Genomic DNA, 115,343 nt, shown 5'->3' with positions numbered 1-115,343 from the left:
CCTCCCGGGTTCACTGACCACGGAGACCTGTCCGCCCACTGCTTCCGTTACCTCTTTTACGAGCGCGAGACCAATGCCCGAGCCGGCGGGCGTTCGGGCTCCCCGGTCAACTCGGTGGAACCTCTCGAACACGCTTTGCACCTGCGCGGGCGGAATGCCAACTCCGGTATCACGAACAGTCACGCGAACAAAGCCCTGTTGGCCTCGCTCAAGCGTCACCGTCACACGGCCGCCTGAGGGCGTGAATTTGATTGCGTTGGAGATGAGGTTGCCGATCACCTGCTCCACCACCCGATGGTCCACAAAGACGAGTGAGGATTCCAGCGGGTACGGCCGGAAATTCAGGGAGATGCCTTTGCGCTCGGCCGCCGGCTGAAAGGATCTCACGACGCCCGAGATGGAATCCGGCCAGGTGGTCCGGGTGACAGAAATGGCTAGCGCCTGGCCTTCAATTTTCGCGAAGGTAAGCAGGTCATCGACCATCCCGAGCAGACTTCGAAGGTGGCGTACCATACGATCTGCGACGTGTCGGCCCAGGATGACGGTGCTGGACGGAGAGTCGGGGATTGCGTCGATCAATGGACCCTCAATCAGCGTGAGCGGAGTACGGAATTCGTGGGAGATGTTGGCAAAAAAACGGTTCTTCGCACGCTGGATCGCCTCAAGTTGGCGATTGTGATTTGAGAGACGTTCGCGTTCGCGCCGGCGGCGGCGCGATTGCACAAGCGCGTATGCTCCCGTAGAACCGAAGAGCCCGAGAACCAGGGAGAGCTGCATCCAGGGGCGTCTCAGCAACGGCGCTCTCGCATCCAGTAAAAAAGAACTTGCTGATACCTGCCGCCCTGGCGTGATAGCCTGCACCAGCACCGTAAATCGGCCGCTCCACCCTTCCGGAATGGCAAAAGTAGCTTCGAAGTCCGGCCAGGGTGAGGCGTAGGCCTGAACTCCCCACTCGGGTATGGCGACGGACATCTGGTACCGGTGGGGCTGGATGGAATCGCGAACGCGAAATGCCAGGGTGAGGTTGTTCCAGCCGCCACCCAAAGAGGGTAGCTCACCCTGCGACCTGAGGTCGATAGACTCTTCGTCGGCTCGCAGCCCGACGAGATCGGGGCCCGGCTGCGCTCTCTCGGCAAAGAGGGAGCGGGCTACCGCGACTAGTCCAGCGCCTGTCGGCACAAAGATGCTGTCAGTGCCAATCAGTGGGGCTCCTGTCGGCGCGATCTCCTCCAGGAACGGCCCCTTGGGGCGCCTGACGCTGCGCTCAACCGGGTTCGCCAATGCCAAGCCGTTGGATAACGCCAACCAGACGTGGCCACTGTCGCCCAGGGCCACCCCGATGACCTCTCCGCCATCGAGATGCCCTGGCCCCAGAATGCGCTGACCGTTGCCGCGCATCAGGAAATCCGTTGTTGCTATATACGCGGCCAGGCCCTGGCGAACGGCCACGTCCTGCAGGCCCGCGTAGAGCCGGGTGTCGAAGACGTTGTCACCGGCGCCGACTCTTCGAAATTCGTTCTCCCCCATGGCGAATGCGGCACAGCGGCCGGGTCCGTCGACGGGACCGGACAGCCGGAGCTGCGACTGAGTCGGCACCAGCATCTGGTCCTCCCAGCCACCGGAACCGCGATACAGGCGCCCTACCTCTCGCCAGCCTTCCTCCCGGGGTACGGAAACGTAGAGCAGGCAGTCAGCGTGCCCCGACAGTGAATAGGCGGCAGGACCGATCCGACTCCATGTCTGACCCCTGAGCTCCCAGGTACCCAGGTCGGTGGCCGCAAACAGCTGATCGCTGGTCACGAGGAGATCGTTCACACGTGACCCTACCGATTTCGGCACGGAAACCACACGGCGCCCTCCGGTGTCCCGCAAGAGGATCGCCCCATCTGCGGCCCATGCCATGGTTCCGGCCGGTCCCTGGCCCGTGGCCGTTAGGGGAGACGGGGAGGCAACGGAGACATCGGACCAGTCCACGCTCACTGCATGCAGCGCCTCCGTAGTTGCAAACCACAGCTCTCCGGAGGTCTCGTGGAGAGCCGATGCGAACGAGGCGTTCTCCAGAAGCGCGCTCGCGTTGCGTCGCCATCTACCCGGCAGGCGGGCAAAAACAGACACTCCCAGTCGATGTGTCACCCACAGAGAACCGTTGCTGGCGATGAAAACGTCCCGGATGCCGGATACCTCACGCGGATTGTCCGACTTTAGACGGAGGTCTGGCCCAAGCGCGTAATAACCGAGGGGCGGCATGGAAAGTTGGAGCTGTTCCGGCGACGACCCATCAGGCCGCAGCACCGTCGCTTGCTCAAACGTGGCCACGACCAGGGTGTCACCGAAGGCCGCGAGTCCGGCGATTCTCCCCGCCACCTTCTTTCGGGGGTATACACGGTCCTGGTCCAGACCCATCACCGTGGATTCCTGGTCGCCGGACTTGATTGCGAAGGTCAGATTCGGGGTTGCGGTGAGTCCGAAATAGGAGCCTGCGTCTAGACGGCACAGAGCTCCGTCCGTGAGCTGAAACAGGCCTTCACCGCTCGTGACAAGGGTGCCGACCGTGCTGCTGGCCATATCGCGAACGGCACCAATCCGCACCGGATCGCCGGCCGGGGCTCCTGAGCACGCTCCCAAAACGTCAATCCTGCGCCACGTCCGGGTCCCCCAGTCCATCGCCAGCAGTCCGTGCGGGGTCCCCACCAACAGATCGTCTTCAAGCACGAGCAGGCTCGACACGGCATCTTCCTCGACTCCCCAGTCTGAAAGGGACGGGTCCTGTGCTGGTAGCAATCCGGGCGGGATCTCCACCGCTTGAAGTCGTCTGTAATCCCATCGGTGCAACCCTTGTGCAGAGCCAATCCACACGTCGCCCCACGAATCCTCCACAGCGGAAGACACCCGAGGCAAGGGCGATTCCAGCGGACGGAGCGAAACGGTCAAAGGTTGGGCGAGCGTGCCCCATGGGGTCACCATCGCAAGTAGAACCAGGCATACGACGCGCATTCCCTAAAATCGAGGGAATGTCCGGAGGAGGACAAGGGCCACATTGGTCAGATGTGGGGATGGTTTCCGCCAGGGCCGGAAAAAGAACCCCCGACCGGCCTCAACCGATCGGGGGTTCACTACCGGCGTTACAGGACCGGCAAGGTCGCGGCCGGGCCCAAGGCCCGACCATCTATGTAGACCGCCTGCGGAGTCCCCCCGGCGCTTCTGAGCGGATGGCCTTACGGGGCCACGCGCTTACCGGGAGCAGCGCAGACGGGCTGCTTACTTCTCGTCCTCGTCGACGACCTCGAAGTCCACGTCCTTGACCTCCTCGGCCTCGACGTCGGGGGCTTCGCCGGCAGCGCCGTCCCCGGAGGCTTCGGCCGTAGCCGCTTCCTGCTGCGCGTTGTAGAGGTCCTGGCTGGCCTCGTTCCACGCCTCATTCAGCTGCTGCATGGCCGACTCGATTTCGGTCAGGTCCTTGTTCTTGTGGGCTTCCTTCAGGCGCTCGAGGCTGGCCTCGATCTTCGCCTTCTTGTCGGCCGGCAGCTTGTCGCCGTACTCGGTGAGGTTCTTCTCGGTGGAGAAGATGAGAGCGTCGGCGGAGTTGACCTTGTCGGCCTCCTCACGCTTCTTCTTGTCCTCGTCGGCGTGCGCCTTCGCATCGGTGCGCATCTTCTCGATCTCGGCATCGGTGAGGCCGCTCGAGGCTTCGATGCGGATGGACTGCTCCTTCCCCGTCGCCTTGTCCTTGGCGGACACGTTGAGGATGCCGTTGGCGTCGATGTCGAATGTGACCTCTACCTGCGGCATGCCACGCGGGGCCGGCGGAATGCCGTCCAGGTGGAAGCGCCCGATGGTGCGGTTGTCGGTGGCCATGGTGCGGTCACCCTGCAGCACATGAATCTCCACGCTCGGCTGGTTGTCGCTGGCCGTTGAGAACACTTCCGACTTGCGGGTCGGGATGGTGGTGTTGCTCGGAATCAGCACGGTCGTCACACCGCCCAGGGTCTCGATGCCCAGGTTCAGTGGGGTCACGTCCAGCAGGAGCACATCGGTCACGTCTCCGGACAGCACGCCGCCCTGGATGGCAGCGCCGACGGCCACCACTTCATCCGGGTTGACCGAACGGTTGGGCTTCTTGCCGAAGAACTGCTCGACGACTTCCTGAATCTTGGGAATGCGCGTCGAACCACCGACCAGGATCACCTCGTCAATCTGGGCCTTGGCAAGCCCGGCATCCTTCAGCGCCTTCTCCATCGGAGGAATCGTGCGCTGCACAAGGTCATCGACCAACTGCTCAAACTTGGAGCGGGACAGGTCCAGCGTAAGGTGCTTGGGACCGTCCTGCGTGGCCGTGATGAACGGCAGGTTGATGGTCGTGGCGGTCGAAGAGGAGAGCTCCACCTTGGCCTTCTCTGCAGCCTCCTTGAGGCGCTGCAGGGCCATGGCGTCCTTCCGAAGGTCGATGCCCTCTTCTTTCTTGAACTCGTCTGCGATCCAGTCGATGAGGCGCTGGTCGAAATCGTCACCACCGAGGTGCGTATCGCCGTTGGTGGCCTTCACTTCGAAGACCCCATCGCCCAATTCGAGGATCGAAATATCATAGGTCCCACCGCCGAGGTCGAACACGGCGATGATTTCGTCCTGCTCCTTGTTGTCCAGGCCGTACGCCAGTGCGGCGGCCGTGGGCTCGTTGATGATGCGGCGCACCTTCAGACCTGCAATCTCGCCTGCTTCCTTGGTCGCCGTTCGCTGGGCATCATTGAAGTAGGCCGGCACGGTGATGACGGCCTCGGTGACCTTCTCACCCAGATGATCCTCGGCAGTCTGCTTCAGCTTGCCGAGTACCATCGCCGAAATCTCCTGGGGCGTGTAGACACGGTCGTCAATTTTGACGCGCGCCGTGTTGTTGTCACCCTTTACAACTTCGTAGGGGACCTCACCAATCTCGTTGTCCACCTCGTCGATGCCGCGGCCCATGAACCGCTTGATCGAGAAGATGGTCTTCGTGGGGTTGGTGATGGCCTGGCGCTTGGCCGGCGCGCCAACGAGTCGCTCGCCGTCCTTCTTGAACGCCACGATCGACGGGGTAGTGCGCGCGCCCTCGGAGTTCGTGATGACGGCGGGCTCTCCACCTTCCATCACGGCCACGACCGAGTTCGTCGTACCCAGGTCAATACCAATAATCTTGCTCATGAAAGTCTGTCTTTCGCGTTGTCAATTCGGGGGCGAGCCCTTGCCGGGCCGCCGGTCGCAGACCGGTTCTCCAAGAGGCGTGCCATTCCGGGTTTTCGGTCATTCTGTCAGACATCCTGTCCTGCAGCCCGTCGCCGTGGCCTGCCAAACCGCGCAGCGTCTGAAAAAATGGCAAGGCTCCGGGGTCCGGACCCCTCGGCGCGCGTAGTCGGGTATATTTGGACTCCCCTCAACCGCGCGAATGAAGCACGTACCGAACACGCTTACGACGCTCCGCATGCTGGTCACGCCCGCGGTGCTGTTTCTGCTGTTCTCGGACTCGTTCGCGCCCCGGGCATGGGCGGCCGCGCTGTTCATTCTCGCCTCCATCTCGGACTGGGCCGATGGGCACATGGCCCGCAAATACGGCGTCGGCTCCCGGCTGGGTCAGTTCCTGGATCCGGTCGCCGACAAGGTGCTGGTTCTGGGCACGTTTGCAGCCCTCTGTGTTCTGCGCGATGACCTGGTGCCCTGGTGGGCCGTACTGCTGATTGCGGGCCGGGACCTCTTTGTCACGCTCTTCCGCATCTGGCACAACCGTGGGGGGCGGGTCATCAAGACCAAGTCATCGGCCAAGTGGAAGACCACCTTTCAGCTCACCTTCCTGATTGCCGTTCTGCTGCTGTGGGCGGCCATTCTGCTGCCCGGCGCGGTGGGCAGCTACGCCAAACAGATCCTCAATTCGGTGGGCATCACGCTGCTGCTGTACGTGACTGTCGCCGTAACCGTCGCCACCGGGTTCGCGTACGCCATGAATCCGGAATTCGATACCTCGCATGACTGACACCACGATCGACGCCCGCGAACTGGCGGGCAAGCTGCTTGAAATAGGAGCAGTCGTGCTGCAGCCGAATGCGCCGTTCACGTGGGCATCGGGCCTGCACTCTCCGGTCTACTGCGACAACCGCATGACGCTCGGGCATCCCGGTCTCCGGGGAGCAATCGCCGCGTCCTTTGCCGATATCGCGTCAGGGTATGCTCCGGACCGCATCGCCGGTACAGCAACCGCCGGCATTCCCCACGCGGCGTGGCTGGCGGACGTGATGAACCTGCCCATGTGCTATGTGCGCTCCAAGGCCAAAGGCCACGGGAAGGGCAACCAGATTGAAGGGCCCCTGGATACGGGCGATGGGGTCGTGCTGGTGGAGGACCTGGTCTCGACGGGGATGAGTTCCATTGCGGCGGTGGAAGCGCTGCGGGCCGCGGGCGCAGGAGTGCATGCTGTGGTGGCCATCTTCTCTTACGGATTGGAAAAATCCCGTGCGGCCTTTTCCGAGGCGAATGTGCCCCTGCACACGCTCACGACGTTTTCGGACCTCATCGCCAGTGCAGAGGCATCCGGCGGGATGAGTCGTGTGGACGTGCAGAGCCTGCGCGCCTGGCACGCCGATCCGGTAGCGTGGTCCGAGGCCCTGGAGGCCGGGTGATTGCCGAGGTCATCTCCATTGGCGACGAGCTGCTGATCGGGCAGGTCGTCAACACGAATGCCGCGTGGCTGGGTCAGCGTTTTTCGGAACTGGGCGTGGACGTCTCGCGGGTCCTGTCGGTGGGGGATTCGCGCGATGTGATCACTGCCGAAATCGGCGCTGCCAGCGAGCGGGCGGACGTGGTGATCGTAACGGGCGGACTGGGCCCCACGCACGACGATGTGACAAAGGAGGCGGTTGCGTCCCTCTATGGGGTGTCGCTAGAGTTTCACCAGGACCTGTTCGATGCGCTCAAGGCCCGCTACGACCGAGCCGGCATGACCATGTCCGCGTCCAATCGTACGCAGGCGGAGGTGCCGGCCGGGTTTGAGGTGCTGCCGAATCAGTGGGGTTCGGCCCCAGGACTGCTGCACGATGGCGAGACCATGCTTGTGGTGCTGCCGGGCGTGCCCCGGGAGATGAAGGGGCTGATGGACGAATACGTCTTCCCTCGACTGATCTCGGCGGGTGGACTGACACCACTGGTGCGGCGCACGCTGCTGACTACCGGGATAGCGGAGTCACAGTTGCACGATTCCATCGGTCCTCTGGAGGATTGGACTCAGCGCGGCTGTTCGCTGGCCTACCTGCCGAACATCCACGGGGTTCGCATGCGGCTGACGGCGCCGGATCCGGCGCTGCTTTCAGAGTTCGAAGCATTCCTCAGAGGCCATGCCGGCCGGCATATTTATGGGGAAGGCGGGCAGACTCTGGAAGAGGTGGTGGGTCAGATGCTGGTGGAACGGGATTGGACGGTCGCCACGGCGGAGAGCTGTACCGGCGGACTGGTGGCGTCCAGGCTCACGGATGTGCCAGGTGCCTCCCGATATGTGCGGGGATGTGTGGTCGCCTACGACAACGAGGTGAAAACCCGGCACCTTGGTGTGGATTCCGATCTGCTCGACGCGCGAGGGGCGGTGAGTCGTGAGGTGGTCATTCAGATGGCTGCGGGCGTACGCGGCGTGATTGGAACGGATGTGGGTATTGCTACGTCGGGCATCATGGGTCCAGGCGGTGGATCACCGGAAAAACCGGTCGGAACGGCCTGGATGGCGGTTCAGACGCCGATCCACACGCACTCGCTGAAGGTGGTCCTCCGCCATGAGCGCGTGGATAACAAGGCGCGCACGGCGACGACGGTGCTGGACCTGCTCCGGCGCACGATGCTGAAATAAAGTTGGCCCTCGGCGTTATGTCAGCGGGGGGTATGTGACATAGGGATGTCGCAGATCAAACATATGTTCGGACATATTCGTATTCTCGTGCTGAGAATCGGCTGAACCGGACCCCCAACAGAGACTCGAATGAGCGCAGACGAAAAGAAAACCGCCCGCCCGAAGGACCCCGCCAAGGAGCGGGCACTGGACCTTGCCCTGAAGCAGATCGAAAAGACGTTCGGCAAGGGCTCCATCATGCGTCTCGGGGAGGCCCCGATGATTCGGCACGATGTGATTTCCACCGGATCGCTGGCGTTGGACGCGGCGCTGGGAGCGGGCGGCGTGCCGCGTGGCCGCATCGTGGAAATCTATGGGCCGGAGTCGTCCGGCAAGACGACGCTGGCCACGCACATCATCGCGGAAGCCCAGCAGTTGGGCGGGACCTGTGCGTTCATTGACGCAGAGCATGCGTTTGACGCCAGCTACGCCGAGAAGCTCGGAGTCGATCTCGATTCACTGCTTGTTTCCCAGCCCGACACCGGTGAGGACGCCCTGAACATCTGTGATACGCTGGTGCGCTCGGGTGCCCTGGACGTGATCGTGATTGACTCGGTGGCTGCACTTGTGCCGCGTGCGGAGATCGAAGGCGAAATGGGGGACAGCCACGTGGGTCTGCAGGCGCGACTCATGAGTCAGGCGCTGCGCAAGCTCACGGGTACCATCAACCGCACGCATACGGTGCTCATTTTCATCAACCAGATCCGCGAGAAGATCGGGGTGATGTTCGGCAGCCCGGAGACCACCACCGGTGGGCGCGCGCTCAAGTTCTACAGCTCGGTGCGCATGGATATCCGCCGCATCGGTGCCATCAAGGACGGCACGGACGTGGTTGGTAACAGAACGCGGGTCAAGGTCGTTAAGAACAAGGTGGCGCCGCCGTTCCGCCAGGCCGAGTTCGACATTGTCTACGGCGAAGGCATTTCGTCCCTGGGCGAACTCGTGGATATTGGCGTCGACAACGACATCATCCAGAAGTCGGGATCCTGGTATGCTTATGGAGACATCAAGATTGGTCAGGGTCGAGACGCAGCGAAGCAGTGGCTGAAGGACAACGACAACTTCCGCACGGAGATCAAGGCGCGGGCCCAGGAGGCTCTCGGCATGGTGCCGGCCGTGGCAGAGGCCAACGGCGTAGCGTTGCCTGTCAACTGATTCTGGTTCTGCTGCTGGTTTCGGCCGGTGGCGCCGAGGCCCAGTCGGGACTCGATGAGACCATTGTCTTCCGGGTCAACCAGCAGGACGGCTGGTTGGCCCGGAGTGTTTTTGGCGGCGCCGACTACACCGCCTACCCGGTTTACTACGGGGCGCTGCCGGCATTGTGGGCACCGGTTGTGCTCGGTGACGCGGACAACCGAACCGCAGTCCGGATGACGGCGACCATGCTCGGCAGCTACGGCGCCGTTGTTGCCCTGAAAAGACTGGTTCGAAGACCCCGTCCGGTTGCCGTGCATGACTGGGTGATTCGCCGGCCTGCGTTCCCGGGCGGCCGGGATCTGGATACGTGGTCTTGGCCCTCCGGGCATGCCACGCTCGCAGCGGCCGTGGTCGGAACGCTGGCGTTCCGCCATCAGCGCGCAGCAGTGACGGTGCCTGCCGTGATTTGGGCGGGGGCCGTCGGGGGCTCCCGGATCTGGCTGGGCGTGCACTACCCGTCCGACGTGCTCTCGGGCTGGGCGCTGGGCGCCGGCATGGCCTGGGTGGTGCACCAGATGCGCAAGAATGACGAAGCCGGTTCGTTGTCGGAGCAGCCCGTTTTCCGTTTCACGATTCCTCTCGGATGATGCGTCTGGTTTTACTGCTCCTGGTCGCCATTCCTCTGTCCAGTTCCGCTCAGGTTCTGGTGGACGGGACGGTGTCTGATGCACGCTCGGGTACTCCGCTTGGCGCGGCCACGGTTCAGATCAGCGGAACCTACACGGGCACGGTGGCCAATCCGGAAGGCCGGTTCTCGGTTGAGTTGCAGTCCTTTCCGGCGACGCTGGTCGTGCGATTCGTCGGGTTCGCGACCCGCGAGGTGCGGCTGGAGGAAGCCCCGTCCGAACCGCTCCGAATAGCCCTGGAGCCTGCGCCCTTCCAGTTGCAGGAGGTCGTTGTGAGCTCAGAAGATCCGGCAGTGGCCATCATGCGAGAGGTCATCCGGCGCAAGCAGGAGCGGCGTGCGCGGCTCGACCGGTTCCGGGCTGAGGCCTACAACCGGTTCACCGTAGAGAACGACACCGGCATTGTATCGATGGCAGAGGGGTTGTCGGAGTTCCTCTGGGATCGCGAACTGGGTAGTCGTGAGGTTGTCAAGGCTTCCCGAAGAACCGCGAATCTGGAGTTCGAAGAGTTTTTTCCGGCGGCCATGTTTGTGGCGAACCTGTACGACGACAACATCGACGTAGCGGGCCACAACCTGATGGGTGTGACCCATCCGGACGCCCTGGATCGATACGATTTCCGTCTGGAGAGCACGACACAGCAGGAAGGCCGGGACGTGTTCACGATCTCCGTTCGCACCTGGCGTCGGGTTGCGAGCGGATTCGAAGGCTCGATCACCGTTGCTGACCGCGACTTCGCGATGCTGTCGGTGGACTTGCAGCCGAACGACGCCTTCATTTTTCCGCCTCCGATCCAGTTCTTCGACGTGACGTACAGCCAGCAGTACTTGCCCTTCGAGGATGACCAGTGGCTGCCGGCAGACTTTCGGGCGGCCATGGACCTGAAGATCGGCGTGCGGAATCTGCTCGATTTTCCGGTTTTCAGGATTCGCCAATTCGCGAGACTCTCGGACTACGAAGTCAACGTGGCACTTCCGGACTCAGTCTTCGCGTCAGACGAGGTCGTGACGGTTGACTCAGCGGCGGTGCGCAGTGGTGATGCCCTGAATGATCCAGCGGTGGTAGTCCCTCTTACGGCCCGGGAGGCGGTGGCTTTGGCTTCCATTGATTCGACCCAGTCGATCGAGGAAGCCTTTCAGCCCCGTGGCATGTTGGGGCGGGCGGCTCAGATCAACGCCGGTGACGAGAATCGTGCGGAACGACGCTTTGGCAGCCTTCAGTTCTTGCCCGACATCGCGTACAACCGGGTTGTCGGAGCGAGTCCCGCGCTGCGGATTTCAGTCGGAGGCGCTGCGCGCGCATGGGGTCGGGTGGAGCACTCCTTTGGCCTGGACCAAACGCTGTGGAGCGGGGGCGCGAGACTGGCGCGTAGGGACTGGGAAGTACGTGTGTCCATGGAGGAGCGAGTGCGCACTACGTCCGGGTCGTGGACGCGCTCCTCGATCGAGAACTCGCTCGGTTTCATGCTGGGAGCCCGCGACTACTTCGACTACTACCGATCGGACCGCGTGCAGGCCTCGCTTACGGTCGAGCCCGGGCGCCTGCTTCCGGACCTGACGCTGGGACTGCGACGCGAAGATGTGTCCTCCGTGCCGAAGACTACGGAGTACCGCCTTCTCGACAAGGACGAGGAGGTCGCGGACAACCCGCGAGTGCCGACGGAGCGGGTGGGCTCGGTCTTCATGCAGGCCGTCGTGGGCGTGCCGCCAGACCCTGCCGGATTTGTCACGGGGTCCAATTCCGTTCAGGCTGAGTTTGAGGCCGCGGGAGACGGATTGCTGGGCGGCGAAACGGCTTTCGTCCGCGCCGGTGCCCGGGCGACCGGACGTCTGCCGACCTTTCATCGACGGCGGCTTCTGCCCCAGGTCCTGGACATCAGACTGCATGTAGGCTGGTCACGTGAGGCGCTTCCTCAGTACCGACTTTGGTCGGTGGACGGAGCCGGGTTCGGGTCGAGGCCGGGTAGTCTGCGGTCCTTGCAGGGGCGGCCCCTTGAGGGTGATCGGTCCGCTCTGGTTACGTGGGAGCACCATTTTCGCACGGTACCGTTCGAACGCCTGGGATGGCGCTGGGCGGTGGATGAGGGCCTCGGCATTATCGCGTTTGGAGGGCACGGTCGGACCTGGCTCAGGCCGGAGAATCAGCCCCGCAACACGCAACCACGACTGGCCGACAGGTGGCAACCGAATCTGGTGGATGCGTGGGTGCATGAGCTTGGACTATCCATCTCGGGCCTGTTCGGCATGCTGCGCGTCGACCTGGTTCGGCGCCTGGACGACCCGGCATGGTCGTGGGGAATCGGGGCTGCGCGCATCTTCTAGAAGGCGCCAGTCCTGTGTAGTCCCCATCTACACACCAGCGCGCCCCTACTCGTCGCCGGTGGCGACCGGGTGCTCAGGGTCGGTGATCCAGTCGCTCCACGAGCCCACGTAGAGGCGCGCGCCGTACAGGCCGGCGATTTCCAGGGCCAGCAGATTGTGAGCCGCAGTCACACCGGAGCCGCAATAGTGGATCTGATCTGCGGCAGGCCCCAGTCCCTCGAAGCGTTCCCGAAGTTGATCAGGAGGGAGGAAGTGCCAGTCGTCGTCCAGATTATCTCCAAATGGACGTGAGGCCGCCCCAGGTATGTGGCCGGCCCGGCTGTCGATGGGCTCGTGATCGCCCCGATACCGCTCGGAGCTGCGAGCATCTACCAAACGCGCCCCGCCAAATTCTGCGGGCGTGGCTGCGCGGGCAATGGGTGCCCGCTCGGGATAGGTGCCCTCGTGGACAGCCGGGGCATCCGCAGAGAGCGGCAGCTCGGCACCAATCCAGGCCTGGTACCCGCCTTCGAGGACAGCAACGGAGGCATGCCCGTGGTGGCGAAACAGCCACCACAACCGTGCGGCAATGGCTCCTGGCCCATGATCGTAGACCACCACCTGGACCCCGGGTCGCGCGCCCCAGGAGCCCATGAGCGCCCGGAAATCGGCCGCCTCAGGTATCGGGTGGCGGCCTGTTGACCCGGGCACGATACGGCCGGAGAGGTCACGGTTCAGGTGCGCGTAGAACGCGCCTGGAATGTGGGCCTCGGCATATTCCCGCTGGCCCGCGTCGGGGTCATTAAGCGAGAACCGGCAGTCGATCACTACCCAGTCCGGGTCGCGCTCGCTGAGCAGTTGCTCGGGCGTGATGATGGTTTGGAATGCCATGCTCCGGTGGTCAAAAATCCTCAGGAAGATAGCCTGCCCTCGGAGCCTTGCCTTTGCCTTTCGGAGGACTCTCGGATAGCTTGGATTCTGCCCGGTCTACAGAGCACCCCCGTCCATTTGAGCAAGGCTTCCAACAAAGGCCAGACCCCCCTGATGCGGCAGTACTACCGCATCAAGGAACGTCATCCGGACACCGTTCTGCTGTTCCGGATGGGAGATTTCTACGAGACGTTCGGCGAGGATGCCAAAACCATGCACAAGGTTTTGGGCATCACGCTCACAAAGCGGTCGAACGGCAAGGCCGCCGACGTTCCGCTGGCCGGCTTTCCGCACCACGCCGTCGACTCCTACTTGCCGAAACTGGTGGCAGCCGGCTTGCGCGTCGCCGTCTGCGAGCAACTGGAGGACCCCAAGCAGGCCAAGGGCGTCGTGAAGCGGGGCGTCGTGGAGGTGGTCACGCCCGGTGTTTCTCTTTCGGAGCGGCTACTCGACCCGAAACGGTCCAACTACCTCGCATGTGTTCACTTCAGCGGCTCCAGCGCGGACGATCAGGTGGGCGTGGCCTGGGTCGACGTCTCGACGGCTGAATTCCACGCTGCCGAGGCGCAGGCCTACCAGTTGCCGGAGGTCCTTCAGACCATTGGGCCTGCGGAGATTCTCATCAGCACCGTCGAGCGAAGCCGTGCTCCATCGGGGCCATGGGTAGTGACCAAGCGGGATGAGTGGGTATTCGATGCCGAGTTCGCCCGAGACACGCTCCTCGGCCACTTTGGGGTGCACTCCCTCAAGGGGTTCGGGATGGAGCGCATGGCCGCTGCGGCGGTCGCGGCGGGGGTGACGCTGCATTACCTGTCGGAGACCCAGCAAGGGAAGCTGCCTCACATCACGCGTCTGGTACCGGTCTCGACGGACGCGCACATGGCGCTCGACCCTCAAACCAAACGCAATCTCGAGCTGGTGTCCTCCATGCAGGGGGGAGAGGATGGATCCCTCATTGCGATCCTGGACAACACCTGCACGCCGATGGGAGGTCGGCTGCTGCGGAACTGGCTGCTTCGGCCGCTCAAGGACCTGGATTCAATCCACGCCCGGCAGGGTGCGGTGGCCATGTTGGCCGAGAACGCGGAGCTTCGCGCAGGCCTCTCAGAAGACCTGAAGCCGGTCGGAGACATTGCCCGAATCACGGCCAGGGCGGCCACCGGACGTGCGTCTCCGCGGGATCTGCAGCATCTCAGGGAGGCCCTGCGCCAGATTCCCTCCGTCAAGGAACGCCTGGCTGACCAGGAGGGTGAACTCGGCCGGGTGGGCGGGACGCTCGATCCGCTGACCACACTGCGCGACTTGCTTGACCGTGGGCTGGCCGATGAACTGCCGGCCACGCTGAAGGACGGCGGTGTCATTCGGGAGGGCTACGATCCGGATCTGGATGAGGTGCGCGAGCTCGCTCGTTCCGGGAAGTCCTACCTCGCTCGCCTGCAGCAGAGCGAGTCCGAGCGAACAGGTATTCCATCCCTGAAGATTGGCTACAACAAGGTCTTCGGCTACTACCTCGAGGTCACCAACGCCCACCGCGACAAGGTCCCCGAGACCTATATCCGCAAGCAGACGCTGGTCAACGCGGAGCGCTACATCACGCCGGAGCTGAAGGAGTTCGAGGAGAAGATCCTGTCTGCGGAGGAGCGTCTGGGGAGGTTGGAGGCCGAACTGTTTGCGGGCGTTCGCGACCACGTTGCCGAGGAGACGGCCGGTCTCCAACTGAATGCCCACCTGATCGGCAGTGCGGATGTGTTCTGCTCACTGGCCGAGACAGCGGTCCGCAATCGCTACTGCCGTCCCGAAGTCGACGATTCCGGAGTCATCGAAATCACGGACGGCCGTCATCCAGTGGTCGAGGCGCTACTGCCCCCTGGCGAGCCGTTCATCCCGAATTCGGTGCATCTGGACCGTACGGCGGAGCAGATTCTGATCATCACCGGCCCCAACATGGCCGGCAAGAGTGTGGTGCTCAGGCAGGTAGGACTGATTGTGCTCCTGGCACAAGTGGGCGGGTTCGTGCCGGCTGAGCGCGCACGCATCGGCCTGGTAGACCGAATCTTTACGCGGGTTGGTGCGAGCGACAATCTCATGGCAGGAGAGTCGACGTTCCTGGTTGAGATGAACGAAGCCGCCAACATCCTCAACAATGCCAGCCAGGACTCACTCATACTCCTGGACGAGGTCGGAAGGGGAACGAGTACCTTCGATGGGCTCTCGATTGCGTGGTCACTGGTAGAATTCCTGCACGAGACGCCCCGGGTGGCGGCTCGCACGCTGTTTGCGACGCATTACCATGAGTTGAACGAGCTCGCTCTTCAGTACGGGCGCATTCGGAATTTCCGGGTTCAGGTACAGGAGCACGAAGGCCGCGTGGTCTTCCTCCGGCGCCTGGTGGCAGGGGGTGCCGACCACTCCTACGGCATTGAAGTCGCGCGCATGGCCGGTTTGCCACAGGAAGTCATCAGCCGTGCTCGCGAGATTCTGCACCATCTTGAAGGCCAGCAGTTGGCCGTCGGCGGATCGCGGGGCGAAGTGTCTCCGCCAACCCTGGTGCGTGACCCGGGTCAAATGAGTCTCTTCCAGGAAGACCCCGTGCGAGAGGAAGTGATGCGCCGCCTGCGTGAGATCGAGCCGGACCGGATGACCCCCATCGACGCCCTGGTGCTTCTGTCCGAAATGAAGTCCAAACTCAAGGCCTGATGCTCCACCCTTTTCTGGGAGTTCACCCCACGGTGCCGGAAAGCACCTGGATTGCGCATTCGGCGGATGTCTCCGGAGACGTGGTTTTCGGCGAGCAGTGCAGCGTCTGGTTCAACGTGACCATCCGAGGAGACGTGCATTGGGTGCGCATCGGCGACCGAACCAACATCCAGGACAACGCGGTCGTGCACGTCACCAACCGGACCAGTCCCACCCGGCTTGGCGATGACGTCACGGTGGGGCACAGCGCGGTGGTTCATGGTTGCACCGTTCAGGATCGTGTACTGGTCGGAATCGGCGCGGTGATCCTGGACGACGCGGTGATTGGGCACGACTCGCTGGTCGGGGCACGCGCGCTGGTGACGGGCGGGGTGGAGATTCCACCGCGATCCCTTGTGCTCGGCGCGCCCGCCCGCGTGGTTCGCGAGTTGACGGATGAGGAGGTGGATCGGGTTGCGGCGTTCGCGTCGAATTACGTCACGTACTCTCGCATCTACATGGGCGTGGACTCGCCTGCGGAGAATCCCTGGTACGATCGGGGTTCGGCTCCGGAGAGGTAGTCAGGACCCCTGGTACCTGGTGCGACCCTTCCAACGGGTCCTGCGGCTGGCAAGCGTGAACGGGATGGCGACCGTGTACAGCGAAATCAGCAGGTCGTGTGCCGGGACCCAGGCCAGGGGCAGCCGGATCTTCAGGCGGTCTGCGACAGCGCCGGCCAGAGCGGCCTGAACCATCCAGCGCAGCACAAAGCACGCGAGTGCGACTGCCGGCGCGAGGGCAAGCAGCAGCCAGGGCGCGAGATACGCGATGAACGTGCCGAGCAGTACGGCGGCGTTTTGCCCCGACAGCGACTCGGTGGCTCCCAGAGCCCAGCGCCGCCGCTGCCGAAACAGGGCGGCTAGTGAGCCTACCGGTTCGGTCCAGTTCAGCGTTTCGGGGGTCATCACCAGGCCGACCGGGCCGCGCCGGGCAAGCAGCCGGAACAGGGCATAATCCTCTGTCACGGAGTCCCCGGCCGCATCGAATCCGCCGGCTGCCTGGAGCGCCCGCCGACGGAAGGCCATGTTGTTGCCCATTGCGGTCAGCGGCTTCCCCAACTCGCTGCTGGCGGCGGCTGTGCCCAGCAGAATGGCCCAGTCGAGCTGCTCGATCGGAGCGCCTGCCCGGACCATGGTCGTGCCGCCGACTGTGTCGAATGCAGGCAGGTGATCAAGCAGCCCCTGGGCCCAGCCCTGTGGAGGTCGGCAGTCCGCGTCTGTAGTCAACACGCACGCTGCCTCACTCTGCTCAAAGCCTGCCTGGAGGGCAGCCACCTTGCCCGGACCGCCCGAAATCAATCTGACCCGGTCCGGAAAGTGACGTGACCAAGCCGCGACTTTCGTTGCCGTGTCGTCGCTCGAGTGGTCGTCGATCACAACAATGTCCAGCGGGACCGACTGCGCCGTTAGTGCTGCCAGGCACGCATCGATGTTTGCCGACTCGTCGCGGGCGGCGACCAGGCAGCAGGCGGCCGGGAGGTTGTGGGGTCCGCTATCGATAGGTACAGGTCCGGGGGCAGCTTTACGATGGTGCTCTTCACCTCCGACCCGCGGAGCAGGCTGCCGCAGCTGCCACACCAGCAGAAGGCCGACCGCCAGGTGCACCGCGACCGGAAGGACGAGGACCGCCACAAGCCCCGTCACCGCACCGACGGGCGCCAGGCCGACAGACGATGCGTGACCCGGAAGGTGGTTGCCTGAAGTCCTTCCGCGGAGAAGCCCAACATGGCCGATGCAATCACATTTCCACCGCGCAACGCGACAAATCGGGAGCCGATTCCGAGCGTTGGCTCAAGCGGCACCGCGCCACTTGCCAACCCGTCGCGATGGGGTCCCAAGGCTACCCGCAGGTCGAAATCTTCGGCCACATCGTCATACACCTGGGACAGGCCCAGATGGACCAGCCCTTCGTACCGATGGCTCTTGAGTACTCGAAAAATCGGCTGTACGAACACCAGTCCCATCACGACGCGGTCGTTGCCGTAGAACCGATTGCGATCCCAGCCTGGTGCCAATCGGTCATCCAGCCTCGGAAGCAGGAAATAGGGCACATCGCGCGAGGACTCCAGCGTGCGGTCCAGCATGAAACGCGCCGTGAGAAAGCGATCCGAGCCAAGCCGCCACGTGCGGTCGACGACCACGCCGAACAATTCATGGGAAGCGTCTCCCGAGGTGCTGCGCAGATGGAACTGTAGACCCGCCCATCGGCTGGTCAGCCCTACGTCGAGACCGACGGTCCAGAGCCCATACTCGCCTTGCTCGGTGAGCAGGTCGAGATGGGGGCTCGGTGGCGCACTGTCACCGACGGGCTCATGTCCGCGCACGATGTCCAGGCGCTGCTCGACCCAGATTTGGGCCCAGGCTGAGCCGGGAAGCTGAATCGAGCGCCGAATCTGGGTCTGGATCAGTCGGTGGTCTGCGTACCGTTCCGACCGCTTGCGGGAAGAGGGCCCCAGACCATAGAAACTCTCATGCAGGTTGCGATAGGTCCGGGCGGAGATCATCCAGCCGTCAAATCCTTCACCGGGCGAATCGGATGCCCAGCCTAGATCAACCGATTGGCGAAACCACTGGGCGCGGGAGCGCAGCCGGACCGCATCGCCCATCGAGAACAGGTGCCGTCCGTTCAGTCCAAATCCAACTCCCGGACCTGCGCTTTCTGACCAGAAGTATGAGGGTTTGAAAACGGGATACCACTCGAAGTCCTGCGCACGGGCGCCTGAGGCAAGAATGGCGAAACCTGCGAGTAGAATGAAATGTCGGCGCAACGGGCGTGGGTAGGGCGGGCTCAGGCGCGATATTTTAGGCCAGACTCCAGTTCACTACAGGCGCAATCGATGAGAATTCTGGTCGTTGGCAGCGGGGGGCGAGAACACGCCATCACGTGGGCCCTCACGCGGGACGAATCCGCCCACGACGTATTCGTGGCTCCCGGCAATCCGGGGACAGGCGTGATTGCGCGCAACGTGCCCATTGCGGCCGATGACCTGGATGGGCTGGTAGCATTTGCGAAGGAGCAGTCCATCGAACTGTGTGTCGTCGGGCCGGAGGTGCCGTTGGTGGCCGGCCTCGTCGACCGCCTCTCGGAGCTCGGAATTCCATCGATGGGCCCAAAGGCCGGAGCCGCGCGGTTGGAGGGCAGCAAGGCCTTTGCCAAGGCGTTCATGGATCGCTACGGCATCCCCACGGCGGGTCACCGCACGTTCACGGACTACAACCTGGCGCTGGCGCATATCAGGGAGCAGGGCGCGCCCATTGTCGTCAAGGCGAGTGGACTGGCCGCCGGCAAGGGGGCGGTGGTTTGCGCCACACTGGAGGAGGCCGAGAGTGCACTGAGCGCCATGATGCAGGACCGGCAGTTCGGCGATGCCGCGGACGAGGTGGTCGTCGAGGAGTTCATGACCGGGGAGGAGGCGAGTGTGTTCGCCCTCTGTGACGGAAAGAACTACGTGCTGCTGTCGCCGGCCCAGGATCACAAGCGCATTGGGGAGGGTGACACGGGACCCAATACAGGCGGTATGGGAGCCTACGCGCCGGCACCCGTCATGACGGAGGGGTTGATCAGGGAGACTTGTGAGACGATCATCGAGCCTACGCTGCGTGGCATGGCGGCGGAAGGACATCCGTACACGGGAGTGTTGTACGTGGGCCTCATGATTACCCCCGAAGGCCCGAAGGTGGTGGAGTACAACTGCCGACTTGGGGACCCCGAGACCCAGGCGGTGATGATGCTGCTTGCGAGCGACGCCGCCGGGCTCTTCCACGCCTGCGCAACCGGGCGACTGGCGGAGACGAGTGTTGAGCTATACGATGGGGCAGCGGCATGCGTGGTACTCGCCTCGGACGGATACCCCGGCGCATACGCCAAGGGCTGCGGAATTACGGGTGTTGCTGAGGCCTCGACGGTATCGGGGGTGCAGGTATTTCATGCGGGTACACGCGTGGGCAAACGAGGATTGGAGACCAGCGGAGGCCGCGTGATGGCCGTTGCTGCCCGTGGAGACGACCTGGCGGAGGCGCTGGCCCGCTGCTATGCCGGGATCGAACACATTCGTTTTGATGGGCAGCAGTTCAGGCGCGACATCGGCCAGAAGGGCCTTGTGCGACTGCAGACTCTGTGAGAAGCGAATCACGGTTCTGGGCGCGCCGGCTCCGGATTGGGCCGGCCGGCTTGGGTCCTTCCTGCAGGCTCCGCGCCATGATTCTGGCGCTGGCCGTGATGGCAGCCTCGGGTTGTGCCCAACCTGGTATGGTCGATCGACCGGCCGGCACGCAGGTTCTGGCCGAGTTCCGGGCCGCTACTTCAGTGAGTGCGAGTACGGACGGCGAGATTCTGGTGGCCGATGCCGGCCGCCTGTTTCTTGTCGGTCCGGCTGGGCCGATTCCTGCCCAGACCCCATCGCCCGGTGTTGCTGCCGTCGATGCCGGCCTCGCGCTTTCGCGCTACGTGGCGCATCCCGACGGCGGAATTGTGGACCGTCTTGGCCACGACGGCAATCTCATACTGAGGTTTGCTGTGCCTGCAGGCGCGAATGCGTTCCGCGATAATGCATCGGTCCGGTCGGACGGCACGGCCACGGAGTCTGGTCGTCCCGTCGACGTGGTAGTGCTGTCCGATGGGTCTGTCGTTGCACTGGAAGCATCGAGGCCTGCGCTGCTGATCTGGGATCGGGCCGGACGCGCAGACCGGGTGCTCACGACATTCCGCGGAATACGCATGGAGCCCAAGGCACTGGCACGTCAAGGAGACGGCTTTGCCGTGCTCGATGCAAACTCCAGCGTCTATGTGTTCGACGAGTTTGCAAACGAACTGGACGTGCACTCGGCTCAGGGGGCAACTGCCCTGGGGGCCGAACTGTGGGTCGCAGGGCAGCAGCGGGCGTGGCGCCTGACCGAGTCGGAGGGCGGCATTGCCGCGCCGGAAGGGGTGGTTGACCTGGAGGTTACAGGGGGCGCTCTCCTGCTTCTGACCCCGCGGGCACTGATTCGCCAGTCTATCGATTGAGTAGTTCGTTGATGGCCGCCTCACGACGAGCCAGACGCGATTTCTCCGAGTAGAGCGTGGCCTCAGCGCGTCGGTCGCGACAGTCGCTGGGGCCCAACGGACACCGCTGGCAGGTCACGTTGACAATCTCGACCGGAAGATTCGGGTCCTCGGCAAATGCCACTGTACGTCGGAACTGCTCATCCATCTGGAGGCCCAGCGACACACACGAGTAGTTGGCCGTGGACAGACGCAACGGCCTGGAAGCGGCCATTACAAAGAAGTCCTGGTCATTGTCGAGGAAGCGAGAGCGCTGCGCCCGAACGCGCACCGCGGCCTCACCTGGCTCCACCGACGCCAGAAGGCGCTGTCCTGCCCATCGCGCACAATAGTGTTCGTCCTGCCAGAAGCCCTGGGGCAGCGTGGCCCCCGTGCGATTGAACACTTTGCTCAGGCGCGTGCGGCCGGAGCGCTGGTCGTATGCAAGCCGCATGAAGAAGGTGTCCTGCAGCCCCATCACGCCCGGCAGCACCTGACCCAGTCGGTAGAAGAACATCTCGGTTGTGGCCGAGAATCGGTCCATGACATCCAGCAGCGCCTCCGGCTGCCACGTGGGCAAGCTGAAGAAGGAGCTCATGGCGTCGACGACCTGGTCCCGATCCAGCAGAACGGCCCCGGCAAAGTAGCTGGCCTTGAAGTTGTTCAGGACCTGCTCAAAGCTCTCCACTTTGAGCCAGGAGGACGTCGTGGCCCGTGCCTCCAGTCCCATGACGTGGTAAGCCAGTTCCCGGCCCAACTGAAACGCCTTTTGGGACGGCAACAGATTCGGGTTGACGTAGAGCGTCGGGTTCGGTCCGTCGGAGAAGACCGAACGCATGTCCCGAAGCTCTGGCGTGCGCCCCAGGGCCTGCCAGTCCAGCCGATAGTTGTGCACCCGCTCCAGTGTGCGCGTCAGGGCCTGCAACGGGTCAGTATCAAGCTCGTCCACGCCCACCTGGCTGCGAAAACCGGCGGCCGCATCTTCGATTTCAGCGAAATAGTTGTCGTGCATCAGCTGGTACGAGCGAAGCGCAGCGAACAGGAAATGCTCCACTCGCATGTCGTACATCTGCCCGATCTCCAGCAGCGTGCGCACAAGCGCCCCCGCCTTGCTCGGGTCTTCAGAGAAAAGCGCGAAGAGGTCCTGCGCTTCCAGACCGAATACATCGAACGGGAATTCGGCAAAGAAAGGGGAGCGCAGGGTCTGGGTGAGTGGATCCAGCTGCGCGTCCACCCGAACGGAGACGAGTTCGTCGTACGGCACCTCCAGCGCCTGTGCTATGCCGAGCAGTTTTTCAGGCTTGGGGTACTTCTTGCCCTTCTCAATCTCGCTCAGGTACGAGATGGAGAGTCCGGATCCCGCGGCGAGCTGCTTGAGCGACAGTCCGGCCGCCTGCCTGAGCTTCTTGACCTTGAGTCCGAGAATGAAACGAAGGTTGTCTTCGCTGACGGCCATGAGTCTGCATCCTGTTCGCTGTGAGCGAAAAACTAGCAGCCAGACTGCGGAAGGGCCAGCGAAATTTCGCTATTTCGGGCCTGGCAAGGGTTTGGTCAGCCGTTTTGTTACCGTATCATTACCGGACGGGTCCGATCGGGACTGATTCTTGTAGGACCGAATCTGATTCGTAAACGTCTGGTTTTCATGCGCTTAGCACTCTTTGGGCCGCCGGGTGCCGGAAAGGGTACGCAGGCCGCCATTCTGGCGGAGACCCATGGGCTGGTCACCATTTCGACCGGAAATCTGATCCGCTGGGCCATCCGCGAAGACTCAAAGTTGGGTCAGGAGGCCAAGAGCTACGTCACTGCCGGCAAGCTCGTGCCGGGCGAGCTTGTCAGGAAACTGGCGGACACTGCCATCGCGACGGCCGGGTTCGACAACTTCATTCTCGATGGTTATCCGCGTACCCTGGAGCAGGCGGAATGGCTGGATGCCTTCCTGACGGCCTACAAGGCCGAACTGAACGCGGTGGTCTTTCTGAGCGTGCCGGATGAAGTGATCATCCGACGCCTTTCCGGGCGGCGCATCCACAAAAACACGGGAGAGAGCTATCACCTGGAGTTCTTTCCGCCTCCGCCGGATGTGGATCCCGAGGACATCATTCAGCGGCCGGATGACGAGCCGGAAGCCATCCAGGCGCGACTGGAATCCTACCGACGGGAAACCAAGCCGCTCGAGGAGTTCTACCGCCGCAAGGGGCTTTTGCGCGAAGTCAACGGAGACTGCTCCAAGGACAGCGTGCACGAGCGTATCATGGGACTCCTGAATCCGTCCCGCGCCGGAGCCCGAAAGGCGGGCTGAACGCCGGACGCCAGCAATTCCTGCATGCGAATTTCGGATCGGGCCGTCGCGGTGCAGGCGGGCCCCGTTGACCTGATTGTTCTGCCGACCGGAATTCGCGACGTGGTCACGGTGCGTGGTTCGGTAGATACGTGGCCGGATTTCCGGGCCGGCGGCGAACTGGTTCAGGAGATGATGGCGGGTACCCTGGACAAGGGCACTCTGCAGCAGGACCGCTTTGAGATTGCATCGGTGCTCGAGAATCTCGGCGCCCAGATGAGCTTTTCAGGCTCGACCGCCCGAGTGCGGTGCTCAGCGCGGTGCCTGCGGGCGGACCTGGATGCTGTGATGGGATTGCTCTTTGAGCAACTGCTGCAGCCGGCCTTCGATGATTCGGAGCTCGACAAGAGCCGAGATCGGCTTCAGGCTTCGATTCAGCGCGGCATCGCGGATGCCGGATATCGAGCCGACCTCGCGCTGGCACGCCGGGCATATCCCGCAGGCCACCCCAACTACATGCTGAGCCCTGACGAGGAGGCAGCCGTGGTCACGGCTGTCGACCGGAATCAGGTGGTCGCGGCGCATTCGCGTTTACTTGCGGGTCATCCGCGCCTGGTCATAGTGGGAGACGTGGACGTAGACGCCTGTCGCCGGGCCGTGGAGAGCGCGGCCGCGGGCTGGTCCGGATCCGCCAGCCCGGCTACACCCGATCTGCCTGGCACCGGTATCGCGAAGCCGGGCTCGGAAGAGGTGCACATCGCAGACCGGGACAATCTGGACGTGCGATGGGGCCACGCGGTCGACCTGACGCGTACCGATGACGACTTCCTGGCTGCCTACATGGCCAGCTTTGTGCTCGGCGGGAATTTCTCCGCGCGCCTGATGAACATCGTGCGGGACAAGGAGGGTCTGACCTATGGGGTCGGCAGCGGACTGCGTGGCTTCGACCAACGATACAACGGCATGTGGCGCGTACACGTCACGCTGTCTCAGGACAACCTGGACCGTGGCATCGAAGTGACTGAGGCCGTTCTCCGGGACTTTGTCGCGGACGGAGTGACCGCGGACGAACTTCTGGAAAAGCAGGACACCATTGCGGGCTCGTTCCAGGTTCGGCTCGCCACGACCGCAGGGATTGCCGGGGCGCTGCTGCAGCAGATGGAGGACGGTCGGGACGCGAGCTGGGTGGACCGCTATCCCGAGCGCGTGCGCGGCTGTACGGTGGAGGCCGTCAACGAGTCCATCGCCCGTTACTTCGATACGGACCGACTATTCCGCGCAGTGGCGGGGTCGATTCCGGAGCGGACCGAAGCCTGAACAGGCTCAGTCAGCCGGCATCACGAAGGCCAGGATGATATAGGCCAGAAGGCCGAGGCCGGACAGGAACGAAAGGATGATGTAGGCCACCCGCACCAGCGTCGGGTCCACATCAAAGTACTCGGCCATGCCCCCACAGACGCCGGCGATCATCCGGTTCGTGGAGGACTTGGTCAATCGTCCCTGGCTCATGTTCAGCTGTCCCGGATAATGGTGATGCGCTCCTCAAACGACTGCTTCTCCGGGTTCGGCATGACAAACGCCAGGAGCAGGTAGGCAAGGAAGAAGGGGCCGCCGGAAGCAATGGTCCCGATCACAAAGGCAATACGGACCAGCGTCGGGTCGATGCTGAAATACTCGGCAATGCCCCCGGCGACGCCGGCCAGTTTCTTGTCGCGGGACTTGCGCAGCTTGTTGCTGGTGCGCTCTTCCCGGCGACGCGATTTTGCGGCTCGTGTCTCGGCCTTCACTTCCGCTTTCTCTGCGGCTTTCTGGGCCCGACGCTCACGCGCCGTCATCTTCTTCGGCTTGGGCTTGCGGCCCGGGCGCCATGAGAGCACCCCGAATCCAAGCAGAATGATGAGAATGCCGGCCAGCCACGGCAGCATGGTGGCCAGTACGCTGAGATCCACTCCGGGCCAGAAGCCCAGCTGCTGGAAGATGTAGGCAATGCCCACCAGTATCAGCGAGAAGCCGGCAATGGTGGGCAGGTTGAAGAACCCGTTTGGGGTCCGTTCCTCTTCCGCAAACAGAATGTCCTCGAGTTCGTCCTCCGAGAGGTCCTCGAGATCCATCTGTTCACCGCCGAACAGGATGGGGTCTATGCGCCCTTCCTCTTCGGCGAGCTCTGTTGATCTTCCTTTTCGAGTTCTGGTAGCCATGCGTCTATGCCGAATGGGGGGGACCCTTGGCGAATCACCGTTACGGGCATGTAGACGGCATGTTACGCGTCAAGGTCCGTCCGGATCACTTCTTCGGGGGTAATGATGACGCGTACGGGACGGTCATGTTGCTCGACGGGGAGATCTTCGGACAATTGCGCCCCAAAAACGGCACAAATTGGCAGCAGGCCGGGGTGATTGTCCATGATCTCATCATAGTAACCAAACCCGTGCCCCAGTCGCGTGCCGGCACGGGAGACCGCCAGTGCCGGGACAAGCAGGATGCCCGTCGCCGGCAATGGCACGGCGGGGCCCGTTGGCTCCCCGATACCCCATCGATTCTGCAGCAGCTCCGCACGGCCCTCAAACCGCGCGAATTCGACCCGCTCCGCGCCCGGGATTCGTGAACGCTTGAAGTGCCTGACCCGGGGGAGCAGGATCGTGGTGCCGGCTCGGTGGTTTTTCTCCAGCCAGGTCGTCACGTCCGGTTCATGGCCCATCGGCCAGAAGCCCGCCAGGAACCGGACGGCCTGCAGTTCCGGCAGCGTACCAAGCCGGGCGATGAGATCGTGCTCCATGGCACGTCGCGCTGACGGTGGAAGCTGCGAAAGCCGGCCACGCACGTCCCGACGAATCGCCTCTTTGGATCGTGACATGCCATGAAGATAAAGAGGATAGGCGGAGCGTCGTTGGAGAGGCCGTTTGGCTGCCCTACTTTCTCCTTCCTGTTCCATTTTCTGTGACGCCAGAAACCGCTCGCCGGTCCTGACGGGTCAAAGCTGACCCACCCAGCCACCGGGATTCTTCCCAAGACACACGCACCATGTTCGACAGCCTAAGCGACAAGCTGGAAGGCGCGCTGAAGTCACTCAGCGGCCAGGGAAGAATCAATGAGTTGAACGTTGCCGAGAGCATGCGCGAGATCCGTCGCGCGCTCCTGGACGCAGACGTCAACTACCAGGTTGCCCGGGACTTTACCAACCGGGTCAAGGAAAAGGCACTCGGTGAGGAAGTTCTGAACTCGGTTTCTCCGGGTCAGCAGATGGTCAAGATCGTCTATGACGAGTTGGTCCATTTCCTCGGTGAGGAGCAGGTCGATGTCTCGCTGGCGCCCACTCCGCCGACGGTGATCCTGGTGGCGGGCTTGCAGGGTTCGGGTAAGACCACGTTCTGTGGCAAGCTGGCTCAGCACTTCAAGAGCAAGGGGCGTGCGCCCATGCTTGCGGCGGCCGATGTGTACCGCCCGGCCGCTGTGGACCAGTTGTCGACGCTCGCCGAACAGGTCGGGGTGCCGGTGTTCTCCATCATGGATGGGGACGAGCCGGTCAAGGACGCGGTGCGCGTGGCGCGGGAAGCCGTCGGCGCCGCGCGACGTGAGGCGCGGGACGTGCTGATTGTCGACACCGCCGGCCGGCTGGCCGTGGACGAGGTCATGATGACCGAGGTCGGCAACATCAAGGAGGCCATTCAGCCCCACGAAATTCTGTTCGTGGTGGACTCGATGACGGGTCAGGATGCCGTCAATACGGCGGTCTCCTTCAATGAGCGCCTCAACTTCGACGGCGTGGTGCTGACCAAGCTGGACGGCGACACCCGCGGTGGTGCCGCGCTGTCCATCCGGACTGTCGTTCAGAAACCCATCAAGTTTGCCTCCACCGGGGAGAAGCTGGACGCGCTGACGCCGTTCTACCCCGATCGCATGGCCCAGCGCATTCTGGGCATGGGCGATGTGGTCTCCTTCGTCGAGAAGGCCCAGGAGCAGTTCGACGAGAAGCAGGCCGAGAAACTCCGCGCGAAGATGCGCTCGGAGAAGTTCGACCTGGAGGACTTCCTGGATCAGCTGGACAAGATCAAGAAGATGGGGTCACTGCGCGACCTCGTCGGCATGATCCCCGGCATCGGCAAGCAGGTGGACCAGCTGGACGTGGATGACGACGCGTTCATGCATATCGAGGCGATCATCCGGTCCATGACCCCGGACGAGCGCCGCAATCCGGACATGATCAACGGCTCGAGACGCAAGCGGATAGCGCTCGGCTCAGGCACCGAAGTCCGGGACGTGAATCAGCTGCTCAAGCAGTTCCGCGACATGCGGAAGATGATGAAGACCATGACCAAGCTCATGGGCAAGGGTCGCAACGTAGACATTGGCGCCCTGATGGGACGCCGCAACTGACGCTTTAAACTCAAGCAAGGAAGAACGTGGTTAAGCTTCGTTTACGCCGAATGGGTCGCCGCAAGCGGCCTCTTTACGCCGTTGTGGCGGCCGATTCGCGCAGCCCGCGCGACGGCCGGTACATCGAGGATCTGGGCCGGTATGACCCCCTTCGCGAGCCCGCCCAGGTGGAGCTCAAGGATGACCGGGTGATGTACTGGCTGCAGCAGGGCGCACAGCCCAGCGACACAGTGCGCTCGATTCTCAGCCGGGAAGGCCTCATGCTGGCCCTGCATATGCACCGCAAGGGTGCCGAGCAGGAAGCCATCGACACGGCCGTCGCCGAGCACAAGGAGCGCGCCATGGCCAAAGCCAGTGCCGCGACCAAGACGACCGCCAAGGACCGCAAAGAGGCCATGCTGGCCGCTGAAGCGGACGTGGCCAAGAAGCAGGCTGCCGAGCTGGCCAAGATTCGCGCCGAGGCTGAAGCCAAGGCTCGCGAGGCCGCCGAAGCCGCTCAGCGCGAAGCCGCCGAGCAGCGCGCCAAGGCTGCCGAAGAGGCCAAGAAGGAGCAGGAGGCCGCCAATGTGGCGACTGCCGCCGCCGACGCTCCGGCACCTGCTACCGACGCGGTAGAACAGGCACCGGCCATCGACGAGCCCGCTCCGGAAGCTGCCGAAGCAGCCGCTGAAGCCAAGGAAGCCGTCGCAGAGGCCGAGGCCGCTGCTGAAGAGGCTCCCGCCGAGGCCGAAGCTGCCGAGGAAGCCGAAGCCGAGAAGACCGAAGGCTGAATCGGGTGAATCGACCGGTTGATCATAGCGGATTCCGCATGGTGGGCGTGGTGACGCGCACGCACGGCGTTCGAGGCGGATTCAAGGTCCGTCCCGAAACCGATGATCCGTATCGGTTCGAAGCACTTGAGACCGTCTATCTGGGCGATGCGCTCCGTGCCCATACCATCCGGGAAGTTGGCTTTCAGCCGTTGAAAAACGGCCTGGCAGTCCTTCTTGAATTGGACGGCGTGCAGACGCGCGAAGCTGCCGAGGCCCTGCATGGCCTTGAGGTCTGGGCGGCCGAGGAGGATCTGCCGCCGCTGGAAGATGGTCAGGTGTTCCTGAGTGACCTCGTCGGCCTCCAGGTACGCTCCGAATCCGGAGAGGTGCTGGGAGAAGTCGTCGACGTCGTCGAGTACCCGGCCCATCCCACGCTGAGCGTTCGCCGATCCGGCGGATCGCTGTCCATGGTTCCTTTTGTGGAAGAGCTTGTGCCTGAAGTCGATTCGGACGCCGGCTACCTCACGGTGGTCGCTCTGGAAGGATTGCTGGATGGCGAGCCCGCTTCGGAGAGGGACTGACATGCGCATCGACATCATCACCGCCCTGCCCGATATCTGCACGTCTCCGCTCCGGCAGAGCATTGTGCAGCGTGCCCAGACCAAGGAGCTCGTGGACATTCGTGTGCATGACCTTCGGGACTGGTCGGTCGGCAAGCACCGGCAGCTGGACGACTACCCGTTTGGCGGCGGTGCCGGCATGGTGCTGAAACCGGAACCGCTGTTCGACTGTCTGGAGGCGCTGAAAGGTGAGGGAGACCCCATCGATCAGGTGATCTTTCTGACTCCGGACGGAGAGGTGCTGGATCAGCCCATGGCCAATGAGCTGTCGCTGTGCAGTCGCCTGGTGCTCATCGCCGGGCACTACAAGGGCATCGATCAGCGCGTGCGTGATGAGCTGGTTTCGCGGGAGATTTCGATCGGTGACTACGTGCTCAGTGGGGGGGAACTGCCCGCACTGGTGCTTGTAGACGCGCTCGTTCGTCTGATCCCCGGCGTCCTGGGCGACGCGGAATCTGCTCTTTCCGACAGCTTCCAGGACGGTCTGCTCGACGCCCCGGTCTATACCCGCCCCGCCGACTACCGCGGCATGCGCGTTCCCGACGTGCTGCTCAGCGGTGATCACAGCGCAGTAGCCCGGTGGCGGGAAGCACAGAAACTGGAGAAGACCCGGCACAGACGGCCGGATCTACTCGAAAGCCTGGCAGAGCCAGCCTCTGCCAAGACGAACTGAAAACCAAAGATTACTGGAGGTCCGAAATGGCCACAGATATGATGGCCCTCGTGGAGGGTACCCAGCTGCGGGACGACATCCCGGAGTTCGCCCCCGGAGATACGGTCAACGTGCACGTGCGCGTGATCGAGGGCGAGAAAGAGCGCATCCAGCAGTACCAGGGTGTGGTCATCGCACTCAAGGGCTCTGGCGCACGTCGCACGTTCATGGTCCGCAAGGTGTCCAACGGCGTCGGTGTCGAGCGCATTTTCCCGATCCACTCGCCGAAGATCGCCAAGATTGAAGTGATCCGGCATGGTCGCGTTCGCCGCGCCAAGCTGTACTACATGCGTGAGCGTCGCGGCAAGGCCGCCCGCATCCGCGAGAAGCGTACCCGCTAACCGGGAACCAAGCGTCAGAGGGACAGACCGCCGGCGGGTTCGTCGGCGGTCTGTTCCGTGTTTGTATGGAAGCATCCATTCTCCGCATATCGGTCTGGGACGAACCGCAGCTGCGCGCCTTCGGAAAAGCGCTGCAGGGACCCGAGACGGACGTGGCGTTCGTTGAACGTGACATGGCCGAGCAGCGTCTTCAGGCCGGACTCACCGACTTGGCGCTCGTGCCGACCCATCGCGCCCTGGCGGCCGACCGAGACGACTTTGAACTGATCCCCGCGGTGGCCTACGGATCGTGGTCCACGCCGCACCTCGCCATTCTGCTGCCGGAGGGCTTTGAGGGACAACCGGAGCATCTGGTTACCTGGAACCCCGACGGGCTGGAATCGCTGGTTGCACGGATCGTTCTTCATGAGCACTACGGCATGTCGGTGCAGCCGGTGCTCGATGCCCACCCGGACCAGGCCCGGCTCCAGCGAGGTGGTGGGGGTAGCGGCGACGCGCTCCGACTGGACCTCGGAGAGGAGTGGTACGAGCTCACCAATTACCCCATGGTCTGGGGCCTCTTCATGATGAGGGCCGGCGAACTGGACGCGGGGACCATTCGTGTCCTCAGGGCGGCCGCGGCCTCGGTGGAATCCTCGGACGATCTGGACGGCACAAACCCCGGCTCGGACGGCATGGGTTTGCCGAGATTCCGCTTCGACGACATAGCTACGGCAAGCCTTACCGAGCTCAGCACGCACCTGTACTACTACGGGCTGACCTCGGACATCGAGGAGGTGCGCACGGCCCGGATTCCGGAAGGCGCCGACATCGGCTCGGACCAGCGCGACCCCCAGCTCTGATGGGCGACGGTACCAAGACCGTCGTTTCCAATCGCAAGGCGCGCTTCGAGTATCACATCGACGAGCGCCTGGAGGCCGGCATGGAGTTGCTGGGCACCGAAGTCAAATCCCTGCGGGCCGGAAAGGCCAACCTGCAGGAGGCGTTCTGCCAGGTGAAGCAGGGCGAGATGTACCTGATGCAGTGTCACATCGCGCCGTATGATTTCGGGAATCGCATGAATCACGATCCCCTCCGTCCGCGCAAGTTGCTGCTGCACAGGAAGGAGATCGATCGATTCGACAAGGCCGCCCAGCAGAAGGGGTACACCATCGTGCCGATGCGGCTGTACTTCTCCAACGGAAGAGCCAAGCTGGAGATTGGTCTCGGCAAGGGTAAAAAGCTCTACGACAAGCGCGCTGACATTGCGGAGCGCGAGTCCAAACGGCGACTGGACCGGATCCAGAAGGGCGGGCACGCGGAGTAGCCGGGCGGTCTCGGCAGTCTCGGCGGCCTTGGCGGTCTCGGTGGTCTCGGCGGACTCGGCGGTCTCGGCGGTCTCGGCGGTCTCGGCGGTCTCGGCGGCCGCGGAGGTGGAATAACGCCCCCGGATTCCATGTAGGGGCGGTTTCGTCGGCCCCGCGAGTTGAATGGAGCCCCCGGATTCCATGTCGGGGCGGTCTCGGCGGCCCCTGAGGTGGAATAGCGCCCCCGGATCCCATATCGGAGCCCATCGCCCATCGCGGGTCCGTCCCGTTCGGGGGCATCTGGTCCGCCCCACGGCTCACCGAGCCCCAGAGCCCACTCAGCGGGACCTGACGGCCGTTGCCGCCGAGGTGGGAAACCGAAGCCCGAATTCAGGGGTCTGCACCGTAGTGCTGCGCCCCTCCGCCATACTGATTGCCCTGATCCTGGTCGGATCGTCGCTCCCCGTGCAGGCCCAACGCACGGCGGCGCAGTGCCTCACCGAGGATCAGCCGGCAGTGTGCCTGCGGCAGGTTCCGGCGAACGCCCCCGGACTGGCGGACGCCTGGCTCGAGCACGGACTCCAGGCCCTCCGATCGGACAATGTGCCCGGAGCCGCAGAGGCACTCAGCCACGCCGTCGAGGATCACCACCAGGGATACCGGGGACTGGCACTCTGGGCCACCCAGTACGGCACGGGTGCTCTGCTCGGGCCCGCCAGATCGGCTCGAAACCGCTCCCGAGCACGTGCCCTGCTGCGTCGTGACTCACTGGACGTAGGCGCCAATCTGCTGCTCGGTACGCAGGATGCGCGTGAGCTGGCGCGTCGCGCCCATCGTGCGAAAGTACCGGCCGGGACCAACGCGGATTGGCTCACGGGCCGGGCCGCGGCGGGGAGTCGAGCCACCGGGCCGGGGGTCCGATTCAGCGAGCGCTACCGAGGTGAAACCGTCGACATTTCGGTCGCGTCCGCGCGGCCCGACGGACGCCTCATGCGCACCACCCTCGCCAGGTTGCGGCGTGCATTGGGCTCCGAAGAGGTCGGAGCTTTCGCACTCCGGCAGTTGGCACAAATACACATCGGCACGGATGACTGGCCCGCGCTGTCAGAGGACGCATCGGCGTTCCGGCGAGTGCGGCCTGACCACGCCCTGGGCTATTTGACCGGTGCGTTGGCGGCAGATCGGGAGGGCCGCGCCGAGGCGGCGGCGACCCTGGCGCAAGTGGGTCTGGATCTGCTGGCACCCGGAGAGCGGCACGACCTGCTGAATCCGGCCCGAGTACTTTCAACAGAGGAACGGCTTCCGGAGGACGCCGAGTCCTGGTGGAGAGACCAGGACCCCATCGCCCTGACTCCGGACAATGAGCGTCTGACGGAGCACGTGGTGCGCTGGGTGTACGCAGACGTTCGATTCGGGAATCCGTATGAGGGCGAGCCGGGTGCGAACACCAACCCCGGCAGTGTCATCGTGCGGTATGGGATGCCGGTTGGCGAAATGCAGTACACCGGCGGGGATACGCCTGCCGGCGCGGCTGGCGGCTGGGACCGCTACGCCGTTTTCCTGTATGACGGCTTCGACTTTCGATTCATGGATCTGGCGCGCACGGGCGAATGGTCCTACTACGCGCCTCGGAGCCGGGCATTTGAGGGTTGGCGCGGCGACACGGAGCTGCGAAGCGCCGACTACGTCCTGCTCGCCAGGCAGCGTTTTCGCGACATCCCGCTGCTGATTGAGCCAAGTTGGGAAATCCTGCCGATGCAGGTGTCGGTATTCCGTGCAAGTCGCGGCTATGACGTCGTTATGGCGGGCATCGTGCCGGATGGCCTCGGCGATGCGGATCGGGCCGCTTTTGTGCTCGATTCGGGCAGTCGCATGGTATCACTGGGTGACCCCGGCGTGCGCCCCTGGCAGGAGGGCAGCCCCTTCGTCAAGGCGGCGAGCGTTCCGATGGCGGCTCCTGGCCCGCTGCTTGCCCGGCTTGAGGCGGTGTCTCCTGCGACGTTGCAGGGTCCGGCGAGGACCGTGGTATTCACGGACGAGCCCGCGCGGGCACCGGTCGAATCCTTCGCTGTTTCGAGCGTGCTGCTGGCGGACCTGATCGAGGAGGGCGAGGTCGCAGAAGGCCTCTGGAATCGCGACGGACTGGCAATCTTTCCATCGCCCGACAACACGTTCGAGGACGACGCCCCCGTGTACGCCTACTTCGAGGTGTACGGCCTGTCGCCCGGTCCGGATGGACGCACGGACTACGAGGTGACGGCTACCCTGAGATCCGAGGCCGACGAGGGCAGACCCCTGCTGGCCCGCATGCTGAGGCGCGGAAACGACTCGGTGGGCGCTGGCTTCCGTTCGAGTGGCTCTGAGGCCAGTATCGGGGAATACCTGCTTCTGGAACGCGAGAGCCGGGAGGGCGGCGACTATCTTCTCACGCTCACAATCACAGACCGGGTGGCGCAGACGGCGGTTGAGGCTACGACGCGCGTACGATTCAACTAGAAGGGCCGCAGGCGTCGCCGCGCTCTTTCTGACACTGCTAGCGACTGCGCCAGGTGCGCAGGCGCAGGTGGTGCGCGGGTTCATCACGGACGCGACAGATGGGGAGCCCCTGGAGGGTGCGACCGTCGTGCTTAGGCAGGACACGCTGCTTGTCGCCGGATCGGCCACCGACCGCGACGGATTTTTTGCCCTGTCCAGATTCCCTTCGGGCACCTACACGCTGACCGTCTCGTTCATCGGCTACCTGCCTGTGGTGGATACGCTGGAGGTTGGGCAGGATCAGATTCTGCTGCGCAACTACAGGCTCCAGGCTACCAGAGAGCTGCTGGATGAGTTGATGGTGCAGGGGGACCGGGAATCAGGACTGGCGCGGGTTGACGCCGGGCGGGTCTCCGTGCGACCGGCAGATGTGGCTCTAGTGCCGTCTCCAGATGTGTCCGGGGATCTCATCAACTACCTGACCGCTATTCCGGGCCTCGTTACGGTTGGTGACCGGGGCGGCCAGCTGTTTGTGAGGGGCGGGGAGCCCTATCAGAACCTTGTGCTTCTGGATGGCATGTGGGTCTACCAGCCCTTCCATGTGCTCGGTTTCTTTTCCGCGTTTCCCTCCGACATTCTGAATCAGGTCGATGTGTATGCGGGCGGATACGGCAGTGCCTACGGAGGCAGGATCTCGTCCGTAATCGATGTGCAGAGTCGCACGGGCAGCAAGCGCCGCTATGCCGGTGCGCTATCGGCGGCTCCGTTTGTGACGAGCGCCATGCTTGAGGGGCCGATCGCTGATGACCGGCTCTCGTTTCTGGTTTCGAGTCGTCGGAGCGTGATGCAATACGGGGCCGAGAATCTGGTCGATGAGCCCTTGCCGTTCGATTTCGGGGATCTGTTTGCCAAGGTGCACGGCATAGTCAGCAGCAACAGTCAGCTATCGCTCACGATGCTGCGCACGTTCGACGAAGGCGAGGTGGGCAGCGCCTTTCAGGCCCCCGGTTCGACCGTTCAGGACGTGGCAAGCTGGCGGAATCAGGCCTACGGGCTGCGCTATCTGGTCCTACCGAGGGTCTTTCCGGTGCTGGCTGAATTTCTGGTGTCCTACTCGCGGCTTCAGACCGCGGTGGGCGACCCGAATGATCCTGTTCGACAGGGTCGTCTCGGCACCGTGAACACCACGGCCAACGTCACCCACTTCGCCGGTGATCTTGAGATCGGCTGGGGTATTTTTGCGCGATCCATGGAGCTGTCCAGTGAGCTCGGCGGGCTGTTCCAGAACGTGTTCATCCAGCAGGAATTCCTGACCGAGGTCGGCTTCTACGTGGAGCCGTCCATGCGTTTTCGCAACGGCGTCGAGGGTTCTGCCGGGCTGCGCGTGCACAACTTTCCCAGCAAGTCGAACGTGTTCGTGGAGCCCCGGGTGCGGGTTGCCTGGAATCGGGAGAGGGATCGTTTCAGCGGCGCGTTCGGCGTCTATCACCAGGAGGTGATCGGATTGACCGACCAGCGGGATGCGGCCGGCGTATTCACCGCCTGGGCGGCTGTACCCTGGCCGCGCGTGCCCTCCGCCACCCACTTTATTCTGGGGTATGGGCGTCAGATCGGGGACCGGCTGGACGTTGGTGTCGAGACCTATCACAAGCGTCTGAAGGGCCTTTTTGTACCGGAGTGGACGTCCCTGCCGCGATTTACGACGACCCTGCAGACGGCGGAGGGCACCGTTTGGGGCGGCGATGTCCGCCTGGAGGCACGGGGCACTCGCTTCCTGGCCTCGCTCAGCTACGGGCTGTCGGCCGTGACGTACAAGGCCGGGCAGCCGACGCTCTCGCTGTGGTTCGGACAGGACCAGATCGAATACAGACCGCCGCACGACCGGCGTCATCAGATCAACGTGCTCGGCGCGTACCGGACCTCGGGCTTCGAGCTGTCCGCCCGCTGGCAGTTTGGCTCCGGCCTGCCGTACAGTCGCGCACTCGGCTTTGACGGGTTTGTGCTTATGGACCGGCCGGTGGATCTCTACTCGGAGCCAGGGAATCGGCGTGTGATCTACGAACGCCCGTACAACGGCACGCTGCCGACCTACCACCGGCTGGACGTGAGCGCGGAGCGACGCTTTGTCACGCCCGGGGGCACACTCAGTCTGCAGGCGGGGCTGATCAATGTGTACGACCGGCAGAATCTGTTCTACCTGGACACATTCACCTTGACCCGCCGCAATCAGTTGCCGCTGATCCCGACCTTCGGAGCCAAGTACGCGTTCGGGCAATGAGGAGCTGGGTTGTCATAGCATGCCTCGTCTTCCTGATGGGCTGTGATGAGGCCGTCGATCCGGTGCTGGAGTCCGAGCGGGCCTTCACGCTCTACGGGTATGTCGATCCCGGATCGGACAGGCAGTCCCTGCGCGTTTTCCCGATCGAGGACATTCTGGAGGTCACCGATACGACGCCGCTCGAAGCGCGCATCAGTCTGATTGGGCCGGGGGGCACGACCGCTTTTGCGGATTCGGTGGTTCGGTACTGGGACGGCTCGATCGGACACGTTTTTCAGGCCCGGATCCGTCCCGCTTTTCAGACCACGTACGTCATCGAAGCGGAGGACGCTAGGGGGCGGCTCACCTCCGTTCAGGTGACGACCCCAGCCAAGGCTGATTTGACGCTTGGTCAGGCGGACGGGGTGCTCGGCAACGTGCGCATGCCGGTGGCGTTCACCGGCGCCGAACAGGTGTTGTCGCCGCGGGTGTTCTACCGGTTCGAGTCCACGCGCCCGCCGTTTCAGTGGACGATCCCCGTCATCTACGACGGCAGTCTGACGAGAGAGGGCACCACGTGGTCCATGGCGGTCGATCTGTCCAGGGATATTGGGGTGCTTTATTCGGTGACGGGGCTTCAGCCCGGCACAGATCCCATCGTCCTGCTGGATCTTGTCGTGGAAGCCTTCATTGCTACAGAGGAGTGGTCGCCTCCGGGTGGCCGGTTCGTCACGGAAGTCCTTGTGCAACCAGGGGTTTTCTCCAACGTGGACAACGGGTTTGGCTTCGTCGGCGCCGGGTATCACGAACGTACCAGTACCCTGCCGGAGGCAGCGGTGCTTCGCTTGGCCGGATTTGCCAATGAGTAGCGCGGAGTGACCCAGGAGGATCGGTTTAGCCCGCGATTCACACCATTCGCCCACACGCCGCTACATGCGGATACGTTTGCAGAATCAAGCTCCCCACGATCGCGTTGCATTCGGTTGAGGTTATACGGCGCAAACCGCGCAGACTAGACATGGTCCGCTTTCTTCTTGTTGTCCTTTTGCTCGCCGGTGCGGCGATTCCCCCGGCATGGGCCCAGTCGAGCTCGGATCCCATGGTGGAGGGCATTCTGGCTTTCCGGGAAGGCCGTCACTCGGAGGCCGTGCAGGCGTTTCAGCGCGCAGTCGAACAGGACGACACCAATGCCGAGGCTCATTTCCTGCTGGCCCGGATCTACTTCGAGACAGATCTGAAGGACGTCAAGCGGGCCGGTCGAGAGCTGGACAAGGCCCTCGAAATCGAGCCCGAAAACGTCAAGTACCTGACGGCGCGCATGCAGCAGTTGGGTGAGGATTCCAGCTTCTTTCTCACCGACAAGGTGCGCGAGGCGCAGCGGCGGGATCTGGCCCGGGACATCCTGAAGCTTGACTCCACGAATGCGTTTGCTCACGAGGAGCTGGGCAGCAGCTACATCCGGGACTTCTGGCGGTATCGGAACGCGTTGATGTACCCCACGGTGCAGTTCAACGAGTACGCGTATCGTGCGCGGCGTGAACTCGACCCGATCGCCGGTGCGCTGGTAGATGAGATCCGTCAAATGCAGCGGATCGAGGCCGAGCTACAGAACCTGGACGAGTTGCCTCCGGTGGCCGGGATGGAACAGCTCAGTGCCCTGCCTTCGCTGAACCCCGAGTCGGTGTTCATGGCCGACGAATTCGATGTCGAGACGCTGGCAAACCAGGGCATTCCTGTTGTCGATTTCTCGGGTCGTGCCCAGCAGGCCTACGACCGCGCAGTGTTTCACCTCTTCAAGGCCCTCGACGCCGATCCGCGCAACAGGCGCGTTTACGACCGTCTCATGGAGATCTATGCGTTGAAGGGAGAGTGGCAGGATGCGCTGGACATGCTCCAGCAGATGTACGTCTATTTCCCCGAGGATCCCGAACTGTGGACCTACCTGGGCCTGGCGCACCACCGCTTCGGAAATCTGGACGCCGCGGCGAAGGCCTTCGAGTCGTCGTTCGAGAGCATGGACGATGGCACCCGGAGAGCCTTTGACAACATCGAATTCCTGATGCCGGAGGACGAGAAACGGCGCTATCGGGAGGATCCGACCGGATACGCCGCCCGCTACTGGACGTCGAAGGACCCGCGCTACCTGACTCCGTACAACGAGCGCAAGCTCGAGCACTACTCCCGCCTGACCTACGCCGACCTGCTCTACGGTTCCGAGGAAATGGATCTGCGCGGGTGGGACACCGAACGCGGTTCCATCCTGGTGCGGTATGGGGTGCCGCAGGGTGACGTAGTGATCATTCCCAAATCCACTTCCGGCGTGCAGCGAGGCGCCCCTGGCCAGAACGGTGTCGACCAGAATGACCCGACGCAGCCGGGGACCCGGTTGGTACTCCAGGTCGCTCAGCGGGGGACCGACTTTGATCTGGGAGATGAGGCCAACACATTCAATATCTGGGACTACGGGGACTTCAAGTTTGTCTTCGAGGACCCCTTCCGGAACGGCGAATACCGCATGTTCAGTCCGTCCGCGGCTGACCTCTCGCAGGGCGCCGTGCCGTGGGTGAATGACTACACCATCAAGGCGGCGGAAACCATCCGTCGCACGCCGGACCGGTACGATTACGAGGCCCCTGGCAGACAGATTGAGCTGCCATATCTGGTCTCCGCCTTCCGTGGCTCGGCGGGCAGTGCCGATCTGGTGGTGAACTACGGCATCCCGATCCTGGAATTCGGCAACCAGGGGGACATGATCAATGTCACCGCCAACGCCGGCACGTTCGTGATCTCAGAGGATCGCGACATTCTGGCGGAGCGCAGACGCACCATCTATGGACTGCGTACCGACCAGATTGTGCAGTTTGAGGAGGCGAACCTCTGGATAGATTCGGAAACCGTGACCGTGCCTCCCGGCAAAGTCGACGTGAGCGTCGAATTCGAGACCACCTCGGGCGGCACCGTTGCGGTTCAGAGGCGGGAGGTTGACATCCCCAACTTCGACACCGATCGGCTCTCGGTGAGTGACATCATGCTGGCTTACCGCGCCGAAGAGACAGAGGACGGTCGGCCCCTTGTAGGCTCCGACGTGGTGCGCAACGGCTTCTCAATCACGCCTGCGCCCTGGAGTGTATTCGGCCGCACCAACCCCATCTACCTGTACTTCGAGGTCTACAACCTGGATGTCTCGGGCGATGGGCGGGCCAACTACGAAGTAACCGCCAAGCTCGAGCCCAAGGACCGTGGCTCTGGCGTGGGTCGTTTGGTACGTGGCGTGTTCGGAGGCGGGGATCGCGGCGTTTCCGTCAGCCTGCCGACCTCGATCGCATCCACGACCGACGGCCAGTACCTCATACTGGATGCCTCGAACCAGGAGACGGGCCTTTACACGCTCACGCTGACGGTCACCGACCGCAAGACCGGCCAGGAAGTCACCCGACAGCGGGAGCTGTTCCTGGAGTAGGGGGGCTTGTGGCGTTGCCCTGCTAGTGCCTGCCGGTGCGGGGGGGCGCCGGTGCCTGCCGGTGCGGTGCGCGGTGTGGCGGCTTGCGGGTCCGAGGGCTGGGCCGTGCGAGGCGTGCGGCGGGTGTGCGTGGGCCCGAGGGCCGGCTGTGCGTGCCTGCGGCCGTGCGTGACCCGAGGGCCGGCCGGGCGTGCTGGCGGCGACTGTTTCCGGCCTGAAAGGCTGAATACGGCCCGAAATGGAACCTGCGGCGGCTGTTTCCGAGCCGAAAGGTTGAATACGGCCCGAAATGGAACCTGCGGCGGCTGTTTCCGAGCCGAAAGGTTGAATACGGCCCGAAATGGAACCTGCGGCGGCCGTTTCCGGCCCGAAAGGTTGAATGCGGCCCGAAATGGAACCTGCGGCGGCTGTTTCTGGCCTGAAAGGTTGAACACGGCCCGAAATGGAACCTGCGCCGGCCGTTTCCGGCCCGAAAGGTTGAATGCGGCCCGAAATGGAACCTGCGGCGGCTGTTTCTGGCCTGAAAGGTTGAATGCGGCCCGAAATGGAACCTGCGGCGGCCGCGCGAGGCCAAAAAGGGTGGACGCGGCCCGACTGCGGCGGCCGCGCGAGGCCAAAAAGGGTGAACGCGGCCCGACTGCGGCGGCCGCGCGAGGCCAAAAAGGATGAACGCGGCCCGACTCCGGCGGCCGCGCGAGGCCAAAAAGATCGAACGCACCCCGACTGCGCCGGCCGCGCGAGGCCCAAAAAGGCCGCACGCGCCCCGACTGCGCCGGCTGCGCGCTGCCGAGCGCTCGCTACTTCCCGGCCGCCTCCGACACGCGCGCGTCCATGCCCGCCACCAGCTCCTTGAGCGACTCCTTGTAGGCGGCCAGCGCTGCCGCGAGCCCTTCATCCGAGGTGGCGAGGATCTGCACGGCCAGCAGTCCGGCGTTCTTGGCACCGCCGATGGCCACGGTCGCCACCGGGACACCCCCCGGCATCTGCACCACCGACAGAAGGGAGTCCATTCCTTTGAGGTTGCGGGTCGGCACGGGCACGCCAATGACGGGAAGCGTGGTCGATGCTGCGATCATGCCCGGCAAATGGGCCGCGCCGCCCGCCCCGGCTATGATCACCTTCAGGCCGCGTCCGGCGGCCTCTTCGGCGTACGACTGCATGGCGGACGGCGTGCGATGAGCGGAGAGCACGCGGGCTTCGAACGCCACGCCAAACTCATGCAGAATATCCGAGGCGGCCTCCATAACCGGCCAGTCGGACTCGCTGCCCATCGCCAGTCCAACACGTGGTGCGTCTTGTGCCATGTCTTGTCGAGGTGCTTGGCTGCTAAAGGATAATGCGCGATGCGGCCTTTTCGGCTCTGGCCCTGGTTTCCGCGGGATCGGATCCTGTCGCCGTGACATGGCCCATCTTACGATCTGGCCGCGCCTCCTTCTTGCCGTAGATGTGCACGGCGGCTCCCGGGACGTCCAGGGCGTCCGGAAGCGTTTCAAGCGACACGGCTCCGCTGCGGGTACCGAGCACGTTGATCATGACGGCACAGGGAACGCGTAGTCCAGGGTCCCCGAGGGGAAGGCCCATCACCGCGCGGACGTGGTTTTCGAACTGTGAGGTGTGGCTGCCCTCGATGCTGTAGTGCCCGGTATTGTGGGGCCGAGGTGCCAGTTCGTTGAGCAGGATATGGCCGTCCTCGGTCTCGAAAAGCTCGACGCCCAGCACACCGACGCTCTGCACGGTTTCCGCTGCCGCGCGCGCGACTTCGTCCGCTCGCGCTGCGGTCTCCGGGGAGATGTTTGCCGGCACGACGACGGCGTGGCAGCGTGCGTTCTTCTGCTCGGTGTACGCCGGCGGATAGCTGACCATGTCTCCGGTCTCTCGCCGCACGACCAGAACCGACAGTTCCTGCTTGAAAGGCACAAACGCCTCGACAAGCAATCCATCCGGGCCGGAAAGGCGATCCCAGATGTCTTCTATGTCGTCTCTGGAGTGCGCAATGCCGTTCCCATACCCGTCGTACGAACCCTCATAACGCTTGAGAACCACGGGATAGCCAAACGATTCGGCGGCGTTCCCGGCGTCCTCCTTTGAGGCACACCGCCGGAAATCGGCGCCGGGGATGCCGGCCTTGTGCATGGCAGAGCGCTGGCGGCCCTTGTGCCGGATGATGCGCAGCGTCTCCGGGGTCGGATAGAGACGCACTCCCGACGGCAAGACCGGCCGCAGGTGCTCCGCGGGAGCCCACTCGCTCTCCACGGTAACGGCAGTGCAACCCTCCGCAAAGCGCTGCAGCACGTCCGGGTCCGTCCAATCTCCGACCATGGCCTCGCCGAGAGCCTCCACCGGCCCAGCCGGCTTCGGAGACAACGTGCGCACAGACAATCCCAAACGAATTGCCGCCTGCGCGGACATACGACCCAGCTGGCCGCCCCCCAGAATGCCGAGCAGGCTCATGAACGGAGAAGTGCGTCCAGTTCCATCTCGTCGGCAACCCGGACCTGGCGCGCCTTGGATCCCTCAAACGGCCCTACAATGCCGGCATCCTCCAACTGGTCCACAATACGCGCGGCTCGCGAGTATCCGACCGAGAGCTTGCGCTGAAGGAGGGAAACGGATCCCTGCTGACTGCGAACGATGATGCGTGCAGCCTCCTCAAACAGGTCGTCCCGGTCCGTGCCGCCGGACCCGCCACCAGGCCCGCCCATGCCGCCGTCCTGCTCAATGGACGGCAGTACATAAGGTCCCGGACCACGCTGCTCGCCGATGTGTTGGGTGACGCGGTCGATTTCCTCAAGCGAAACGTAGGGGCCTTGCAGGCGGATGATTTTGCTGCCGAGCATGTACAGCAGGTCTCCGTTGCCGACCAGTCCCTCAGCGCCGTTCTGATCGAGAATGGTGCGGGAATCGATCTTGGAGGCCACCTGGTAGGCCATTCGCGCCGGGAAGTTGGCCTTGATGAGTCCGGTGATCACGTCGACGGACGGGCGCTGCGTGGCAAGAATCAGGTGGATGCCGACCGCGCGGGCCATCTGGGCCAGACGGGCGATGGGCGCTTCGATGTCCTTGCCGGCGGTCATCATGAGGTCGGCCAGTTCGTCGACGACGACGACGATGTAGGGCAGATGTTTGTGACCGTCGGAGGGGTCCAGCGTGCCGCCGTCAAAACGCTCGTTGTACTCACGAATGGAGCGCACTCGTGCCGCGGAGAGCAGGTCGTATCGCTCCTCCATTTCGCGTTCGCAGCTCTTGAGCGTTCCCAAAGCCTGGGCCACGTCCGTGATGATGGGCGTGTCCGCCTCGGGCGGCATGGCGACGTAGTGGGAAGCAATCCGGCTGTAGGCAGACAACTCAATCTTCTTGGGATCGATCATCACAAACTTGAGATCGTCCGGCGAGCACGCGTACAGCAGTCCGGCGATAAACGTATTCAGCCCCACCGACTTGCCGGAGCCCGTTGCCCCGGCTATGAGCCCGTGCGGCAGCTTGGTGAGGTCCTGCAGCACCACTTCACCCTCAATGGACTTGCCCAAAATCAGTGGCAGTTCCATCTCGTTGTCACGGAACCGAGCCGTGCCGATCACATCCCGGATTCTTACGAGCTCGCGGTGCCGGTTCGGTATCTCTACGCCGATGGCCGTCTTGCCGGGAATCGGCGCAATCATTCGGATACCCGGCGCCGCCATGGCCATCGCCAGATCATTCTCCAGGGCGGTAATGCGGGAGATCTTGACTCCGGGCGCCGGCGTGAGTTCGTAGAGCGTGACGGTCGGCCCAATGATGGCCTTGATCTCGACGATCTCGATGCTGTAGGTGCTCAGCTTGTCGAGCAGGATGCGCTTGTTTTCCTCGAGCTCCTCGTGGTCGATTTCGGCATCACTCGCATCGCTGCTGTCGAGCAGATCCAGCGGAGGCATCCGGAAGGGTGACCTCATACCCTTGGAGGGAAGGTCGTCCGCGCGCTCTTCCTGTACCCGCTGGGCTACCTGAATGGCCACATCGGCGTCGGCCGCCGGTGGCAAAGGGACGGGCGTTCTGGGAGGCTGGGGAGGGACGGCCTTTGCGGGCGGAGGCATCACTTCAGCCTCGCGCGGAGAGTTGAACCTCGGCTCTGGTGTGGCCGGAGCAGCGACGCCGGTTTTCGCCTGTGACGCTGCCGTCTCCCGGGCGTTGTCTCGCTGTTTGCGGCGTTCGGCAAGCGCCTCCTTGCGTACTTCCTTTCGCTCCAACCGGTCGATGGTGTAGTTCTCCCAACCCTTCCTGAAGCGCTTGCCGACGCCTATGAAGAAGTTCTCGACGCGATCCAGCGATCGCTGGATATCTCTGTCGATGATCAGGAGCACGGTCACCGAAAGCAGCAGCACGATCAACCCGAAGGATCCGGGCCGGCCGAATACCTGATCCATCCAGCCCGCCAGACCGAGGCCGACGGCCCCTGCCCAAGGCGTCATGTCCGCCTCGCTGACCAACCCGACCCATCCGAACAGCGTGGAAAGAAAGACGGCGCCGCCCAGGACGAGCCAGGTTACCAGCGGCAGGTACAGCGCTACGCGATTTCGAAACCAGATCCAGCCCCAACTGCCCAGCAGCAGCGGAAGCAGAATTGAGCAGTAACCCAGGAACTGGGGTACCATCAACCGGGCCAGCCAGGCGCCCGTGAGCCCCAAGGCGTTCAAGGCCCGATCGTCGCCCGGGTCCAGCAGGGCATCCAGCGAGAATCGGCGGGCAAGTCGGTCATCGAGCGGCTCGTAGGACACAATGGCGAGCAGCAGGAGAGCCGACACCACAAGCAGGATCAGCCCCAGGATCTCACGCTTGCGTTGCCCGGTGACGAATGGCTGGTCTCCGGAAGACGCCTTCTTCGAAGCGCTGCGCTTCTTGACTGTGGATGCCATGCGGGAAACCTACGGCGACGACTCGCCTGATGAAAGCGTGGGATCGGCAGCGCTCCAGGGCACCAGGCGACGCTCGCTGAGGTGTGGCACCACGGGTACGGCGTCGATGCGGATACTCTCCGCCACGTCGGCGCCGTGGCCCAATTGCTCCAGCCGGCGGGCATGGTTGCAGCGGCCGATGGGCACGTCAATCGCATCCTGATCGTGGCGGTACTGCCAGAGCGCCATGTAGGCGGTGTCTGCCAGGTTTGCCGGACTGTGACCTTCGAGCAGGAGGTCGATGAGCATGCCGGCGCACATGGTGTCCTCAAGGGCGACCCGGTTCTTCCACCCCGCGCACACAATGGTGAGCGGGGCTTGTAGCGCACGGACGGCGTCCGCCACTGCGTTGATGTTCACAAATCCGCCGACGAGCACGTCATCGGCCTCCGCGGCCGCGAGGATGGCCGGTGTGCCGTTTGTCGTGCTGAGGATGACCGTCTTGCCGGAAACGGCATCGCCCGAGTAGTCCAGGGGCGAATTGCCGAGTCCATACCCCTCAATGGGCTTGCCGTCCTTCTCGCCTCCCAGTACGTAGCTCGCCGGATCGAGGGCCGCCGCAATACGGCCCGCCTCACCCATATCCGGCACCGGGATAACCTCTCGCGCCCCCGCTGCCAGCGCATGGATGATGGTCGTGCTGGCGCGCAGGACGTCCATGGCCACAACGGTGCGACCTCTCACATCGTCATCTGCGATGTTGGAGGCGGTCAGGAAAACCTCGATGTTGTGGGCAAACACGGTTGGGGGGCTGCTTGTGGTGCTCCTACTTGTGCAGGGGAGCCTTCTTTACCTGAGCCTGCAATACACGGTTGCGAACCTGAATGCCTATCGCGCTACCCGGCGACCGGTATTCCGGTGTGTTGGGTACGTAGCCCATGCCGATTCCCTGACCGAGAGTCGGCGACTGCGTGCCCGATGTCACCCGGCCGATCACCACACCGTCAGCATCCACGATGTCGCAGCCGGACCGGGGAATGCCGCGTTCCTGCATCACGAAGGCCACAAGCCGTCGCTGCATACCGGCCTCCTTGACCGCGAGCAGGACATCTCTGCCCACGAAATCGCCCGCATCGAACTTGACCAGCCACGAAAGGCCGGCTTCGAGGGGATTGGTGTCCAGGGTGATGTCGTTACCATAGAGACAGAAGCCTGATTCCAGGCGCAACGTGTCTCGACAGCCCAGTCCGGCCGGCTTGAGACCATGCTTCTCGCCGGCGGTCATGACCGCATCCCAGACCTTTCGCGAAGACTCCGCCTCGACGTAAATCTCTAGTCCTTTCTCCCCGGTGTAACCCGTGTGCGACAGAATCACCTTGTCGCAGCCCAGGAAGGTGCCGGGAGCGGGTCGGATGAACCTGTAGAACGGCAGCTCGGACAGGTCCTGGCCGGCTATTTCCGATACGATCTCGAATGCCTTCGGTCCCTGCACAGCCAGGAGGGCGATGTCGGACGAGTGGTCGTCAATCTGGGCGCCTGCCTCGTTGTTTTCGCGCATCCAGGCGACATCGCCCTCAATGTTCGAGGCATTGATGACCAGAAGGTACACGCCCTCCTTGAATCGGTAGACCAGCAGATCATCCACGATGCCGCCATCAGGACGGCACATCACCGTGTACATGGCCTTCCCGTCATCGAGTTTAGTGACGTCATTCGTCACGAGATTCTGGATGAAAGCCTCCGCGTTGGGACCGGATACAAAGACTTCACCCATGTGACTGACGTCAAACATGCCGGCCTGCTGACGCACCGCATGGTGCTCGTCTATGATGCTGCCGTAGTGCACCGGCATGTCGAAACCTGCAAACGGCATCATGCGGGCACCAAGCTCCAGATGGACCCCGTGAAGGGGTGTTTTGCCGATGGTATCAGAGTCGGTAGGCATGGAGTCCGTTCGAGGTTAGTTGGGCCACGGCGCGGTCTGCCGAGGCGTTGTCCTTGAAGCCCAGGCGGAACGTGCCGCCGGTGCCTTCGCGGATCTTGAGCAGTTCAATGTCCTTGATGTCGACGTCCGAGTCGGACAGGGAGCCGATGATCTCCAGCAAGGCGCCCGGCCTGTCCGGAGTGTACACAAAGACGTCAGAGAGCGGATTCAGGAATCCCTTCGAGTTGGCCGGAATGGCATTCCGGATCTTCGAGGCCTGGTGAAACGAGTCGGCAAGCGCATCGACATCGCCCTCTGCCAGTCGGTTGCGTAGTCGCTGCAGGTCGGCTGTCATTCGGCCCAGCTCATCCAGAATGGCGCCCTCGTTGCCGACCAGAATATCCCGCCACATGGAAAACGGGGACGAGGCAATGCGTGTCATGTCGCGGAATCCGCCCGCGGCGAGTCGGGCTGCGGCCTCATCGCCCGCGATCCCGTTCACGAGAGCAACAGCCAGCAGCTGTGGCAGATGCGACACCCTGGCGGCGACTTCGTCGTGCTTCGCGGCGTCCATGACGAGCACCCGCGAGCCCGTCTCCTCCAGTAGCGCTGAGAGCGCCTGGAAGGCCGCGTCTTCTTCTGCCTCCGGGCACAGCACGTAGACCGCGTTCTCAAAGAGCATGGCATCGGCGTTGGCCACCCCGCGGCGCTCGGAGCCGGTCATCGGATGGCCGCCGACAAAGGTCACCTCCTGAGGCAGAACGCGCCGCGCCTGAGCACGGACGGGCCCTTTCACCGATCCGACGTCAGTGACTACCGCACCATCCCGAAGATGTGGGGCGGCGGTTTCCAGCAGGGTCATCGAAGCACCGATCGGCGTCGCCAAAATGACGAGATCAGCCTGCTCGACCGCTGCCGGCACACTCGCTGAACGTGTGTCTATTGCGCCGCGCTCCAGAGCAATGTCCAGCACATCGGGCTCGTCGAAGCCCGTGATGTGCAGGCCCGGGCGAGCCCGCTTCAGCGCCAGCGCGAGCGATCCGCCGATCAGGCCGACACCGAGCAGGGCGACTCGCTGGAATTCCATGGGTGATGCGGACATTCGTGCAAGATAGCGCGAGCTACCTGCCGGCCGGTGCCCGGCGCCGCTCGTCGCGGTGAAGATGGGTTGGAAAGGGCGCCCGGGGAACGGGCCGATTGCCTGTGGGTGTATCTTGACTACCTGACTCCGGCGGCTCTGGTGTCGCCCTAACCAATCGGATTCCCCATGGCCAGACCAACGTTCAACGCGCAGGATGCCTTCAACTTCGAGTCACTGCTCGGCGAGGAGGACCGGCTCATCATGGAGACGGCGCGCGAGTATGCCCAGGGTCATCTGGAACCGAGGGCGCTTGAAGGCAACCAGGACGGCGTCTTCCACGACGAGATTCCCCGCGAAATGGGCGAGCTCGGCCTTCTCGGAGCGACAATTCCTGAGGAATACGGGGGAGTTGGTGCGTCCTACACCGCCTATGGGCTCATCGCCCGTGAACTTGAGCGGGTGGACTCCGGATACCGGTCTTTTGCGTCCGTGCAATCCTCGCTGGTGATGTACCCGATCCAGGCGTTCGGCACCGAGGAGCAGCGTCAGAAATACCTGCCGAGACTTGCCACGGCCGAACTGATCGGATGCTTCGGCCTCACGGAGCCTGACCACGGATCGGATCCGGGCGGCATGAAGACCACCGCCCTGCGCGTGGACGGTGGTTGGCGGCTGAACGGCGCAAAGATGTGGATCACCAACTCGCCGGTTGCGGACCTCGCGGTGGTCTGGGCCAAGGCCAAGGAGGATGCCGCTGATCCGGGCGTGATTCGCGGCTTCCTTTTGGAGCGAGGCATGGACGGATTCTCAACGCCGGTCACGCACAACAAGATGTCCCTGCGTGCCTCGCACACGGGCGAGATTGTCATGGAAGACGTGTTCGTACCGGACTCGATGGCATTCCCGGAGGTTCGTGGTTTGAAGGGCCCGTTCTCGTGTCTCAACAACGCGCGCTACGGCATTGTCTGGGGCTCCCTGGGAGCAGCCGAGAACTGCTACCACCGGGCATTGCAGTATGTCATGGAGCGCAAGCAGTTCGGGTACCCGCTGGGTGCCATGCAGCTCGTGCAAACCAAACTGGCGAACATGGTGACCGAGATCACCAAAATGCAGCTCCTCGCCCATCGGCTGGGTCAGCTCAAGGATGCCGGGCAGGCGCACCCGTCCATGATTTCGCTTGCGAAGCGCAATAACTGCGGCACGGCGCTCGATATCGCCCGTACGGCCCGCGATATGCTCGGCGGCAACGGAATTACCGGCGAGTACCGCGTTGTGCACCATATGGTCAACCTTGAGAGCGTAAACACCTACGAGGGTACCTACGACATCCATGGCCTCATCCTGGGCCGTCAGCTCACCGGAATACAGTCATTCACGCCTCGCGGGAATGACATGCCCGAGGTCGAACCGGCTCGCGAGAAGCAGCTGGCGACTGCCGATTGAGGCCACCTTCAGGGCCGTCGCGGCAGCGACGCTCCTTGTGGGTCTTGTCGCTCCCGTGGGCGCTCAGGACCCTGAGCTGACCGGCCAGTGGGCACTGGGCCCGGAGATGCTGGCCGTGGAGGATGCCTGGGCGGTCACGCGGGGCGGGGGTGCGCTCGTGGCCATGATCGACACCGGCGTGGACTGGGGTCGGCAGGAGTTGGGCCCGGCTATCTGGCAGAATCTGGCAGAGGATGCGGATGGAGACGGTCGCACGATGGAGTGGGACGGCTCGCGCTGGGTACTGGACCCCGGGGATCTGAACGGAGTCGATGACGACGACTTCGATGGGGACCCGAGCACGTTTGTGGATGATCTCATCGGATGGGATTTCATTGACGACGACAATGATCCGATGGACGGGCACGGGCACGGCACGCACCTGGCAGGCGTGATTGCCGCTCGGGCCGTCGATGGGAGCGGTGTGTACGGAGTGGCGCCTGAAGCCCGTATTCTGCCGCTCCGCATCGCAGCCCACACACGATCGGTGGATCTGGCTGCTGCGGCGGAGGCTCTGGACTACGCCGGTCGGCATGGTGTCCAGATCGCCAACATTTCCTGGGTCAGCATGGTGCAATATCGCGAGGTCAATGCGGCATTCGCGCGCCTGCTTGCCCGCGGTGCCGTAGTCGTCGCCGCAGCTGGAAACGGCAGCTTCAATCTGGACCGGACCAAGAATATCTGGCCGGCCGCGCTGGACCTGCCGGGAATGATTGTCGTCACGGCCGTCGCTCGGTCGGGAGAGTTCATGGAGGGAGTCAACTACGGACTCAATACAGTCGATGCCGCGGCGCCTGGAGAAGAAGTGCTAAGCACGGCGTTGGGTGGAGGCTTTGCCGAGAGCGGAGGGGTTTCCGTCTCCGCAGCCCTGGTCAGCGGTGTGGCTGCGCTGGTGTGCGCCGCTGCTCCCGACTTCACGCCCGCGGACGTGGAACTGGCCATTCGTGGGTCCGGCCGGGTCGCGCGGTCGATTCGGGACCGTCTTGCCTCGTCGCTGACCCTGCGGGCGGATCATGCGGTGGATATGGCGGCCTCGGGCGTGCTGGTCGTGCCGCGCGCCCTGGACTTTGGCGCGGTGCAGACGGGCACAAGCTCCGGTCGCACCATCTCCATTCACAGCATTCGGGACCTCGAAGCGCAGCTGTCCTTCGGGTCCGCGAACGAGTCGTTCGTTATATCGAGCGCTTCGGCCACGTTACATCCGCGCCTTTCCAGGGGACTGCTCGTCGAATACGCACCGACCGGGTCCGGCGCGCAATCAGCGAACCTCAGTGTCACCTGGGACGGGGTTGAACGCACCGTGGCCCTGGAGGGCGAAGGGAGGGCCGAGGTGCCGCTGAAGGCGGATGCGCCGGATGAGTTGGTCACCTATGTCTCCGAAACGTTCCCGCGTCCCCAAGTGGCCACCGACACCATCCGGGTGACCCTGGTCAACGACGGCACGACCGCCGTTTCCTGGCAGGACGTCTCGGCGGGTCCGTTCTGGGATCACGCCTCGCCCCGGAATGGTGCGCTGCAACCTGGCGCCCGTCAGACGGTCGATGTGGTTTTCTCGGCTTCGAACCTCTCGCCCGGCGACTACGCGGCGTCGCTGGAAGTCAGCACCACCCACCCGGAAGTCCCCCGGATCGGCATTCCGATTCGCACATCGGTGCGCACCACCGCTCTCGCCAAGCGGGCCGGCCGTGCAGACTTCGGCGACCCGAACGGCGACGGCCGCATCGACCTGCTCCAGACCGGTTGGGAGCAGGCCGTCGGAACTGGCGAGCACACGGCGGCGATTGTCTGGAATCGCGCCAGCGGGCAAAAATTGCAGTCAATCGGCGTGGTCGATCCCGATACGCCCGCGATCTTTGCTGCCATTTCAGGTCGCGGTCCCGGCGTACTGGCCGTGCGGAGCGGCACCCTTCAGCACTGGACGGAAGGTGCCGGGTGGCGGGAAATCGCCCCATTCCCCGGGGGGGATTTGCTCCAGATCGGGGACGCTACCCAGGATGGGCGTCCGGACATTCTCGGAGAGGGCTGGGCCGTTGATCTGCAAAACGGCCGGATTCAAGTTGTCGACCCCACGGCCGGCACCTCTGTCTGGGAGGATGTGGACGGCAACGGGATGCGCGACCTCATCGCCGTGCCCAGGGGGCGGTCCAGGGCCAGAATCTGGTATCAGGAGCCCTGGGGTTTTGCGCCCACGCCTGATTCGTTGGTGCGGGTCGAGAGCGCCGGGCTGAGCGTGCTGGACCTTAATTCCGATGGCACGCTGGATATTCAGATCGTCGGCCGTCACTGTCCCTCGAGGACTTCGTGCAGGTCATCCGTGGAGACGACCACGTACATGAGTCGGCCCGACGGGTCGCAAGAGGAGAGCCGCACGTTCCGCTCGCTCCCCGGATTGAGGTCGGCACCTGGCGACGTCACGGGGGATGGCGTCGTTGACCTCTTGGTCTGGAACCAGGACCGCATGCTCGTGGAACGGAATTTGACTGAAGTGGGAGGCAGGTTCGCCAACCTGGTCGGAAGCGACCTCAACGTGCGTGAAGGCTGGGGCGCCTTGGCCGACTGGGCCGCCAACGGCCAGAACGGAGCAGGAGCGGCCGGCGTGCGCGAAAATGGGGCAATCCGTCCGGCCCTTGTTCGATTTCAGCTTGGACCGTCCAACCTGCCGCCGATCGCTCCGCGACAGACGAGTTGGGTGAAGGACGGTGATGCGGTGGTGCTTCGGTGGACCGCGTCTTCCGACGATTCGACACCACCTGAGGCCATGACCTACGATGTGGTGATCCGTGACGGTCGGGGATGGCGGGGCGAGTTGGAATCGGGCTACCCGGGCCCGGCCCGCACCCGCGTACGCCATGGCGGGCTTCGTGGAACGGAACTGCGGCTGGAGGGACTGGAAGACGGTGAGTTTTCGTGGGCCATCCAGGCTGTGGATGCCGGGATGGCGGCTTCCAGCTGGCGTCCGGGCGTGTCGTTCAGGGTCAATCGAGAGCCGCACCCCCAGGTTCGGCACCTGCAAGCGCCCTTTCCGAATCCCGTTGGCGGCGGCGAGCAGGTTTCTCTCGGAGAGGCCGCGACCCCGCGTTCCGTAACTCTGTACGATCTACTGGGTCGCGAGCTTGCCGAGTGGCGGTTCGCACCGGGGCCGGCGCGATTGACACTGCCCTCGCTCGCTCCGGGCGTATATCTGCTCCTGGGAGACGACTATGCCGAAACGCTCGTCGTCTCTCGTTAGCCGAAACTGCCATCTGGCGAGATCGTAGAGAGTCGTTCACCTCCCGCCGCGTGCCATGCCGGACGAAATCATGATTATCGCTGTTGTCGCCATCACGTGCGGCACGGCGTTGTCCATTCTGAAGATGCTGCTAGACCATCACGCAAAGTCGAAGTCGGTCAAGACCTCGACAGGTGGAGGAGCGTCCAGCATGACCACGTCCCAGCTGGAGACCATGCTCGAGCGTGCCGTAACGCGGGCCACGGAGCCGCTCTCTGATCGGCTTGAGCTGATTGAGGCGCAAATGAACACTCCTCAGTTGCCGGCGGCTGGAGAGCGCATCGCCCTGGAGAGCGGGGAGGAGGAGGCTGAGCCGGCGATGGCTGTCGGCCGCTCCCGCACCCGCTAAACGTCCTGGCAGCGGAGGCCGAACAGCAGGGCGTCGTCGTTCGCTCCACCGGGAGCTGGTACGATGTGCGCGTGGATGACGAAACCGTGCCGTGCAAAGTGCGCGGCAAGTTCAGGCTTTCCGCAGGAGGAGAGACCAGCCCCGTCGTTGTGGGCGACCGGGTTGTCTTGCGGCGAAATGCAGATGACACCGGCTTGATCGTCGGAATCGGTGAGCGGAGCCGCAGCCTGGTGCGCCGCGCGGCCGGCAGGCGGATCGGCAAGGCTCACGTGATTGCCACGAACATCGATTTCGCCTGGGTAGTGCAGGCGTGGGACCTTCCAAAGTTCAATCCGGGGTTTGTCGATCGATTCCTGGTCATGGCCGCTACCAATTCCTTGCCAGCCGGCATTGTGATCAACAAGGTCGATCTGGTCGATGGGCGCATCGACAAACAGGCGCTCAAAGCCTGGACTCGGGTCTATGAGGAGTTGGGTTACCCGGTGCTCGCCGTAAGTGCACAGACCGGGAAAGGCCTGCGCAAGCTGAGGAAGGCGCTTCGAGACAAAATTTCAGTCGTGGCAGGCCCCTCCGGAGTCGGAAAGACCACCTTGTTGAACACGATCAGCCCTGGACTGGATCTGCGCACGGGAGAGATCAGTGCCGCGACCGGGAAGGGTACGCACACGACTACCGTCGCGTCCCTGCACCCGCTCGAGCAGGGGGGCTTTGTAGTCGACACCCCGGGGCTTCGCGAATATGGACTAATCGGGCTGGACCCGCCCCACCTGTCGCACTACTTCCCGGAGATGGTGCCGCTGATTCCCCACTGCCGATTCCCCAATTGCACCCACGACCATGAGCCCGGCTGCGCGGTCAAGGAAGCGGTCGATGAGGGGCGCCTGAATATCGAGCGCTACGACTCCTATCTGGGCATGCTTTATTCGCTACACCTGGGAGACGCAGACGTGGGTAGGTGAGTCCCTGCCGCCCCCGGGCGCGGGGTTGCGTCGCGGACGGGGCCGCAGGCGGGGGGCAAAAAGGGGATTCGGGCCGCGGGGCCGCAGAAAGGGGGCTCGCGCCGCGGCGCGGAGTGGACTACCGGGGGCGGATTCCACAACTGCGGCGCCGGCTCGGAGCGCCGAGTGGAGAACTGGAGGCGGATTCCACATCGGGGGTGTCGCGCGGCGGTCCTAAGTGGACCAACGGCGTCGGATTCCACAACCGGGGCTCGCGCCGCGGCCCCGAGCGGCCGGAGCGCGGAGGGAAGGCTGGTGCCGCGGCGCCGAGTGGACTACCGCCGCCGGATTCCACAACCGTGGGCTCTCGCCGAGGTCCCAAGCGGACCACCGGCTCGCGAGCCGCTACTTCTTCCGCCGGCCGCGGCCTTTGGTCTTCTTGCGCGCCGCGCGGGCTGCGAGCAGCTCGACGGCCTGCTCCACGCTCACGCTATCCGGATCGGTACCCTTCGGGATTGACGCGTTTACCTTGCCGTGCTTCACGTACGGGCCATACCGCCCTTCGAAAAGCTCGATGGGCTCGTCGTCCTCCGGGTGATTGCCCACCGTCTTCAGCGCCTTGTTCCGCGACTCCTTCTTGGCGATCAGGGCGAGTGCCCGGTCCAGGTCCACGGTAAGCACATCGTCCTCCGGCGTCAGTGACGCGAAGGTGGATCCGTGCTTGACGTACGGACCATAGCGACCAATGTTGGAGTGAATCTCTTTCCCCGACTCCGGGTGGTTGCCCACCAGGCGGGGCAGACCCAGTAGCGCCACGGCCGTGTCCAGCTCGAGGGTCTCGGGATCCTTGCCCTTCGGAACCGAGATTCGCTTGGGCTTCTCGTCGCCGTCCCCTTCCCCGAGCTGCACGTAGTAGCCATACGGGCCTCGGCACACGAGCACCGGCACGTTGTGCTCCGGGTGGATTCCGACGACCCGATCGCCCTCGTCGGCGGCCTGGATCAGCTCTTCGATCTTCTCGACCGTGACGTCTCCCGGGGTCCAGTCATCCGGCAGCGAGGCTTTTGTCGAGTCCTCGTTGCCGTTCTTCTGAACCTCCACGTACGGACCGTATCGGCCGACTCGCACGCTGTACGGCTGCCAGGGCTCGAGCTTGATTTCTGACACGGCACGCGCGTCGATCTTGTCGAGCCCTTCCTCGACCTTGGTCTGCAGTCCATCGCTGCCGACATAAAACTGGCGAAGGAACTGATCCGGCTCTTTCTCGCCACTGGCGATGTCGTCCAGAATCTGCTCCATCTCGGCCGTGAAACCGACATCCACCAGCTGACCGAAGTTGCTCTCGAGAAGATTCGTGGTCGCAAACGCCGTGAATGTGGGCACAAGCTGACTGCCCTGCCGCTTCACGTACCCGCGGTTGACGATGGTGTCGATGATGGAGGCGTAGGTACTCGGGCGGCCGATTCCTTCACTCTCGAGAATGCGGATGAGCGATGCGTCCGTGAGCCGAGCCGGCGGCTTCGTCTCCGAGCCGCGGGCCTCCAGTTCGGTGCATTTCGGATTGTCGCCCTCGGACATGGCCGGAAGCGGGGACTCGCGATCCTCCAGCTGGGCCTCCGGGTCATCCGAGCCCTCCACATAGGCGCGCATGAAGCCCGGGAATTCAATCGTGCGTCCTGAGGCGCGGAAGGTGCAGGCGTTGTCGCCCTCGCCGGCTCCAATGCGAACGGTCACCGTGCGCAGGCGCGCATCGGCCATCTGGGAGGCGACGGTGCGCTTCCAGATCAAATCGTACAGCTTGCCTTCGACACCGCTCAGCTTGAGTTCATCGGCCGTCTTCATGGCCGTACCGGACGGCCGGATGGCCTCGTGAGCCTCCTGGGCGTTGCGCACCTTGTTGGCGTACGTACGACCGCCGTTGAACAGGTAGTCCGAACCGTATCGTGACTCGATGGCCTTGCGCGCCGCCGTCATGGCTTCGGCAGACAGGTTGGTCGAGTCGGTTCGCATGTACGTAATGAAACCCTGCTCGTACAGCCGCTGCGCCACCCGCATCGTCTCCCGGGCCGACAGCCGAAGCTTGCGGCTCGCCTCCTGCTGCAGGGTGGAGGTAATGAACGGCGCCGCAGGAGACCGAGTGGACGTCTTGGACTCGACGGAGTTCACGGTCCAGACCGCCTTCTCCAACTCCGCGGTCAGCTCTTTGGCGCGCTCCTCGGTGAGCTGCAGCACGTCGACTCCATTGGTCAGGTCCGCCTTCAGGCGCCCGGTATCGTCGTCGAAGTCGCGTCCGGCAGCTATCCGCACGTCGGCAACATGAGTGAGTGCAGCGTCAAACGCGCCGTTCGCGGCCTGCAGTTTGGCGTCGATGTTCCAGTAGGTGGCCGGTACGAAGGCGATGCGCTCCTTCTCGCGATTCACGATGATGCGCACGGCGACGCTCTGCACGCGGCCGGCCGAGAGCTTGGGGGCAACCTTCTTCCAGAGCAGCGGCGACAGCGTATACCCGACCAGCCTGTCCAGCACCCGTCGGGTCTCCTGCGCCTCGATCAGCGACTCGTCCATCGACCGGGTGTGATCGAGAGCCTCTCGAATCGCCTGCTCCGTGATCTCGTGGAACACCATGCGCTTGACCGGCACCTTGGGCTTGAGCACCTCAAGCAGATGCCAGCCGATGGACTCTCCTTCCCGGTCTTCGTCAGTCGCGATATAGAGTTCGTCCGCATCCTTGAGCGCTTCCTTCAGCTCGCGAACCACCTTGGCTTTTTCCGGGGGTACCACGTAGAGCGGCTCGAAGCCATCCTGCACATTGACACCGAGCCGGGACCAGGATTCTCCCTTGAGACGCTTCGGAATCTGGCTGGCCGATGCGGGGAGATCCCGGACGTGGCCCATGCTGGCTTCGACGCGGTACTCCTTGGGCAGGAAGCGTCGGATGGTGCGGGCCTTGGTGGGGGACTCAACGACGACCAGGTGCGGCATAAACGGGAAGCGGACTACTCAATTATTCAGGCCGCCCTATCACGCGATCCCGCCGGTGACGTTCCGTGAACAACCGTCGGGGAGGCGGGCGGCACAGGAGGCTCGATGCGAACGAGCAACCGCCGGTGTAGGGCCGCCGCGCTCGCGCTGATCACCGCGGAAGCGCTTCCTAACCATTAATGGTTTCTTGTCCGTCAGGAAGCAGGGTCTGCCGGGTCATCTCCTTATCTTCTTACGCTTTGAGCGAACGATTTCCGACAAAAGGAGGCGTCGCTCCACTATCTCGAACGAAACGAACGGAATATGGAAACGGTGGAGAAAGAGCCGGACACGGCAGTGATGACCCAGCGGGTCTTCGTCTTCGGCGGAGGCAAGAGCGAAGGCGACAAGTCGATGAAAGCCCTGCTGGGTGGAAAGGGCGCCAACCTGTCTGAAATGAGCGCCATTGGTCTGCCGGTGCCTCCAGGATTCACCATCAGCACCGAGTGCTGCCGCCACTACAGCGAAACCAAAGGCCAATGGCCTGAAGGCCTTGACGCAGACGTGCGTGAGGGCGTGGATCACATCGCACAGGCGATGGGCGCAGGATTTGGCGACCGCGAAAATCCGCTGCTCGTATCAGTGCGCTCCGGTGCCGCGGTTTCGATGCCGGGCATGATGGACACGGTCCTGAACCTCGGCATGAACGACGACGTGGTCGAAGGACTGGCCGAGAAGACCGGCAACCATCGATTTGCCTACGACGCCTATCGCCGGTTCATCGACATGTTCGGTGACGTGGTTATGGGCGTGCACCACGAGCAGTTCGAGCACGCCATGGAGGCGCTCAAGCAGGAGCGCGGCGTCGAGAATGACGTGGATCTCACTGCGGACGATCTCAGCGAGCTGGTGGACCGCTACAAGGCCATCTATCGCAAGCACACGGGGTACATGTTCCCCGACGATCCCTACGAGCAACTGACGCTGGCCGTCAACGCCGTGTTCAACTCATGGGACAGCGACCGCGCGCTGAAGTACCGCAACATCAACAAGATCACCGGTCTGATCGGCACGGCGGTGAACGTGCAGGCGATGGTGTTCGGCAACATGGGTCCGGGCTCTGGCACGGGCGTGCTCTTCACGCGCAACCCCTCCACCGGCGAGAACAAGCTGTATGGGGAGTTTCTGGTCGACGCGCAGGGCGAAGATGTGGTGGCGGGCATCCGCACGCCCGAGGACATCTCCCGCATGGCCGAGGAGTTCCCGGCCGCGTATCGCCAGCTTGTTGAGGCTACCCAGACGCTGGAGCGCCACTACAAGAACATGCAGGACATTGAGTTCACGGTCCAGGAGGGCCAGCTCTTCCTGCTGCAGACGCGCAATGGCAAGCGCACGGGTCCGGCCGCCGTCAAGATTGCCGTCGACCTCGTGAAGGAAGGCCTAGTCGAGAAGAAGGACGCCGTTGCAGGTCTCGTGGAGCCGATCCACATCGACATGCTGCTGCATCCCCGCTTCGAGGACGTGACGGCCTATGCCGACAAGGTAATCGCCAAGGGGCTGCCTGCTTCTCCTGGCGCGGCTGTGGGCCAGGTGGTGTTCTCTGCTGAGGAGGCCGAGAACCGCAAGGCTGCCGGTGATCGCGTGATTCTGGTTCGCATTGAGACGAGCCCCGAGGACGTCGGCGGCATGCACGCCGCAGAAGGCATTCTCACCTCTCGAGGCGGCATGACCAGTCACGCGGCTGTTGTGGCGCGTGGATGGGGCAAGCCATGTGTAGCCGGCTGTGGTGACATCGTCATCAACTACAAGACCAAGTCCTTCACCAACGGCGACGTGACCGTGCATGAGGGCGATTGGCTCTCGATCAACGGCTCAAGCGGCGAGGTCATTCTGGACGAGCAGCCGCTCGTAAAGCCCGAAATGACCGGCGAGTTCGCCGAGTTCATGAGCTGGGTCGACGGCTTCCGCTACATGAAAGTGCGCACCAACGCGGACACGCCGGCAGACGCCAAGGCCGCTCGCGACTTCGGTGCACAGGGCATCGGTCTCTGCCGCACGGAGCACATGTTCTTCGAGGGAGACCGCATCGACCACGTCCGGGAGATGATCCTGGCCGAGGACGAGAAGGCGCGCCGCGCCGCCCTCGCCAAGCTGCTCCCGGTCCAGAAGGAAGACTTCCTGGGCATTTTCCGGGCGATGGAAGGATTGCCGGTGACGGTCCGTCTGCTGGATCCGCCGCTCCATGAGTTCCTCCCGCACTCCGCGAAGGAAGTCACGGACATGGCCAACAAGATGGGCATCTCCGAGGACGCGATTCGCGCCAAGATTGACTCGCTGCATGAGTTCAACCCCATGCTGGGTCACCGCGGCTGTCGCCTCGGGATCACCTATCCGGAGATCACCGAAATGCAGGCCCGCGCCATCATCGAGGCGGCTGTTGAGCTGAGCCAGGAGGGCGTCGATGTGCTGCCCGAGATCATGGTGCCGCTGATCGGTACCGTGGAGGAGTTCAAGAACCAGAAGGCGGTCATCCAGACCACGGCAGCCGCCGTGTTCAAGGAGAAGGGTGCCAGCGTGGACTACATGGTCGGTACCATGATCGAGATCCCGCGGGCATGTCTGACGGCCGACAAAATTGCTGAGGAGGCTGAGTTCTTCAGCTACGGCACGAACGATCTCACGCAGATGACCTTCGGGTACTCGCGTGACGATGCTGGCAAGTTCCTGCCGTACTACGTTGAGGACAAGATTCTGGTGGACGACCCGTTCCAGTCGATCGACATCGAGGGTGTCGGCCAGCTGGTGCGTGTCGGCACTGAGCGTGGTCGTTCGCAGCGTCCGCTCCTGAAGGTGGGCATCTGCGGCGAGCACGGTGGTGACCCGGCTTCGGTTCACTTCTGCCACGAGGTCGGCCTGGACTACGTGTCCTGCTCGCCCTTCCGCGTGCCGATTGCACGTCTGGCGGCTGCGCAGGCCTACCTGGCAAGCCAGGAGGCCCGCGGCTGATCGGCCTGAGCGTTTGCTTCAGCGGGGCGGCTGCCGAACGGCAGCCGCCCCGTTTTGCGTTTGTACGGTCCTGGCGCTTGCGGCCGGTCAGCCGGGCACAGCAGGAAGGCTCCAGGCGTGGGCGGGCGGGGTGAAACCTGCCCCAAAGGTTTCCGTCTACCAAGCACGCCTTCAGGCCATCAACCGAACATTATGAGCGCAGATAAAACGACCTCAGACGCCTTCCACGATCTTCGTAGCGGTTTCGACCACTTGGAAGTGGATGAGCAGGCCCGCTTTCTGGTAGAGGCAGCACTTTCGCTTGTCACGAACGGCGCCAAAGAGGCCGGCAAAGTGGTGCAAACTGTGGTTGACGACATCGCCGACAGCATTCGAAAGGAAGCCGCAGCGGCCCGCGAGAAGGCTGCCGATGCCGCCGAAGAAGCTGCAGAAGCCGCCGAGAAAGCGGCCGAGACTGCCAAGGAGGCTGCAGAGCCCAAGCCGGCGGCGAAGAAGCCGCGCGCCAAGCGCACCACCAAGCCCCGTACGCCTCGCAAGAAGCCCGACGCCTAGGTGTCGGATGAGCGCACCGGCCGGGAGATCCGGTTCAGCGAGCTGAACTGGCTGGGCAGGGCGGTGTACCTGACCGGCCATGTGGCCCGTGCAGCGGGCAGCGTTCTTGAGATGGCGGTAGATCAGGCCGCCGAGCTCTTCGCAGACGCGGAAAAGGCGTTTAAGGAGGGGCTGGATCCTGGCGTCGAAGACGCCAAGATCCTCGAGGAATACGAGGAGCCGCGGCGCAAAAAGAAATAGGCCCGAGCCGCGTTGCGGCCCGGGCCTTTCATTTCTTGTTGCCTGCGGCGGGTGAGTGCTAGTTGGCGCTCACCACCATCTCCGGCGTGCCGCCCATGACCTTGCGCTTCTCGCTGTCGGGCACCTTGAAGAACTCCCGGGGAGACTTGAGCGGGCGCTTGACCAGCACATGCTCCAGGATTTCCTCCATCCGGGTGAGATACTCGATGGAGATCCCCTTGAGGGCGTCCTTCTCGATCTCGGCCACGTCCTTTCGGTTTTTCTCCGGCAGGTACACCTTTTTGATTCCTGCGCGCTTGGCGGCCAGAACCTTCTCCTTGATGCCGCCCACCGGAAGCACGAGGCCACGAAGGGTGATCTCCCCGGTCATCGCGACCGTGTGTCGCACCCGGCGCTGCGTGTAGATGGATACCAATGCCGACAGCATCGCCACGCCGGCCGACGGCCCGTCCTTGGGCACGGCACCAGCCGGCACGTGCACATGGAGGTCCCAGTGGCGGAAGGCGTCTGCCGGAATGCCGAGTTCGTCAGCGTTGGCCTTGACGTAGGAGAGAGCCGCTTGGGCGGACTCCTTCATGACGTCACCCAACTGGCCGGTCAGAATCATCCGGCCGGAGCCGCGTGAAACCGACGCTTCGATAAACAGGATGTCCCCACCAACCGGCGTCCAGGCCAGGCCGGTGGCCACTCCGGGCACGACGACGCGCTCGGCGACCTCGGACTCATAGCGGCGGGCCTTGAGATAGGATTCGATGTCCGGAGCATCCACGGTCTCGCCACTGGAATCGTCCATGGCGACCTTCTTGGCCACGCCACGCGCCACCGAGCCGATGGTGCGCTCCAGGCTTCGCACGCCGGACTCTCGGGTATAACCGTCGATGATGAGACGGACCGCATCGTCCGTGAGTTCGAACTGCTCGTCCTCCAGGCCGTTGCGCTCCCGCTGCCTAGGCACCAGGTATTGTTTGGCAATCGCCAGCTTCTCCTCCTGGGTGTAGCCGGTGATCTGGATCAGCTCCATGCGGTCCCGCAGCGGCGGCGGAATCATCTCCAGGTAGTTGGCCGTGGCGATAAACAACACCTTCGACAGGTCGTAGTCGACCTCCAGATAGTGATCGTTGAATGCATTGTTCTGCTCGGGATCCAGGACCTCGAGCAACGCACTCGACGGGTCTCCGCGGAAATCGGAGCCGAGTTTGTCTACCTCGTCCAGCATGAACACCGGATTCGCGGTGCCGGCCTTTTTCAGGCCCTGAATGATGCGTCCCGGAAGCGCGCCCACATAGGTGCGGCGATGCCCCCGGATCTCGGCCTCATCGCGCACCCCGCCGAGGCTCATGCGCACGAATTCACGCCCAAGCGCGCGGGCAATGCTCTTGCCGAGTGACGTCTTGCCAACGCCGGGAGGACCGTAGAAGCAGAGGATGGGCGCCTTCATGTCGCCCTTCAGCTTCAGTACGGCGAGGTACTCGAGAATGCGCTGCTTGACCTGCTGGAGACCGTAGTGGTCCTCATCCAGCACCACGCCGGCGCGCTTGATGTCCAGCTGATCCTCGGAGTATTCCTCCCAGGGAATGTCGAGAATCCAGTCCACGTAGTTGCGGGTAACCGCATAATCCGGCGAGGCCGGATTGGAGCGGGCGAGCTTGTCCAGCTCGCGATTCAGCTGCTTGCGCACGGTTTCCGGCAGGGCCTTCTTCTCCGCGCGCTCGCGAAGCTCACCAATCTCGGCCCCCATGCCTTCGGCCTCTCCCAACTCCTCCTGGATGGCCTTGAGTTGTTGCCGCAGGAGATACTCGCGCTGCTGCTGATCAACGTCGCTCTTGACCCGGGAGCGGATCTCCTCGGAGAGCTCCAGCACCTGGAGCTCCTTCTCGAGGTATTTCATCACGAGGTCCGCGCGCTCGATGAGCGGCAGAGTCTCCAGGAGGTCCTGCTTTTCAGAAACCTCGATCTGAAGGTTGGACGCGATGAAATGAATGAGGAAGGTCGGCGACTCGATGTTCTGAATCGCGTAGGCCGCCTCGCTGGGCAGATTCGGCGACAGATTGACTATCTGAATGGCCAGTTCCTTGATGGAGCGGATGCGCGCCTGGATCTCTACCTGATCTGCTTCGGCAGACTCATTGACCGGTTGCACACGAGCCTTGAAGTACGGATCGGTCGAAACGTACTCGGTGATCGCGAACCGGCGTTTGCCCTGGATGACGATCGATTTGGAGCCGTCCGGCATCTTGATCAGCTTCAGGATGCTTGCGACCGTGCCGTAATCGTACAGGTCTCCCGTGGCCGGGTTTTCGGTTTCGGCAGCCCGCTGGGCTACGACGCCGATCAGGCGGTTTCCCGAGAACGCGTCCTTGACGAGTTTCAGCGAGGTGTCGCGGCCCACCGTAATGGGCAGAACGACGCCGGGAAAGAGAACTGTATTTCTGAGTGCAAGAATGGGGAGCACGTCGGGTACGTCCGACATGCTCATCTCCTTCTCCTCATCCGGAGTAGGAAGTGGAATACTCTGTTCGGGATCCTCGTCGATCAGGCGAAGGAAGTCCGGAATCATGTGGTAGTTGTCTATGGAAACGGGTCCGTGCCATCGGAGCCGTCAGGGTCGTGAGTAATAGTCGCTGAACCCTTGCTCAAAAACCAGGCCAAGAGGTCCGGCCTGCCAGTGTGTCAGACTGTGGCGGGGACCAGTTCGCGGATTGCCGCGGTCAGGGTATCGATCTTGCAAGGCTTGGCCAGCACCGTCGAGATGGTCTCGTCCGTACCACCGGCGAACGTGTCCCCTGTGAGGAGAATGATCGGGGTATGCGGCGTCATTTCGTGCGCCCGCCGGGCGAATTCACGGCCATCCATCTCCGGCATCGCCCGATCTGTAATAATGACATCAAACCTGCCATTCTGCAGGATCTCGAGGCCTGCGGGGCCTGACGGAGCGTCCACCACCTCGTGACCTTTCAATGTGAGCAGCTTGCCCAGCACGGTGCGTACACGATCCTCGTCATCCACGACCAAGACGCGCAGCCCGGACTGGTGCTCCTGCTTAGTGGTCCTGACCGGCGCGACCTCATCGTCCGTATCAGCTGGCAGATCCAGCGTAAACGTGGTGCCTTCGCCGAGAGCGCTTTCGACCAGAATATCGCCCTTGTGGCCGCGGATCTTCTCGCGAGCCACCGCGAGCCCGACGCCGTTGCCCTCCTGTTTGGTGGTGTATCCGAGGTCGAACACCTGCGCCAGCACGTCAGCGCTCATTCCGGTTCCGGTGTCGGCGACCGACAGGCGCACGCGGCCCTGCACAAGACGGGTGCGCACGGTGATGATGCCACCCTGCGGCATCGCCTGAACCGCGTTCAGAATCAGGTTCACAAGGACATCCCGGATGTCCGAAGCTGATCCCAGGATTGCTGGAACACTGTCGAGATCCTGCTCCACCATGATGGCGCGACCCTGGATACGCGGCTCGTTGTACCAGTACGGTCTGGTAAACACCACACAGTCCTGGATGAGCCCCGACAGATCAAGGGGCACGTGGGCCGTCTTCTCCTCCTGCCGCAGATGTCTCTGCAGCTTCTTGATCATGTGGTTGCCGTCGGAGGCAGCCTGCTCGATGGAGGCGACGTGCTCCGACAGGAGCTCGCGGTCAAGGTCTCGGCTCAGGGCGGCGCGCATGAGCTCCGTGTGCCCCATGATGCCGCTGAGCAGGTTGTTGAAATTGTGGGCGACGCCCATCGTCATCTGGCCAAGATTGGCCATGCGGGCCTGCTCGGTCTGCGCCGGATTGACGGATTCTGACAGTTCGAGCAGTTCGCCCGTGATCAGGACCGGCAGTCCTTCCTCCCGATCACTCAGGTGCACCGGCATGAAGTGGAGGAGCACCGTGCGTTGTCTGGGACCATCGGCGACGAAAAGGACCTGACCGGTCGTCATCCGGCCCGATCGTGCTTTTTGCACCAGCTCCCGAGCCAGATTCTCGTCCTCGGCACTGAGGTGCCGGAAGGGGTCGTCTGCGGGTCCGACGAGCTCTATCCACTCATCGTTCGGGGCCGCATCGCCCGTATCCGGATCGAAGGAGACGACCAGAAGCTCGGAGGGTGCCTGCGAGATCGAGGGGGCGGACTGCATCAATACCTAATACGCCCGGAGACCGAAAACCTTTTGCCCTTCGTTACATTGCAGGGCGATTTGACGGCCCTCCGGGTAGTGCGGGCCGCCGGCTGAATATACGAACCTGCCCCCTGGTCCATGTGGAGTGAGAATATCCTTGGCACGATCGGCAATACGCCGCTGGTGAAACTGAACAGCCTCGTGCGCCAATTCCCGTGCACGGTGCTGGCCAAGGTGGAGTTCTTCAATCCGGGTGCGTCTGTGAAAGACCGCATCGGCATTGCCATGGTGGAAGCGGCTGAGCGGGACGGGCGTCTCAAGCCTGGCGGCACCATCATCGAAGGCACCTCCGGAAACACGGGTGCCGGGCTGGCGCTGGCCGCCATCGCCAAGGGGTACCACTGCATTTTCACCACCACCGACAAGCAGAGTCAGGAGAAGATCGATGTGCTGCGTGCCCTGGGCGCAGAGGTCATCGTCTGTCCGACGGCCGTGGCTCCCGAAGATCCGCGCTCCTATTACCAGGTGGCCCGCAGGCTGGAGAAGGAGACCCCCAACTCGGTCTACCTGAATCAGTACGACAACCCGGCCAACGCCGAGGCACACTACCGCACGACGGGCCCTGAGCTTTGGCAGCAGACGGAAGGGCGCATCACCCACTACGTCGCGGGTGCAGGGACCGGAGGCACCATCTCGGGGACAGGACGCTTCCTGAAGGAGCAGAATCCGGAGGTCAAGGTGATCGGCGTCGATCCCTATGGCTCGGTCTACTACAAGTACTTCAATACGCGGGAGTTCGACGAGAAAGAGATCTATCCGTACATCACCGAGGGCGTGGGTGAGGATATCCTGGCCGAGAACATGGATTTCGATCTGGTCGACGACTATGTGCGTGTGACGGACCGGGATTCGATGATCTTCACCCGCCGCCTGGCGCGGGAGGAAGGCCTGTTTGTCGGGCAGTCCTGCGGCATGGCCATGGCGGGTGCCCTGCAGTGGCTGGAGAGCCATCGGAACGAGCTCACAGCGGACGATGTCGTCGTGGTCGTGCTCCCGGATTCGGGTTTCCGGTACCTGTCGAAGACCTACAACGACCAGTGGATGCGCAACCACGGCTTCCTCTCCGATCGGCCCGAGTGGACCGTCGCAGAGATTGAAGCGACCCGTCGGGGGCAGCCTTCCGTGGTCTCCGTAGCGTCTGAGGATTCGATCGGCCGGGCCATCGAACTGATGGCCTCGAAGGGTATTTCCCAGATGCCGGTTATTGATGACGATGAGGTCGTCGGCAGTCTGTCGGAGTCGGTTATCCTGAATACGCTCATCGAGGATCCGGCGTCCCGTGACAAACCGGTGGGCGATGTGATGGCAGCCGCGATTCCGGTTGTGCCTCCCTCGCTTCACCTCGAGCACCTCTCGGCCTATCTGGAGCAGGAGCCAGGGGCAGTGCTGGTCCAGGCCGAAGATGGAGGCTTCCGAATCATTACCAAGAGTGATCTCATTCGCGCCCTGTCACAGGGGAAAAAGAACGCTGCCGTAGAGGCCTAAGCATACATCCAATGGAAAACGATCAGGCTCAGAATCAGCAGCAGATCAACATCGAACTCAATGAGGAGACGGCCGAAGGCGTCTACTCCAACCTGGTGATGATTGCGCACTCGTCGGAGGAGTTCGTCATGGACTTCATCCGCGTGATGCCGGGCGTGCCCAAGGCGCGGGTCAAAAGCCGCATCATTGTGACCCCCGCCCACGCCAAGCGGCTGCTCCGGGCTCTGGCGGAGAACATCGAGCGCTATGAACGCGCCCACGGCGACATAGCGGAGGCCGGTTTTCCCGGGCCGGCGGTGCAGTTTGCCGGGCCTTCGGGCGAGGCGTAGGGTCTGGGGTTTCGGGGTTCGGCTGGGCGCGTTGCTTGCGGCTCGGCGCGTGGCTGGGCGCGTTGCGGGCGGCTCGGCGTTTGGCTGGGCGCGTGGCTTGCGGCTGGGCGCGTGGCGTTCGGCTGGGCGTTCGTCTCGCGTCCGCCGGTTTGCCGTCACCGCGGCCCCGTTTTGGCGCTTGCATGGGCGTTGCGGGCGGCTGGACGTTCGGCTCGCGTCCGCCGGTTTGCCGTCACCGCGGCCCCGTTTTGGCGCTTGCATGGGCGTTGCGGGCGGCTGGACGTTCGGCTCGCGTCCACGGGCTGCCGCGAACGTGGAATCGTGGCCCCGTTTTCGACCTTTGGAGGGGCTGAGGGTCCGCACAAGTGTAATCGCGCCCCGTTTTCGACGTTGGCGTGGGCTGGGCCGTTTCGCAGGTGTAATCGTGGCACCCTATTCCATGTCGCGCGCGGAAGCTCCGCCGTGGCGGACTGGCTCTGGACGGCCCCGGCGGCCTCGCCGTGGCTGACCGCGACACCCGGCCCCGGCAGGGTGGCCGGCGCCAGACGCCCCCCGGTCCCGGCGGCCCCGCGGGCTGGCTCCGGACGGCCCCGGCGGCCTCGCGCCGGACGGCCCCGGCCCCTGGGCCCCGCGGACTCGCCCCGGACAGCTCTGGCGGCCCCGCGCCCCGCGGCCGCGCCCTGGACTCGCCCCGGCGCCCCCGCCCCCAGCGGACGCCGAGCACAACGCACCCCGCTACTTCCGAGCCCGCCAGATCACGAGGATTCCCGCTACGAAGAATGCCGCATGCGGAATCCACGCCGCAGCCTGGGGCGACAGGGTGCCTTCGTAGCCAAAGGGCTCGAGAAACTTCATAAGCGCCAGGTAGACGAACGCGACAAAGAGGCCGCCGCCCATTACCAGCGCCTGCCCCTTGCGACGTCGTGGCGCCGCCAGGGGTACTGCGAGCAAGACAAGAATCAGGTTCGCAAAGGGGTAGGCATACTTCACGTAGTACGTGACCCGAGGAAGCCCCAGGTTTCCCGCGCCAGAGCGCTCGAGAACGGAGATGTAGTCGCGCGCCTCGGTGATGGTCATGGATTCCACGTCGCCGTCCGTGCGGGCCATGTCCCGCGGCAGCAGAGCCAACGTGGTATCCATTTCGGCGAGCGATTGAAGGGACTCTGAGCCGTCCGGATGAAATGTGCGCACGATGGGGGATCGCATTAGCCACGTCTGGCGCTCCTCGATCCACTGCATGCTGCGGGCGTCCACGCGCTCTTCAAGCCTGCGCCCCTCGCCGAAACGCTGCATGGTTACGGTGTGCGCCGTCTGCGTCGCCCGATCGTAAAAGTTGACGGTGATGACGCTTCCGGGACTGTTCTGTCGATGAATATTGTTGTACTCGTCAACGCTCGACTGCGCCTTGGTGTACTGCTTCTCAAAGCGGATACGCACCCGATTGGACTCGGGCACCACCCAGCCGTTGAACCAGAACATCGTACCGGTCACAAGCACGCCGACCACCGCGAAGGGCACCAGTATTCGATAAAGCGACACACCCGAGGTCTGTAGTGCCGCCAGTTCCAGCTTCTGGGCCATGCGACCAGTCAGAAACAGGGTCGAGAGGAACAGCGCCAGCGGAGACATCAGGCGCACGATCTCCGGCACGTAGTTCGGATAGTAGATCGAAAAGACCTCCGACATCGTCGCACCGCGGTCGATGAAGTCATCCACGTACTCCACATAGTGCAGCACGATGAAGAAGATGATCAGCGCGACCATCAGCACCACGTAGGTGATGCTGAGCCTGCGAAAGATCAGCAGGTCGAACGTCTTGATCGGTTTGGACATGGCGCGAAGCTCAGGCGGCCGGTGCTACGTGGCGTGAGGCAGCGGGGTCCCGATCCCGGCGGCCATGAGACTCCGTAAGAAACGGCGAAATACCCGACGGCAGCGGACATTCGGCAGGGTGCCGCGTAGTTTTCCGGAGTCACGCAAATCCTTGACGTCCGCCCATGAAAATCCACGAGTATCAGGCCAAAGAGCTTCTTGCGCGCTTCGGTGTCGCCGTTCAGCCGGGTGAAATCGCCCGCACGGCCGAGGAGGCGGAAGCTGCAGCGCAGAAGATGCAGGACGAGTCCGGTGCGAAGCTGTGGGTGGTGAAGGCCCAGATTCACGCCGGCGGGCGTGGAAAGGGGGGCGGTGTCAAGCTGGCCAAGAGTGTGGAGGAAGTCCGCGAACGGGCCGATGCCATGCTCGGCATGATGCTGAAAACGCACCAGACAGGGCCCGAAGGCCAGAAGGTGCGCACGGTGCTGATTGCCGAAGCCATCGATATCGCCAAGGAGTTCTACGTCGGCGTGACGCTGGATCGCAACAAGTCCATGCCGGTGATCATGGTTTCCACCGAGGGCGGCGTGGAGATCGAAAAAGTCGCCGAAGAGACCCCCGAGAAGATTCTGAAGGCCTGGGTAGATCCCATGCTCGGCCTGCAGCCCAGCCAGGTGCGCGCACTGGCATTCGGCTTGGGTTTTGAAGGTGCTGCGTTCAAGCAGGCTTCCAAGTTCATCGCTGCGCTCTACAAGGCGTACGACCAGACGGATTCGTCCCTTGCAGAGATCAATCCGCTCGTGCTTACCGAGCAGGGGGAGGTCCTTGCCATCGATGCCAAGATCAACATCGATGACAACGCGCTTTACCGGCACAAGGACATCGCCGAGCTGCGCGACATCCACGAGGAGGATCCGCTGGAGGTCGAGGCCGGCGAGCACGACCTCAACTATGTCAAACTGGACGGCAACGTCGGGTGCATGGTGAATGGCGCTGGTCTGGCGATGGCCACCATGGACATTATCAAGCTGGCAGGCGGCGAACCGGCGAACTTCCTGGACGTCGGCGGCGGAGCCAATCCGACTACGGTGGAGGCGGGATTCCGCATCATTCTCAAGGACCCCGAAGTCAGGGCGATTCTGGTCAACATCTTCGGCGGCATCGTTCGGTGCGATCGCGTGGCCAAGGGCGTCGTAGAGGCCGCGGGCAAGGTGGATATCAACATGCCGCTCATCGTGCGTCTTCAGGGCACGAACGCCGAGGAGGGCAAGACCATTCTGGACGAGTCGGGCCTGGAGGTCCAGACTGCGATCATCTTCCAGGAAGCCGCGGACAAGGTTCAGGCCGCACTGGCCTGACCGATGGAACCGGCTGGGTCAGACCGGGGCACCGGGCGTGTCGTACTTGACGGTGTCGTCAAGCGGTTTGCACAGACGACTGCGGTAGACGGCGTAAGCGCGGACATCCCGCCGGGCACCTTTTTCGCGCTACTCGGACCATCGGGGTGCGGCAAGTCCACACTCCTTCGCATGGTAGCGGGTCTGGAAGACCCCACCGAAGGCCGCATCCACATCGACGGCGTCGATGTGACCGAGCTGTCTGCGAGGCAGCGCCCCACGGCGATGGTATTCCAGAGCTATGCGCTCTTTCCCACCATGAGCGTGCAGGAAAACGTCGAGTATGGACTGCGTGTCCGCAGGTTACCAGCCTCCGAGCGCCGCAAACGGGCCGGCGCTGCCCTCGAACGGGTGGGAATGTCGGATTTTGGAGACCGCAACGTCACCGCGTTGTCAGGGGGGCAGCAACAGCGGGTAGCGCTCGCGCGCGCCCTGGTGGTTGAACCGCAGGTCATGCTGTTCGATGAGCCTCTGTCCAACCTCGACGTCGCGTTGAGAGAGCGGACCCGGGGAGAACTAAGGGCCCTGCAGCAGCAGCTCGGCACCACGAGCCTGTACGTCACGCATGATCAGCAAGAGGCGATGGCCGTCGCTGACCTGATGGCCGTCATGCGCGAGGGTCGGTTTGTGCAGACAGGCAGTCCCGAGGTGTTGTTCGAAGAGCCGGAGACAGCGTATGTGGCGCGCTTCCTTGGTGGAAGCAACATCGTTCCTGACTCCGCACAGGCTCGGGCGATGGGCGGGGAACCGCCCTCCACCGGGTATGTGCTCAGCGTGCGTCCGGAGGATTTCGACACCGGTGCTGCCGGCCTGCCGATCAGGGTTCGTACCAGGCAGTATCTCGGCGCCTTTTCGGAGTGGGAGGTCGAAAGCGACATCGGGCTGTTGCGTCTCCGGTTGCCTTCCGCCGTAGTTTTGCGGGACGACACCAAACTGTCCGCGCGCAAGGCGCGGTGGGTCCTCAACGACCTCTGACCATGATCCAGGAGATCGAAATCCGCCACGGCCTCGACGGCCTGACTCCCGGCCGCATCATCACGCTGTATCGTCGAGCGCCGCTCCTGCGCGCTGTTGACACCGCTGAGCGGGTGTGGCAGAAGTTTGAGTCCTCATCTCTCGTCATCACCGCATGGCACGGCGAGCAGTTGGCCGGAATTGCGCGCGCACTTTCCGATGGGATCGCCACGAGCTACTTGTGTGAGCTGGCCGTAGAGCCCGATGTGCAGGGAGTCGGGGTGGGCAAGGCGCTACTCGACAAGGTGTTCGAGGCCTGCAAGGGCACCGAACTGGTGCTGCGCCACAGCAGTATTTCTTCCAAGTACTACGAGCGCATCGGATTTACGCGCGTGAACAACGCCTGGTCGCGGCGCTGCTAGAAGGGCCCAAGCCTGAGGGACTGGCTCACGTCTCGGGGCCCGATCGTTCAAGCTGCCCGCACAGCGGCCCAAGCCTGAGGGACCGACTCACTCCTCGGGGGCACAATCGCTCAAGCCGCCCGGGGCACCTCGCTGAGATGGTCCACCACCCGACGAACCTCGGGTACGGACTGGATCAGTTCCATCACGATGCCGCGGTCTTCGGAGCTGGTGATTTCGCCTTTCAGAACCACGGAACTCTTGTGCACGAAGAACTGCAGGCTGCCGATCTCCGATAGCGCCAGATCCCGCTCGAAAAGGTCCTGAAGGCGCCGCGCGATCCGGCGATCCCGGTCCGAGGCCGGATCCATCTCCTTCATTCGTTCCGGGAGAAGGCGTAGCACCCTTTTGGGCAAGTCGAACATGGTAGTCGGTAATCGTGATTGACCGGGCAACTGCAAGCCGCGGGCCAAACCACGACTAATCCTGTCTACCCTTCCGAACGCGTCATTATCAACCGGGAGGGGTCACCAAACCGGTCGGAGAAGACGGTCGTGCCCCCGGACACGGGAAAATCAAGGTCCGTGTTCAGGACTATTCTGCCGCGCTCGATTCGGCCTTCCATGCGTCGCGGGAAGGCACACCCATCGATGCGAACCTGCACCAGCCGATCACCCTCTCGCTGGGCCGTGAATTTGAGGATCGTGGTCTGATCCTGATTGTCTTCGATGTCGCCGGGCTGCTCCAGCGATTCGCGCGAGCGGATGCAGGTGCCCGTGCCCTCGACCTGGCCGTCGGCCTCCTCCAGGCTGACCTCTCCCTCAACGGCAAAGCGCAGGTCTTTGACGTAATCGGGTCTTACGACGATTCGCTCCACGTAGCCGAATGCGTTGCTGAACCGGTACGTGCCCTCCACAGCACCCACCTCATCGCCCACGAGGCTACAGCCCGAACCGTTGAGCGCAATGGCCACCAGAAACAGGCCGCGTAGCGAAGGGCGATGGATGTGCGCCAAGGCTACAGCCCGCCGAACCGGTCCCGCACGTCAGACTTTGGCTGCCGAACGCGAAGAAGATCGCGCAGATGGCTGCTCTTGACGTGCAGGTCGAATCCCCAAGACTGGTAGATGCCCGTGGGAATCCAGTTGAACGACATCTGCCAACAGTCGAAGTCCCGCGCCACGGCCAGACTCGTCGTTGATAGCTGCCCACGCTCGAGGTCATAGCCTCCACGGCCACTGACCTTCCAGTTCGGGGTCAGCGAAAAGTCGAAATTGGCGTTGACCACGGCCCGTTTTGTGCTGAGCAGTCCCGTGCGGTTGACTCCGTACGTGAAGTCCATGGAGAGGGACCAGGGAATAGCGAAGTCTGTGACCGGACCGCCAAAGGGCTGCTGGATGGTAGCCGATAGCGGATTGGCCGAGAGCGCCGGGTCCGCCGCGAATCCCGCGCGCGGGGTGGTCAAGGGGCGACTTTCCCCTCTCGTGGTCTGACTCCGGATTGAGGTCCGGACCGTCAGGCTGGCCGATGTCATCCGGCCAAGCGGGGTACGCGTCGAGAAGGCGTACTCGTTGCGCAGCGCGCCGATCGTGTCCACCCGGTAGGGTGAGAAGTTGGACCGGAAGTCCACGTCTACCTCACCGAATAACCGCGTACGCCCGGTAAGCGAGATATTGCCAAACCCGAGCGAGTCGGCCGCGAGGTTGTAGCTCGACGCCACATTCAGATCAAACAGCTTGATGGCCGGTTGTGCCCGCCCCGGGGCGGCGACGGAGTCGGGTGCGGCGCGCTTGGTCTCAAAGGTGTTGGCAATCGAAAAGCTCAACGCCTGCTGCTCGCCTGGCGAAACGCCTGACACAATCGCGTAGGGGATTTCGTTGCCGGCCGCGTCCGTGTAGGTCCGGGTATAGCCAAATCGGTCGTCAAAGAAGTCGGGTCGGTAACCGAAACCCAGACTGGGTCGCACGGTGTGGCGCACACCCCTGTAGGGCCCCACATTCACGGGGAACAGGCCGTAGAACACAGACGAGGCCGACAGGCTGGCGGTGTACTGACGCAGCGCGAAAAAGCCGGGCACGGACTCGGTCTTCAGGGCTCCGGTGGAGTCGGGGACCAATCGCTTGGTGCGCACAAACCAGTCCTCGGTGTAGGAGAGACTGGGCGACAGGTTCATTCGGAAGTCTCCCAGCAGCGGAAGACTTGCGACGGAGAAAGGAGCGGACACGGGGATGCGATGCGTGGCCTTGAACGCAAAGCGCTCGTCCTGTCCCGTAGCGCGCACAAAGTCCTCCTGAGACAGCAGCGCGTCAATCCAGTCGATGCCGATTGCGGCGGAGTCGCCGGCGGAGATGAGCAGCTCATCAGCCAGCGGCTGAAAGCTGAAGCGGTTGTCCGCCGACATGGAATAGCTCAGCGTCACCTTCTCGTAGAAGCGCTCCCCGCTGCCGGGTGGCCGGTTTGATCGCGCAAACGGTTTGAATGAGCTCTGGGAAAACGAGACACTAGGCACGCCGAGAGTGACCGCGCCGGTGCTGACAGTCTGATTGTGGTTGGTATTGACCGTCAGGCTCCGGGCGCGCCACCGCTTCGAGTAGCGCATGCTGGATTGGATGTTCTGCGTGACCTTGTCGTTGTAACTCTCAGAGACACCCTGCAGAAAGCTGCGCGAGGAGAGGTTGACGTTGGCGTCGAAGCTGGCCGTGGGACTGATGGTCTGTGTGTGATTCCATCGGAAAGACGTGGTGTTCGTCACCCCAAATCGAGGGTCCCCTTTGATGCCATCGGGGAATCGGCCATATCGCACGCCCAGCTGACCGGAGAAGCCGTACCGACGCGCATATCGGAACAGGGACGACCCCTCGACGCTGCCGCGCGTCCAGACACTGCCCTGAAGCTGGAGGTCCATGTAATCATTCATCGCGAAGTACCAGCCCCAATCCTTGAGATAGAATCCGAACTGGTCCTCGCCGTACGTCGGCGGCAGTGGACCGCTGCGCCGACTCTCCTGCGCGGGCAGGAATCCAAACGGCAGCCAGAGTGGGGTCGGGATATTGAACAAGAAGAGCTGGATCGGACCGGTATAGATCCACTTCTGGTTCACGATCTTCATCTTGTTGGATCGCAACGAGTAGGAAGGATCCTCCACGCAGGGGCAGGTGGTGTACGCGCCGTTACGAATGAACAGCGTCGAGTCCTCCGTGGCCTTGACCACGTCTGCCCGCACAAACCCTTCCTGAATCTGGGTTTGTGCCTCAACCACGCGTCCGCGTTCCGTGCGAAGGTTGAACGCCAGCTGCTTGCCGATGAAGGTCTCGGTGTCCTGCGTAAACTGAGGCAATCCCACCGTGCCCGTGTCCGTTTCCAGTCCCTCGGCACGTACTTCCTCGATGTCGAAGAGCATGTCGATGCGCCAGGCGTTCAACTGGACCTGGTCATAGACCACGTTTGCGCTTCCGAAGAGACTGCCGAGATCGGTTTCACCGAACCGCACGATGAGGGAGTCGCTGGCCACGAATTGGATGGGACCCGACAATTCCCGCGCGGCGGGTTGTGCCTGGGACTGTGCCGCGACCTCCGGAGCGATGGCCGCAAGCAGGAAAAAAACCGCGAGAAGCGGCTTATTCGCTGCCGCGATAGTCGGCCTCCTGGAAGACCAGGTGGGCGGCACCCAACACCCCCACTTCATTGCCGCGAGGCTCCTGGATAATCTCGATCCCTGCTCTGAGGCCGTGGGTGACAAACTGCTCGATGGTGGTTCTGGCCGACGCAAAAATGAAGTCCCCGGCTGCGGAAAGACCACCCCCCACAACCAGCTTCCGGATGTCCAGCAAATTAACTGCCGAACCAAGCAAGACACCCAGTTTGTGCCCCGCCCAGCGTAGAACCTCGGCCGCTGCCTCGTCACCGTCAACCGCAGCGTCATGCAGGTCTTTGGGAGCAATGCCGTCCGGATCCCGCAGCACCCGCTCGTGCAGCACGGAGTCGGAGCGGTCGGCCAGCATGCGACAGGCGTGAGCGGAGAGGAAGCGCTGTCCCAGGTACGCCTCCGACGCTCCCGGAATGTCGTGGTTGTCCTTCGGTCCTTCGAAATCGATGGTCATGTGACCGATCTCGCCGGCACCTCCGGTGGCACCGCGAAAGATGCGATTCTCGTAGATGATTGCGCCACCGACTCCTGTACCAAGCGTCACCATAATGAAGGAGTCGAACGGTTTGCCGGCTCCGTAGTGAGCCGACCCGAGCCCTGCAACGTTGGCGTCGTTCTCGACGATGCAGTCGCAGTGCTGTCCAAGCCGATTGGAGATCGCCTCGCCCAGATGCACGGTCTTCCAGCCGGGAAGGTTCGGCGGATGCGAGACGCTGGTTCGCTCCCAGTCGATGATGCCCGGGCTGCCCATGCCGATGCCGAGCACCGGTTCGGGCGATGCGGTCATCATGCGCCGAACCAATGTCGTGATATTGTCCAGCACTCGATCCGGGCCGGCCTCAGCCTCTGTCGGGTAGGAATCCGATGCCACCACGCCCTTGTCACGCGACACGAGCGCGGACTTGATCGAGGTGCCTCCGAGATCAATGCCGACGGCGTACTGACCCACTATTCTCCGGGGGTAACAGGGTGAACGGTTTCGCCTTCTCGCTGCATCCCGTATTCCTCGCGGGCAATGCGTTCGACCTCGTCGTCGGTGAGTTCGCGCTCGAGCTCTGCCTCCAGCCTGTCGATGTCCGCCTGTATCTCGGCGTTTTCGGTCCGCAGCTGCTCTGCTTCATAGCTCCACTTCACCCGCTTGAAGAGGGAGTGGCTGTCCAGGAAGGCGACCCAGAAGAACAGCAGCAGGGCCCCGGCACCGAAGATTTTGGCGCGCTGGCGGCTCAGGTATTCTCGGGCGCTCTCAAGCATGCAATCAGCCGGTCACGGCAAATGCGTTCCGGCCCGGGTACGTCGCTGATGCCCCCAGAAGTTCCTCGATGCGGAGAAGCTGGTTGTACTTCGCCAGCCGGTCAGAACGACTGGCGCTGCCTGTCTTGATCTGGCCGGCATTGACCGCCACCGCCAGGTCCGCGATGGTGGTATCCTCGGTTTCTCCGGAGCGGTGGCTGAGCACGGCCCGGTAGCCGTTCTTGTGGGCCAGTTCGATGGCCTGCAGCGTCTCCGTCAGCGTGCCGATCTGGTTCACCTTGATGAGGATGGCATTGGCGCAGCCTTCGTCGATCCCCTTCTGCAGAAACTTGGTGTTCGTCACGAACAGATCGTCGCCGACCAGCTGGACGCGATCGCCAACCGCCTCCGTGAGACCGCGCCACCCGGCCCAGTCGTTCTCGCCCATGGCGTCTTCGATCGAGATGATGGGGTACTGGTTGACCCAGCCGGTCCAGAACGCCACCATCTCTTCGGAGGACTTCGGATTGTCCGGATCGCTCTTCCAGAAGACATACTTGTCGTCCTGGATCATTTCACTGCAGGCCGGATCAAGCGCAATCATGATGTCGCTTCCTGCAGAAAGACCGGCTTTCTCTACGGCCTCAAGGATGACCTCGATTGCTTCCTCGTTGGAGCGCAGGTTCGGTGCGAAACCACCCTCGTCCCCGACGGCGGTGGAGTATCCCTTTGCCGACAGCACCTTTTTGAGGTGATGGAACACCTCGACGCCCATCTGCAGGCCCTGTGAGAACGTGGACGCACCGACCGGCATCACCATGAACTCCTGCATATCCACGCTGTTGTCCGCGTGACGGCCGCCGTTGATGATGTTCATCATGGGCACCGGCAGGGAGGTAGCGTTGGTCCCGCCCACGTATCGATACAGCGGCAGGCCGGACACGTCCGCCGCCGCATGCGCTGCGGCGAGAGACACACCGAGCAGGGCATTGGCTCCGAGGCGACCCTTGTTGGGGGTGCCGTCCAGCGACAGCAGAAGGCCGTCGAGTTCGGCCTGATCCCGCACGTCGAGACCCTCGATCTCGGGGGAGATGACCTCGTTGACATTGGCCACGGCCTTGAGCACACCCTTGCCCATGTAGGCCCCGGCGTCGCCATCGCGCAGTTCCACCGCCTCGTGCTCTCCCGTTGAGGCCCCGCTGGGTACGGCGGCGCGACCAAATGCGCCGGAGTCGGTGGTGATTTCGACCTCGACGGTGGGGTTGCCACGGGAGTCGATGATCTGTCGGGCGTGAACGGTGTCGATGTAGGGCATATTCGGGACGTAAATCGAGGTTTTTCGACCCTCAAACGTACAAATACGGAGGGACATGCCGACATCTCGCCAGGGGTATTCGCGCCATTGTCACAGGAAGCGGTTCCAGCCAGGGCGAGTCCAATGCACGCCGGATGGGGGGAGCCGCGACACGGCAAAAAAAGAACGGGCCGGCACCATCGGCACCGGCCCGTTCCTAAAGGAGACTCAAGCCCGCGATCGCCTACCGCACGCGCGTAGACTCACCAATCCAGGCGTAGCAGCCGTAGTTGATAGTGTAGCTGTCGCCGGCGTTCCAGCCCTTGAAGAACTTGTCTTCGGCGGTCGGCATCAGGCGACGAATGCTGTTCACCCGCTGACGTGACTGCTGGGCCACCGTGCGGTCCCGGGACGCAGCGCGATCAAAGTAATCGGCCGCCAGCCAGTAAACGGCGCGGTCCTCACGCTCAAAGGATCCGCAGCCCTGTACGGCGGTCATGTAGAGATCGCCGATGGCCAGCAGGGCAGCACCATAGTCAGGGTCTGCCTGCAGCGACTGGCGGTATGCAGTGCGCGCACGCGAGAGCCGGCCTTCCTGCTGATGTGCTGCGCCAATGTTGTAGTACACCTCTTTCGCGGCGTCCTGGCCGCCGTCCATTTCGAGGGATTGCTCGTAGAGGTCGATGGCCTCGTCCGCGAGACCGTCCTCAAGGCGCATTTTCGCGATGAGGCGGAAGGTGCGCGCCGACGGGTCGGCCGCCATCATCTGATCGGCCAGCTCGTAGACACGGTCCCGGTAGCCTTCCTCCATCAGGAGCTCGAACAACTCGGCTAGCACCTCACCGTCGTCCGGGTTCTTGTCGTATTGACTCTCCAGGAAGCCGATGCGCTCCTCCGGGGACGTGAACAAACGGCCTCGCCAGTCGGTGATGAGCGTCATCACTTCAGCGTCTCCGGAGCGCGCGCTCTCGACCCGGTCCAGAAATTCCACCGCGGTGGCCTTGTCGTCCTTGCCCACGAGGTCGAGCACGACATAGTTGATGTAGTAGCCCTGGATGTCTGCCGGATTCAGATCGAAGGCCTCCATGTAGATCGGCCCGATCTCACGCTGGAGGTCGCCAAGCGCATCAACATGCTTCTGGATGAACCGCCCTTTCTCGAAGACCCAGTCATAGGGATCGTACTCGATACCGGCGTCCTGTAAACTGGACGGTGCCGTGTCGTACACGTACAGTGCAGAGTCCAGCCAGACCCGCTGCATGTCGGGGTCGTCCTGCCCCAGACCAATGCCCTCGTACACCTCAATGATGCGCTCGAAGTTGCGATCCGAGTTGTTGGGAAAACCGGGGGCGCAGCGGATGATCCACCGCAGGTAGGGAAGAGAGGTCTCCCAGTTCTCGTTCCTGTAGTCCTCGTAGTAGAGGCTGTAGTTGACGCGAATGTCGTTCGCATCCTCTGAACAGGGGCCTCCCTGGGCCTTTACGCCCGCGGAAAGCCCGAACGAGGCGGCCAAAACCAGGAACGCCACCTTCTGGAAGCGAGAAGTCTGGTAGATGTAGTGCATGGTGTTCTTCTGTGTTGCGTGCACAGGTAATTCTGAGTGGGTGTCAGCCTAATTGCCGACGTGCGAACCAGCGCTCCGCAAAGTTGAAATGGAGTCCGAACCGGATAAACCGGTCCTGCACCAATCGCCCGGTGGCAGAGCCTCTGGTCCCTACATCCAGATTGATATCAATCCTCGTGCCGGCACTCAGCGTGGGCAGACTCAGTCCACTGGTCACACCGAATGTATTTACCCGTTCCGCGGCGTCCGGCGATACATACCCGGCCTCTCTGAAGAAGCCGACACGGTATGCCGTGCGCTCGAGGTAGGACGCAAAAAGATCGCGCCCTGCCGGAAAGTATTCAATTCCGCCCGAGATGCGGGTGCGATTGCTGAAGTTGGAAACTCCTGCGGGCGCGTATCCCGGGAAGGAAAACGTGCTCTCGAAGTCCGCCCAGGGCTCATACCGGAAGTCGGCGTTGAACGAGAGCACGGGGCTCGGCTGATAAAGCACACCGGCGGCGACTGACAGCGGCATGGAAGCAGAGCCGTCGATCGCCGTGTTGAGCGTGTCCACGCTCAGACCTTCGCCCTCGAATACGGTGCGTGTGCCGTTGAGGTCGTAGGGCAGATCCAGTGCGCCGCCGAAGTTCAGAAAGTCGCCGTCCCGGATCACGGAGCGAGCCGTGGCGCGAACGCCAAGGCCGAGCGTGTAGCCGTGCATGCGCGTCGAGCGTACCACGCGCGTATCGGTGAACCGCGCGTCATTGAACACGGTACCCTGAATGTCCTCGATCACACCAAAGACGGCATCCCCACGCAGACCGACTGAAATCGAGGGATTGAACCGATATCCGGCACCGACGCTGATCTGGTTGAGGCCGCCGGTGCCCTGAAAGCGGGCACCATACTCATCGCCCGAATCAACCTCTGAACCAAGGTCGAGCGGTTTCACCACATCAATGAGGTAGGAAACCCGGGTCAGCTTGCTGAATCCCATTCCCATGCCCAGTTTGCTGGACTTGAGCGGGAGCCCGATCGACAGTCCGTCGAACGAATTCGAGGAAAAAGTCGACTGCACGTCCAGCGCATCCGTGGTGCGTACCGCCTCGAACCGCATCCCGCCTGAGAGTCGCGTGAAGACCTGATCACTCAGCGAGGCTGGATTGGTGAGGTTGGCGAAGGTGGTGGACCCGTATGCCAGGCCTCCGCCGCCCAGTGCGCTGCTCTTGGACGAGTAGGAGGAAGAGGAGAGTTCTCCCAGCCCGTAGCGGGAGTACACCGAGCCTTCGCCGCGCTGTTGGGCCTGAAGAGGAACCGCGATCAGTGCGCAAAGCGCAAGAGCCGAAATACGTCGCATCACTGGATCGGGGTTACGGTGAGCAGGGCGCGAGGTCTGGCGTCAATCAGCGGCAGCCGAATGACAGACAGTGTGTTGGCGCCGTCCGGCACCCGCACTTCAAGTCGGTCCAGACCGCTACCCCCCGTAACAAGGACACCCAGGGAGTCGCCCAGTTGCACCGATTCAAAATCAAAACGATTGCCCGTCCGGAAGGACGCCGCAATGGGCGTGCGCGTGCCGTCCAGGGAGATCCAGTCCAGTTCCAACTGTTCCACCGAGGGCCGGTTGAAGCCCGCGGGGACAGACAGGCTGAGTGAGGTGTCTGCCGTCACCCGCACGATGCCCCGGTTGAGTACGAAGCGCCCGGTCTCGACCTCAAAATTGAACTCCACGGCACGCTTGCGACCGTCCTGGAAGACAAGCGGCTGGCTGGAGTCCGGCAGGCCTTCACTGTGCAGGAGACGCGTGAGACTGCGACCCGCGGGGAAGAACGTCGTGTCGCCCCCTGCCACGGCACGAAGCGCGCTGTTCAGTACGGCGGCACCCATGATGGCCGAGCCACTGGCGGAGGTCACCTCAAGGCCGTGGAAGGCATCGTCGAATGTGGTGGAGCGGAACGTGGTATCCCAGCGGGCCACCCAATCGGCGGGCATGGGGATTTCAAGCGTCACCGTTCGTTTGTTCTGGGTCGACTCGGTGATGAGGGATCCTACTCGCAGGGTGGTGTCTGCTGTTGTGCCGGAGCCAGGCCAGGCATCCTGAATCTGCCGCACCGCCACGCTGATGTCAGCCAGCGAGTCTCCATATACATAGTCGGTCGCCAGCAGCAGGGCCACATCGCTCAGCTGCTCGGTTTCGAAAGCCGTGGAGAACACGCCGGGGCTGACAAAATCCAGGTAACCGGCCGCCTCAAGCGGCCCGAAGTCCGGATCAGTGACGGACCCAAACAGAATCCGGGTGGCATTCCCGGTGGTTTCGGCGATTTCCGCTACGGTCGGGGAGGTAGAGGTGACGTCGAGGACGAAGGGTTCGCCCGACTGGGCATCGACAAGATCCACGCCTACGGGCGCCGGATCGTCACAGGCGGCCAGCAGAAGCAGGCCGAGAACCAGAAAAGTGCGTTGCATGCAATAGGGGTTTCCTGCCGCAACGATCGGCAGGTCCGGGTTCGTATGGGGCCCGACGGGCCGGAATACAAAACCCCACCGACTTGCGATGGGGTTCTGCAGCCCCCGTGAAATGCGAGGCAAAATCCGAGGTTTCCCGGTCGGTCAGGCTGGCACGCCCGCCTGGATCCGTTCGTAGACGGCTGCGGCCAGATTCATGTTGGCCTCCTCGTCTTCGCCAAACTGCTCCGCGCCGTTGGTCGTCTCGTGGCCCGGCAGGAAGATCGACGCATCCGCGGCGGCCACACCGATCACGTCCGGCTCGTTTCCGACCAGCCCATCGCCGGTCAGCTCGAAGTCCGATACCATCTTTTCGGTCAGCGGGGCTTCGAACTCCGTCGCCTGAGGCGTGAAGACCACCTTGGCTTCGGCGAACAACTCGTGCTCCGCGTATTCGGTCTTGAGCAGGTGCGGTACCATGCCGCTCAGCCAGCCAAATGCGTGCACCACATCCGGCTTCCAACCCAGGTTGGAGATCGTCTGGAGCACGGCCTTGGCGTAGAAAATCGCACGTTCCGCATTGTCGGGAAACAGCTTGCCGGTCTTGTCGGCAAAGATTCCCTTGCGCTTGAACATGTGCACGTTGTCCATGAAGTAGACCTGCAGCCGGATACCCGGGATGGAGGCGACCTTCACTTTCAACGATTCCTTCCCGTCCCCGGTCGAGATTTCGGACCCCGAGAGGCGAATCACTTCATGCAGACGATTTCGGCGCTCGCTGACGATCCCGTAGCGCGGCATCATGATGCGAGTTTCCACTCCCGCATTCTCGTGCAGCATTTCAGGGAGCGATCGAACGACCGGGGCGAGCTCAGACTTGTTGGTAAACGGAGCAACCTCGTCTGAGACAAAGAGAACCCTCATAAGGCAATCTGTAGGTGGGCGGGTTGGTTGGAGGACCGCAGGGACAGCGCAGGGCCTTTTACTTGGGGGGTGCCGTCTGCCTCGGGCGCGACTGTGCCGGGGGGACAACCGAAGCTGTGGGTTAGCTTCTCTCCTGGTTCCTCGTCCCGGCCCTACCGACGCCTACAGCACTACGACGGAACTACTCCAATAACACTCGCGAATGATTCCTGACGGCCCGGTAAAATACGACTATGTGGCTGTTTTTTCAATCGTTTACCGGCCGGGGAGAAATTCGGCGTCCGTAACCCGTTGTCCTGCAGCGATATGGCAATAGGCTCGCCCGGCAGGGAAGCAATTTGCGCCCCGTCCGTACTCACGGCGTGACCACTGCCGGGAAGCCCATAATCCTGTTTGACGGGGTCTGTAACCTGTGTAACGGTGCCGTCAACTACGTGATCGACCACGATCCGCAGGGCACGTTCCGGTTCGGTTCGCTGCAATCCGAGGCGGCAGCCGAGTTGCTGGACAGGGCCGGCTTGCCTGAAGACTATCTGGACAGCATCGTTCTGGTCGAGGGCGATGCGTTCTTTGCCGGCTCGGACGCCGCGCTGCGCATCGCGCGCCGCCTCTCCGGACCCGCTCGTTGGTTGTGGCCCCTCCGGGTGGTGCCTCGGCCCATCCGGGACGCGGTCTACGGCTGGATTGCCCGGAACCGGTACCGATGGTTCGGCAAACAGGACACCTGCCGCATCCCCACGCCGGACCTCGAGGCACGGTTTATCTGAACGATGGGCAGGGCGATCGACGATGGGCAGGGCGATCGCGCCTCAGCCGTCTGACCCGCCCTGCTGCTCGGTCAGCAGTTCGAAGTACCGTCGAATGAGTTCCTCGTAATCCGGGGCATACCCGCGCTCAAGCGCCCGGATCAGGTCCCGACGCAACCGGTCTGCCTGTTCGGAGGGCGTGAGTTCTGACGGGCTGTCGCGCAGCACCTGATCAGCGGATTCGCTTTCTCGGCGCCGCTCCCGCCCGCGCTCCTGCATGGATCGGGATGCCTCGAGCAGACGAGTCAGGATTTGCTGCTGTCGCTGCACCGTGCGGCGGGAGACGCGCTGCTGCTGCAGTTCCTCAATGGTCTCCTGCATCTGCTCGGCGATCCGTTCCAGATCGCCAAGCGCCTGATTCCGCAGCGACCGCTCGCGGCTCAGCTGCCTCAGATCCTGCCGGATCTTCTCCTGCTGACCCCCGAGCTGCCTCAACCGCTGCTGCATGTCCTGGCTCAGCCGGTTGCCCTGCATGTCGTTGAGCATCTGCTGGATCTGCTGGTTCAGCATCTGCTGCTGGCCCGACATGTTCTGCAGCTGTTGCATGAACTGCTCCATGGACATAGATCCCCCGGATCCCTGTCCATTCATCATCTGGTCCAGCATGTCCGCCAGCATGAGCGCCAGTTCGTTGAGGTGCGTCATGGCACCTTTCTGGTGCCCTGACGCGCGGCGGGCAGCTCGGTCGGTCATGGCCTGCGTCGCATCGCCCATTTCCCGCATCGCCTCTCCGGCGTGTACCTGCACGTCCCGCGTCATCTGCGGGATGGACCTCGCGAGCGACTGCAGCGAGTCTGCGACGACAGACAGCCCCTCACTCAGGCGGGTCTGTTGCTGGGCCGTGGTACGCAGCTGCGGGCTGTCGGCGGCCAGCTGCTGCACTTCCCCGCGAAGCAGTTCCTGGTCGTTGGACAGGCCCAGCACATCGTCGAGCGCCCTGCGCAGCCCGGCCATGTTCATCTGCATCTGCTGGCCTTGCATGCCCTGCTGCATCTGCTGCAGGTTCTGCTGCAGGTTGCGCAGGTTCTGACTCATCTGCTGCTGACTCTGCTGGGCCTTCTGGAATTCGCCGTCCCGCATTTCCTGGGCGTTTTCTTGCATCTGCTGCGGCATCTGCTGGTCGCGGGTATCGTCGGAGAGCTCGTCCATCTGCTCGTCCGGAGCCTGATTCAGCTCTTCCATGCGGTCGCTGATGTCCTCCAGCTTCTCTTCGAGCTGCTGCATTTCCTCGGCCGCCCGCTCCTGCTCCTGGGCCAATTCCTCACCACGCTCGGCACGCTCCTCCTCCGAGCTCTGGGCCTCGTCCTGCAGAGGCTCCGTCTCTTCCGCCAGCCGCTCCTCCGTCTCCGCCAGATCCTCCGCGCGATTGGCGGCCTCTTCGAGGTCCTGCTGGACCCGAAGGTTCTTGAACAACTCCAGCGTACGCTCCATGCGCTGCTGATACATCTGCTCGGAGAACTCGAACTGCTCCATCGCCTCCTGCATCTCCTGCCGGTTCATCTGCTCCATGGCGTTCTGCAGGTCTCGCAGCGCGTCCATGAGCTCCGGCGTGTTGATCTCCTCGGCCACCTCGCGCAGTTCCTCGAACATCTCCAGGGTCTCGTCGCTGACCAGATCGTTCTCGGCCATCTCCTGGGTCAGCTCCTCCATCTGCTCGGAAACCTCCTCGACCTGCTCCTCGAGCTGCTGCTGTTCTTCCATCAGCTGTTCGAGCGCGCGCTCATCCTGCCACTCGGACTCCGTCTTCGAGCGCAGTTCCTCGCGCAGCTCCTCAAACTGCTCCCGGATGCGCTGCGCCTCATCGACGAGTTCTTCCAGGCCCTCCTCGGTGCGATCCTCGGATTGATCCAGTGCTTCGTAGCGCTCCGCAAGCGACGGCATGCGCAGTCGATAAAGCGCGGTACGGGCCGTGGAAAACCCTGAGTAGCGGTTGTTGTCGGCAACCTCCAGGAAGTACGTGTAGACATCACCCGGGACCGGGTCGAGCTCCGCATCCTTGAGACTCCAGCGCATGGCGCCGGTCTGTTCCAGTTGCCAGGGATCCTGGACCGGCACGTTCATGACCATGAAGGAGTCGGACGGCTCGCCGAATCGGCTCTCATCCAGCCGGTAGTGCAGACCCAGCGACGAAAAGCCGTAGTCGTCAGACATGCTCCAGGCCACATCGACGGCAGCCGATTCGTCGAGGTCCACGGAGGGCTCCGGAGCGAGGAATGAGATCGATGGGGCCGAGTCGCGGGTGGCGCGGATGCGATATTCTATGGGATCTGCGTTGAACACCCCGTCGACCGACTCCAGCTCGACGTGCCAGGTATCATCCCCGCGCACGGTGAAGCCACCCGACCAGGAGCGACCGGAGCCAGTCAGAGCTTCTGAGCGCCCGGAGGCAAACACGATGCGTCCCGCCGAGACGTCCGGTCCGGTGACAACCGCATCGACCAGCACCCTGGTGCCGAGCAGCGCCGTGACGGTGCCGTCATTGTCGGGCAATCGCGCGGCCGGGAGTCGCGTATAGGCCGGATAACGCAGCGACGTCGAAAGTTGGGAGATCACAGGGCGGTCGGTGACCTCCAGGGTGTACCAGGCTGTCTCCAGTCGGCCTGAAATCACCCTGTAGTCGATGGAGTTGCGCACGTTTACAAAGGTGTGCGAAGCCTCCGGCGGCGGCGTCAGCGCCAGCTGCTGGCTGACGGTCTCACCGGCGAAGCGGTACTCCAGCAAGGCCTCCTCGGGCCAGCCGGCGCCCTCGAACATGGCGAGCACGGTAACGTCGGCTCCCTTGATGATGGATGCGTCACCAGGCGTGACCGACACCCGGTAGGGCAGCGGTTCTTCGAAGGTGCGCAGGGGCGTCAGCAATCGCTGGGATGCTTCCATGAACGTGCTGCCGCCCAGCACTGCAAATGCCAGCAGGCCCAGAACCGGCAATACCGCCATGCGGGCTGACCGACGCACGCGGCTGAAGTCCTCGACTTCCTCAACGGGAACGCCGGCCATGTCGGTGCCAAGGCGGGCGGCAGCGGCCTGAACCAGCGGCTCCGGCGCCTGGGAGTGCCGGCCGTCCATCAGCTGCAGCAGGTTCAGAAGGCGATCCTTCACCTCCGGGAATGAACTGCCGATGCGGGCAGCAACCGCATCGTTCGAAAGTCCGGGTAGCCAGCCCATCCACCGCGCAATTGGCACGACCACGAGCCTGCCCAGAAGCGCCACGCCGATCAGCAATACGATACCCAGCAGGACAGCGCGTCCCGTGGTCGGCAGGCGTAGCATGGCCTCCAAACCGGCAGCAATGACCCAGGTCAGGGCGCCGACGGCAAGAAGCACGAGGGCCCCGGAGGCCAATTCTCCGACTGCGATTCGGTTACGGGCCGTAGCCAGACGGTCCAGAATGCGACCTTTTTCTCCCATTGAGGCGGTGCGTGCGAAGTGAGAGTGCTGGTACAGGGTCTGCTCTGCGCGGTTTCGGGCAAATCTCCTGCCCATTTGACGGAAGCATCACGCCGATTCCTTGTGGCAGCGGGGGAGGCAGCGTAGAATCCACTCAGCCAACCTCTCAGCTGCGATGAATTCGATTGTCAGTATTGTTCTTGGTGGGGGTGCGGGCAGCCGTCTCTTCCCGCTGACCCAGCATCGCTCCAAGCCTGCCGTTCCGTTGGCTGGGAAGTATCGGCTGATCGATATCCCGGTCTCCAACTGCATTAACTCGGACATCGACAAGATCTTTGTCCTGACGCAGTACAACTCCGCGTCCCTGAACCGGCACGTGGCCCAGACCTACCGTTTCGATCGGTTCCGCCAGGGCTTTGTCACCATCCTTGCGGCCGAGCAGACTCCACAGAGCCACAACTGGTTTCAGGGTACGGCCGATGCGGTTCGGCAATGCCTGAAGCACGTCGGCACCTATCGCGCAGACGGAATTCTGATTCTCTCGGGGGACCAGCTCTACTCGATGGACTACCGCAAGATGGCGGCCTTCCATGAGGAGTCGAACGCGGACATCACCATCGCCACGATCCCGGTGCATGCGACGGACGCGCCCGGCTTCGGCATCCTGAAAACGGATGAGAAGGGCATGATCTCCGAGTTCCACGAGAAGCCCCCGGCGGACCAGCTGGAGGGCAAGGAGAGCCCGGTTTCGGACAAGATGAAGGACCAGGGTCGCATCTACCTGGCTTCGATGGGCATCTACTTGTTTGGTGCCGGTGTGCTTGAGTCACTTCTGGCCAAGGACCCCGACGCCAACGATTTCGGCAAGCAGATCATTCCGGACGCCATCGGCACCCACCGCGTCGCAAGCTTCCCCTTCGAGGGCTATTGGAGTGACATCGGAACCATCCGGAGCTTCTTTGACTCGAATCTGATGTTGGCTCGGAAGCAGCCGGAATTCGACATGTACAACCCGCGCTTCCCGATCCACACCAACGCCCGCATGCTGCCGCCGGCCAAGGTCGAGAGCTCCTTCATCCAGGAGTCCATCATTGCCGAATCCAGTGTGATCGTGAATGCGCAGATCTCCAACTCGGTGATCGGATTGCGCTCTTTCATCGGGCACAACACCACCATCAAGAACACCGTGTTCATGGGGGCGGATTACTACCCCTGGCATGATGTGGACCAGCGGGACACGGTTGAAGGGCCGGAGCGTCCCGGGGTGGGAGAGGAATCCTATATCGAGGGCGCCATCATCGACCGCAACGTGTCCATCGGCAAACGATGCATCATCAAGAACCGGGACAACGTCGACGAGTTTGACGGCGAGAACTTCTACATCCGGGACGGGATCGTGGTGATCCCCAAGAACGCCCAGATTCCAGACGACACGATCATCTAACGGCCGACGCCGCACACCATGCGTCTTCGTATCACTGCATCCCTGTTCGCCCTCACGGTTCTTCTGAGCGGCTGCCGCATGTACGGCGGCTATGGCTCCGAAGAAGCCGCCTATGCGCAGATCCAGGAGGCCCTGGAGCGGTACGAGGCGCGGGCCGATCGGCTTCAGAGTGACCTCACCGCGCTGACGGCGGCCGCCGCAGATGAAGCGCGTCTGGCCTCCGCGGTGGTCAAACTCACGGCGGTCGTGTCTGCTCAGGAGGCCGCGCTGGTATTCCACCGGGCCAAGGCCGCCGAGGTGTCGGAGAATTCCTCCTACCGCGAGGTGAGCAGAGCTTTGGGTGCGATGCTATCGGAGCAGCAGGTGGTGCAGGACCAGTACGCCCAGGTCGTGGCCGACATCGTCAACAATCCGGGCCTGGACCGCCAGGATCCTTCGCGGTACTCCATTGTGCCCGCGGCACTGGCGGCCGTCGAGGCCTCGCTGTTGGACATTTCAGTGCTGGACGCACTGCAAAGCCGATAGGCCATTCGGAACGCCTCAGGAACAGCCGCTGATGCCGCCCGGTATCGGCCGGCCATGCTGATTTCGCGACCATATCCCAGGCACGACTACGCCCGGCCGCTACTGCTGGCTGCGCTGGCCCTGCTTCTGACGGCCGGGGACAGCCGCGCCCAGACGGGTTCTGCAGAGGAGGACTCGCTCCGCTTTTACGAGCTTTCGGAGATCGTTGTCGGAGGCAGGCCCAACGGGGGCCGGGTGGCTGAGGCGGGGTCTGTTCGCCGCGTGTCTCTTGCGCGCATCGTGCGGACGGACGCACCGGACGTGGCAGGACTTACTCGCCTGCTGCCATCGGCTCATCTTCAGACGAACTCCCGCGGCGAGTCGCTGATCTACCTCCGGGGCGGCGGCGAACGTCAGGTTTCGGTGTTTCTGGACGGCGCGCTTCTGAACGTCCCGTGGGACAATCGAGTGGACCTTGCCGCGGTGCCGGCCTCCGTGCTCGGCGGAATGCAGGTCACCCAGGGGGCGAGCAGTGTGCTGTACGGAACCAATGTCCTGGGAGGCGTGGTCAACCTGTCTACGCGCGCTCTGGAGGGCGATGGAGTGCTCAGCGAACTCACCCTTGCCGGTGGTTCCGGGCGGTTTGCGAGGGTTGACGGCATGCATGTCAGGCGGCGTGGACCGAGTTCGATTATTGTTGCTGCAGGCCTGAACAGGCAGGATGGGTACACCCTCGGTGAGAACACCGAGTTGCCCTTCAACGAGGGTGCCGACGGACTTCGGCTGAACACGGACCGGCGTATCGCGCACGGCTACGCGCGGGTAAGCCGGCGGTGGACAAGAAGTGAGGGTGGCCTGAGCGTCTTGCTGGTGGATGCGGCGAAAGGAGTTGCACCCGAGGGTCACCTGGACCCGACGCTGGAGCGCGTCAGGTTTTGGCGCTACCCGGACTGGCGCACGGTCATGCTGGCCGGAAACTTCAGCATGGTGCCGTCGGAGCGCACACGCTTGCGCGCGAGTGCCTGGGGGACCGGGTTTTCGCAACGCATCGACCAGTTCCAGGGCCGCAACTACGCCAGCCTTGAAGCCTTCCAGGAGGACCGGGATGTGACCGTTGGCACGCGCATTTCTGCCGAACGCATGCTGCGGGGCAGTCTGTTGCGCGGCGCGGTCAACCTGCTGACCTCCGGCCACCGTCAGTGGGAGACCGAGTCCGGGATGCCTGCGGGCGAGGATGAGGCGTACAGGCAGCACACGGCCAGCGTCGGAGGCGAGTGGGCCGGCGGAGAACGTGTGCGCTGGTTGGTTGGGGGGAATGTGGATCAGTTCGCGACGCCGAGAACGGCCGGCAAGCCGGGCGGGCGTACGTTCCGGGCCTGGGGGGGCACGGCCGCGCTCGAAGCCGACCTCAACGCGGTGACCACGGCAAGAGTGACACTGGGTCGCAAGGTGCGCTTCCCGACCATGCGGGAGTTGTTCGGGACTGCGTTGAACCGGTTTGTGGTCAACGAGAGCCTGCGCCCTGAATCTGCCATCCTGCTGGATGCCGGCATTCGCCGCGTGGACGCGCGGGGACACGTGGAACTGACGGCCTTCCTGAATCGCACGCGGGACACCATCGATCAGACGAACGTCACCGTCGAGGGTGAGCGTCTGCGTCAGCGCATCAACCTGGAAGGAAGTCGGGTGCTCGGCGCGGAGGTGGTTGCGCATCGAGAACTGAATGAGCGCATCGAGCTGGATGCTTCCGTGACCCTCACGGACCCGGCAGTACTGGACGACCCGGAACGATCAGTTCTTGTTGAGAAGCCCGATGTGCTGGCCCTGCTGGGACTCTCCGTCAAGCCGGCCACACCGCATCTGCTTTCCGTCGAGGCCGCCTATACGGGACGGGCGTATGGGCTGGACCCGGACAACTCACTTGTGGCGCTACCTCGTGTGCTCCAGCTGAATCTTCGGGCCTCTACACGGACCTACCGGTCGTCGGGACTCTTCATGGAGTTCTTCGCCCGCCTCGACAACCTGACGGATCAATCGGTCTTTCCGCAGTTGGGGCTTCCCGGACCGGGCCGAACGTTTCAGCTCGGCGTCAGCCTGGCCTACTAGGCCAGGGCGAGATCTCCCGCCACTTGTGCGATGTGGTCGTTGACCCGCTTGCGCTCCTCGTTGATGCGCGCCGCGATCTGGCTGGACTGCTTGCCGCGCATGCGCGCCAGCACGTGCAGCGCGGCCTTCGCTTCGAACGCCAGGCCTGGGGCGTTGCGCAGGCAGAGCTGTTCGGTTGCCGATACGCCGACCGAGACGCAGAGGGCCACGTCGCGCAGACGCACATCGTCAATGCGGCCGGGAGCTTCCAGACAGCTGACCACCTGAACGAGATCGGCAGGCATTTGCCATTCCGTCATGGCCAGTCCGCTGGCCTGGGCGTGATCAATGCCGATGGTCGATCGCTCCGTCGACGCGTCCGGAAAGGGCCGCGGTGTGCCGGGTCGGCACAATCGGGTATAGGCCTCGCCGAAGTTGAACAGCATGACCACCCGGCCCGAGGTATGCATCAGGCCGGCGCTGTAGGCTGTGGCCGGCTCCGGCATACCGAGTTCCTCGGCAATCAGAGCTCCGTACATCGCCGAACCCAGGCTCAACTGCATCAGGTCGGTGAACAGCTGACGGGCTGCACGATTGCTCACCATGTCGGCCAGCCGCAGGAAAGAGGCCGTCAACACAAGGTTCGCCACGTCGTCAAATCCGAGCAGGGTGACAGCCTTTTTGAGGTCGGCCACCTGCCTGCGCACTCCGTAGAAGGCCGAGTTCACTCGGCGAAGCACCGAGGCGGCCATCATCGGATCCTCCGAAATGACGGCGGCAAGTTCATCCGTGCTGTGCACACCGGTTCGCACGAGGCGGTTAACCTCGCGCACGGTCTTTGACATCGGGGGAAAGTCGAGGTCGAGACCGGATCGGCCTGGGGGTTGGGTGGCGCGCTCCTGCATCGATACTATCGGTCTACCTCCGGGTATCGACCCTCAGCCGAAGGAATTAACGGTTGGAGCCGCTAAAATCGATCGTCGGTCACCAGGTTGTGGCTGGCGGCGAATGGAGGGGCGGCGAACAGGGCACGCGTCCTCTTCCAGGTGGCCTCGAAATACGCGCTGGACCGGTACGCCTCCAGCGCAGCCGCAGTTTGCCAGCGGGAGTGCGTGCTGAGGATGTTCGGGTAGCGCGTGTCCTGCCAGAGTTCCAGACTGAGGCAGCCGGGCGTGGCGCGGATACGCGGCGCCGCCTCCGCGAAAATGTCCAGGAACTCCTCAATAGCATCCGGGCGCAGTGTCAGCCGGACGAGTCTGACCAGCGGTTGTTCAGGCATGGGCGTTCAGGGCCAGTTTGAGGGCGGCTTCTCTGGCGGCGTTTGCGGCGGCGCCCGCAAAGTCCTCGCCTTCAGACGCGTAGCAGATGGCTCGACTGGAGTTGACCAGGGTGAGGCCGGGTTCGGTGCCGGAGGCCGTCATTACCGCGTCCGCATCCCCACCCTGAGCGCCGACGCCGGGGATCAGGAATGGCGTTTCCGGCGCAAGAGCCCGGATGCGCGCGAGCACGGCGGGATCGGACGCGCCAACCACGAAGCCGGGCTGACCGGGCGTGTCGGCTCCCCAGGAGACAGCAGCTTCGGCCACGCGCTCGTAGAGGGGGCGTCCCCCCACATCCAATGTCTGCAGGTCGGATCGTCCTGGATTGGAGGTATGCACAAGGAGAAACGTCGCCGTGCCCCCATACTGCAGGAACGGCTCGACGCTGTCCCGGCCCATGTACGGACTGACGGTCACCGAATCGAAGCCCAGGTCGCCGAGCGCAGAGTCGGCATAGAACCGTGCGGAGTTTCCGATGTCGCCGCGCTTGCAGTCCGCGACCGTCAGACACTCAGGAGGTACGGCCCGTCGCACCCGGCGGAGTACGGCAAACCCCGCATCGCCCAGCCGCTCGAAGAACGCGAAGTTGAGCTTGTAGGCACAGGCATGGTCGGAGGTGGACGCAATGATCTCCCTGCAGAACGTCTCCACGGCACTTTCCGGAGTCCGGCTGGCCTTGATGTGGGCCGGAATGCGCTCGAGGTCAGGATCCAGGCCAACGCAGAGTGCCGACCCCGTGCGCTGCTGGGCGATCGCCAGACGGCGGGAAAAAGGTTTCATGAGGTTAAGCTGGTACGCTCAGCGGACGAATCCTGAGGCGGGGTCCCGCGTTCTAGCGAAAGTTCGCTGACCGCGAGAATCCGCTTTCTATTTATTGCTGCTATGGGACTCGAAAACCTGAAACTGAAGAACGTCTCCTCCCGGGACAAGGAAATGATCCGGGACATCGAAACCATGATGGGGCCCGAACCCTCGACGATGGGGTTTGCGAAGAACCTCTTCTGGGGACGGTTTCAGGAAGAATACGTCTTCCCGTACCCGCAGACTTCTGAAGAAGAGACGCGGAAGTGCGATGCGCTGCTGGCAGAGCTGGAGGATTATCTCACCAACGAGCATCCATCCATCCTGATTGATCAGGAAGAGTACATCCCGGAATGGGCCATCAACCGCCTGTTCGAGCTGGGCGTGATGGGCATGACGGTGCCGGAGGAGTATGGCGGACTCGGGCTTGGCATCACCAGCTACAATCGGGTGCTGGAGATGATCGGAGCGCACTGCGGATCCACTTCGGTCATGGTCTCGGCCCACCAGTCCATCGGGTGCAAGGCCATCATGCTCTTTGGCACGGAGGCCCAGAAGAAGGAGTTTCTGCCGAAGGTCGCACGCGAATACCTGTCGGCATTCTGTCTGTCAGAACCGCAGGTGGGCTCGGACGCGGCCGGGCAGGAGACCCGCGCGGTCAGGTCAAAGGACGGCTCGCACTACATCCTCAACGGGGAAAAGAAGTGGAGCACCTCGGGCGCTCTCTCGGGCATGTTCACCGTCATGTGCAAGCAGCGCATGGCCGACCCAAAGACCGGGAAGGAAACTGACAAGGTGACCGCGCTGATTTGCACCCCGGACATGGAAGGGGTGGAGATCTTCCAGAAGAACCGCTCCAAGTCGTGCATTCGCGGCACCTGGCAGGCCCGGATCCGCTTCAACAATGTGAAGGTGCCCGCAGCGAATCTGCTGCACAAGGAGGGCCGTGGCCTGAACGTGGCCCTGACTTGCCTGAATTTCGGTCGATGCACCCTGTCGGCAGGCATTACCGGCGCGGCCAAACGTGCCCAGGATCAGGCCACGAAGTGGGTGCAGACGCGCTACCAGTTCGGCCGTCCGCTGGCAGACTTTGAACTCGTGCAGCAGCGCATCGCCCGTATGCATGCGTTCACGTTTGCGGCCGATGCCATGCTCTACATGATGACCGGCATGCTGGATCGCGGCGACAAGGACATCATGGTGGAGACCGCGATGACCAAGGTGTTCAGCTCACAGATTGGCTGGGAAGTGATCGACGACGCCATGCAGATCATGGGTGGCGAGGCATTCATGACGGAGAACGAGATCGAGCGCCTGTGGCGGGACAATCGCATTCACCGCGTGGTGGAGGGCTCGAATGAGGTCATGCAGCCGTTTGTGTTTGCCTACGGCGGCAAGCAGCTGGCGGAGCAGATGATCGGGATCCAGGAGGCCATCGGCTGGGATACGGACGAGGATCCGGTTTCGAACCTGCGCCGCATCGTGCGAAACGCCTCGAACGGCCGCATTCTCCAGCGGGCCATCCCATTGGGTCTTCAGCTCTTCCTTGGCCTGAAGCCCTCTGCACCACGCATATCGCGGGTGGACGCGTCCCTGCAGGGCCATGCGGATCGGCTGGCCCGGCTGGTCCAGGACCATTCGCATTTCTTCAAGATGGCCTCCAAGTGGTATCGCGAAGAGATCATCACGAGGCAGGTGGTTCAGGCTCGCATTGCCGACAACGCCGTGTACCTGTTCGCGCTGGCGGCATCGCTCTCGAAGATGGATCACCTGGTGCGCAGCGGCGCTGCCGGCGTGGAATTCGACAAGGACGAAGCAGCTTTCCGCCACGCGTTCGACCTGTTTGCCCTCCGCATCCGGCAGAATATCACGGAGCTCAAGGCGAACGCCGACGACTCCATGGCGCCCGCTGCGGATGCTGCCCGCAAATACAATGACTCGCTGCCGAACGCGGATTTCTACATCCACGAGTCCTCACCCATTGCCGGCGGCACGGGCAAGGTCGTGCCCACCGAGCACATCCGGCAGTTCCCCGGCGAGGCCGAGGTTCCGGCAGCGGCGGGCGATGGCGCGCAGGGCACGCCTACCGTGAAGCCCTCGCGACGGGTTGCGTCCAAGAAGGGCAAGGCAGCGGGCAAGGCCTGAACAGGGCCTGGATGCCAACACTGAAAAAGGGACTCCCGACTGCTTCGGGGGTCCCTTTTTTTCTTTCCGTCGCCGAGGCTCAGGCGGCCATGCGGCCAAGATTGCGTTCCACCCAGAGCCGCGCCCGGGATACGGACGAGAAGGTCTCAGTTTTGAAGTCGGTCATCTCGTCCGCATACATGCTGTACAGCTCGTTCGCTCCACGCAGGACGCCGGTCGGGCCGCAGATGGCAACCAATTGCCCTGGAGCTTCTTCGCTGGCTTCACCGTCCTGGGCCGCGAGCTCGTGCAAGTCCGAAGCGCTGACGGTCAGCGAGTTCGCGCGCGTAAGGTCCCATATCTGGTAGCGGAGCCGCCCGTCGGGGTCGGCCTCGTAGAGGCTCAGGTTCGCAGCGAACAGATCGGCCGCCGTGAGGCTTCCGGACAGCGTGACGACGCAGCCAAGGCCATGCTTCTCGAAGGCAAGAGTGTGGGACATAACAGGATCAGAGAGTCTGACCCCAGTATCGGCGGCATGCTACTGTCATAAAGCTGACAGCGCTTTGCCGGGCCATCTGTGAGACGACCGGCTGCCGGCTATCGGGCCACGATCAGTGCCGTCGAGCTTCGTTGACCACCTGCCTCCAGGCGCACCAGGTACTGACCGGGAGGAAGCGAAGCCGTCTCAATCCGCAGACTTCCCGCTCCCGCCGCGCGGACCCCCAGATGGGCCTGCTGCACGCGGCGCCCCAGCATGTCGAATACCTCAAGCCGGGTTTCAGCCGCATCCGACAGGGTGTAGGACACATGGGCCGAGGTGGCTGCCGGGTTGGGATACGGAGCAGACAGGTGCACCGTGGACGGGAGATCCGTGACCGCATCCAGGTGCGTGCCAACACCCGACTCCACCAGGTCAAGATTCGGGAAGTCGCCACCCAGCACGGATGCCACCGTCGGCTCCGGCAGGCCGAACCACTGGCGCATGACCGAGCCGTAGACGGATCGAAAATCGGTCTGATATGAGAGGTTGCCGTTGCTCAGGTTGTCGAGGTCCGGCAGGCTGCCGTGAAATCCTGCCTTGACGGCGGGCCCGAACAGAAATAGTGGCGCCGCCGTGCCGTGGTCCGTGCCACCTGAGCCGTTCTCGCCCACTCGGCGGCCGAACTCGCTAAAGGACATGACCAGCGTTCGGTCTGCCCAGCCGTCGGCAGACAGATCCGCCAGAAAAGCCGAAACCGCCTCCGAGATGTAGCGCATCAGCACGGCGTGCGTATTCGCCTGGTTGGCATGCGTGTCGAAGCCACCCAGGGAGACATGGTAGATGCGCGATCCCAGTCCACCGCGAATCAGTCGGGCCACGGCTGAAAGCTGGTCTGCCAGCGGGTTCGGCGTGATGTACTCCACCGTGTTGGACCCTGCGGCTGAGGCATCCTGAATAGCGCCCGCGAACTGGAACGAGTCGTTGGCCACCGAGCGAAGGAATCCCATCTCAGTGCCGAGCCGGGAAGCGGGCAGGTTGTCGGTGCGGTAGAGCTGGGCAGTTTCCGCAATGCGGTCGAACAGCTCCATGCTCTGTACCGACATGCCCATCTGAGCTGCCGGGCCGGAGAACATCAGCGGCGCGCCGCCGCCCAGCTGCACGGCGAGCGGGAAATCGGTGGGGGTCTCCGCGTACTCCGGAAATTCCGCGTCGAGGTATCGCCCGGCCCAGCCGGTAGCCTGGACACCGCTCGATCCGTCTCCTGCGGTCATCCAGATGTCCGTGGATCGAAAGTGGCTCAGATCGGCCTCCGGGTACCCGACCGAGTGCACCACGCCCATCGTGCCGTCTGCGTACAGGTCGGCCAGTTGGGTGAGCTGGGGGTGGAATCCGACGGAGTCGGTGACCTGTATGGCGTCGCGAAGACCCAGGTTGGGGCGGGCGTTGAAGTACAGATCGTTCCGATATGGAACGATGGTATTCAGGCCGTCATTGCCTCCGGAGAGTTGCAGAATGACCAGTACGCGGTCTGTATCGACGGCGGCAAGCCGGGAAAGCATGCCCGTTTGCGCGAACGCGCGTACCGGGACGCCGCCCAGGGCCATGCCGCCCAGCGCCGCGGTCAGGCCGACGCTTCCCAGGAAGTCGCGACGCGACCAGGCATGATGGTCCTCAGAGTGGGCATGCCCGTCTTCCAGCCGGCTTCCGTGGCGCGGCCCATGATGATGATGCGTACACATGGCGACTAGACGAGCTGATATTCCGGATACTGACTGATCTGGCGCACAAAGGATGTCATGCGCTCCTCGGCTCCCTGCACATGCAGCCCCCACTCATACCACGGCTGCCCTCCCAGGAACATCTTGGCCAGATTGCGCACGTGCGGCGGTGCGGCGTTCACCCACTCAGGGATGGGAAAATTGACCAGGTCCCCACCGAACTCATCCGAAATCTCGGGGATGTCCAACAGATCGACGGGAGCCGCAATGAGGTGCTCCACAAGAGCCAGCGGCAGCCGGAACGCGGCCTCCGGGTCAAGCTCATCATGGATCCGCTGAGCGAGCGGCGTCAGAGCCACCGCCGTGCCTCCACGCCCGGACAGAAACACCTCCGAAACAAACCAGCGATAGGGCAGGGTGGTGGTGTTCATCCAGATATGGTGCCCGGGCCAGCCTGCGACATTCGGCGGGTCAAGCAAATTCTGACCATTCGCGCGGGCAGTACGGTACAGCACATTCAGCGTCTGCATGGTCGGCGCAATGTCCATCTCCACCGGCATGCCGAGCGCGTGTTCGACAGGGCTCTTGATCTGGGCTCCCTGCGCCTGCGGGTCGAAGAAGTGCGCACTGGCCAGCAAAGTCCGGATGACCGGCTCCAGCTCCCAGTTGGCATCCAGCAGCTGCGTGGCGAGCGAAGAAACCACGGCATCGTCCACCCCGGAGTAGACCAGGGAGGCGTACAGGTGGCGGCACACAAAATGGGCGATGGCCTCAGCGCGCTCCGCAAAGATCAGGTCGATTGCGGACGCGTAGTTGAAGTTCTCGAAGCGGCCAAAGATTTCCTTGAAGCCGTCGTCGAACCGGTTGCGCGTGAACACAGGGCCCAGCGTCGTGGCGGAGACCTGAAATCCGGTCAGCGCACGAGCCAGCTCCCGAATGTCATTCTCCGTGTAGTTCGGCGTGCCGTCGGGACCCACAGGGCCCATGGTGAACAGCTCCAGCAGTTCGCGCGCGTAGTTCTCGTTCGGGGTGCCTACCCGGTTCTGGATGCCGTTCAGATAGAGCAGCATCGACGGGTCAAGCCCCATGTAGCGCACAAACTCCTTGAAATTGCCCAGCGCGTACGTGCGCAGCGTTTGCACATACCGGAAGGAAAACACCGCGTAGCGGTAGGACGAGACTCCCGTCACGAAATGGTTGTGCCAGACCAGAGCCAGGCGCTCTCGCAGCCCGTCACGCATCATGCGCTGCATCCAGTCCATGCGGTATTCGAGCAGCCACTGGTTGTTGGCGTCCCGGTAGGCCCGGCGTTCCTCCTGCGTGGAGCCCCGCCCCGGGATGGCCTCATTGGCCCACCAGGTTTCATCCGGAAGCGGCATGGCCACTGACTCGTCGACGAGAGCATTCGCGAGCTCGGTGGCCGTGCTGCCCGTCCAGGCTTCCAGCAACTCCGGTTTCGCTCCGAATGCGCACCGACGGAGGGCGTGCTTGACGTCTGCCTCCGCCAGCGGTGTGGCGTGCGCTTCGAGCCCGGCGCTGATTCCCAGCGACCCGGGTGCTGGGGGCTGCGTTTCCGGCCGCGGTGCCGGCTCCGCTGATTCCACAAAACCATTGCGCACACCGAGGTCAACAACCTCGTGGGGCGTGCGCAGGAAAGAACGTCTATCGATGGCCATCAGGTCTGGGAGTCCCGTTCATGCTCTCTACACGTGCACGTACCCGATACCCCCAAGACGTGGGAGGTTCCTGCCGCGGTTTTGCCGGACAGCTAGCCCGGGATCGGCCGCGGCGCCGCCGGCCGTCAGCCGATGCGGTCGAATCCTGTGTACGCCCGCAGCACTTCCGGCACCTCGATGGACCCATCGTCCTGCTGATACAACTCGAGCAGCGATGCCATGATGCGGGGCAGGGCCAGGGCCGACCCGTTCAGCGTGTGCACAAACTGCGGCTTGCCGCCTCCGGCGGGGCGGTAACGGATATTTGCGCGGCGGGCCTGGAAGGTTTCGAAATTTGAGACGGAGGACACCTCCAGCCAGCGCTCCTGTCCCGCACTCCAGACTTCGAGATCGTACGTCTTGGACTGGGTGATGCCCATGTCACCGGTGCAAAGCAGCAGTCGCCGGAAGGGCAGACCCAACGCGTTGAGCAGGCCTTCGGCGTGCTCGGTCATGGCTTCGAGCGCATCGTACGAATCCTCCGGACGTACCAACTGCACGATTTCCACCTTGTCGAACTGGTGGAGCCGGTTCAGTCCGCGCACGTCCTTTCCGTAGGAGCCCGCTTCCCTGCGGAAACACGGGGTGTAGGCGGCGTAGCGCACCGGCAGCTCGTCTTCCGTGAGGATCTCGTCACGCCGGTAATTGGTGACCGGTACCTCCGCAGTCGGGATCAGGTAGAGGTCGTCCCGGGGGACCTCGTACATCTGGGCCTCCTTGTCGGGCAGCGCACCGGTGCCCGTCGCGGAGTCCGCGTTGACCATGATCGGCGGCTGCATTTCGACAAAGCCGGCGTCGCTCGCCTGATCCAGAAAAAACTGGATCAGTGCGCGCTGCAGACGGGCTCCCTTGCCCAGGTAGAACGGGAATCCGGCACCCGTAACCTTGGCACCGCGATCAAAGTCGACCAGGCCGAGGGTCGCGCAAAGCTCCCAGTGAGGTTTCGGCTCGAAGTCGAATCCTGGCAGCACCTGGGCCTGGAAGGGAATGGCGTTGTCCTCGGGACCGGCGCCCTCCGGCACGCTCTCATGTGGAGGATTCGGTATCTCCAGGACAAGCTGGTGCAACTCCGCCTCAATGGCACGAGTGGCTTCCTCCTGCGTTTTCAACCGCTCTTTCAGCTCGGAAGAGGCCTTGATCTGGTCCTGCGCCTCGTCGCGCCGACCCGACTTCATCAGTTCGCCGATGGATTTCGCAGCCGCGTTCGCCTGCTCCCGAAGCTCCTGTTCCAGCGTCACGGACTCGCGCCGACGGGTGTCTGCATCCAGGAGGGCATCGACAGTTGCTTCGTCACCTTTACGCTTGGCACGGATGCCACGCTTCAGGAGATCGGGGTTCTCGCGGAGGAGGGTAAGGTCAATCATGGATCGCGCCCGGCGGGCAGGATCGGCTATGCGGGCGATGTGCTCAGCACTGCGCGCAAGGCTTTCAGTGAATCGTCCAGCGGCGTCGGCCGATATCCGAGTTCGGACTCGGCTTTCAGGATGAGGAATCCGGACTTTAGCGGACGCTCAGCCGGCCTCGGCAGATCGCTGGTCAGAATGGGATGAATCAGGTCCTTGTCCAGATCAAAGGCCGACGCAATGCGCAGCGCCATGTCGTACACACTGAGCAGCTCCCGGCCTGAAACGTGGTAAGTGCCCACCTTGCCGAAGCGGATCAGGCGTTCGATCCCGTTCGCCAGGTCCGGCACATAGGTCGGAGTGCGAAACTGGTCCGTCACGACCCGAATGGGCTTGTTCGCGGACAGCTCGCGCACGACCCAGCGCACGAAGTCGGACCGGGTGCCCGGTCTCCCGTCGCCGTAAACCAACACCGTGCGGGCGATCGACCAGGCATCCAGGCCGGCGCCCCGGGCCGCGTTTTCTGCAGCCAGTTTCGACTTGCCGTAGAAGCTGAGTGGTTTCGGCCGGTCGGTCTCACGATAGGGACCGTTCTTGCCGTCAAACACGAAGTCGGTGGAGACCTGTATGAGGTGAGCACCGTGGATCAGGCAGTGCCTGGCCAGCAGCTCGACACCGTCCACGTTGGCTTTCCAGCAAGTCTCCTTGTCCTCCTCGCACGCATCTACGTGCGTCATCGCGGCGCAGTTAACCACCACATCTGGTGTGAAGTCCTCAAATACGCGGCGAACGTCCCGCGCCACCGTGATGTCCAGCGGTTGATAGCCGCCGGAAGCGCCCTCGAACACGGGCTCCGGCTGCCTGGCCGTGGCCAGCAGGTCATATTCCCGGAACTCGGAGAGGCGCTCCATCAGGGCCTGGCCAAGCAGGCCGTTGGCACCCGTAACTATGATTCGTTTGAAGAGGATGGCAGTGTCAGGTCAAGGACGCCCCCAAACCACGGGCACGGGAAGCGGTTTCGTGTTCGGCTCAGAAGAGCCCGCGCGATACCCTATGGGTAGATGCGAAACCCGACCGCGGCCGTGGTCTCTGCGCGGCGATCCTCCACGAGGATCAGGCGGGGAATGAGCTCGAGGTAGATCTCTACCCGGCTTCGAAAGAACCGAAGACCAGTTGCGGCGGCCAATCCGCCAATGGATCGTGAGTCGTCCAGGCCCAGCACCAGGCCGGGTCCGATGTATGCAGACAGGGGAGTGGCACGAAGCGGAACCTCGTCAACCAGGACGAACTGCAGCATCGCGCTTCCCTTGAGGTTGAACGTGCCGGAGAGGGCTACCGCGTCCACTCTGCCGACGCCTGCTTCCCTCTGGTAGGCCTTAACGCTGAACCCTGTAAACGGGCCCGCCTGCAAACCGGCTCCGGCGCGGCCTGGAGGCTGTTGATGCGCGGGCCTGGCTTCCGATTGACCCAGCGCATGCCGGGCGGGCATCAGAAGCAGGGCGATGAGCAGGCTAGCCGGCCGCCACAGGGTAGTCACGTACCACCTTCGCAAGCCGCTCCGTGTCGGCGCCGTCGAGTTTTCCGGAGAGGAGGAGACGGAATTCGCGGCGCTGCGCCGCCGCCGCATAGCGGGCCATCTCCTCGTCGGTTTCAGGTCTGAGTTGCGGCACCCGCTGTGGTACACCGGCCGCATCGATCGCCACAAACGTGTAGTAGGCTCTGTTGGATACCCGCTTGGTGCCTTTGACGGGGTTCTCCGCCCACACGTTGATCTCTATTTCCATCGATGTGGTGAATGCCCGGTTCAGATGACTTTCAATCATCACCACCTCACCCTGACGAATGGGGCTTTTGAACTGCACATTGTCCACACTGGCGGTTACGCAGACGTGTCCGCTGTGCCGCTGCGCCGAAATGGCTGCACAGATATCCATCCAGTGCAGGATCTTTCCGCCGCGCAGGTTGCCGAGGTTGTTCGTGTCGTTTGGCAGAACGATTTCGCTCATCTGGGCGAGTGACCGCGATACGGGTCGGGGCTCCAAAACCATCAGGTCTTCTGTTTCTTCTTCCGTGCCGCCGGGAAGAGGATGTTGTTGAGAATCAGCCGGTATCCCGGGGAATGCTTGTGCAGGCTGAGGTCGGTGGGTGGATCACCGACGAAATGCTGGTAGTCCTCAGGGTCGTGTCCGCCGTAGAACGTGAACGTGCCCTGTCCAAAGGTGCCGTGCAGGTAACGGATTTCATCCCGACCCGGAGCTTCTGCCAACACCACCACGGCCGGTTTGACCGTGTTCTTCCGAAAGTTGGTCGTCTGCCCGATGAACCCCTTGACGGTCGACACGTGGTTCTGGGTCAGCATCGTCGGCACCGGATCCCACTTCGCGCTGAACTGGAACAGGGTGAAATAGTCGACGGCCGGATTGCGAAGCTGCGGCGGGGGAGCACCCGCGTCGATGTTGGCGTGCTCATACTCCCTCGCATTGAAGGACGGCCGGAAATCCTGGAATGCGAACGTGCGCGAGAAGTCAAGCCGTGAGAGCGCGTCCGGGTCGATGGGGTCTCCGTCATACTCGGAGGGCACGATGTCCACCCCGAACGCAGCCTGGGCAATGTCGAACGTGTCCGTGCCGGAGCACATCGCAAACAGAAAGCCGCCTTCACCCACGTACTGCCGGATGGTCTCGACGACCGCACCTTTGAGTTCGGAGACTTTGCGGTAGCCCCTCTGGCGGGCCGTGGCCTCGGCCTGCCGCTGCTGCTCCATATACCAGGCCGTGGCCCGGTACGAAAAGAACTTGCCGTACTGACCTGTAAAATCCTCGTGGTGCAGGTGCAGCCAGTCATAGTTCGCGAGCTCTCCGTCAAGCACCTGCTCGTCATACACCATTTCGTAGGGCACTTCGGCGTACGTCAGGGCCAGCAGTACGGCGTCGTCCCACGGCAATGTCTGGTTGGGCGCATAGACGGCGATGCGTGGTGCCTTTTCAAGGCGAACCGTGCTCATGTTGCTGTCCTGCCGCTCGATTTCGGCGAGGATCGATGCCGTCTGGCCGCCGGATATGGTCTCAAAGTTGACCCCCCGGATCCTGAGTTCGCTGACCACCTCGGGCTCTGCGGGGAGGAGGAACGAGCCTCCGCGATAGTTGAGCAGCCAGTCGGCTTCAATCCCGCGCTGAAGCGCCCAGAATGTGACTCCATACGCCTTCAGATGGTCGGACTGTACGTTGTCCATGGGTACCAGGACGTCCTGGGACCTGGCCGGCAGGGCAACTGCGGTCAGCAGGAGGAGGTAGATCAGTCGGTTCATGTACCGTCACCACGTAGTAGACGAATGCGGTCGCGCGCTTCGGAGCCCAGCAACGAGCCGGGGTAGTCGGTCAGCAGTCGGTTGAGGGTTGTGGTGGCGTCGTCGTCCCGGCCCAGTACCTCGGACTCGATGCGGGCCGCCTCGAACAGGCTGCGGTCTGCCAGGTGGCTGTCCGGGTGGGTCAGGGGAAACTCCTTGTAGGCCGCCACGGCTTCCTCAGGCCTGCCGAGCGAAGCGAGCAGCGCAGCGCGCTCGAAGGAAAGGTCATCCAGCAGCGGGTGGTTGCCAAGCTGATTGAGGATACCGTCCAGGTCGGAGAGGGCTTCGTCATATCTGGCTTGACGGGAGGCCAGTCGAATGGATGCAAGTCCTCGAAGCGGAGCGTCCAGGGAGTCCGGTCCCCGGTTTTCAACAAGCAACACCTTCAGAGCAATCGCATCATTCGATACGTCCGCGGCGGTGTTCTCCTTCATGGACTCGGTCAGCCCGAGCGCCGCATCGAACTCCCCGCGATAGAAGTGGATGAGGGCCAGTTCAAAGCGCGCCGCCTCGGCCAGCTCCCCGGTTCGCAGCCTGTCCGAGAGGCGGGCATATCGGGTTTGAGCCTCCCCCATGCGATTCCTCAGGACGGCAAGGCGTGCCAGCTCGAAGGATGCGTGGTCGGCGGTGTCATAGCCGGGCCAGCGTTCCAGAATCAGGTTGTAGGAGGCTTCGGCGGCATCCAGATCCTGCAGCACCTCGCGCTGGATGCGCCCCAGGCGGAAGTGCACCTCGGGTAGCAGATCGTGGCCCGGATGCGCGCTGAGAAAACGGCCGTAGGCTGCGATGGCTTCTGAGTAGAGCGAGTCGGCCTGAGGATCTGCCGCCTCGCGGGCCCGGTCTGCCCATCGTTCATAGAGCAGGCCGGTGGCCTGGCGGGCTTCGGGCGCCGAGGGCGCATCCGGGTATCGGTCCAGGATCTCCTCATACGCCTCCAGCGCGGCTCCGTACGCGCCCGCGTCCGCTGCCTGCTGGGCAAACGCGTAGAGCACACGCCCCTGTTCATTCTCCAGGCGGTCGATGGCCCGATTCGCGTCGAGAGCCTCCTCATAGCGCCCCGACTCCAGGTAGAGCCAGCCGAGCAGCTCCCGGAATGCCCTGTTCAGTGGATCCTGACGCACGGCGGCCTCCGTGGCGGCCACGCTGGCAGTCATGACGTCCTCCTGCTCGATCTGCTGCGACAGGCGCCCCCGGACGAAGGTGATCTGCCGCTCGTTCTGTGCAAGCACGGACAGGTATTCGCGGGCCGCATCGTCATGCCTGCCTGTGAGCGAATAGAGATAGGCAAGATCGGTCTGGAAGAGCTGGTCGTTGCCCAACTCGTGGCGCCCGTATTCCAGGACCTCGGCAGCCTTCTCGAAGAGGCGCATCTGCATCAGGGACCGATAGACCACCAGGTACGTGCCCGGCCGGTCCGGGGCTTGTCCGATGGCCTCGTCCCAGGTGACGAGGGCGCCCTCCTCATCGCCGTTGAGGTACTGCAGGCGTGCCTTCTCCGCGCGCAGGGGTGTGCCGGCCTCTCCGGGAGCAATCCGGCTTTCAACGAGCGCAATCGCCTCATCGTACCGTTTGACGGAGGCGTAGGCCTCGCGAAGCTTGTCGAAGAACACGTAGGTGTCCGGACTGCGCTCCACAAGTCCTTCCAGAAGGGCGATGGCCCTGTCAAATTGCGCGGCACGCAGATAGGACTCGGCCAGCTGGTAGCGTGTGACCAGGGTGGAGTCGATGCCCTGGCTGCTGGCCGAAGGCACCGCGCCCAGGCACAGGACGGCCAGGATCGGGGCAAGTAGTCGGGCTCGTCTTCCGGACGGGCGCTGTCGGGTCATAGGTTTAATATGGACGGCCGTCCTCGTAAGTTTCCCCGGTCCGGAACTCCCGGATCAGCGGATTTTGCTCACGAGCGCAGCTTTTTCGTTCAATGCTTCCCACAGCCGGTAGCGGACTGCCGGACCCCGGAAACGTCAAGAACCTTGCCATCCTCGGGTCAACCGGGTCAATCGGGACGCAGACATTGGACATTGTCCGGCTGCATCCGGACCGGTTGCGCGTCTGCGCACTGACAGCCGGAAAAAATGTTGCCGCCCTGGCGGAGCAGGCCCGGGAATTCCGGCCCGAACTGGTGGTAATCGGCGATGAATCGCTGGTGCCCGAACTTCGCGCGGCCCTAGCAGACACGCACTGCCGAGTCGCCTTCGGCGCGGAGGGGCTCGTGGAGGCCGCTGCGCTGCCCGGGGTTGAGACCGTCGTGACAGCCGTGGTGGGGTACGTGGGCCTGGAGCCGACGTTGGCGGCCGTCCGGGAGGGGCGCCGTATCGCACTGGCCAACAAGGAAACGCTCGTCGTTGCCGGTCACCTGATCCGATCAGAGGTCGCCCGGCACGGCGCAGAGGTCATTCCGGTCGATTCCGAGCACTCTGCCATTTTCCAGTGCCTGGTAGGCGAGCCTGCCGGAAGTGTGGAGAAGCTGCTGCTGACGGCATCTGGCGGGCCGTTTCGCACCCTGGACGCAGGCGCGTTCGAGCGCATTACCCCTGCAGACGCCCTGAAGCACCCGAACTGGGACATGGGTGCCAAGATTACCATTGACTCGGCGACGATGATGAACAAGGGGCTCGAGGTCATCGAGGCCCGTTGGATGTTCGACATCCCGGCGGACAGGCTGGAGGTGGTGGTGCACCCCGAGTCCATCATCCACTCCATGGTGCTGTTCTCCGACGGCTCCACGAAGGCGCAACTGGGGGTGCCGGACATGAAGGTGCCCATCCAGTACGCGCTGTCGTATCCGGAACGCTGGCCGGCACCTCACGAGCGCATCGACTGGCGGGCTCTGGAGCGCCTGCATTTCGAGCCGCCGGACACCGGTCGCTTTCCCTGTCTGGCGTTGGCCTACAGCGCGCTGGAGCTTGGCGGCTCGGCTCCCACCGTGCTGAATGCCGCCAATGAAGTGGCCGTTGCGCGATTTTTGGCTGAAGACATCCCGTTTTCAGGCATTCCGCGTGCCATCGAGGCTGCCATGCAGGCGCTGGCGGGACCCGGAGACGACATCGACGCGTTGCGTGCCGCTGATTTCGAAGCCCGGAGATTTGTAGAGGAACACGTCCGGGTCACCGCACATTAGTCCCACACTTTCGGATCCGTCTGATTCGGGTTCAACAAGCGCATGGACGGCATCCTGAACATGTTTTCCTACGTTGGCTGGGTTCTCCTGGCCATCATGATCCTCGTGTTCGTGCACGAGCTGGGCCACTTCCTGCTGGCCAAGCTGTTCAAGATGCGGGTCGAGAAGTTCTCCGTGGGCTTCCCACCCAAAGTGATCGGGAAGACGGTAGGAGAGACGGAGTATGTCCTCGGCCTGACGCCGCTGGGCGGCTACGTCAAGATCTCGGGCATGGTCGACGAGAGCATGGACACCGACCAGATGGCCTCGGAGCCGCAGCCGTGGGAGTTTCGCTCGAAGCCCGTCTGGCAACGCATTCTGGTGATTGTTGCGGGCGTGGTCTTCAACATGATCCTTGCAGCGATCGTGTTCGTGTCGCTGAAAGCCACCTACGGCGAAAGCTACATCCCGAATCTTGGACAGGTGGTCGTGGCAGATTCGTCCATTGCGTGGGAGATGGGCCTTCGTTCGGGCGATGAGCTCATCGCCATCAATGACCGGCCGGTAGACGAGCGTGCCGGTGTCGAAACGGTGGAGCAGGCGCTCATCCAGTCACCGCTGGTCGTGCAGGTACGCAGGGAGGGTGAGGTCCTGGAGTTTTCCGGACCCAGCGACATGATCACCCGGCTCAACCGTGCCGGTGGCAGGCTCGGGCTCAGCTACGATCCCCCGGTGCTCGGCACGGTGTCAGACAATATGCCGGCCCAGGCTGCCGGATTGCAGCCGGGTGACCGCATCACGGGCATAGGCGCGGACACTGTGGCGTACTGGACGGACCTTACGAACTTCATGGGCACGTTTGAAGGCACGGAGACTACCGTGCGCTTCCTGCGCCCCGATTCCATTTCGGCCTCGCCTGCCGGGGCGACGCTTCTTGCGCGGTCGGATGCGGGACGACTCTACGAGACTGTCGTTCAGCCGGAGGAATCGGGCGGGGGCTACGTGCTGGGCGTTCGGCAAATCCTTCGCTCGCAGGACTATGGATTTGTCGCCGCCATCGGCGCGGGACTCGAGGACACCTGGACCAATACGAGGGTCATCGCCACGAGCCTGAAGCGCGTGTTCACCGGCCAGGAGAACTTCCGGGAGAACGTTGGAGGTCCCATCATGATCGCCCGGGTCACGAAGCAGGCCGCTGACGCAGGAGCCCCGTTCTTCTGGAACATCGTCGCGATGCTTTCCATCACGCTGGCCATCATCAATATCCTGCCGATTCCCGCGCTGGACGGGGGACACCTGGTTTTCCTCATCTATGAGGGCATCGCCCGCAGAGAACCGTCTCTCAAGGTGCGCATGGTGATGCAGCAGATCGGCATGGTGCTGCTTCTGGCGTTCATGGTTTTCGTGATCTTCAACGACATCCTGAAACTGTAGCTACCCCTCCGGGTGCTACCGGGATGAACCTGACAGCCAGCAAGTCGGCACGACGGCCGCACATTGTGCATGGGTAAGCGGCGATCCGAACAGCCTGATGCGGCCGACCTGGCCGTGCAGCAGGCGCTCAAGGAGCGCGGCGAAATTCCCGGGCACGTAGCCATCATCATGGATGGCAATGGGCGATGGGCCAAGGAGCGCGGCTATCCAAGGGTGCAGGGCCATCAGGAAGGAGCCGCATCGGTGCGTGATATCGCAGAGGCATCGGCGCAGCTGGGCATCAACGTTCTGACCCTGTACACCTTCTCGACGGAGAACTGGCACCGGCCGCTCACCGAGGTGAACGCCCTGATGCAGCTGCTCATCCGCACCCTGCGCAAGGAGGCAGAAACACTGCATCGCAATCAGATTCGCCTCTCGGCTATCGGGGATCTGGAGAAGCTTCCGGACGTGGCGCTACGTGAATTGCAGGACGTGTGTGAGTCGACGGCCACCCACGAGCGCATGACCATCAACCTGGCGCTTTCCTACAGCGGGAGATGGGATCTTGTGCGGGCCGCCCGGCGGATTGCGCAGGATGTGGCATCAGGCCGACTCGCCCCGGACGATGTCGATGATGATGCACTGGCCAGCAGGCTGACGACGGCCGAGCTCCCGGACCCGGATCTGCTGATCCGCACCGGGGGAGACTATCGCATCTCGAACTTTCTGCTCTGGGAGTCCGCGTACACTGAGTTCCACTTTACCTCCGTGTTCTGGCCGGGCTTCCGCCGGGCGAACCTCTACGACGCCGTACGAGATTTTCAGGACCGCGACCGACGTTTCGGGCGGGTGCACGAGGAGGCCCGCACATGACCAGGGTCCACCATCCATCACGGCCTACCAGATCCGCCGCCCGCAATATGTCCCGGTGCGAATCGTTTCCAGAGCGCATTCGACGGTAATACGCGCAGAAACCACGCCTGAACCCTCCCGTTCGATCGGGGCTGGTCCGCGCCCACGCAAACTGAACCCCATGCTTCGTTTCATTCCGTCCCTGCTGATCCTGCTCGTGCTGCTCATGGCGCCTGCGAGCGCTGCCGGTCAGGGCGCGATAGCTCAGGCTCCCCGCAGTCTGGAGATCCTGGGTATCTCGGTTGAGGGCGTGTCGGACGACTACACCCGCGGATTCGTGCAACAGACCAGCGGGCTGACCATCGGCGAGCAGGTCGTCATTCCGGGTGACCCGCAGTTTGCCGATGCCATCAGGTCCATCTACCGGCTCGGCACGTATGACGATGTGCGTATCGTCGAGGACCGGCGGGTCGGCAACGGCATCTACCTGGCCATTCAGGTCAGCGAAGTACCGAAGTTGGACGAATACAATTTCACAGGGCTGAAGAAGGGGGAGGTCAAGGACCTGCGCAAGACCATCCCGCTCATATCCCTTGCCCCGGTTCGGCAGGCGACTGTGGCCCGGGCCGAGCAGGTCATTGACGAGTTTCTGGCCGAAAAGGGCTTCCCGCTGAACGAGATCGACGTCGTGCGCACCGAGCAGCCCGACAACACCGTATCCCTGATGTTCAACGTGGACAAGGGGCCGAAAGTGAAGGTCGGCGAAGTGCGCATCGAGGGGAATGAGGAGCTCTCGGACCGCACTGTGCGCAAGGTGATGAAGACCAAGCCCCGGGTGGGATGGAAATTCTGGCGCGGTGCCAAGTTCAAGGAGGACGAGTTCGAGGAGGACATCGCCCGGATTGTTGAACGCTACAACGAGCGGGGCTATTTCGATGCTGAGGTGGTGCGCGACACAACCTTCATCGAAGACGAGGACGGCAAGCCGTATATGGTCGTCGGTGTCGAGGTCCGGGAAGGTCCGCAGTTCCACGTCAGGAACGTGACCTGGGAAGGCAACACGCTCTACGATGACGAGACGCTGAGCACCAACCTGGGCTTCACCCGGGGAGATGTCTACAACGGCAAGCAGCTGGACCAGAACCTGTATATGAACGGCAAGAACACCGACATATACAGTCTCTACCAGAACCGTGGGTACATGCGGTTCAACGTGCAGCCCACCATATCAGTGGCGCCCGGTGACTCCCTGGACCTGCACTTTGACGTGTTCGAGGGTGATGAGTACCAGTACGGGACGATCACCATCAACGGCAACACGAAGACCAAGGAGCATGTGGTCCGGAGGGAGCTCCTGACGATCCCCGGGCAGACGTTCAGCCGCGATCAGATCCAGGAATCGATCCGCCGACTGATGCAGCTGAACTACTTCACGCAGGAGTCGCTGGCGGCGGGCCCGGGTGTGGAGATTGCCGAAGAGGACAAGTCGGTCGATCTCGAATACACGCTGGAAGAAACCGGCACGGACCAGTTGGAATTGTCGGGCACCTGGGGCCGGTTTGGCCTGGTGCTCCAGCTGCGGTTCGGGTTCAACAATTTCTCGGCCCAGAATCTGTTCAAGGGAGACGAGTGGAGGCCGCTTCCTTCCGGTGACGGCCAGCGCCTGTCCGTGGGTATCCAGACCAACGGTCGACAGTACCAGCAGTACTCCCTGTCGTACACGGAGCCCTGGTTCGGTGGGCGCCCGCGGCCGGCCGGCTTCTCGCTGTCGTTCTCGCAGATCGACGGTGCGGCGTTCATTCGCTCGTCCCGGGCCGGCAAGCTGCAGACCTTCTCCAGCAGCGTTTTCTACGAGCGCCGCCTGTCCTGGCCGGACCAGTTCTTCAGTACGGGCACCAACGTCGGATTCCAGTACTTCAACAACGAGCAGTACATCTCGACCCTGCCCCAGGGCGTGTCCCGTCAGGTGACCGTCAAACAGACGCTGTCGAGGAATTCGACGAACCACCCGCTTTTCCCGAGCTCCGGCTCACGTTTCTCACTCTCGCTGGAGGTTGCGCCGCCTGTGGGTGACCTGATCCAGTTCCACAAGTGGCGTCTGACCAATTCGTGGAATACGCCGCTGACGCGCAAGCTTTCGATCGGCCTGACCGCAGACTACGGATACATCGGCTCCCTCACGGGCGATGAAGTCGAGTTCGAGCGCTTCGTGGTCGGTGGATCACCGTTCGAGACCCAGGGCTTTTTCAGCTTCTTCGGCAAGGAGGTCATCTACATGCGGGGCTATCCGCTTGCGGCACTCGGGCCGCGCGATGACCAGAACGAACCGCTTGGCGGCCGCATCCTCAACCGGTATACCGGCGAACTGCGCTGGATGGCCGTGCAGTCCCAGCAGTTGCAGGCTGCCCCGTACCTGTTCGCCACAGGCGCCAATACCTGGGACCGGTTCGACACCTACAATCCGTCCCAGCTGTTCCGGGCGGCAGGCATGGGTGTGCGCCTCTTCCTGCCCATTCTCGGCATGGTCGAGCTGGCCTACGGCTACAACTTCGACACGTTCGCGCCGATCAACAGCCGCCACGACGGCACCAATCGCTGGACGTTCCAGTTCTCGCTGGGACAGGGCTTCGGCCAATAGATCGTCCATTTCACTAGACACTCCGGACCGCTCGAATGATCAAGACCACCCTCCGCGTCGCACTGATCACTTTGCTGGCCACGGCTTCCTCTCCGGAGGCGCAGGCCCAGCAGCGCATCGCCTACGTCGACACCGAGTTCATCCTGGAGCGCATTCCCGAGTACCAGACGGTGCAGCAGCAGTTGGACCGCATGGCGCAGGACTGGGAGCAGGATCTGACTGAACGGCAGCGGGAAGTGGAGGCGGATTTTCGCGCATATCAGGCCAGAGAGCTGCTTTATACGGCAGAGGAGCGCCAGCGCCGCCGGGATGAGATCATGCAGGCCGAAGATGAGGTAGAGCGCCTCCGCATGAAATATTTCGGCCCTGAAGGGGATCTTTTCGTGCAACAGGAGCAATTAATGCGGCCCATCCAGGATCGCATCCTTACGGCCATTGAGAACGTGGCCACTGAAGACGGATACGACTACGTATTTGACAAGAGTGGAGACTTCCTATTCCTCTTTACGAGGGCTCAGTACGACCTGAGCAATCGCGTGCTCGAGGAGCTTGGCATAGACGTTGATCAAATCCAGGGCAGGTAAGGGCAGGGGAATCCTCCCGTCCCACCCACAACGAAACTGAAGAGAACATGAACGCACGCATACGGATCTTCCTCGTTCTGCTTGCAGGCCTGGTGGCGGTGCTGCCGGCCAGCGCGCAGATGAAGATCGGATACGCTGATCCTGAAGTGATCATCACCTACATGCCCGAGTACCAGTCGATCCAGCAGCAGCTTGGTCGTGAGTACCAGAACAGCCAGGAGTCGCTGCAGGCCATGGCCCAGGACTTCCAGGAGCGCGTGGAGCGGTACCAGAAGCAGCAGCCTCTGCTGACCCCCGAGCGCCGTGCCGAACGCGAGTCGGAGCTTGCTCAGCAGCAGGCCGAACTGCAGCAGGCAGCGGCCAGCGAGGACGAGAAGCTGGCTCAGCGTCAGGACGAACTCCTTGCTCCACTGCTCGAGCAGGTCCAGAATGTCATTGATGAGATCGCCGTCGAGAAGGGGCTGCACCTCGTGCTGCGCTCCCCGGCGCTGCTCTACGTGAACGAGGAACTGGTGGTGAACATCAACCTCGATATCGCCTCCAAACTCGGCATTTCACTCGACGAGGAGACGGCCTCCAACTGAGGCAGGCCAAATCAGATTGAAAGGGGCGGGCCCAGCCGGGTTCGCCCCTTTCTTATGAGAGCCCGCCCCGTGCGATGAGCGCGGTCCAGGGCCTGCGCCGATTCGCGCGGCCTCCACGGGCAGAGGCCTGGGGGACGGTATATTCGGGCAACCCAGAGTCCTCACCATGAGCACCCGGATCAAACAAGTCACGGACGTCGAGGACCTGAAGCGTGTCACCACACACACGCTCCAGGAGATGAAGGCACAGGCGATACCCATCGCGATGCTGACCGCCTACGACTTCACCATGGCCCGCATCATAGACCAGGCCGGCGTAGACGTCATCCTGGTCGGTGACTCCGCATCAAACGTCATGGCCGGGCACGAAACCACGTTGCCCATCACGCTGGACCACATGGTCTACCACGCGCAGTGCGTGGTGCGGGGCGTTTCCCGTGCACTCGTGGTAGTGGATCTGCCCTTCGGCTCCTATCAGGGCAATTCCAAGGAAGCCCTGAGCTCAGCCATTCGCGTGATGAAAGAGGCGGGGGCCCACGCCGTGAAGCTGGAGGGTGGAGAGGCAGTCGCGCCCACCATCGAGCGCCTGATTGACGCTGGCATTCCGGTCATGGGACATCTGGGTCTCACGCCGCAATCCATCTACCGCTTTGGCACCTACAAGGTGCGCGCACGCGAAGAGACGGAAGCCGATCAGTTGCGCAAGGATGCGCTGATCCTCCAGGAGGCGGGCTGCTTCGGCATTGTGCTGGAGAAGATTCCAGCGCCGCTTGCCCATGAGGTATCCAGTTCGTTGAGCATACCTACCATCGGCATCGGGGCCGGGGTCGGGTGCGATGGGCAGGTGCTGGTTATCCACGATGCGCTTGGGTTGACCAAAGACTTCAATCCCCGCTTTGTCCGCCGGTTTGAGAACCTGTCGGACCGCATGGAGGATGCCGTTCGCGGTTACATCTCTGAAGTCCGGAATCGCAATTTCCCTTCCGAAGGGGAGAGCTACTAGAACGTGAGCACTCGACGCCCACTGATCCTCGTCTCGAACGACGATGGCATCGACGCACCCGGCATCCACGCGCTTGCCGCGGCCCTTGTACCCCTGGGTGAAGTGCGCGTGGTCGCCCCGCTTCAGGAGCAAAGCGCTGTCGGGCACGCGATCACGATGCGGGAGCCCGTCCGGGCGCACAAGTGGCCGTTCCGCGGCCCGGACGGCGTCATCCCGGCGCACGCCGTGACCGGCACGCCGGCCGACTGTGTCAAGCTGGCCATCGACAAACTGCTGCCGCGTGTTCCGGACGTAGTGGTCTCAGGAATAAACCAGGGGCCCAACGCCGCTGTGAACGTGATCTATTCGGGCACCGTGAGCGCAGCCACAGAGGCCGCCATTCTGGGCATCGATGCGGTGGCGGTTTCCTACTGCCGCTGGACCGGCGGGGACTTCGCGCCCTCAGCGGTGTGGGCCCGCAGGATCGTGGATCAGGTCATCCACCGTGGTCTGCCCCCGGGAATCCTGTTGAACGTCAACGTGCCGGACAGGCCTGCGCACGAACTCCAGGGTGTGCGTGTCACGCGGCAGGCGCGGTCCCGCTGGGAAGAGTCCTATTCGGAGCGGCTGGATCCTTTCGAGCGGCCGTACTACTGGATGGCGGGCACATTCGTCAATCTGGACGACGGCGACAACACGGATCTGCACGCCATCGAGCAGGGCTACGTCTCGGTGACGCCGGTTCAGCATGACCTGACCGCACACGAAGAACTCCGCGAGCTTGGCACGTGGACCTGGCAGTCCGAACCAGAAAAAGCAACCGACTAGATGGCCACACTGAAGGTCGCCGTGGAGCGGCGCGACGACAGCTTTCACTTTGTCGGCACCAACGAGCAGGGCGTCGAGGTGCATATGGATGATGCGTCCGAACGCGCGGACGGCATCGGGCTCGGTGCCAGCCCCATGCAGCTCTTGCTGGTTGCCCTGGGCGGGTGCAGTGGCATCGACCTGGCGTCCATTCTCAGCAAGGGGCGTCTGCAGATAGACCGCATCCACATCGACATCCAGGGCGACAAACCCGACGGGGTGGCGCCCTCACTGTTCGAGCGCATTCATGTGGTCTTTCACGTCGACGGAGACGTGGATGAAAAACGCGTCTCGCGGGCCGTGGACCTCAGTCTGGGCAAATACTGCTCCGTGGCCAAGACGCTCGAGCCTACAGCCACGATCACAGCGTCGTACGTGGTTAACGGGGTGTCACACGACTGGGAGCCGGCCGCCTAACGCAGCCAGATCAGCATCGTCTGAGGTTCCAAGTCTACGGTGTGCGCGCCTCCTCCCAGCGTCGGCTGGGTCCCTGACACTCCGCGCTGAGGGTCAATCTGCCGGCCGTTGCCGATCAGTGACCACTCGCCGTCGGGCAGGGTGATCTCCATGGACGCTGCCTCGGGACTCACATTCACCGCCACGGCTACCGAGCCTCCGACGACATAACCCAGCAGTGCCGGATTCTCCGGCACGAACCACTGAATGTGGTCTGCCGGGGGCTCGGCCGTGCGGAACACGGCTCCTGCCTCACTCAGTCGAAAATGGATCAGGCCGCGCCAATAATCCCGCATCTCGCTGATGTTGGGCTGTGCAAGCCGCTCCCAGTCAAACCAGTTCGGGGATCGCAGATTGTAGGTGTCGTGCCGGCTCTTGAAATAAATCGGTCCGCCAGCGACTTCCCGCATGAACTCGTCCAGCGGTGCGATGCCCTTGGTGCGCATCATTTCCGTGCCGCCGTGCAGGACGATGGGTCCGAGAGATGTCATCAGCAGGCCCGCGGCAAGGCGCATCGCACCTTCGTCGACACCCTGACGTCCGTCGTTGTCACGCAGCGCGTAGCGATCCGCAAGGGCCCAGTTGTCATGAATGTCCAGGTAGGAGATGCCGTCGTTCGGACTGGGCTCCTCGGCGTAGTTGTTGGCGATGGCCGCCATGGCCGCATCGCGCACATTGGTATCGCCGCCGGCGAATCCGCGCTCGTTGACGTCGAAGGGTGACCCCTTGAACGCGTTGCGGGCGTCATCCTGGAAAAACGTGATCGGCGCGTCGGCTTTGTACCAGGCCCAGTCCGGGTTGGCGCGTGTATCGGGGTCCGTCGGGGCAATCCAGGGCTCGCCGTAGATGATGATGTCTTCAGGCAGGTCCGCCATGACCTTCAGGAGTGTCTGCTGATCAATCTGGCCGGCCAGGTCGATGCGGAAGCCATCGACTCCCAGCTCGTCGACCCAGTGGCGCAGTTGATCCACAATCCACCGCTGAACCATGGGCCGATTCTCCGACTTGACCTCGTTGCCGAACGGTCCGATGTGCTCCACATCGGTGCCGGAACGGTAGTAGTAAGGCAGGTCGATGGCGTTGAAATTGAGCAGCAGGTGTCGTCCATCCATGTTTTCGCCGGTGTGGTTCGGTACCACATCGATGATGACGGCCATGCCCCTCCGATGGAACTCGGCGACCAAAGCCTTGAACTGCTCCCGCTCGGCCCCATAGTCCGTGTCGCGACTACGGAAGCGCGTC

The 115,343-nt window shown here is 63.2% G+C and carries 92 protein-coding genes (2 of these 92 running past the window's edge); 49 read left to right on the top strand and 43 right to left on the bottom strand.

Annotated elements, in window-relative coordinates; all coding sequences use genetic code 11:
- Together JJ896_09595 and dnaK are read right to left on the bottom strand one after the other, a co-directional pair.
- Nucleotides 1-2,994 carry the 5' portion of a response regulator gene (locus JJ896_09595; GenBank protein ID MBO6779892.1) on the bottom strand. It extends 918 nt beyond the left edge of the window, so 2,994 of the gene's 3,912 nt are visible here — the first part of the coding sequence; the start codon lies at nucleotides 2,992-2,994; its stop codon lies beyond the left edge, outside the window.
- Between the two features lie 264 nt (nucleotides 2,995-3,258).
- Nucleotides 3,259-5,175 (bottom strand): molecular chaperone DnaK, encoded by a 1,917-nt coding sequence (gene dnaK / locus JJ896_09590; GenBank protein ID MBO6779891.1) that lies wholly within the window; start codon nucleotides 5,173-5,175, stop codon nucleotides 3,259-3,261.
- Between the two features lie 241 nt (nucleotides 5,176-5,416).
- Here dnaK and pgsA point away from each other — a divergent pair, with 241 nt between their 5' ends.
- From pgsA to JJ896_09560, 6 genes are all read left to right on the top strand, one after another.
- Entirely contained in the window at nucleotides 5,417-5,998 is a 582-nt protein-coding gene (gene pgsA / locus JJ896_09585; GenBank protein MBO6779890.1) for a CDP-diacylglycerol--glycerol-3-phosphate 3-phosphatidyltransferase, read from the top strand.
- The gene (locus tag JJ896_09580; protein MBO6779889.1) at nucleotides 5,991-6,641 is read left to right on the top strand and encodes an orotate phosphoribosyltransferase; all 651 of its coding nucleotides are present in this window, start codon (nucleotides 5,991-5,993) and stop codon (nucleotides 6,639-6,641) included. The genes pgsA and JJ896_09580 overlap by 8 nt, the downstream gene beginning before the upstream one ends.
- Complete coding sequence (locus tag JJ896_09575; protein ID MBO6779888.1) at nucleotides 6,614-7,855, top strand: competence/damage-inducible protein A; 1,242 nt, start codon at nucleotides 6,614-6,616, stop codon at nucleotides 7,853-7,855. Before JJ896_09580 ends, JJ896_09575 begins: the two co-directional genes overlap by 28 nt.
- A 129-nt stretch (nucleotides 7,856-7,984) precedes the next feature.
- Nucleotides 7,985-9,049, top strand: a complete 1,065-nt coding sequence (gene recA, locus JJ896_09570; GenBank protein MBO6779887.1) for a recombinase RecA — start codon at nucleotides 7,985-7,987, stop codon at nucleotides 9,047-9,049.
- Between the two features lie 95 nt (nucleotides 9,050-9,144).
- Entirely contained in the window at nucleotides 9,145-9,678 is a 534-nt protein-coding gene (locus tag JJ896_09565; protein MBO6779886.1) for a phosphatase PAP2 family protein, read from the top strand.
- Complete coding sequence (locus tag JJ896_09560) at nucleotides 9,678-12,038, top strand: carboxypeptidase-like regulatory domain-containing protein (protein MBO6779885.1); 2,361 nt, start codon at nucleotides 9,678-9,680, stop codon at nucleotides 12,036-12,038. The genes JJ896_09565 and JJ896_09560 overlap by 1 nt, the downstream gene beginning before the upstream one ends.
- Before the next feature lie 45 nt (nucleotides 12,039-12,083).
- Here JJ896_09560 and JJ896_09555 read toward each other — a convergent pair whose 3' ends face one another.
- Complete coding sequence (locus JJ896_09555; protein MBO6779884.1) at nucleotides 12,084-12,908, bottom strand: sulfurtransferase; 825 nt, start codon at nucleotides 12,906-12,908, stop codon at nucleotides 12,084-12,086.
- A 117-nt stretch (nucleotides 12,909-13,025) separates the two neighbouring features.
- Here JJ896_09555 and mutS point away from each other — a divergent pair, with 117 nt between their 5' ends.
- Nucleotides 13,026-15,644, top strand: coding sequence for a DNA mismatch repair protein MutS (gene mutS / locus JJ896_09550; protein MBO6779883.1), 2,619 nt, complete (start codon nucleotides 13,026-13,028; stop codon nucleotides 15,642-15,644).
- The gene (locus JJ896_09545; protein MBO6779882.1) at nucleotides 15,644-16,204 is read left to right on the top strand and encodes a gamma carbonic anhydrase family protein; all 561 of its coding nucleotides are present in this window, start codon (nucleotides 15,644-15,646) and stop codon (nucleotides 16,202-16,204) included. Before mutS ends, JJ896_09545 begins: the two co-directional genes overlap by 1 nt.
- On the opposite strand, the gene JJ896_09540 is transcribed toward JJ896_09545, so the two are convergent.
- Nucleotides 16,205-17,314: a glycosyltransferase gene (locus tag JJ896_09540; protein MBO6779881.1), complete on the bottom strand. Its 1,110-nt coding sequence runs from the start codon at nucleotides 17,312-17,314 to the stop codon at nucleotides 16,205-16,207. It abuts the gene before it with no gap.
- Nucleotides 17,315-17,322: 8 nt separating this feature from the next.
- Nucleotides 17,323-18,450, bottom strand: coding sequence for a hypothetical protein (locus tag JJ896_09535; GenBank protein ID MBO6779880.1), 1,128 nt, complete (start codon nucleotides 18,448-18,450; stop codon nucleotides 17,323-17,325).
- 69 nt (nucleotides 18,451-18,519) lie between these two features.
- On the opposite strand from JJ896_09535, the gene purD reads away from it, so the two are divergent.
- Nucleotides 18,520-19,803, top strand: a complete 1,284-nt coding sequence (purD, locus tag JJ896_09530) for a phosphoribosylamine--glycine ligase (GenBank protein MBO6779879.1) — start codon at nucleotides 18,520-18,522, stop codon at nucleotides 19,801-19,803.
- A 77-nt stretch (nucleotides 19,804-19,880) separates the two neighbouring features.
- Entirely contained in the window at nucleotides 19,881-20,687 is an 807-nt protein-coding gene (locus JJ896_09525) for a hypothetical protein (GenBank protein ID MBO6779878.1), read from the top strand.
- On the opposite strand, the gene JJ896_09520 is transcribed toward JJ896_09525, so the two are convergent.
- Nucleotides 20,677-22,161, bottom strand: a complete 1,485-nt coding sequence (locus JJ896_09520) for a helix-turn-helix domain-containing protein (protein ID MBO6779877.1) — start codon at nucleotides 22,159-22,161, stop codon at nucleotides 20,677-20,679. The genes JJ896_09525 and JJ896_09520 overlap by 11 nt on opposite strands.
- A 186-nt stretch (nucleotides 22,162-22,347) precedes the next feature.
- On the opposite strand from JJ896_09520, the gene JJ896_09515 reads away from it, so the two are divergent.
- The gene (locus JJ896_09515; GenBank protein MBO6779876.1) at nucleotides 22,348-23,004 is read left to right on the top strand and encodes an adenylate kinase; all 657 of its coding nucleotides are present in this window, start codon (nucleotides 22,348-22,350) and stop codon (nucleotides 23,002-23,004) included.
- A gap of 24 nt (nucleotides 23,005-23,028) precedes the next feature.
- Nucleotides 23,029-24,300, top strand: a complete 1,272-nt coding sequence (locus JJ896_09510) for an insulinase family protein (protein ID MBO6779875.1) — start codon at nucleotides 23,029-23,031, stop codon at nucleotides 24,298-24,300.
- Between the two features lie 6 nt (nucleotides 24,301-24,306).
- Here the strand turns inward: JJ896_09510 and JJ896_09505 are convergent, their stop codons facing one another.
- From JJ896_09505 to JJ896_09495, 3 genes are all read right to left on the bottom strand, one after another.
- Nucleotides 24,307-24,492, bottom strand: coding sequence for a PspC domain-containing protein (locus JJ896_09505; GenBank protein ID MBO6779874.1), 186 nt, complete (start codon nucleotides 24,490-24,492; stop codon nucleotides 24,307-24,309).
- Nucleotides 24,493-24,494: 2 nt separating this feature from the next.
- The gene (locus JJ896_09500) at nucleotides 24,495-25,181 is read right to left on the bottom strand and encodes a PspC domain-containing protein (GenBank protein MBO6779873.1); all 687 of its coding nucleotides are present in this window, start codon (nucleotides 25,179-25,181) and stop codon (nucleotides 24,495-24,497) included.
- Nucleotides 25,182-25,243: 62 nt separating this feature from the next.
- Nucleotides 25,244-25,837, bottom strand: a complete 594-nt coding sequence (locus JJ896_09495) for a 5-formyltetrahydrofolate cyclo-ligase (GenBank protein ID MBO6779872.1) — start codon at nucleotides 25,835-25,837, stop codon at nucleotides 25,244-25,246.
- 167 nt (nucleotides 25,838-26,004) lie between these two features.
- Here JJ896_09495 and ffh point away from each other — a divergent pair, with 167 nt between their 5' ends.
- From ffh to JJ896_09440, 11 genes are all read left to right on the top strand, one after another.
- Nucleotides 26,005-27,357, top strand: a complete 1,353-nt coding sequence (gene ffh, locus JJ896_09490; protein MBO6779871.1) for a signal recognition particle protein — start codon at nucleotides 26,005-26,007, stop codon at nucleotides 27,355-27,357.
- Between the two features lie 50 nt (nucleotides 27,358-27,407).
- Nucleotides 27,408-28,127, top strand: a complete 720-nt coding sequence (rpsP, locus tag JJ896_09485; GenBank protein MBO6779870.1) for a 30S ribosomal protein S16 — start codon at nucleotides 27,408-27,410, stop codon at nucleotides 28,125-28,127.
- Nucleotides 28,128-28,132: 5 nt separating this feature from the next.
- Nucleotides 28,133-28,690 (top strand): 16S rRNA processing protein RimM, encoded by a 558-nt coding sequence (rimM, locus tag JJ896_09480; GenBank protein MBO6779869.1) that lies wholly within the window; start codon nucleotides 28,133-28,135, stop codon nucleotides 28,688-28,690.
- Nucleotide 28,691: 1 nt separating this feature from the next.
- Nucleotides 28,692-29,402 carry a tRNA (guanosine(37)-N1)-methyltransferase TrmD gene (gene trmD, locus JJ896_09475; protein MBO6779868.1) on the top strand — a complete coding sequence of 237 codons (711 nt, stop codon included), beginning with the start codon at nucleotides 28,692-28,694 and terminating at the stop codon, nucleotides 29,400-29,402.
- Nucleotides 29,403-29,428: 26 nt separating this feature from the next.
- On the top strand, nucleotides 29,429-29,782 hold the full coding sequence (rplS, locus tag JJ896_09470; protein MBO6779867.1) for a 50S ribosomal protein L19: 354 nt from the start codon (nucleotides 29,429-29,431) through the stop codon (nucleotides 29,780-29,782).
- A 65-nt stretch (nucleotides 29,783-29,847) separates the two neighbouring features.
- Nucleotides 29,848-30,624: a hypothetical protein gene (locus JJ896_09465; GenBank protein ID MBO6779866.1), complete on the top strand. Its 777-nt coding sequence runs from the start codon at nucleotides 29,848-29,850 to the stop codon at nucleotides 30,622-30,624.
- Nucleotides 30,624-31,088: an SsrA-binding protein SmpB gene (gene smpB / locus JJ896_09460; GenBank protein MBO6779865.1), complete on the top strand. Its 465-nt coding sequence runs from the start codon at nucleotides 30,624-30,626 to the stop codon at nucleotides 31,086-31,088. Before JJ896_09465 ends, smpB begins: the two co-directional genes overlap by 1 nt.
- A 388-nt stretch (nucleotides 31,089-31,476) precedes the next feature.
- A complete protein-coding gene (locus JJ896_09455) occupies nucleotides 31,477-33,564 on the top strand; it encodes a hypothetical protein (protein MBO6779864.1) in 2,088 nt (695 codons plus the stop codon).
- Entirely contained in the window at nucleotides 33,533-35,821 is a 2,289-nt protein-coding gene (locus JJ896_09450) for a TonB-dependent receptor (GenBank protein ID MBO6779863.1), read from the top strand. The genes JJ896_09455 and JJ896_09450 overlap by 32 nt, the downstream gene beginning before the upstream one ends.
- Nucleotides 35,818-36,669 (top strand): hypothetical protein, encoded by an 852-nt coding sequence (locus tag JJ896_09445; protein ID MBO6779862.1) that lies wholly within the window; start codon nucleotides 35,818-35,820, stop codon nucleotides 36,667-36,669. The genes JJ896_09450 and JJ896_09445 overlap by 4 nt, the downstream gene beginning before the upstream one ends.
- 149 nt (nucleotides 36,670-36,818) lie before the next feature.
- Nucleotides 36,819-39,260, top strand: a complete 2,442-nt coding sequence (locus JJ896_09440; GenBank protein ID MBO6779861.1) for a tetratricopeptide repeat protein — start codon at nucleotides 36,819-36,821, stop codon at nucleotides 39,258-39,260.
- A gap of 797 nt (nucleotides 39,261-40,057) precedes the next feature.
- Here JJ896_09440 and purE read toward each other — a convergent pair.
- From purE to JJ896_09410, 6 genes are read right to left on the bottom strand one after another with little or no spacing between them, the layout of a single operon-like run.
- The gene (gene purE, locus JJ896_09435; protein MBO6779860.1) at nucleotides 40,058-40,564 is read right to left on the bottom strand and encodes a 5-(carboxyamino)imidazole ribonucleotide mutase; all 507 of its coding nucleotides are present in this window, start codon (nucleotides 40,562-40,564) and stop codon (nucleotides 40,058-40,060) included.
- A gap of 22 nt (nucleotides 40,565-40,586) precedes the next feature.
- On the bottom strand, nucleotides 40,587-41,711 hold the full coding sequence (locus tag JJ896_09430; protein ID MBO6779859.1) for a 5-(carboxyamino)imidazole ribonucleotide synthase: 1,125 nt from the start codon (nucleotides 41,709-41,711) through the stop codon (nucleotides 40,587-40,589).
- The gene (locus tag JJ896_09425) at nucleotides 41,708-44,149 is read right to left on the bottom strand and encodes a DNA translocase FtsK 4TM domain-containing protein (GenBank protein ID MBO6779858.1); all 2,442 of its coding nucleotides are present in this window, start codon (nucleotides 44,147-44,149) and stop codon (nucleotides 41,708-41,710) included. Before JJ896_09425 ends, JJ896_09430 begins: the two co-directional genes overlap by 4 nt.
- 9 nt (nucleotides 44,150-44,158) lie before the next feature.
- Nucleotides 44,159-44,929: a 2-phosphosulfolactate phosphatase gene (locus tag JJ896_09420; GenBank protein ID MBO6779857.1), complete on the bottom strand. Its 771-nt coding sequence runs from the start codon at nucleotides 44,927-44,929 to the stop codon at nucleotides 44,159-44,161.
- A 25-nt stretch (nucleotides 44,930-44,954) separates the two neighbouring features.
- A complete protein-coding gene (gene gcvT, locus JJ896_09415; GenBank protein MBO6779856.1) occupies nucleotides 44,955-46,073 on the bottom strand; it encodes a glycine cleavage system aminomethyltransferase GcvT in 1,119 nt (372 codons plus the stop codon).
- A complete protein-coding gene (locus tag JJ896_09410) occupies nucleotides 46,057-47,154 on the bottom strand; it encodes a prephenate dehydrogenase (protein ID MBO6779855.1) in 1,098 nt (365 codons plus the stop codon). Before JJ896_09410 ends, gcvT begins: the two co-directional genes overlap by 17 nt.
- A 165-nt stretch (nucleotides 47,155-47,319) precedes the next feature.
- On the opposite strand from JJ896_09410, the gene JJ896_09405 reads away from it, so the two are divergent.
- From JJ896_09405 to rsgA, 4 genes are all read left to right on the top strand, one after another.
- Nucleotides 47,320-48,576 (top strand): acyl-CoA dehydrogenase, encoded by a 1,257-nt coding sequence (locus JJ896_09405; protein MBO6779854.1) that lies wholly within the window; start codon nucleotides 47,320-47,322, stop codon nucleotides 48,574-48,576.
- The gene (locus tag JJ896_09400) at nucleotides 48,464-51,844 is read left to right on the top strand and encodes a S8 family serine peptidase (GenBank protein ID MBO6779853.1); all 3,381 of its coding nucleotides are present in this window, start codon (nucleotides 48,464-48,466) and stop codon (nucleotides 51,842-51,844) included. Before JJ896_09405 ends, JJ896_09400 begins: the two co-directional genes overlap by 113 nt.
- 55 nt (nucleotides 51,845-51,899) lie before the next feature.
- Entirely contained in the window at nucleotides 51,900-52,232 is a 333-nt protein-coding gene (locus JJ896_09395; protein ID MBO6779852.1) for a hypothetical protein, read from the top strand.
- Between the two features lie 71 nt (nucleotides 52,233-52,303).
- Nucleotides 52,304-53,191, top strand: coding sequence for a ribosome small subunit-dependent GTPase A (gene rsgA / locus JJ896_09390; GenBank protein ID MBO6779851.1), 888 nt, complete (start codon nucleotides 52,304-52,306; stop codon nucleotides 53,189-53,191).
- A 384-nt stretch (nucleotides 53,192-53,575) separates the two neighbouring features.
- On the opposite strand, the gene topA is transcribed toward rsgA, so the two are convergent.
- A complete protein-coding gene (gene topA / locus JJ896_09385; GenBank protein ID MBO6779850.1) occupies nucleotides 53,576-56,152 on the bottom strand; it encodes a type I DNA topoisomerase in 2,577 nt (858 codons plus the stop codon).
- A gap of 339 nt (nucleotides 56,153-56,491) precedes the next feature.
- Between topA and JJ896_09380 the strand changes: the two genes are divergently transcribed.
- The 3 genes from JJ896_09380 to JJ896_09370 all read left to right on the top strand — a co-directional run bounded on the left by JJ896_09380 (nucleotide 56,492) and on the right by JJ896_09370 (nucleotide 59,929).
- Entirely contained in the window at nucleotides 56,492-59,137 is a 2,646-nt protein-coding gene (locus JJ896_09380; GenBank protein ID MBO6779849.1) for a pyruvate, phosphate dikinase, read from the top strand.
- 192 nt (nucleotides 59,138-59,329) lie between these two features.
- Nucleotides 59,330-59,689: a hypothetical protein gene (locus tag JJ896_09375; GenBank protein MBO6779848.1), complete on the top strand. Its 360-nt coding sequence runs from the start codon at nucleotides 59,330-59,332 to the stop codon at nucleotides 59,687-59,689.
- Nucleotides 59,690-59,929: a hypothetical protein gene (locus tag JJ896_09370; GenBank protein ID MBO6779847.1), complete on the top strand. Its 240-nt coding sequence runs from the start codon at nucleotides 59,690-59,692 to the stop codon at nucleotides 59,927-59,929. It abuts the gene before it with no gap.
- 58 nt (nucleotides 59,930-59,987) lie between these two features.
- Here the strand turns inward: JJ896_09370 and lon are convergent, their stop codons facing one another.
- Together lon and JJ896_09360 are read right to left on the bottom strand one after the other, a co-directional pair.
- Nucleotides 59,988-62,486: an endopeptidase La gene (lon, locus tag JJ896_09365; GenBank protein ID MBO6779846.1), complete on the bottom strand. Its 2,499-nt coding sequence runs from the start codon at nucleotides 62,484-62,486 to the stop codon at nucleotides 59,988-59,990.
- Between the two features lie 113 nt (nucleotides 62,487-62,599).
- A complete protein-coding gene (locus JJ896_09360; GenBank protein ID MBO6779845.1) occupies nucleotides 62,600-64,048 on the bottom strand; it encodes a response regulator in 1,449 nt (482 codons plus the stop codon).
- Between the two features lie 120 nt (nucleotides 64,049-64,168).
- Here JJ896_09360 and JJ896_09355 point away from each other — a divergent pair, with 120 nt between their 5' ends.
- Together JJ896_09355 and JJ896_09350 are read left to right on the top strand one after the other, a co-directional pair.
- The gene (locus JJ896_09355; GenBank protein MBO6779844.1) at nucleotides 64,169-65,575 is read left to right on the top strand and encodes a cystathionine beta-synthase; all 1,407 of its coding nucleotides are present in this window, start codon (nucleotides 64,169-64,171) and stop codon (nucleotides 65,573-65,575) included.
- Between the two features lie 11 nt (nucleotides 65,576-65,586).
- Nucleotides 65,587-65,904, top strand: coding sequence for a DUF3467 domain-containing protein (locus JJ896_09350; protein MBO6779843.1), 318 nt, complete (start codon nucleotides 65,587-65,589; stop codon nucleotides 65,902-65,904).
- 735 nt (nucleotides 65,905-66,639) lie between these two features.
- On the opposite strand, the gene JJ896_09345 is transcribed toward JJ896_09350, so the two are convergent.
- Nucleotides 66,640-67,737 (bottom strand): LptF/LptG family permease, encoded by a 1,098-nt coding sequence (locus tag JJ896_09345; GenBank protein MBO6779842.1) that lies wholly within the window; start codon nucleotides 67,735-67,737, stop codon nucleotides 66,640-66,642.
- A 164-nt stretch (nucleotides 67,738-67,901) separates the two neighbouring features.
- Here JJ896_09345 and sucC point away from each other — a divergent pair, with 164 nt between their 5' ends.
- From sucC to JJ896_09330, 3 genes are read left to right on the top strand one after another with little or no spacing between them, the layout of a single operon-like run.
- Nucleotides 67,902-69,074, top strand: coding sequence for an ADP-forming succinate--CoA ligase subunit beta (gene sucC, locus JJ896_09340; protein ID MBO6779841.1), 1,173 nt, complete (start codon nucleotides 67,902-67,904; stop codon nucleotides 69,072-69,074).
- A gap of 3 nt (nucleotides 69,075-69,077) precedes the next feature.
- Complete coding sequence (locus tag JJ896_09335; GenBank protein MBO6779840.1) at nucleotides 69,078-70,088, top strand: ABC transporter ATP-binding protein; 1,011 nt, start codon at nucleotides 69,078-69,080, stop codon at nucleotides 70,086-70,088.
- A gap of 2 nt (nucleotides 70,089-70,090) precedes the next feature.
- The gene (locus JJ896_09330) at nucleotides 70,091-70,489 is read left to right on the top strand and encodes a GNAT family N-acetyltransferase (GenBank protein MBO6779839.1); all 399 of its coding nucleotides are present in this window, start codon (nucleotides 70,091-70,093) and stop codon (nucleotides 70,487-70,489) included.
- Between the two features lie 110 nt (nucleotides 70,490-70,599).
- Here JJ896_09330 and JJ896_09325 read toward each other — a convergent pair whose 3' ends face one another.
- The 10 genes from JJ896_09325 to JJ896_09280 form a co-directional block, all read right to left on the bottom strand.
- Nucleotides 70,600-70,872, bottom strand: a complete 273-nt coding sequence (locus JJ896_09325) for a BON domain-containing protein (GenBank protein ID MBO6779838.1) — start codon at nucleotides 70,870-70,872, stop codon at nucleotides 70,600-70,602.
- A gap of 86 nt (nucleotides 70,873-70,958) precedes the next feature.
- Nucleotides 70,959-71,483 carry a hypothetical protein gene (locus JJ896_09320; protein ID MBO6779837.1) on the bottom strand — a complete coding sequence of 175 codons (525 nt, stop codon included), beginning with the start codon at nucleotides 71,481-71,483 and terminating at the stop codon, nucleotides 70,959-70,961.
- Between the two features lie 2 nt (nucleotides 71,484-71,485).
- Nucleotides 71,486-73,999 carry an LPS-assembly protein LptD gene (locus JJ896_09315; GenBank protein ID MBO6779836.1) on the bottom strand — a complete coding sequence of 838 codons (2,514 nt, stop codon included), beginning with the start codon at nucleotides 73,997-73,999 and terminating at the stop codon, nucleotides 71,486-71,488.
- Nucleotides 74,000-74,084: 85 nt separating this feature from the next.
- The gene (locus JJ896_09310) at nucleotides 74,085-75,062 is read right to left on the bottom strand and encodes an ROK family protein (GenBank protein MBO6779835.1); all 978 of its coding nucleotides are present in this window, start codon (nucleotides 75,060-75,062) and stop codon (nucleotides 74,085-74,087) included.
- Nucleotides 75,062-75,364, bottom strand: a complete 303-nt coding sequence (locus tag JJ896_09305) for a septum formation initiator family protein (protein MBO6779834.1) — start codon at nucleotides 75,362-75,364, stop codon at nucleotides 75,062-75,064. Before JJ896_09305 ends, JJ896_09310 begins: the two co-directional genes overlap by 1 nt.
- Nucleotides 75,365-75,368: 4 nt before the next feature.
- Nucleotides 75,369-76,658 carry a phosphopyruvate hydratase gene (eno, locus tag JJ896_09300; protein MBO6779833.1) on the bottom strand — a complete coding sequence of 430 codons (1,290 nt, stop codon included), beginning with the start codon at nucleotides 76,656-76,658 and terminating at the stop codon, nucleotides 75,369-75,371.
- Between the two features lie 223 nt (nucleotides 76,659-76,881).
- Nucleotides 76,882-78,201, bottom strand: coding sequence for a tetratricopeptide repeat protein (locus JJ896_09295; GenBank protein MBO6779832.1), 1,320 nt, complete (start codon nucleotides 78,199-78,201; stop codon nucleotides 76,882-76,884).
- 43 nt (nucleotides 78,202-78,244) lie between these two features.
- Complete coding sequence (locus JJ896_09290; GenBank protein MBO6779831.1) at nucleotides 78,245-79,540, bottom strand: hypothetical protein; 1,296 nt, start codon at nucleotides 79,538-79,540, stop codon at nucleotides 78,245-78,247.
- A complete protein-coding gene (locus tag JJ896_09285; protein MBO6779830.1) occupies nucleotides 79,540-80,649 on the bottom strand; it encodes a DUF4270 family protein in 1,110 nt (369 codons plus the stop codon). The genes JJ896_09290 and JJ896_09285 overlap by 1 nt, the downstream gene beginning before the upstream one ends.
- Before the next feature lie 144 nt (nucleotides 80,650-80,793).
- The gene (locus JJ896_09280) at nucleotides 80,794-81,552 is read right to left on the bottom strand and encodes a glycogen/starch synthase (GenBank protein ID MBO6779829.1); all 759 of its coding nucleotides are present in this window, start codon (nucleotides 81,550-81,552) and stop codon (nucleotides 80,794-80,796) included.
- A 362-nt stretch (nucleotides 81,553-81,914) separates the two neighbouring features.
- Between JJ896_09280 and JJ896_09275 the strand changes: the two genes are divergently transcribed.
- Entirely contained in the window at nucleotides 81,915-82,319 is a 405-nt protein-coding gene (locus JJ896_09275; GenBank protein ID MBO6779828.1) for a thiol-disulfide oxidoreductase DCC family protein, read from the top strand.
- A gap of 42 nt (nucleotides 82,320-82,361) precedes the next feature.
- Here the strand turns inward: JJ896_09275 and JJ896_09270 are convergent, their stop codons facing one another.
- Entirely contained in the window at nucleotides 82,362-85,841 is a 3,480-nt protein-coding gene (locus JJ896_09270) for a hypothetical protein (GenBank protein ID MBO6779827.1), read from the bottom strand.
- Nucleotides 85,842-85,920: 79 nt separating this feature from the next.
- Between JJ896_09270 and JJ896_09265 the strand changes: the two genes are divergently transcribed.
- The 3 genes from JJ896_09265 to JJ896_09255 are packed head-to-tail and all read left to right on the top strand — an operon-like array spanning nucleotide 85,921 to nucleotide 89,799.
- Nucleotides 85,921-87,189: a glucose-1-phosphate adenylyltransferase gene (locus tag JJ896_09265; protein ID MBO6779826.1), complete on the top strand. Its 1,269-nt coding sequence runs from the start codon at nucleotides 85,921-85,923 to the stop codon at nucleotides 87,187-87,189.
- 18 nt (nucleotides 87,190-87,207) lie between these two features.
- A complete protein-coding gene (locus tag JJ896_09260) occupies nucleotides 87,208-87,714 on the top strand; it encodes a hypothetical protein (protein ID MBO6779825.1) in 507 nt (168 codons plus the stop codon).
- A 54-nt stretch (nucleotides 87,715-87,768) separates the two neighbouring features.
- Entirely contained in the window at nucleotides 87,769-89,799 is a 2,031-nt protein-coding gene (locus tag JJ896_09255) for a TonB-dependent receptor (protein ID MBO6779824.1), read from the top strand.
- On the opposite strand, the gene JJ896_09250 is transcribed toward JJ896_09255, so the two are convergent.
- The 3 genes from JJ896_09250 to pyrF form a co-directional block, all read right to left on the bottom strand.
- A complete protein-coding gene (locus JJ896_09250; GenBank protein MBO6779823.1) occupies nucleotides 89,796-90,623 on the bottom strand; it encodes an HDOD domain-containing protein in 828 nt (275 codons plus the stop codon). The genes JJ896_09255 and JJ896_09250 overlap by 4 nt on opposite strands.
- Nucleotides 90,624-90,745: 122 nt before the next feature.
- Nucleotides 90,746-91,057: an antibiotic biosynthesis monooxygenase gene (locus tag JJ896_09245; protein ID MBO6779822.1), complete on the bottom strand. Its 312-nt coding sequence runs from the start codon at nucleotides 91,055-91,057 to the stop codon at nucleotides 90,746-90,748.
- Nucleotides 91,050-91,877: an orotidine-5'-phosphate decarboxylase gene (pyrF, locus tag JJ896_09240; GenBank protein MBO6779821.1), complete on the bottom strand. Its 828-nt coding sequence runs from the start codon at nucleotides 91,875-91,877 to the stop codon at nucleotides 91,050-91,052. Before pyrF ends, JJ896_09245 begins: the two co-directional genes overlap by 8 nt.
- 102 nt (nucleotides 91,878-91,979) lie before the next feature.
- Here pyrF and JJ896_09235 point away from each other — a divergent pair, with 102 nt between their 5' ends.
- Complete coding sequence (locus tag JJ896_09235) at nucleotides 91,980-94,043, top strand: acyl-CoA dehydrogenase family protein (protein MBO6779820.1); 2,064 nt, start codon at nucleotides 91,980-91,982, stop codon at nucleotides 94,041-94,043.
- 79 nt (nucleotides 94,044-94,122) lie between these two features.
- On the opposite strand, the gene JJ896_09230 is transcribed toward JJ896_09235, so the two are convergent.
- The 9 genes from JJ896_09230 to JJ896_09190 all read right to left on the bottom strand — a co-directional run bounded on the left by JJ896_09230 (nucleotide 94,123) and on the right by JJ896_09190 (nucleotide 104,451).
- The gene (locus JJ896_09230) at nucleotides 94,123-94,521 is read right to left on the bottom strand and encodes a hypothetical protein (protein MBO6779819.1); all 399 of its coding nucleotides are present in this window, start codon (nucleotides 94,519-94,521) and stop codon (nucleotides 94,123-94,125) included.
- Between the two features lie 98 nt (nucleotides 94,522-94,619).
- Nucleotides 94,620-96,242, bottom strand: coding sequence for a DUF1501 domain-containing protein (locus JJ896_09225; protein MBO6779818.1), 1,623 nt, complete (start codon nucleotides 96,240-96,242; stop codon nucleotides 94,620-94,622).
- Nucleotides 96,243-96,247: 5 nt separating this feature from the next.
- Nucleotides 96,248-97,897 carry a DUF1800 family protein gene (locus JJ896_09220; protein MBO6779817.1) on the bottom strand — a complete coding sequence of 550 codons (1,650 nt, stop codon included), beginning with the start codon at nucleotides 97,895-97,897 and terminating at the stop codon, nucleotides 96,248-96,250.
- A 125-nt stretch (nucleotides 97,898-98,022) separates the two neighbouring features.
- The gene (gene serS, locus JJ896_09215) at nucleotides 98,023-99,300 is read right to left on the bottom strand and encodes a serine--tRNA ligase (protein MBO6779816.1); all 1,278 of its coding nucleotides are present in this window, start codon (nucleotides 99,298-99,300) and stop codon (nucleotides 98,023-98,025) included.
- A gap of 26 nt (nucleotides 99,301-99,326) precedes the next feature.
- Entirely contained in the window at nucleotides 99,327-100,190 is an 864-nt protein-coding gene (locus JJ896_09210) for an SDR family oxidoreductase (GenBank protein MBO6779815.1), read from the bottom strand.
- Nucleotides 100,191-100,330: 140 nt separating this feature from the next.
- Nucleotides 100,331-100,768: a hypothetical protein gene (locus JJ896_09205; protein ID MBO6779814.1), complete on the bottom strand. Its 438-nt coding sequence runs from the start codon at nucleotides 100,766-100,768 to the stop codon at nucleotides 100,331-100,333.
- A gap of 22 nt (nucleotides 100,769-100,790) precedes the next feature.
- Nucleotides 100,791-101,285, bottom strand: a complete 495-nt coding sequence (locus JJ896_09200; protein MBO6779813.1) for an acyl-CoA thioesterase — start codon at nucleotides 101,283-101,285, stop codon at nucleotides 100,791-100,793.
- Nucleotides 101,286-101,326: 41 nt separating this feature from the next.
- Entirely contained in the window at nucleotides 101,327-102,586 is a 1,260-nt protein-coding gene (locus JJ896_09195) for a hypothetical protein (GenBank protein MBO6779812.1), read from the bottom strand.
- Nucleotides 102,583-104,451, bottom strand: a complete 1,869-nt coding sequence (locus JJ896_09190) for a tetratricopeptide repeat protein (GenBank protein MBO6779811.1) — start codon at nucleotides 104,449-104,451, stop codon at nucleotides 102,583-102,585. Before JJ896_09190 ends, JJ896_09195 begins: the two co-directional genes overlap by 4 nt.
- Nucleotides 104,452-104,543: 92 nt before the next feature.
- On the opposite strand from JJ896_09190, the gene JJ896_09185 reads away from it, so the two are divergent.
- From JJ896_09185 to JJ896_09145, 9 genes are all read left to right on the top strand, one after another.
- Nucleotides 104,544-105,743, top strand: coding sequence for a 1-deoxy-D-xylulose-5-phosphate reductoisomerase (locus JJ896_09185; GenBank protein MBO6779810.1), 1,200 nt, complete (start codon nucleotides 104,544-104,546; stop codon nucleotides 105,741-105,743).
- Between the two features lie 42 nt (nucleotides 105,744-105,785).
- Nucleotides 105,786-107,156, top strand: coding sequence for an RIP metalloprotease RseP (gene rseP / locus JJ896_09180; protein MBO6779809.1), 1,371 nt, complete (start codon nucleotides 105,786-105,788; stop codon nucleotides 107,154-107,156).
- Between the two features lie 69 nt (nucleotides 107,157-107,225).
- Entirely contained in the window at nucleotides 107,226-108,011 is a 786-nt protein-coding gene (locus tag JJ896_09175) for an isoprenyl transferase (protein ID MBO6779808.1), read from the top strand.
- Between the two features lie 160 nt (nucleotides 108,012-108,171).
- A complete protein-coding gene (bamA, locus tag JJ896_09170; GenBank protein MBO6779807.1) occupies nucleotides 108,172-110,628 on the top strand; it encodes an outer membrane protein assembly factor BamA in 2,457 nt (818 codons plus the stop codon).
- Between the two features lie 35 nt (nucleotides 110,629-110,663).
- Entirely contained in the window at nucleotides 110,664-111,212 is a 549-nt protein-coding gene (locus JJ896_09165; protein MBO6779806.1) for an OmpH family outer membrane protein, read from the top strand.
- Nucleotides 111,213-111,259: 47 nt separating this feature from the next.
- Nucleotides 111,260-111,796, top strand: coding sequence for an OmpH family outer membrane protein (locus JJ896_09160; GenBank protein MBO6779805.1), 537 nt, complete (start codon nucleotides 111,260-111,262; stop codon nucleotides 111,794-111,796).
- 166 nt (nucleotides 111,797-111,962) lie between these two features.
- Nucleotides 111,963-112,799, top strand: a complete 837-nt coding sequence (panB, locus tag JJ896_09155; GenBank protein MBO6779804.1) for a 3-methyl-2-oxobutanoate hydroxymethyltransferase — start codon at nucleotides 111,963-111,965, stop codon at nucleotides 112,797-112,799.
- A 3-nt stretch (nucleotides 112,800-112,802) separates the two neighbouring features.
- Nucleotides 112,803-113,606, top strand: a complete 804-nt coding sequence (gene surE, locus JJ896_09150) for a 5'/3'-nucleotidase SurE (GenBank protein MBO6779803.1) — start codon at nucleotides 112,803-112,805, stop codon at nucleotides 113,604-113,606.
- Nucleotides 113,607-114,062: an OsmC family protein gene (locus tag JJ896_09145; GenBank protein ID MBO6779802.1), complete on the top strand. Its 456-nt coding sequence runs from the start codon at nucleotides 113,607-113,609 to the stop codon at nucleotides 114,060-114,062.
- Here the strand turns inward: JJ896_09145 and JJ896_09140 are convergent.
- Nucleotides 114,059-115,343, bottom strand: partial view of a hypothetical protein gene (locus tag JJ896_09140; GenBank protein ID MBO6779801.1) — the 3' portion only. 1,028 nt of this gene lie beyond the right edge of the window; the window shows 1,285 of its 2,313 coding nt (coding positions 1,029-2,313); its start codon lies off the right edge, out of view; it ends in the stop codon at nucleotides 114,059-114,061. The genes JJ896_09145 and JJ896_09140 overlap by 4 nt on opposite strands.

Source organism: Rhodothermales bacterium, assembly GCA_017643395.1.
In the GTDB taxonomy this organism is placed as follows: domain Bacteria; phylum Bacteroidota; class Rhodothermia; order Rhodothermales; family UBA10348; genus JABDJZ01.
Note: the sequence above shows the minus strand (reverse complement) of the source record. Positions and strands in the feature narration are given on the sequence as shown.

Excerpts from the sequence above, each read along its gene's own strand:
- dnaK (MBO6779891.1), bottom strand. The coding sequence starts at position 5,175 with ATGAGCAAGATTATTGGTATTGACCTGGGTACGACGAACTCGGTCGTG.
- pgsA (MBO6779890.1), top strand. The coding sequence starts at position 5,417 with ATGAAGCACGTACCGAACACGCTTACGACGCTCCGCATGCTGGTCACG.
- JJ896_09580 (MBO6779889.1), top strand. The coding sequence starts at position 5,991 with ATGACTGACACCACGATCGACGCCCGCGAACTGGCGGGCAAGCTGCTT.
- recA (MBO6779887.1), top strand. The coding sequence starts at position 7,985 with ATGAGCGCAGACGAAAAGAAAACCGCCCGCCCGAAGGACCCCGCCAAG.
- JJ896_09560 (MBO6779885.1), top strand. The coding sequence starts at position 9,678 with ATGCGTCTGGTTTTACTGCTCCTGGTCGCCATTCCTCTGTCCAGTTCC.
- JJ896_09555 (MBO6779884.1), bottom strand. The coding sequence starts at position 12,908 with ATGGCATTCCAAACCATCATCACGCCCGAGCAACTGCTCAGCGAGCGC.
- JJ896_09545 (MBO6779882.1), top strand. The coding sequence starts at position 15,644 with ATGCTCCACCCTTTTCTGGGAGTTCACCCCACGGTGCCGGAAAGCACC.
- purD (MBO6779879.1), top strand. The coding sequence starts at position 18,520 with ATGAGAATTCTGGTCGTTGGCAGCGGGGGGCGAGAACACGCCATCACG.
- JJ896_09525 (MBO6779878.1), top strand. The coding sequence starts at position 19,881 with ATGATTCTGGCGCTGGCCGTGATGGCAGCCTCGGGTTGTGCCCAACCT.
- JJ896_09520 (MBO6779877.1), bottom strand. The coding sequence starts at position 22,161 with ATGGCCGTCAGCGAAGACAACCTTCGTTTCATTCTCGGACTCAAGGTC.
- JJ896_09515 (MBO6779876.1), top strand. The coding sequence starts at position 22,348 with ATGCGCTTAGCACTCTTTGGGCCGCCGGGTGCCGGAAAGGGTACGCAG.
- JJ896_09510 (MBO6779875.1), top strand. The coding sequence starts at position 23,029 with ATGCGAATTTCGGATCGGGCCGTCGCGGTGCAGGCGGGCCCCGTTGAC.
- JJ896_09505 (MBO6779874.1), bottom strand. The coding sequence starts at position 24,492 with ATGAGCCAGGGACGATTGACCAAGTCCTCCACGAACCGGATGATCGCC.
- JJ896_09500 (MBO6779873.1), bottom strand. The coding sequence starts at position 25,181 with ATGGCTACCAGAACTCGAAAAGGAAGATCAACAGAGCTCGCCGAAGAG.
- JJ896_09495 (MBO6779872.1), bottom strand. The coding sequence starts at position 25,837 with ATGTCACGATCCAAAGAGGCGATTCGTCGGGACGTGCGTGGCCGGCTT.
- ffh (MBO6779871.1), top strand. The coding sequence starts at position 26,005 with ATGTTCGACAGCCTAAGCGACAAGCTGGAAGGCGCGCTGAAGTCACTC.
- rpsP (MBO6779870.1), top strand. The coding sequence starts at position 27,408 with ATGGGTCGCCGCAAGCGGCCTCTTTACGCCGTTGTGGCGGCCGATTCG.
- trmD (MBO6779868.1), top strand. The coding sequence starts at position 28,692 with ATGCGCATCGACATCATCACCGCCCTGCCCGATATCTGCACGTCTCCG.
- rplS (MBO6779867.1), top strand. The coding sequence starts at position 29,429 with ATGGCCACAGATATGATGGCCCTCGTGGAGGGTACCCAGCTGCGGGAC.
- JJ896_09465 (MBO6779866.1), top strand. The coding sequence starts at position 29,848 with ATGGAAGCATCCATTCTCCGCATATCGGTCTGGGACGAACCGCAGCTG.
- smpB (MBO6779865.1), top strand. The coding sequence starts at position 30,624 with ATGGGCGACGGTACCAAGACCGTCGTTTCCAATCGCAAGGCGCGCTTC.
- JJ896_09445 (MBO6779862.1), top strand. The coding sequence starts at position 35,818 with ATGAGGAGCTGGGTTGTCATAGCATGCCTCGTCTTCCTGATGGGCTGT.
- JJ896_09440 (MBO6779861.1), top strand. The coding sequence starts at position 36,819 with ATGGTCCGCTTTCTTCTTGTTGTCCTTTTGCTCGCCGGTGCGGCGATT.
- purE (MBO6779860.1), bottom strand. The coding sequence starts at position 40,564 with ATGGCACAAGACGCACCACGTGTTGGACTGGCGATGGGCAGCGAGTCC.
- JJ896_09430 (MBO6779859.1), bottom strand. The coding sequence starts at position 41,711 with ATGAGCCTGCTCGGCATTCTGGGGGGCGGCCAGCTGGGTCGTATGTCC.
- JJ896_09425 (MBO6779858.1), bottom strand. The coding sequence starts at position 44,149 with ATGGCATCCACAGTCAAGAAGCGCAGCGCTTCGAAGAAGGCGTCTTCC.
- gcvT (MBO6779856.1), bottom strand. The coding sequence starts at position 46,073 with ATGCCTACCGACTCTGATACCATCGGCAAAACACCCCTTCACGGGGTC.
- JJ896_09410 (MBO6779855.1), bottom strand. The coding sequence starts at position 47,154 with ATGTCCGCATCACCCATGGAATTCCAGCGAGTCGCCCTGCTCGGTGTC.
- JJ896_09405 (MBO6779854.1), top strand. The coding sequence starts at position 47,320 with ATGGCCAGACCAACGTTCAACGCGCAGGATGCCTTCAACTTCGAGTCA.
- JJ896_09400 (MBO6779853.1), top strand. The coding sequence starts at position 48,464 with ATGGCCTCATCCTGGGCCGTCAGCTCACCGGAATACAGTCATTCACGC.
- JJ896_09395 (MBO6779852.1), top strand. The coding sequence starts at position 51,900 with ATGCCGGACGAAATCATGATTATCGCTGTTGTCGCCATCACGTGCGGC.
- topA (MBO6779850.1), bottom strand. The coding sequence starts at position 56,152 with ATGCCGCACCTGGTCGTCGTTGAGTCCCCCACCAAGGCCCGCACCATC.
- JJ896_09380 (MBO6779849.1), top strand. The coding sequence starts at position 56,492 with ATGACCCAGCGGGTCTTCGTCTTCGGCGGAGGCAAGAGCGAAGGCGAC.
- JJ896_09375 (MBO6779848.1), top strand. The coding sequence starts at position 59,330 with ATGAGCGCAGATAAAACGACCTCAGACGCCTTCCACGATCTTCGTAGC.
- lon (MBO6779846.1), bottom strand. The coding sequence starts at position 62,486 with ATGATTCCGGACTTCCTTCGCCTGATCGACGAGGATCCCGAACAGAGT.
- JJ896_09360 (MBO6779845.1), bottom strand. The coding sequence starts at position 64,048 with ATGCAGTCCGCCCCCTCGATCTCGCAGGCACCCTCCGAGCTTCTGGTC.
- JJ896_09355 (MBO6779844.1), top strand. The coding sequence starts at position 64,169 with ATGTGGAGTGAGAATATCCTTGGCACGATCGGCAATACGCCGCTGGTG.
- JJ896_09350 (MBO6779843.1), top strand. The coding sequence starts at position 65,587 with ATGGAAAACGATCAGGCTCAGAATCAGCAGCAGATCAACATCGAACTC.
- JJ896_09345 (MBO6779842.1), bottom strand. The coding sequence starts at position 67,737 with ATGTCCAAACCGATCAAGACGTTCGACCTGCTGATCTTTCGCAGGCTC.
- sucC (MBO6779841.1), top strand. The coding sequence starts at position 67,902 with ATGAAAATCCACGAGTATCAGGCCAAAGAGCTTCTTGCGCGCTTCGGT.
- JJ896_09335 (MBO6779840.1), top strand. The coding sequence starts at position 69,078 with ATGGAACCGGCTGGGTCAGACCGGGGCACCGGGCGTGTCGTACTTGAC.
- JJ896_09330 (MBO6779839.1), top strand. The coding sequence starts at position 70,091 with ATGATCCAGGAGATCGAAATCCGCCACGGCCTCGACGGCCTGACTCCC.
- JJ896_09305 (MBO6779834.1), bottom strand. The coding sequence starts at position 75,364 with ATGCTTGAGAGCGCCCGAGAATACCTGAGCCGCCAGCGCGCCAAAATC.
- eno (MBO6779833.1), bottom strand. The coding sequence starts at position 76,658 with ATGCCCTACATCGACACCGTTCACGCCCGACAGATCATCGACTCCCGT.
- JJ896_09295 (MBO6779832.1), bottom strand. The coding sequence starts at position 78,201 with ATGCACTACATCTACCAGACTTCTCGCTTCCAGAAGGTGGCGTTCCTG.
- JJ896_09290 (MBO6779831.1), bottom strand. The coding sequence starts at position 79,540 with ATGCGACGTATTTCGGCTCTTGCGCTTTGCGCACTGATCGCGGTTCCT.
- JJ896_09285 (MBO6779830.1), bottom strand. The coding sequence starts at position 80,649 with ATGCAACGCACTTTTCTGGTTCTCGGCCTGCTTCTGCTGGCCGCCTGT.
- JJ896_09280 (MBO6779829.1), bottom strand. The coding sequence starts at position 81,552 with ATGAGGGTTCTCTTTGTCTCAGACGAGGTTGCTCCGTTTACCAACAAG.
- JJ896_09270 (MBO6779827.1), bottom strand. The coding sequence starts at position 85,841 with ATGGGCAGGAGATTTGCCCGAAACCGCGCAGAGCAGACCCTGTACCAG.
- JJ896_09265 (MBO6779826.1), top strand. The coding sequence starts at position 85,921 with ATGAATTCGATTGTCAGTATTGTTCTTGGTGGGGGTGCGGGCAGCCGT.
- JJ896_09260 (MBO6779825.1), top strand. The coding sequence starts at position 87,208 with ATGCGTCTTCGTATCACTGCATCCCTGTTCGCCCTCACGGTTCTTCTG.
- JJ896_09255 (MBO6779824.1), top strand. The coding sequence starts at position 87,769 with ATGCTGATTTCGCGACCATATCCCAGGCACGACTACGCCCGGCCGCTA.
- JJ896_09250 (MBO6779823.1), bottom strand. The coding sequence starts at position 90,623 with ATGTCAAAGACCGTGCGCGAGGTTAACCGCCTCGTGCGAACCGGTGTG.
- JJ896_09245 (MBO6779822.1), bottom strand. The coding sequence starts at position 91,057 with ATGCCTGAACAACCGCTGGTCAGACTCGTCCGGCTGACACTGCGCCCG.
- pyrF (MBO6779821.1), bottom strand. The coding sequence starts at position 91,877 with ATGAAACCTTTTTCCCGCCGTCTGGCGATCGCCCAGCAGCGCACGGGG.
- JJ896_09235 (MBO6779820.1), top strand. The coding sequence starts at position 91,980 with ATGGGACTCGAAAACCTGAAACTGAAGAACGTCTCCTCCCGGGACAAG.
- JJ896_09230 (MBO6779819.1), bottom strand. The coding sequence starts at position 94,521 with ATGTCCCACACTCTTGCCTTCGAGAAGCATGGCCTTGGCTGCGTCGTC.
- JJ896_09225 (MBO6779818.1), bottom strand. The coding sequence starts at position 96,242 with ATGTGTACGCATCATCATCATGGGCCGCGCCACGGAAGCCGGCTGGAA.
- JJ896_09220 (MBO6779817.1), bottom strand. The coding sequence starts at position 97,897 with ATGGCCATCGATAGACGTTCTTTCCTGCGCACGCCCCACGAGGTTGTT.
- serS (MBO6779816.1), bottom strand. The coding sequence starts at position 99,300 with ATGATTGACCTTACCCTCCTCCGCGAGAACCCCGATCTCCTGAAGCGT.
- JJ896_09210 (MBO6779815.1), bottom strand. The coding sequence starts at position 100,190 with ATGGAGCGCCTCTCCGAGTTCCGGGAATATGACCTGCTGGCCACGGCC.
- JJ896_09205 (MBO6779814.1), bottom strand. The coding sequence starts at position 100,768 with ATGCCCGCCCGGCATGCGCTGGGTCAATCGGAAGCCAGGCCCGCGCAT.
- JJ896_09200 (MBO6779813.1), bottom strand. The coding sequence starts at position 101,285 with ATGAGCGAAATCGTTCTGCCAAACGACACGAACAACCTCGGCAACCTG.
- JJ896_09195 (MBO6779812.1), bottom strand. The coding sequence starts at position 102,586 with ATGAACCGACTGATCTACCTCCTCCTGCTGACCGCAGTTGCCCTGCCG.
- JJ896_09190 (MBO6779811.1), bottom strand. The coding sequence starts at position 104,451 with ATGACCCGACAGCGCCCGTCCGGAAGACGAGCCCGACTACTTGCCCCG.
- JJ896_09185 (MBO6779810.1), top strand. The coding sequence starts at position 104,544 with ATGCTTCCCACAGCCGGTAGCGGACTGCCGGACCCCGGAAACGTCAAG.
- rseP (MBO6779809.1), top strand. The coding sequence starts at position 105,786 with ATGGACGGCATCCTGAACATGTTTTCCTACGTTGGCTGGGTTCTCCTG.
- JJ896_09175 (MBO6779808.1), top strand. The coding sequence starts at position 107,226 with ATGGGTAAGCGGCGATCCGAACAGCCTGATGCGGCCGACCTGGCCGTG.
- bamA (MBO6779807.1), top strand. The coding sequence starts at position 108,172 with ATGCTTCGTTTCATTCCGTCCCTGCTGATCCTGCTCGTGCTGCTCATG.
- JJ896_09165 (MBO6779806.1), top strand. The coding sequence starts at position 110,664 with ATGATCAAGACCACCCTCCGCGTCGCACTGATCACTTTGCTGGCCACG.
- JJ896_09160 (MBO6779805.1), top strand. The coding sequence starts at position 111,260 with ATGAACGCACGCATACGGATCTTCCTCGTTCTGCTTGCAGGCCTGGTG.
- panB (MBO6779804.1), top strand. The coding sequence starts at position 111,963 with ATGAGCACCCGGATCAAACAAGTCACGGACGTCGAGGACCTGAAGCGT.
- JJ896_09145 (MBO6779802.1), top strand. The coding sequence starts at position 113,607 with ATGGCCACACTGAAGGTCGCCGTGGAGCGGCGCGACGACAGCTTTCAC.